This window comes from Natrinema thermotolerans (assembly GCF_031165565.1).
GTDB lineage: Archaea > Halobacteriota > Halobacteria > Halobacteriales > Natrialbaceae > Natrinema > Natrinema thermotolerans.
This window is the reverse complement of the sequence record NZ_CP101873.1, coordinates 4015705-4123792: the sequence shown is the minus strand read 5'-3', so window position 1 is coordinate 4123792 and position 108088 is coordinate 4015705. Positions and strand designations below refer to the sequence as shown.

133 protein-coding genes and 6 pseudogenes (2 of these 139 running past the window's edge) are annotated in these 108088 nt (G+C 62.0%); 40 read left to right on the top strand and 99 right to left on the bottom strand.

Features of this window, described 5'->3' with window-relative positions; genetic code table 11:
• The 10 genes from NP511_RS21310 to NP511_RS23060 form a co-directional block, all read right to left on the bottom strand.
• Positions 1–194, bottom strand: the start of a protein-coding gene (locus tag NP511_RS21310) for a PIN domain-containing protein (RefSeq protein WP_049967135.1). 319 nt of this gene lie to the left of the window's left edge; the window shows 194 of its 513 coding nt (coding positions 1–194); it begins with the start codon at positions 192–194; its stop codon lies off the left edge, out of view.
• Positions 195–497, bottom strand: coding sequence for a hypothetical protein (locus NP511_RS21305; RefSeq protein ID WP_049967136.1), 303 nt, complete (start codon positions 495–497; stop codon positions 195–197).
• 90 nt (positions 498–587) lie between these two features.
• Complete coding sequence (locus tag NP511_RS21300; protein ID WP_049967137.1) at positions 588–929, bottom strand: PemK-like protein; 342 nt, start codon at positions 927–929, stop codon at positions 588–590.
• Complete coding sequence (locus tag NP511_RS21295; RefSeq protein WP_006648268.1) at positions 926–1285, bottom strand: MarR family transcriptional regulator; 360 nt, start codon at positions 1283–1285, stop codon at positions 926–928. Before NP511_RS21295 ends, NP511_RS21300 begins: the two co-directional genes overlap by 4 nt.
• 93 nt (positions 1286–1378) lie before the next feature.
• Complete coding sequence (locus NP511_RS21290) at positions 1379–1714, bottom strand: DUF7558 family protein (protein ID WP_049967138.1); 336 nt, start codon at positions 1712–1714, stop codon at positions 1379–1381.
• Positions 1714–2004 carry a DUF8069 family protein gene (locus NP511_RS21285; RefSeq protein ID WP_049967139.1) on the bottom strand — a complete coding sequence of 97 codons (291 nt, stop codon included), beginning with the start codon at positions 2002–2004 and terminating at the stop codon, positions 1714–1716. Before NP511_RS21285 ends, NP511_RS21290 begins: the two co-directional genes overlap by 1 nt.
• Before the next feature lie 143 nt (positions 2005–2147).
• Entirely contained in the window at positions 2148–2351 is a 204-nt protein-coding gene (locus NP511_RS21280; RefSeq protein WP_233274395.1) for a hypothetical protein, read from the bottom strand.
• A gap of 74 nt (positions 2352–2425) precedes the next feature.
• The gene (locus NP511_RS21275; protein WP_162472658.1) at positions 2426–2572 is read right to left on the bottom strand and encodes a hypothetical protein; all 147 of its coding nucleotides are present in this window, start codon (positions 2570–2572) and stop codon (positions 2426–2428) included.
• A 25-nt stretch (positions 2573–2597) separates the two neighbouring features.
• Entirely contained in the window at positions 2598–3152 is a 555-nt protein-coding gene (locus NP511_RS21270) for a DUF7342 family protein (protein WP_084158370.1), read from the bottom strand.
• A gap of 159 nt (positions 3153–3311) precedes the next feature.
• Positions 3312–3548 (bottom strand): DUF8030 family protein, encoded by a 237-nt coding sequence (locus NP511_RS23060; protein WP_486642038.1) that lies wholly within the window; start codon positions 3546–3548, stop codon positions 3312–3314.
• Positions 3549–3798: 250 nt separating this feature from the next.
• Between NP511_RS23060 and NP511_RS21265 the strand changes: the two are divergent.
• Positions 3799–3960, top strand: a pseudogene (locus NP511_RS21265) (DUF7342 family protein); the annotation flags it as partial.
• 45 nt (positions 3961–4005) lie between these two features.
• Here NP511_RS21265 and NP511_RS21260 read toward each other — a convergent pair.
• Together NP511_RS21260 and NP511_RS21255 are read right to left on the bottom strand one after the other, a co-directional pair.
• The gene (locus NP511_RS21260; RefSeq protein WP_049967142.1) at positions 4006–4827 is read right to left on the bottom strand and encodes an SWIM zinc finger family protein; all 822 of its coding nucleotides are present in this window, start codon (positions 4825–4827) and stop codon (positions 4006–4008) included.
• Positions 4828–4959: 132 nt separating this feature from the next.
• Complete coding sequence (locus NP511_RS21255) at positions 4960–5097, bottom strand: hypothetical protein (RefSeq protein ID WP_162834910.1); 138 nt, start codon at positions 5095–5097, stop codon at positions 4960–4962.
• 369 nt (positions 5098–5466) lie between these two features.
• Between NP511_RS21255 and NP511_RS21250 the strand changes: the two genes are divergently transcribed.
• From NP511_RS21250 to NP511_RS21225, 6 genes and pseudogenes are all read left to right on the top strand, one after another.
• Positions 5467–7113, top strand: coding sequence for an MBL fold metallo-hydrolase (locus tag NP511_RS21250; RefSeq protein ID WP_049967143.1), 1647 nt, complete (start codon positions 5467–5469; stop codon positions 7111–7113).
• 11 nt (positions 7114–7124) lie between these two features.
• Positions 7125–8027: pseudogene (locus NP511_RS21245) on the top strand (ATP-binding protein); the annotation flags it as partial.
• 500 nt (positions 8028–8527) lie between these two features.
• Positions 8528–8833: a hypothetical protein gene (locus tag NP511_RS21240; protein WP_049967144.1), complete on the top strand. Its 306-nt coding sequence runs from the start codon at positions 8528–8530 to the stop codon at positions 8831–8833.
• A gap of 2 nt (positions 8834–8835) precedes the next feature.
• Positions 8836–9705 carry an FAD:protein FMN transferase gene (locus NP511_RS21235; protein WP_049967145.1) on the top strand — a complete coding sequence of 290 codons (870 nt, stop codon included), beginning with the start codon at positions 8836–8838 and terminating at the stop codon, positions 9703–9705.
• Entirely contained in the window at positions 9689–9976 is a 288-nt protein-coding gene (locus NP511_RS21230; RefSeq protein WP_049967146.1) for a thrombospondin type 3 repeat-containing protein, read from the top strand. Before NP511_RS21235 ends, NP511_RS21230 begins: the two co-directional genes overlap by 17 nt.
• On the top strand, positions 9976–10521 hold the full coding sequence (locus NP511_RS21225) for a hypothetical protein (RefSeq protein ID WP_049967147.1): 546 nt from the start codon (positions 9976–9978) through the stop codon (positions 10519–10521). Before NP511_RS21230 ends, NP511_RS21225 begins: the two co-directional genes overlap by 1 nt.
• Here NP511_RS21225 and NP511_RS21220 read toward each other — a convergent pair whose 3' ends face one another.
• The 8 genes and pseudogenes from NP511_RS21220 to NP511_RS21185 form a co-directional block, all read right to left on the bottom strand.
• A complete protein-coding gene (locus NP511_RS21220; protein WP_049967148.1) occupies positions 10522–11061 on the bottom strand; it encodes a winged helix-turn-helix transcriptional regulator in 540 nt (179 codons plus the stop codon). It abuts the gene before it with no gap.
• Positions 11062–11063: 2 nt separating this feature from the next.
• Positions 11064–11393, bottom strand: coding sequence for a hypothetical protein (locus NP511_RS21215; RefSeq protein WP_049967149.1), 330 nt, complete (start codon positions 11391–11393; stop codon positions 11064–11066).
• Between the two features lie 307 nt (positions 11394–11700).
• Positions 11701–11919, bottom strand: coding sequence for a HalOD1 output domain-containing protein (locus NP511_RS21210; RefSeq protein ID WP_049967150.1), 219 nt, complete (start codon positions 11917–11919; stop codon positions 11701–11703).
• Positions 11916–12845, bottom strand: a complete 930-nt coding sequence (locus tag NP511_RS21205; RefSeq protein WP_049967151.1) for an ArdC-like ssDNA-binding domain-containing protein — start codon at positions 12843–12845, stop codon at positions 11916–11918. Before NP511_RS21205 ends, NP511_RS21210 begins: the two co-directional genes overlap by 4 nt.
• A gap of 104 nt (positions 12846–12949) precedes the next feature.
• Positions 12950–13217 (bottom strand): annotated as a pseudogene (locus tag NP511_RS21200) (hypothetical protein); the annotation flags it as partial.
• A gap of 96 nt (positions 13218–13313) precedes the next feature.
• Entirely contained in the window at positions 13314–14171 is an 858-nt protein-coding gene (locus NP511_RS21195; RefSeq protein ID WP_049967152.1) for a DNA-binding protein, read from the bottom strand.
• A gap of 811 nt (positions 14172–14982) precedes the next feature.
• Positions 14983–16224, bottom strand: a complete 1242-nt coding sequence (locus NP511_RS21190) for an orc1/cdc6 family replication initiation protein (RefSeq protein ID WP_084158371.1) — start codon at positions 16222–16224, stop codon at positions 14983–14985.
• 800 nt (positions 16225–17024) lie between these two features.
• Positions 17025–17366, bottom strand: a pseudogene (locus NP511_RS21185) (zinc ribbon domain-containing protein); the annotation flags it as partial.
• Positions 17367–17368: 2 nt separating this feature from the next.
• Here NP511_RS21185 and NP511_RS21180 point away from each other — a divergent pair.
• A pseudogene (locus tag NP511_RS21180) lies at positions 17369–17515 on the top strand (integrase core domain-containing protein); the annotation flags it as partial.
• 237 nt (positions 17516–17752) lie between these two features.
• Here NP511_RS21180 and NP511_RS21175 read toward each other — a convergent pair.
• Positions 17753–18820, bottom strand: coding sequence for a phage NrS-1 polymerase family protein (locus tag NP511_RS21175; protein ID WP_049967027.1), 1068 nt, complete (start codon positions 18818–18820; stop codon positions 17753–17755).
• 156 nt (positions 18821–18976) lie between these two features.
• Between NP511_RS21175 and NP511_RS21170 the strand changes: the two genes are divergently transcribed.
• From NP511_RS21170 to NP511_RS21155, 4 genes are all read left to right on the top strand, one after another.
• Entirely contained in the window at positions 18977–19825 is an 849-nt protein-coding gene (locus NP511_RS21170; protein ID WP_233274385.1) for an ABC transporter permease, read from the top strand.
• A gap of 80 nt (positions 19826–19905) precedes the next feature.
• Positions 19906–21057: an ABC transporter permease gene (locus NP511_RS21165; protein ID WP_233274386.1), complete on the top strand. Its 1152-nt coding sequence runs from the start codon at positions 19906–19908 to the stop codon at positions 21055–21057.
• A 285-nt stretch (positions 21058–21342) separates the two neighbouring features.
• Positions 21343–22230, top strand: coding sequence for a ParA family protein (locus NP511_RS21160; RefSeq protein WP_211249134.1), 888 nt, complete (start codon positions 21343–21345; stop codon positions 22228–22230).
• Positions 22227–22712 (top strand): DUF7970 domain-containing protein, encoded by a 486-nt coding sequence (locus NP511_RS21155; protein WP_006648138.1) that lies wholly within the window; start codon positions 22227–22229, stop codon positions 22710–22712. Before NP511_RS21160 ends, NP511_RS21155 begins: the two co-directional genes overlap by 4 nt.
• A 113-nt stretch (positions 22713–22825) precedes the next feature.
• Here NP511_RS21155 and NP511_RS21150 read toward each other — a convergent pair whose 3' ends face one another.
• Positions 22826–24220 carry an ATP-binding protein gene (locus tag NP511_RS21150; protein WP_049967029.1) on the bottom strand — a complete coding sequence of 465 codons (1395 nt, stop codon included), beginning with the start codon at positions 24218–24220 and terminating at the stop codon, positions 22826–22828.
• Between the two features lie 500 nt (positions 24221–24720).
• Here NP511_RS21150 and NP511_RS21145 point away from each other — a divergent pair, with 500 nt between their 5' ends.
• Positions 24721–25488 (top strand): hypothetical protein, encoded by a 768-nt coding sequence (locus NP511_RS21145; protein ID WP_049905409.1) that lies wholly within the window; start codon positions 24721–24723, stop codon positions 25486–25488.
• Positions 25489–25892: 404 nt separating this feature from the next.
• Here the strand turns inward: NP511_RS21145 and NP511_RS21140 are convergent, their stop codons facing one another.
• Positions 25893–27320: an orc1/cdc6 family replication initiation protein gene (locus tag NP511_RS21140; protein WP_049967155.1), complete on the bottom strand. Its 1428-nt coding sequence runs from the start codon at positions 27318–27320 to the stop codon at positions 25893–25895.
• A 1190-nt stretch (positions 27321–28510) separates the two neighbouring features.
• On the opposite strand from NP511_RS21140, the pseudogene NP511_RS22915 reads away from it, so the two are divergent.
• Positions 28511–28717: pseudogene (locus NP511_RS22915) on the top strand (cell division control protein Cdc6); the annotation flags it as partial.
• A gap of 41 nt (positions 28718–28758) precedes the next feature.
• On the opposite strand, the gene NP511_RS23000 reads toward NP511_RS22915, so the two are convergent.
• The 6 genes from NP511_RS23000 to NP511_RS21115 form a co-directional block, all read right to left on the bottom strand.
• The gene (locus tag NP511_RS23000) at positions 28759–29136 is read right to left on the bottom strand and encodes a DUF7344 domain-containing protein (protein ID WP_084158373.1); all 378 of its coding nucleotides are present in this window, start codon (positions 29134–29136) and stop codon (positions 28759–28761) included.
• 214 nt (positions 29137–29350) lie between these two features.
• Positions 29351–30367: a DUF7972 family membrane protein gene (locus tag NP511_RS21135; RefSeq protein ID WP_049967030.1), complete on the bottom strand. Its 1017-nt coding sequence runs from the start codon at positions 30365–30367 to the stop codon at positions 29351–29353.
• A gap of 655 nt (positions 30368–31022) precedes the next feature.
• Positions 31023–31739 (bottom strand): DUF2270 domain-containing protein, encoded by a 717-nt coding sequence (locus NP511_RS21130; protein ID WP_006648142.1) that lies wholly within the window; start codon positions 31737–31739, stop codon positions 31023–31025.
• Between the two features lie 112 nt (positions 31740–31851).
• Positions 31852–32034: a hypothetical protein gene (locus NP511_RS21125; RefSeq protein ID WP_084158344.1), complete on the bottom strand. Its 183-nt coding sequence runs from the start codon at positions 32032–32034 to the stop codon at positions 31852–31854.
• A gap of 56 nt (positions 32035–32090) precedes the next feature.
• A complete protein-coding gene (locus NP511_RS21120) occupies positions 32091–33344 on the bottom strand; it encodes an MBL fold metallo-hydrolase (RefSeq protein WP_233274387.1) in 1254 nt (417 codons plus the stop codon).
• Positions 33345–33474: 130 nt separating this feature from the next.
• Positions 33475–34278, bottom strand: a complete 804-nt coding sequence (locus tag NP511_RS21115; RefSeq protein WP_049967031.1) for an N-acyl homoserine lactonase family protein — start codon at positions 34276–34278, stop codon at positions 33475–33477.
• A gap of 146 nt (positions 34279–34424) precedes the next feature.
• On the opposite strand from NP511_RS21115, the gene NP511_RS21110 reads away from it, so the two are divergent.
• Entirely contained in the window at positions 34425–36107 is a 1683-nt protein-coding gene (locus NP511_RS21110; RefSeq protein ID WP_049967032.1) for an acetate--CoA ligase, read from the top strand.
• Positions 36108–36122: 15 nt separating this feature from the next.
• Here the strand turns inward: NP511_RS21110 and NP511_RS21105 are convergent, their stop codons facing one another.
• Entirely contained in the window at positions 36123–37256 is a 1134-nt protein-coding gene (locus tag NP511_RS21105) for a tyrosine-type recombinase/integrase (protein ID WP_308986952.1), read from the bottom strand.
• Here NP511_RS21105 and NP511_RS21100 point away from each other — a divergent pair.
• Positions 37255–37611, top strand: coding sequence for a hypothetical protein (locus tag NP511_RS21100; RefSeq protein WP_308986951.1), 357 nt, complete (start codon positions 37255–37257; stop codon positions 37609–37611). The genes NP511_RS21105 and NP511_RS21100 overlap by 2 nt on opposite strands.
• 15 nt (positions 37612–37626) lie before the next feature.
• Here NP511_RS21100 and NP511_RS21095 read toward each other — a convergent pair whose 3' ends face one another.
• A complete protein-coding gene (locus NP511_RS21095; protein WP_049964555.1) occupies positions 37627–38223 on the bottom strand; it encodes a sulfite oxidase-like oxidoreductase in 597 nt (198 codons plus the stop codon).
• Positions 38224–38522: 299 nt separating this feature from the next.
• On the opposite strand from NP511_RS21095, the gene NP511_RS21090 reads away from it, so the two are divergent.
• Both NP511_RS21090 and NP511_RS21085 read left to right on the top strand, forming a co-directional pair.
• Positions 38523–38822, top strand: coding sequence for a hypothetical protein (locus NP511_RS21090; RefSeq protein ID WP_049905537.1), 300 nt, complete (start codon positions 38523–38525; stop codon positions 38820–38822).
• 263 nt (positions 38823–39085) lie between these two features.
• Positions 39086–39316: a ribbon-helix-helix domain-containing protein gene (locus NP511_RS21085; RefSeq protein ID WP_006180851.1), complete on the top strand. Its 231-nt coding sequence runs from the start codon at positions 39086–39088 to the stop codon at positions 39314–39316.
• A 1-nt stretch (position 39317) separates the two neighbouring features.
• On the opposite strand, the gene NP511_RS21080 is transcribed toward NP511_RS21085, so the two are convergent.
• On the bottom strand, positions 39318–39506 hold the full coding sequence (locus tag NP511_RS21080) for a DUF7550 family protein (protein ID WP_006648732.1): 189 nt from the start codon (positions 39504–39506) through the stop codon (positions 39318–39320).
• A 143-nt stretch (positions 39507–39649) separates the two neighbouring features.
• Between NP511_RS21080 and hisF the strand changes: the two genes are divergently transcribed.
• From hisF to NP511_RS21065, 3 genes are all read left to right on the top strand, one after another.
• Positions 39650–40465 carry an imidazole glycerol phosphate synthase subunit HisF gene (hisF, locus tag NP511_RS21075; protein ID WP_049964257.1) on the top strand — a complete coding sequence of 272 codons (816 nt, stop codon included), beginning with the start codon at positions 39650–39652 and terminating at the stop codon, positions 40463–40465.
• An 84-nt stretch (positions 40466–40549) separates the two neighbouring features.
• On the top strand, positions 40550–41374 hold the full coding sequence (locus NP511_RS21070) for a hypothetical protein (protein WP_049964256.1): 825 nt from the start codon (positions 40550–40552) through the stop codon (positions 41372–41374).
• 156 nt (positions 41375–41530) lie between these two features.
• Positions 41531–42403 (top strand): hypothetical protein, encoded by an 873-nt coding sequence (locus tag NP511_RS21065; RefSeq protein ID WP_049964255.1) that lies wholly within the window; start codon positions 41531–41533, stop codon positions 42401–42403.
• A gap of 81 nt (positions 42404–42484) precedes the next feature.
• Here NP511_RS21065 and NP511_RS21060 read toward each other — a convergent pair whose 3' ends face one another.
• Positions 42485–42769: a DNA-directed RNA polymerase subunit L gene (locus NP511_RS21060; RefSeq protein ID WP_006648728.1), complete on the bottom strand. Its 285-nt coding sequence runs from the start codon at positions 42767–42769 to the stop codon at positions 42485–42487.
• Between the two features lie 161 nt (positions 42770–42930).
• Between NP511_RS21060 and NP511_RS21055 the strand changes: the two genes are divergently transcribed.
• The gene (locus NP511_RS21055; RefSeq protein ID WP_049964554.1) at positions 42931–44784 is read left to right on the top strand and encodes a rhomboid family intramembrane serine protease; all 1854 of its coding nucleotides are present in this window, start codon (positions 42931–42933) and stop codon (positions 44782–44784) included.
• A 235-nt stretch (positions 44785–45019) separates the two neighbouring features.
• On the opposite strand, the gene NP511_RS21050 is transcribed toward NP511_RS21055, so the two are convergent.
• Positions 45020–45676: an METTL5 family protein gene (locus NP511_RS21050; RefSeq protein WP_049964254.1), complete on the bottom strand. Its 657-nt coding sequence runs from the start codon at positions 45674–45676 to the stop codon at positions 45020–45022.
• Positions 45677–46069: a DUF7961 family protein gene (locus NP511_RS21045; protein ID WP_049964253.1), complete on the bottom strand. Its 393-nt coding sequence runs from the start codon at positions 46067–46069 to the stop codon at positions 45677–45679.
• 189 nt (positions 46070–46258) lie between these two features.
• On the opposite strand from NP511_RS21045, the gene NP511_RS21040 reads away from it, so the two are divergent.
• Positions 46259–46429, top strand: coding sequence for a zinc finger domain-containing protein (locus NP511_RS21040; RefSeq protein ID WP_006180859.1), 171 nt, complete (start codon positions 46259–46261; stop codon positions 46427–46429).
• A gap of 57 nt (positions 46430–46486) precedes the next feature.
• Here the strand turns inward: NP511_RS21040 and NP511_RS21035 are convergent, their stop codons facing one another.
• Positions 46487–47521, bottom strand: a complete 1035-nt coding sequence (locus NP511_RS21035; protein WP_049964252.1) for a disk-shape morphogenesis protein volactin — start codon at positions 47519–47521, stop codon at positions 46487–46489.
• 97 nt (positions 47522–47618) lie between these two features.
• Positions 47619–48542, bottom strand: coding sequence for a cell division protein CdpA domain-containing protein (locus NP511_RS21030; protein WP_049964251.1), 924 nt, complete (start codon positions 48540–48542; stop codon positions 47619–47621).
• 562 nt (positions 48543–49104) lie between these two features.
• On the opposite strand from NP511_RS21030, the gene NP511_RS21025 reads away from it, so the two are divergent.
• The 6 genes from NP511_RS21025 to NP511_RS21000 all read left to right on the top strand — a co-directional run bounded on the left by NP511_RS21025 (position 49105) and on the right by NP511_RS21000 (position 55598).
• Positions 49105–49311, top strand: a complete 207-nt coding sequence (locus NP511_RS21025; RefSeq protein WP_233274291.1) for a hypothetical protein — start codon at positions 49105–49107, stop codon at positions 49309–49311.
• 53 nt (positions 49312–49364) lie between these two features.
• A complete protein-coding gene (dph2, locus tag NP511_RS21020; RefSeq protein ID WP_006648721.1) occupies positions 49365–50414 on the top strand; it encodes a diphthamide biosynthesis enzyme Dph2 in 1050 nt (349 codons plus the stop codon).
• A 219-nt stretch (positions 50415–50633) separates the two neighbouring features.
• The gene (locus tag NP511_RS21015; protein WP_084158213.1) at positions 50634–51383 is read left to right on the top strand and encodes a DUF7344 domain-containing protein; all 750 of its coding nucleotides are present in this window, start codon (positions 50634–50636) and stop codon (positions 51381–51383) included.
• A gap of 140 nt (positions 51384–51523) precedes the next feature.
• The gene (locus NP511_RS21010; RefSeq protein WP_049964250.1) at positions 51524–52357 is read left to right on the top strand and encodes an MBL fold metallo-hydrolase; all 834 of its coding nucleotides are present in this window, start codon (positions 51524–51526) and stop codon (positions 52355–52357) included.
• Between the two features lie 67 nt (positions 52358–52424).
• On the top strand, positions 52425–54614 hold the full coding sequence (locus NP511_RS21005; RefSeq protein WP_049964249.1) for a midas domain-containing protein: 2190 nt from the start codon (positions 52425–52427) through the stop codon (positions 54612–54614).
• A gap of 57 nt (positions 54615–54671) precedes the next feature.
• The gene (locus tag NP511_RS21000; protein ID WP_006648718.1) at positions 54672–55598 is read left to right on the top strand and encodes a phosphoribosyltransferase HisG-related protein; all 927 of its coding nucleotides are present in this window, start codon (positions 54672–54674) and stop codon (positions 55596–55598) included.
• Between the two features lie 293 nt (positions 55599–55891).
• On the opposite strand, the gene NP511_RS20995 is transcribed toward NP511_RS21000, so the two are convergent.
• The 4 genes from NP511_RS20995 to NP511_RS20980 all read right to left on the bottom strand — a co-directional run bounded on the left by NP511_RS20995 (position 55892) and on the right by NP511_RS20980 (position 58331).
• Positions 55892–56938 carry a tyrosine-type recombinase/integrase gene (locus NP511_RS20995; protein ID WP_049964553.1) on the bottom strand — a complete coding sequence of 349 codons (1047 nt, stop codon included), beginning with the start codon at positions 56936–56938 and terminating at the stop codon, positions 55892–55894.
• A complete protein-coding gene (locus tag NP511_RS20990; RefSeq protein WP_049964248.1) occupies positions 56928–57332 on the bottom strand; it encodes a DUF5805 domain-containing protein in 405 nt (134 codons plus the stop codon). Before NP511_RS20990 ends, NP511_RS20995 begins: the two co-directional genes overlap by 11 nt.
• A 223-nt stretch (positions 57333–57555) precedes the next feature.
• Positions 57556–57723 (bottom strand): hypothetical protein, encoded by a 168-nt coding sequence (locus NP511_RS20985; protein WP_158413744.1) that lies wholly within the window; start codon positions 57721–57723, stop codon positions 57556–57558.
• Positions 57720–58331 carry a zinc ribbon domain-containing protein gene (locus NP511_RS20980; protein WP_049964247.1) on the bottom strand — a complete coding sequence of 204 codons (612 nt, stop codon included), beginning with the start codon at positions 58329–58331 and terminating at the stop codon, positions 57720–57722. The genes NP511_RS20985 and NP511_RS20980 overlap by 4 nt, the downstream gene beginning before the upstream one ends.
• A 45-nt stretch (positions 58332–58376) precedes the next feature.
• Between NP511_RS20980 and NP511_RS20975 the strand changes: the two genes are divergently transcribed.
• A complete protein-coding gene (locus NP511_RS20975; RefSeq protein WP_049964246.1) occupies positions 58377–58595 on the top strand; it encodes a hypothetical protein in 219 nt (72 codons plus the stop codon).
• Between the two features lie 34 nt (positions 58596–58629).
• Here NP511_RS20975 and NP511_RS20970 read toward each other — a convergent pair whose 3' ends face one another.
• From NP511_RS20970 to NP511_RS20935, 8 genes are read right to left on the bottom strand one after another with little or no spacing between them, the layout of a single operon-like run.
• Complete coding sequence (locus tag NP511_RS20970) at positions 58630–58947, bottom strand: hypothetical protein (protein WP_049964245.1); 318 nt, start codon at positions 58945–58947, stop codon at positions 58630–58632.
• The gene (locus NP511_RS20965) at positions 58944–59777 is read right to left on the bottom strand and encodes a C2H2-type zinc finger protein (protein WP_049964244.1); all 834 of its coding nucleotides are present in this window, start codon (positions 59775–59777) and stop codon (positions 58944–58946) included. Before NP511_RS20965 ends, NP511_RS20970 begins: the two co-directional genes overlap by 4 nt.
• Complete coding sequence (locus NP511_RS20960) at positions 59770–60222, bottom strand: zinc ribbon domain-containing protein (RefSeq protein WP_049964243.1); 453 nt, start codon at positions 60220–60222, stop codon at positions 59770–59772. Before NP511_RS20960 ends, NP511_RS20965 begins: the two co-directional genes overlap by 8 nt.
• A complete protein-coding gene (locus tag NP511_RS20955; protein WP_136396926.1) occupies positions 60219–60941 on the bottom strand; it encodes a hypothetical protein in 723 nt (240 codons plus the stop codon). The genes NP511_RS20960 and NP511_RS20955 overlap by 4 nt, the downstream gene beginning before the upstream one ends.
• The gene (locus NP511_RS20950; RefSeq protein WP_158413743.1) at positions 60934–61074 is read right to left on the bottom strand and encodes a hypothetical protein; all 141 of its coding nucleotides are present in this window, start codon (positions 61072–61074) and stop codon (positions 60934–60936) included. Before NP511_RS20950 ends, NP511_RS20955 begins: the two co-directional genes overlap by 8 nt.
• Positions 61071–61814: a hypothetical protein gene (locus NP511_RS20945; protein WP_049964241.1), complete on the bottom strand. Its 744-nt coding sequence runs from the start codon at positions 61812–61814 to the stop codon at positions 61071–61073. Before NP511_RS20945 ends, NP511_RS20950 begins: the two co-directional genes overlap by 4 nt.
• On the bottom strand, positions 61811–62323 hold the full coding sequence (locus NP511_RS20940; RefSeq protein WP_049964240.1) for a hypothetical protein: 513 nt from the start codon (positions 62321–62323) through the stop codon (positions 61811–61813). The genes NP511_RS20945 and NP511_RS20940 overlap by 4 nt, the downstream gene beginning before the upstream one ends.
• Positions 62320–62631: a hypothetical protein gene (locus NP511_RS20935; RefSeq protein WP_049964239.1), complete on the bottom strand. Its 312-nt coding sequence runs from the start codon at positions 62629–62631 to the stop codon at positions 62320–62322. Before NP511_RS20935 ends, NP511_RS20940 begins: the two co-directional genes overlap by 4 nt.
• 604 nt (positions 62632–63235) lie before the next feature.
• Between NP511_RS20935 and NP511_RS20930 the strand changes: the two genes are divergently transcribed.
• A complete protein-coding gene (locus tag NP511_RS20930; RefSeq protein WP_049964238.1) occupies positions 63236–63430 on the top strand; it encodes a hypothetical protein in 195 nt (64 codons plus the stop codon).
• Here the strand turns inward: NP511_RS20930 and NP511_RS20925 are convergent.
• Positions 63427–64503: a Cdc6/Cdc18 family protein gene (locus NP511_RS20925; RefSeq protein WP_049964237.1), complete on the bottom strand. Its 1077-nt coding sequence runs from the start codon at positions 64501–64503 to the stop codon at positions 63427–63429. The genes NP511_RS20930 and NP511_RS20925 overlap by 4 nt on opposite strands.
• A 99-nt stretch (positions 64504–64602) precedes the next feature.
• Between NP511_RS20925 and NP511_RS20920 the strand changes: the two genes are divergently transcribed.
• Positions 64603–65286 (top strand): hypothetical protein, encoded by a 684-nt coding sequence (locus tag NP511_RS20920; protein ID WP_049964236.1) that lies wholly within the window; start codon positions 64603–64605, stop codon positions 65284–65286.
• 20 nt (positions 65287–65306) lie between these two features.
• Here the strand turns inward: NP511_RS20920 and NP511_RS20915 are convergent, their stop codons facing one another.
• From NP511_RS20915 to NP511_RS20900, 4 genes are read right to left on the bottom strand one after another with little or no spacing between them, the layout of a single operon-like run.
• Positions 65307–65546, bottom strand: a complete 240-nt coding sequence (locus NP511_RS20915) for a hypothetical protein (RefSeq protein WP_049964235.1) — start codon at positions 65544–65546, stop codon at positions 65307–65309.
• On the bottom strand, positions 65543–66154 hold the full coding sequence (locus tag NP511_RS20910) for a hypothetical protein (protein ID WP_049964234.1): 612 nt from the start codon (positions 66152–66154) through the stop codon (positions 65543–65545). The genes NP511_RS20915 and NP511_RS20910 overlap by 4 nt, the downstream gene beginning before the upstream one ends.
• The gene (locus tag NP511_RS20905; protein ID WP_308986950.1) at positions 66154–66936 is read right to left on the bottom strand and encodes a hypothetical protein; all 783 of its coding nucleotides are present in this window, start codon (positions 66934–66936) and stop codon (positions 66154–66156) included. The genes NP511_RS20910 and NP511_RS20905 overlap by 1 nt, the downstream gene beginning before the upstream one ends.
• 1 nt (position 66937) lies before the next feature.
• A complete protein-coding gene (locus NP511_RS20900) occupies positions 66938–67336 on the bottom strand; it encodes a hypothetical protein (protein ID WP_049964233.1) in 399 nt (132 codons plus the stop codon).
• A gap of 199 nt (positions 67337–67535) precedes the next feature.
• Between NP511_RS20900 and NP511_RS20895 the strand changes: the two genes are divergently transcribed.
• Positions 67536–67817 carry a MarR family transcriptional regulator gene (locus tag NP511_RS20895; protein ID WP_049964232.1) on the top strand — a complete coding sequence of 94 codons (282 nt, stop codon included), beginning with the start codon at positions 67536–67538 and terminating at the stop codon, positions 67815–67817.
• A gap of 238 nt (positions 67818–68055) precedes the next feature.
• Here the strand turns inward: NP511_RS20895 and NP511_RS20890 are convergent, their stop codons facing one another.
• Together NP511_RS20890 and NP511_RS20885 are read right to left on the bottom strand one after the other, a co-directional pair.
• On the bottom strand, positions 68056–68634 hold the full coding sequence (locus NP511_RS20890; protein ID WP_049964231.1) for a type II toxin-antitoxin system RelE family toxin: 579 nt from the start codon (positions 68632–68634) through the stop codon (positions 68056–68058).
• Complete coding sequence (locus tag NP511_RS20885) at positions 68634–69203, bottom strand: Panacea domain-containing protein (protein WP_084158212.1); 570 nt, start codon at positions 69201–69203, stop codon at positions 68634–68636. The genes NP511_RS20890 and NP511_RS20885 overlap by 1 nt, the downstream gene beginning before the upstream one ends.
• A gap of 767 nt (positions 69204–69970) precedes the next feature.
• Here NP511_RS20885 and NP511_RS20880 point away from each other — a divergent pair.
• The gene (locus NP511_RS20880) at positions 69971–70153 is read left to right on the top strand and encodes a hypothetical protein (RefSeq protein WP_049964229.1); all 183 of its coding nucleotides are present in this window, start codon (positions 69971–69973) and stop codon (positions 70151–70153) included.
• A 40-nt stretch (positions 70154–70193) separates the two neighbouring features.
• Positions 70194–70856 (top strand): hypothetical protein, encoded by a 663-nt coding sequence (locus NP511_RS20875; RefSeq protein ID WP_136396925.1) that lies wholly within the window; start codon positions 70194–70196, stop codon positions 70854–70856.
• Positions 70857–70905: 49 nt separating this feature from the next.
• On the opposite strand, the gene NP511_RS20870 is transcribed toward NP511_RS20875, so the two are convergent.
• The 7 genes from NP511_RS20870 to NP511_RS20840 form a co-directional block, all read right to left on the bottom strand.
• Positions 70906–74475 (bottom strand): fibronectin type III domain-containing protein, encoded by a 3570-nt coding sequence (locus NP511_RS20870; RefSeq protein ID WP_049964227.1) that lies wholly within the window; start codon positions 74473–74475, stop codon positions 70906–70908.
• Positions 74472–75332, bottom strand: coding sequence for a carboxypeptidase-like regulatory domain-containing protein (locus NP511_RS20865; RefSeq protein ID WP_049964226.1), 861 nt, complete (start codon positions 75330–75332; stop codon positions 74472–74474). The genes NP511_RS20870 and NP511_RS20865 overlap by 4 nt, the downstream gene beginning before the upstream one ends.
• Entirely contained in the window at positions 75333–76457 is a 1125-nt protein-coding gene (locus NP511_RS20860; RefSeq protein ID WP_049964225.1) for a hypothetical protein, read from the bottom strand.
• Positions 76458–76459: 2 nt separating this feature from the next.
• Positions 76460–78811, bottom strand: coding sequence for a phage tail tape measure protein (locus tag NP511_RS20855; RefSeq protein ID WP_084158211.1), 2352 nt, complete (start codon positions 78809–78811; stop codon positions 76460–76462).
• 38 nt (positions 78812–78849) lie between these two features.
• Positions 78850–79119, bottom strand: coding sequence for a hypothetical protein (locus NP511_RS20850; protein ID WP_136396924.1), 270 nt, complete (start codon positions 79117–79119; stop codon positions 78850–78852).
• Positions 79120–79193: 74 nt separating this feature from the next.
• Positions 79194–79658, bottom strand: a complete 465-nt coding sequence (locus NP511_RS20845; RefSeq protein ID WP_158413742.1) for an HNH endonuclease — start codon at positions 79656–79658, stop codon at positions 79194–79196.
• Between the two features lie 895 nt (positions 79659–80553).
• Positions 80554–80781, bottom strand: coding sequence for a hypothetical protein (locus NP511_RS20840; protein ID WP_371827944.1), 228 nt, complete (start codon positions 80779–80781; stop codon positions 80554–80556).
• Between the two features lie 182 nt (positions 80782–80963).
• On the opposite strand from NP511_RS20840, the gene NP511_RS20835 reads away from it, so the two are divergent.
• Genes NP511_RS20835 through NP511_RS20825 form a run of 3 tightly spaced genes read left to right on the top strand, consistent with a single transcriptional unit; the run spans position 80964 to position 81709 of the window.
• Positions 80964–81152, top strand: a complete 189-nt coding sequence (locus tag NP511_RS20835) for a DUF8118 domain-containing protein (RefSeq protein WP_049964220.1) — start codon at positions 80964–80966, stop codon at positions 81150–81152.
• Complete coding sequence (locus NP511_RS20830) at positions 81149–81343, top strand: hypothetical protein (protein ID WP_049964219.1); 195 nt, start codon at positions 81149–81151, stop codon at positions 81341–81343. The genes NP511_RS20835 and NP511_RS20830 overlap by 4 nt, the downstream gene beginning before the upstream one ends.
• Positions 81344–81709, top strand: a complete 366-nt coding sequence (locus tag NP511_RS20825) for a hypothetical protein (protein ID WP_049964218.1) — start codon at positions 81344–81346, stop codon at positions 81707–81709. It begins immediately after the preceding gene.
• A 153-nt stretch (positions 81710–81862) separates the two neighbouring features.
• On the opposite strand, the gene NP511_RS20820 is transcribed toward NP511_RS20825, so the two are convergent.
• The 34 genes from NP511_RS20820 to NP511_RS20655 all read right to left on the bottom strand — a co-directional run bounded on the left by NP511_RS20820 (position 81863) and on the right by NP511_RS20655 (position 103448).
• Positions 81863–82360, bottom strand: coding sequence for a hypothetical protein (locus NP511_RS20820; RefSeq protein WP_049964217.1), 498 nt, complete (start codon positions 82358–82360; stop codon positions 81863–81865).
• 14 nt (positions 82361–82374) lie between these two features.
• Complete coding sequence (locus tag NP511_RS20815; protein ID WP_049964216.1) at positions 82375–82902, bottom strand: hypothetical protein; 528 nt, start codon at positions 82900–82902, stop codon at positions 82375–82377.
• 3 nt (positions 82903–82905) lie between these two features.
• On the bottom strand, positions 82906–83217 hold the full coding sequence (locus NP511_RS20810; RefSeq protein WP_049964215.1) for a flagellar hook assembly protein FlgD: 312 nt from the start codon (positions 83215–83217) through the stop codon (positions 82906–82908).
• 148 nt (positions 83218–83365) lie between these two features.
• A complete protein-coding gene (locus NP511_RS20805) occupies positions 83366–83797 on the bottom strand; it encodes a hypothetical protein (protein ID WP_049964214.1) in 432 nt (143 codons plus the stop codon).
• Complete coding sequence (locus tag NP511_RS20800) at positions 83794–83922, bottom strand: hypothetical protein (protein WP_257720300.1); 129 nt, start codon at positions 83920–83922, stop codon at positions 83794–83796. The genes NP511_RS20805 and NP511_RS20800 overlap by 4 nt, the downstream gene beginning before the upstream one ends.
• Positions 83919–84305 (bottom strand): HK97-gp10 family putative phage morphogenesis protein, encoded by a 387-nt coding sequence (locus NP511_RS20795; RefSeq protein ID WP_049964213.1) that lies wholly within the window; start codon positions 84303–84305, stop codon positions 83919–83921. The genes NP511_RS20800 and NP511_RS20795 overlap by 4 nt, the downstream gene beginning before the upstream one ends.
• A gap of 2 nt (positions 84306–84307) precedes the next feature.
• The gene (locus NP511_RS20790) at positions 84308–84754 is read right to left on the bottom strand and encodes a hypothetical protein (RefSeq protein ID WP_049964212.1); all 447 of its coding nucleotides are present in this window, start codon (positions 84752–84754) and stop codon (positions 84308–84310) included.
• A gap of 8 nt (positions 84755–84762) precedes the next feature.
• Entirely contained in the window at positions 84763–85122 is a 360-nt protein-coding gene (locus NP511_RS20785) for a hypothetical protein (RefSeq protein ID WP_049964211.1), read from the bottom strand.
• A 3-nt stretch (positions 85123–85125) separates the two neighbouring features.
• Positions 85126–85497 (bottom strand): hypothetical protein, encoded by a 372-nt coding sequence (locus NP511_RS20780; protein ID WP_049964210.1) that lies wholly within the window; start codon positions 85495–85497, stop codon positions 85126–85128.
• The gene (locus NP511_RS20775) at positions 85497–85685 is read right to left on the bottom strand and encodes a hypothetical protein (RefSeq protein ID WP_049964209.1); all 189 of its coding nucleotides are present in this window, start codon (positions 85683–85685) and stop codon (positions 85497–85499) included. The genes NP511_RS20780 and NP511_RS20775 overlap by 1 nt, the downstream gene beginning before the upstream one ends.
• A 34-nt stretch (positions 85686–85719) precedes the next feature.
• A complete protein-coding gene (locus NP511_RS20770; protein WP_049964208.1) occupies positions 85720–86670 on the bottom strand; it encodes a helix-turn-helix domain-containing protein in 951 nt (316 codons plus the stop codon).
• Between the two features lie 56 nt (positions 86671–86726).
• Entirely contained in the window at positions 86727–87878 is a 1152-nt protein-coding gene (locus NP511_RS20765; protein WP_233274290.1) for a DUF2184 domain-containing protein, read from the bottom strand.
• Positions 87879–87889: 11 nt separating this feature from the next.
• A complete protein-coding gene (locus tag NP511_RS20760) occupies positions 87890–88381 on the bottom strand; it encodes a hypothetical protein (protein ID WP_049964206.1) in 492 nt (163 codons plus the stop codon).
• 10 nt (positions 88382–88391) lie between these two features.
• Positions 88392–90050, bottom strand: a complete 1659-nt coding sequence (locus tag NP511_RS20755) for a hypothetical protein (RefSeq protein WP_049964205.1) — start codon at positions 90048–90050, stop codon at positions 88392–88394.
• A 74-nt stretch (positions 90051–90124) separates the two neighbouring features.
• Positions 90125–91285 carry a phage head morphogenesis protein gene (locus tag NP511_RS20750; protein WP_049964204.1) on the bottom strand — a complete coding sequence of 387 codons (1161 nt, stop codon included), beginning with the start codon at positions 91283–91285 and terminating at the stop codon, positions 90125–90127.
• Positions 91286–91288: 3 nt separating this feature from the next.
• A complete protein-coding gene (locus NP511_RS20745; protein WP_049964203.1) occupies positions 91289–92752 on the bottom strand; it encodes an anti-CBASS protein Acb1 family protein in 1464 nt (487 codons plus the stop codon).
• 3 nt (positions 92753–92755) lie between these two features.
• The gene (locus NP511_RS20740) at positions 92756–94120 is read right to left on the bottom strand and encodes a PBSX family phage terminase large subunit (RefSeq protein WP_049964202.1); all 1365 of its coding nucleotides are present in this window, start codon (positions 94118–94120) and stop codon (positions 92756–92758) included.
• On the bottom strand, positions 94117–94683 hold the full coding sequence (locus tag NP511_RS20735) for a hypothetical protein (RefSeq protein ID WP_049964201.1): 567 nt from the start codon (positions 94681–94683) through the stop codon (positions 94117–94119). Before NP511_RS20735 ends, NP511_RS20740 begins: the two co-directional genes overlap by 4 nt.
• Positions 94684–94686: 3 nt before the next feature.
• Positions 94687–95235, bottom strand: coding sequence for a helix-hairpin-helix domain-containing protein (locus NP511_RS20730; RefSeq protein WP_049964200.1), 549 nt, complete (start codon positions 95233–95235; stop codon positions 94687–94689).
• A 3-nt stretch (positions 95236–95238) separates the two neighbouring features.
• Positions 95239–95511, bottom strand: coding sequence for a hypothetical protein (locus NP511_RS20725; RefSeq protein ID WP_006649642.1), 273 nt, complete (start codon positions 95509–95511; stop codon positions 95239–95241).
• An 8-nt stretch (positions 95512–95519) separates the two neighbouring features.
• Positions 95520–95789: a hypothetical protein gene (locus NP511_RS20720; protein ID WP_049964199.1), complete on the bottom strand. Its 270-nt coding sequence runs from the start codon at positions 95787–95789 to the stop codon at positions 95520–95522.
• 5 nt (positions 95790–95794) lie between these two features.
• Positions 95795–96184, bottom strand: a complete 390-nt coding sequence (locus tag NP511_RS20715) for a hypothetical protein (RefSeq protein WP_049964198.1) — start codon at positions 96182–96184, stop codon at positions 95795–95797.
• 199 nt (positions 96185–96383) lie between these two features.
• Positions 96384–96764 (bottom strand): hypothetical protein, encoded by a 381-nt coding sequence (locus NP511_RS20710; protein ID WP_049964197.1) that lies wholly within the window; start codon positions 96762–96764, stop codon positions 96384–96386.
• Positions 96765–96771: 7 nt separating this feature from the next.
• Positions 96772–96960, bottom strand: coding sequence for a hypothetical protein (locus NP511_RS20705; protein WP_006649639.1), 189 nt, complete (start codon positions 96958–96960; stop codon positions 96772–96774).
• Positions 96957–97505, bottom strand: a complete 549-nt coding sequence (locus tag NP511_RS20700) for a hypothetical protein (protein ID WP_049964196.1) — start codon at positions 97503–97505, stop codon at positions 96957–96959. The genes NP511_RS20705 and NP511_RS20700 overlap by 4 nt, the downstream gene beginning before the upstream one ends.
• A gap of 129 nt (positions 97506–97634) precedes the next feature.
• Positions 97635–97919 carry a MarR family winged helix-turn-helix transcriptional regulator gene (locus NP511_RS20695; RefSeq protein ID WP_049964195.1) on the bottom strand — a complete coding sequence of 95 codons (285 nt, stop codon included), beginning with the start codon at positions 97917–97919 and terminating at the stop codon, positions 97635–97637.
• The gene (locus NP511_RS20690) at positions 97912–98307 is read right to left on the bottom strand and encodes a hypothetical protein (RefSeq protein WP_049964194.1); all 396 of its coding nucleotides are present in this window, start codon (positions 98305–98307) and stop codon (positions 97912–97914) included. The genes NP511_RS20695 and NP511_RS20690 overlap by 8 nt, the downstream gene beginning before the upstream one ends.
• Positions 98304–99131: a hypothetical protein gene (locus NP511_RS20685; RefSeq protein ID WP_049964193.1), complete on the bottom strand. Its 828-nt coding sequence runs from the start codon at positions 99129–99131 to the stop codon at positions 98304–98306. Before NP511_RS20685 ends, NP511_RS20690 begins: the two co-directional genes overlap by 4 nt.
• Positions 99128–99355, bottom strand: a complete 228-nt coding sequence (locus tag NP511_RS20680) for a hypothetical protein (RefSeq protein ID WP_049964192.1) — start codon at positions 99353–99355, stop codon at positions 99128–99130. Before NP511_RS20680 ends, NP511_RS20685 begins: the two co-directional genes overlap by 4 nt.
• A 246-nt stretch (positions 99356–99601) precedes the next feature.
• Complete coding sequence (locus NP511_RS20675; RefSeq protein ID WP_049964191.1) at positions 99602–100000, bottom strand: hypothetical protein; 399 nt, start codon at positions 99998–100000, stop codon at positions 99602–99604.
• A complete protein-coding gene (locus tag NP511_RS20670) occupies positions 100001–102103 on the bottom strand; it encodes a minichromosome maintenance protein MCM (protein WP_049964190.1) in 2103 nt (700 codons plus the stop codon).
• A 256-nt stretch (positions 102104–102359) separates the two neighbouring features.
• On the bottom strand, positions 102360–102956 hold the full coding sequence (locus NP511_RS20665) for a hypothetical protein (protein WP_049964189.1): 597 nt from the start codon (positions 102954–102956) through the stop codon (positions 102360–102362).
• Positions 102953–103303, bottom strand: a complete 351-nt coding sequence (locus tag NP511_RS20660) for a hypothetical protein (protein WP_006649631.1) — start codon at positions 103301–103303, stop codon at positions 102953–102955. Before NP511_RS20660 ends, NP511_RS20665 begins: the two co-directional genes overlap by 4 nt.
• On the bottom strand, positions 103296–103448 hold the full coding sequence (locus NP511_RS20655) for a hypothetical protein (RefSeq protein WP_162834883.1): 153 nt from the start codon (positions 103446–103448) through the stop codon (positions 103296–103298). The genes NP511_RS20660 and NP511_RS20655 overlap by 8 nt, the downstream gene beginning before the upstream one ends.
• Before the next feature lie 1088 nt (positions 103449–104536).
• On the opposite strand from NP511_RS20655, the gene NP511_RS20650 reads away from it, so the two are divergent.
• The gene (locus NP511_RS20650) at positions 104537–105553 is read left to right on the top strand and encodes a S66 family peptidase (RefSeq protein WP_049964188.1); all 1017 of its coding nucleotides are present in this window, start codon (positions 104537–104539) and stop codon (positions 105551–105553) included.
• Positions 105554–105564: 11 nt separating this feature from the next.
• On the opposite strand, the gene NP511_RS20645 is transcribed toward NP511_RS20650, so the two are convergent.
• Entirely contained in the window at positions 105565–107154 is a 1590-nt protein-coding gene (locus NP511_RS20645; RefSeq protein ID WP_049964187.1) for a PH domain-containing protein, read from the bottom strand.
• Positions 107151–107639, bottom strand: coding sequence for a PH domain-containing protein (locus tag NP511_RS20640; RefSeq protein ID WP_049964186.1), 489 nt, complete (start codon positions 107637–107639; stop codon positions 107151–107153). The genes NP511_RS20645 and NP511_RS20640 overlap by 4 nt, the downstream gene beginning before the upstream one ends.
• A gap of 266 nt (positions 107640–107905) precedes the next feature.
• Between NP511_RS20640 and NP511_RS20635 the strand changes: the two genes are divergently transcribed.
• On the top strand, positions 107906–108088 hold the 5' portion of the coding sequence (locus tag NP511_RS20635) for a DUF7344 domain-containing protein (protein WP_006180876.1). Its footprint extends 180 nt past the window's final position; 183 of the gene's 363 nt are visible here — the first part of the coding sequence; the start codon lies at positions 107906–107908; its stop codon lies beyond the right edge, outside the window.

Here is a 108088-nt window from a genome sequence, read left to right as displayed (position 1 = left end):
GTTCGGTCGAGGACGGTCGTTGCCCCGCGACCATGCACGTCATCGTATGAGGCGATCTCCCGGAGTTCCTCGATGACTGCCATTGGGACGACAACCTCGTAGCAGGACAAGCAGAGCGCGAGTGGATCGGGGTTATCGTCAGCAACGACTCCAAGACTCACGAGGGCGGAGGCGTCAGCGACGAGCGTCGACATTTATGCGTCGGCGACCTCGTCGATGAAGTCTTCGTCCAGTTGCTGTTTCAACACTCGGAGGTTCGCCGCCTCTTCGGCACCGACGAGCGCTTTGAGTTGCTCGAAGGCGATCTCGTCGTCGTAGTAGGCGGCCGCGATTTCCTGCGTGAGCGCGTCGTCATGGGTCGCCTCTTGAAGGTACTCTCGCAGCGCAGTCACGAGGATATCCGTCCGGTCTTCCCCGAGGACGTCTGCAAGGGCGTCGGTCCGGTCGATAAGTCGGTGGGGCGCCCGGAACTGAACGCGCTTTTTGTCGCTACTCATTATGTGTACATTGTGAGCCAGTCCACTTAGCATTTATCGTGTGTACAGTGTGAGCCACGCTCCCCTCACGTCGACGACAGCACGGTTCGCTCAAGAAGAAATGTAGCTGATTAACTGTGTGGCCACGTCCTCGGTCCGTTCGTCAACGAGAGCGGTCATATGGAATTCCACCTCTGTCGCACTGTTGAGGGTTGCGAGCGACCACGGAAGGACGTGACTTCGTTCCCCGAGTGGCTCGCCTTCGTAGTCGTCGTCGTGGAGCGTGAGTGACTCCTCATGGTAGGTCTTCGTGGAGATCAGGACGGTGATCAGCTGTACGCCGTGGTTCGGGAACCGAGGTGTTCCTAGAACAAGCATCGGACGGCCTTTGTCCGAGAGCGGATCGGTCCCCCAGATGATGTCGCCGCGTTCCAGTTCATCGAACGCGGTCACTGCACTTCCTCCATCTCGTCAGTTTTCAACTCCTCGAGATTTTCTTCGCCGTACTGCTCGTCTGCAGTCTGGTGGTGCTGATGAAGCCGGTAGGCGGCTCGAAGCCGGTCTTCGTTGTCTGTGATCGCCCAGTACGGGCGCTTGTGCCGCACAAGACCTCGTTCCTTCAGTCGCGAGAGGATGGCACTGACGGCGTCCGTATCCAGTTCGAGTTGGTCAGCGATCGTCGCCGCCTTCCACGCCCGGTCGTCGTTCTCATCGAGGAATAGCACGATCCGCTCGGTGTCGTTTCGTTCCTCGAATTCGTCGTCGTCGGCGTTCTCGAACTCGTCGATATCGATGGTGCCGCTCGACATAGATTACTGTTGGTAGCGTGGGTGTATAGCTATTTTGGGTGTTTGTTACTAGAGAAGCACACTCACGTCTGAAGGCAGGTCAAACTCTGTTATTCACTTTGTCGGCGTCGTGATGAGGTGCTCCTCGAGATCACGCGTCCAGTAGGTGGCTGGCCCACTCGGACTACATCGCGCACACAGCTGTAGCGAGCCCTCGAGATGGCCGAGTTCGACTCGGAATCGCGTGAGGGCTGCAAGCGCGTCGACGACGAGCCCACAGCCGTCACAGGTGCAGTGATCGCGGTCGCTAGGGTCCGGCTCCGCCTGGATAGCGCAGTCGACACAGATGGGGTGAGAGACTCGCTCATCTTTTCCCCACGTATGTGCCTCACCGGCCTCGGTGCCAGGCAGGGCGTCGCAGAAGGCACAGCCAGCGAGCGTCTGCTGCATCACTCACGCACCTCGTCGGCGTTGCGAGCAGCCGTCCAGCCTTGATGGAAGACAGCAAGCTGAGTGCTCGAGTCAAAGGCAGTCTCACTTGGCTCGTGGATGAATACCCGCTTGCCAGGGACCGGCATTACCACACCGTTATCGATGAGTTCAGTCACGAGCTGACGGGCGGTTGTCTCGCCGAGATCTGCTGTCACGACGCGAGTTGCATCCTGATCACGGGCAACGAGTCTGGCTTCGAACCGGCTGTAATCGTCTGCAGTGTCGTCAATCGGATTCGGATCAGTCATTGTCAATCACATGGCGGCTCACTGTTGAGCGCGCCTCATGCCTCATGGCGCCGATAAACTCACTGCTGGAAGTGCGGTCAGAGGGACCGTATCAGAAGGTGCATACAGATATTAAGCACCCATTCGATTGGGAGTAACCGAGTTCACTCTGGAATCGTCTCCTCGAGTTTTAGAGGAAGTCGCTGAAGACAGGTTTCCAGAAAGCTTAGCGGCGCTTCTGCTTCGAGATACCCTGGTTCGTGGGTTAATTCCTCATCGGTCTCGATCTGGAAATGGGTTGTCCCAAGTTCTTCATGATCATCGTCTTTGTGCCACCCCAGGCTGACTACGTCATCAGCCCACTGCACACGCTGAACGTCAATGTCGGCACGTGGCCGCCATGTGACCTCGAAGGTGGCCTGCTGCCGTGGGAATTCTTCGCCTAAGAATATCTCAGTCTCAACGTCAGCAACGACAGATCGAGGCCGGAGTCGAGATGGACGATACCGAACATCAGAAAGCCCCGGTTCTTTTTCCAGTCGTTCTTTGAGGCGACGAAGTCCTTCGCGCCGAGTGAATCCTCGGCCACCAGCAAGAAAGAGTACCATCTTTCCCTAGCCCTCTTGGGGAAGCGTGTCTGAACCACGATTTGCGAGACGCGGGTCTGCATCGAGTCGCGTTAGCGAACTCTGAAGGCTGATCGCAAGCTGAAGTGCTTCACGCACCTGAATGTTGTATTCCCATTCTTCGATCACTTCGAGGCGCTCGCGTCGATCGTCAGCCGACAGATCCTCACGTCCAATGCTCTGTCGAAGTTTTTCGAGAGATTCAACATTGTACGTTGACTTCCACGAGTCGATTTCCTCACCAATCGTACGCAGTTCATTGGTGAGTTCGTCGACTGACTGCTCTTCAGCAAGGGACCGAACTTCACGGAGGAATTGCGTAATCTCATCGGGCTTGTAGCATGTGCCGTCAGCTGTTTCAATGGCCTCGAGATCTCCTTGATCAGCCATTCGATCAAGGTATTTAACGGCCGTATCTCTCGAGACATCCGCCTCTTCGGCGATCCAGCCAGCATTCCGTGGTGTCGTTCGCGTCAAGGCGACATGCCTGACACGATCTGCACTATCCATCTCTTCTGGCCACACCTGTGATCGGTCGCTCATTACTCGCTTTATGACTCCTATGAACTAATAGTTTAGTGTCTGTCTGAATTATTTTGTACCCTGATGCTGGGGGCGCGGTCGAGTGGAAAGTACTAGGTAATGCGTACTGGAGCCAGTGATCGATATTCAACAGCAGGCTCGAGTACTAAGGGCTGGAGATTACCTCTTGCTGGTCCATCGATCTGTTCTCAGTTGCCACGTTTGCTCCACCTGGAACGTATCTGGTCCCTCAACAGGATGGGGATGACTCTGATTCGTCGCCAGTGACGCGGGTCGTGCGAGGCGATTGATTAGTTCATCACGTACGTCCTGCCGAGACATCGTCTGTTCGTGCCAGCAGAGCCGTTCGTCGTAATGACACTTCCTGAAGAGCTGGCCGGTCGTCTCGGCGGCAATGTACTGAGTTCGTTTGACTCCCCAGACGTTCGACGATCGATACCACGGTTTCGTGGGTGCTGTCGCTCAGAAGTCATTCGCTATCTCGGGGCAGTTTGATCGCCCCGCATCCCTCTCGGGGGTTTGACAAACAACTCCGGAAATGCCGTCTCGCCTCTACTGGCTGGCTGAAGAGGATCGTCCCATCAGCCCGGTCGACCCGGACCAGCCAGTCCGAGGTTCGCTGCACGTGACACAGGACGGACTTCGAGAACTCGTACGCGAAGACGACGTGATCGTCATCTATGACGTCGAGACGTGGGAGGAGACTCTGGAAGATCGCCGGCTCATCAAGCACATGTTGGCGCTCTACTCCGACGTCGAAGCCGCTCGCGAACAGCGGATCAATGTGACTGACTGCGACACAAACTAATTCTCGTGGCTTTCGAACTTGCGGGCGTCATCGAGGGCGACACAGCTACTTGCTGGGTTGCTCGTTCATCTTCTCCCGGAGTTCGACCGCAGCCTTCTCGAAGTGTTCCGCGAGGAACGGCGTTCCCGATGTCGCCCGCTCATTGAGGAACCCGATGGCGTCAGTGACAGCATCAGCGTCGCGCTCCGCGGCCGCGACACAGTCGACGTACCCGTCGAGTGCCCGACTGAACGCACTCGAGAAGTGGTCGTACGCGCCGTCGACACGCTCCATGTTGTCGTCGAGCGACTCGACGAGTGCCCGGTAGACGGTCGCCGCCGACGCGTACCGCTCCTGCTCGCGGTACTCGTTCGCGAGATCGAACCACTGCGTGAAGTCGATGGGCTCGAAGACAACGTGGTACTCAGGGTTTGTCTCTTCGAACCGCCGGGCGATCGAGGCACGAAGCTCGTCAGCCGACTGTCTCGTCGGCTCGCCGACTCGGGCGAGAAACCGGGCGCGGAGATCCGCATCGGTCGCGAGTTCGTCACGCAGGAACGCGCGGAGTTCGTCGGCGTCGACGCCATCGAGTGCGGCGTCGAGCTGATCGCCTTCGTCTGGCGGTGGGTCGTCAACACACCGAAGCAACACGGCGACGACGTGCTTGCACGCTCCCGGCCCGTCGTACGGACAATCACACCACGGGGCAAACCCGTCGGTGGCGAGGTCAACACGGACATCGTACTGACGGCTGCCGCTCACGGCGGCGGTTACGGTGGTGTCGACGCGGTGCATTTCGTGGATACGGCCCTCAGTAAGATATCGTTCGCCACGTTCGAAGACCGCGTCCGTGCAGACATCTCGAACCGTGTCCTCGGTTACGTCCATGTGCGTGTTCCAGTGCGAACGGGAAAACCGATACGTCGATCTCGCTTTCGCTCCGGATTGGAACGGTCTCGCTCTACGAGAAGCCACGGTACTGTTGCAGTACTACGGAGAACCCGCAGCTTGGAGAGAGTCCTACTCGGTCGCGAGTTCGTTGTAGATTTCCTCATGCTCGTCGAGGTCCTGCCGGCCGAGGAACCGAATGAGATACTGCCGCGCCTCCTCGGGGGACATCTCATCGGGGATTTCGGGCTGGTCACTTTCGGCGGCCATACTTACTTCTCACTATGGGATTCGTGGACATAATCGTTCGGTTCGTGTTGTTCATCGTCGCCTGTGTCGTGCTTGGGATCTCTGGGTAGCTGATCTGTGCCTTCGATGCGTGACAGCCACAGGTTGATGGTTGCCTCGTACTCCGGGGCGAGCGGCTCTGTATGCGCTCGTAGATACTTCGAGATGGCCGAGTTCGACGCGGAAGCGCGTGAGCCGGGCGGGACCGTCGGTCCCGCTGGAAGCCGGCGTGAAACGCCGGCGACGCCGCGAGGGCGTCGACGACGAGCCCACCGCTGTCGCAGGGTAGTGACACTTTTGGAAGAAGATCCCCACCCTTTATACAGGGCTTCGATAAAGTAGATAAAACGCATGCGTGTCTCATACCAACATGCGAACATTAACAGCGGCAACGAATCGACGCTGCTGCGATTTACAGCCGCGGATGGCACGCGTGCCTGTATTCTCGTCGACGCGGGAGATGGCGTCAATCTCGACACACTACTCGCAGACGATGAATATCTGAATGCGATCTTACTCACACACCCACATATCGATCACTATCGCACGCTCGCGACGAACGTCCGACACAGTGCCCCGATCTATACCGCAGACACGACTGCCGCGATCCTCGAGCAGGCCCTGCCGGAGGCCACACAGGACAACGACCTCGGGGATGTCTCCACTGCTCTCGACGCGCTCGAACCGATCAACGAATGGACGTCGATCCTTAACGGACTCGAGGTCCGACCGATTGCCGCTGGCCACACGCCCGGTGGGGCAGGGTTCCTGATCCGGTTTCACGACGAGACTGCGACTGACGACCCCTTACATGGCGAGCAGCACATTCTCATCTCGGGCGACTTCACGACGCGACCGTGTGCGGGATTCCCGGGGCTGGCAACATCGTACCCGTTCGATATCGACTGCCTCCTGCTCAACGTCGCGAGCAACGATTCCTACACGACGTCGCTGAACGAGTCCCTTCAGTTGACCCTCGAACACGCGTATGCTGGTTCACGAGTGGTCGTCGCGGCAAGTTCATTGACTGGCGTTCACTACGCGACACTGCTTGGTCACTGTACGGAAGTACTCGAGCGCGAGGTTCCGATCACGCTCGTCGGTCAGGCTGCGAAACTCTACGACAGCCTCGAATACGATGTGTCTGGGGTCGAACCGACAGCAGTCTTCGACCGGCCGAACGAGGTCCTGGCAGATGGCGGGATCACGATTGCAGGACCGGAGACGCCGACGACCGGCAGTACACAGCGACTCCTGCAAGCGATCGGCGACGATCCTGCTGCTGCGTTCGTTCAATTGACGATGGAAGACGAGGTCGACCCGTCAGACACCCGCTGTACCACACAGGCGTTTCCACTGCCGAACCATCCCAGTAGCGAGACGATCTCCAACATCGTTCACGACATCGCGCCGAAAGAGGTCGTCATCAAGCACGCAAACGGTAGCACGCTCAAGGAATTCCAGCGGCGCTTCGACCACTGCTTTACCTGGGGAACGAACGATACAGGGGTCCACTGCCTCTACGAGAACGGCGAGTGGCAGGTTCCCGACTGGATTACCGACTCGACTGCAAGCCGAATTCAAAGTCGACAGTGGGACGTTCTCCAAGAGCAGCCACTCGAGACCGATGTCTCACTGCCCCGCTGTCGACAGAGATCGGTCGATCTCGAAGCGGAAGGTGTCGATCTCGATGCCCTCGAAGAGACGTTTTCACGGCCCATCGAGGATCCGTATGCCGGTTCCGATCCTGGGAACGACGGTTCGAAAGCAGTTGCACGCGATACGGATGACCAACAGACCGATCGATCGTTCGAAGCAGACGTTCTCGCTCGTCTCGAGGCGATTGAAACGACACTCGAACAGTCCGAGGAAACGGTTTCAGCCCGCGTGTTGAGCGATGGTGCGGACACACAGGTCTTGGAACTCCTAGAGCAAGCTAATGTCGAAGCTGGTGACGTGGTTGACGTAACGATCAAAACAGAGCCGAGCGACGACTAGGACGGAACCACATAGATCTCAAACCACTCTCTGTCGCTAACGCACGCCAGTTCTTCCCGGAATACGACCCTGAAACCGCTATCGCTGCGTGGTCGATCTATGGCGGGACACCGTACTATCTCCAGACAATCGACCCTGACCAGGAGGTAGGGAAGAACGTTCAGCAGTCGATCCTCTCGGAACGTGGACTTTTGTACTCCGAGCCAGAGTTCCTGCTGCGAACCGAACTCCGCCAGCCGAACACGTACTTCAGTATCCTCCGCGCACTCGCTCACGGCCGCCGGACGCCAAACGAAATTGCAGGTATGGCCGGCGTCGAGTCGGCCTCACTCAGTACGTACTTACAAAAGCTTCGCCGTCTTCGTCTTATCGAGCGCCACATTCCCGTGACTGAATCGCCGACCTCGTCGAAACGCGGCCGGTATCGGATCGCTGCTCCGCTGTTCCGGTTCTGGTTCCGATTCGTCTACGGCAATCAGGATCAGCTTCGGATGCTCGGCGAGAATGCGTACGAAGAACTTGTCGCGCCCGAACTCGCGGATTACGTGAATCCGCTGTTCGAACGGCTCTGCCAGCGAGTACTCCCAACTCTCGTTGATCGACAGTTCCGGGACATCGGACAGTGGTGGTTCAAGGAACACGAACTGGATGTCCTCGGTCTGACAGAGGACGGGCTTGTCGCTGGGGAGTGTAAGTTCACCTCCAACCCCGTCAGTGAGGGCATCTTGTCCGATCTCGAACGGACAGCGGATGAAGTACGATGGTCAAAGCGACCCACCGGTGGAGAGCCACTGTACGTGCTGTTCAGCCGGTCAGGATATACTGATGATCTCGAACACGCCACCGAAACTCGAGATGATGTCCGTCTTTTCGACCTGTCTGACTTAGTCACCACTGAGTACAACCAAAGCTGACGTTGTGTAGGGTGTCATAGAACTCTTGCCACAGTGTTTATTCCACGGATCCATAACGGAATCATCCGCGAGAGGCTGCTTGCTTATTGATCGCTGGGATTCCTGCCAATCAGAGTATCTGTTCGAAGAGTCGTGATGAATACAGAGCGCGAAAGCAGCACCAGCTAATGAACGTATAGCAGGTATGAAGGCCACCCGGAGAGCCCGCTCGGCTGGAGGAGCACGAGGTCGGTTTCGCCGGCCGCGGCGACGAGTTCGTCGTCCCCGCGCTCACTGACGGGAAGTTCCAACATTTCCTCGTAGAACGCCCACGCTGGCTCGAGAGAGTTGACCTTATGCGCCAACCAGAAGAGCCCTGTGAGCAGAAGTCAGGTGTCTCGAGGCAGGAGCAAAGAACCGCGGGCGATCGGCGATCGGTCCGGACGATTCGACGGTTGGACGAACATTCGATTGATGGACGCGAAACGATAGATAAGGACGTAGCCTACCTGCACTTGCTCATGAGATCCCCACTTCCGACGAACAGACTCGTTTCGCTGACGCTCGCCGGCGCGGTGTTAACTGCTTTCGTCGCGCTCGCGCTGGCAGCCCCCGGACTCGGACTCGGCGTCGATTCGCTGACCGACGACGAGAATCCGACGGTCGCGAGCGATGCACCGACGCCGAACGAGGACTTCACACCGGCAGTCGGGACGCAAGGCGGCGGTGAACACGAGGACGACGAGTACGAAGACGAATACGAGGAACACGAAGAGGAGGAGGACGAAGACGAATACGAGGAATACGAAGAGGAGGAGGACGACTAGCGATGAGTTTGGCGGACTCCCTTACTGCCGCCCGCACGCGACTCGGTGACGCCAGACTGGAGTTTCGGTGCTGTGACACCGACTTCGTGGTTCGGACGACGGGCTACCATGCTAACGCCGCAGCCGAGCGCGCCCGCGAGACCGCGCTGTCACTCGAGGCCGAACTCAACGCGTTCGATCCGGAAAGCACAGTCGCGCGTCTCAACCGGACGGGGCGCGTCGAGAACGAACACGTCGCTCGCTTGGTCCGGCGCGGCCTCGAGTACGGCGAGCGCACCGACGGCGTCTTCGACATCCGGCAGGGGGCGGTCGAACACGACCTAAAGGCGTACCTCCGTGGCGACCGAGAATCGATTTCGCCGGCGTTTGAAACCGGCTCGGTGCGCATCGACGGCGACCGCGTTGTCACCGAGACGGAACTCGACTTGAACGGTCTTGCGAAGGGGTACATCGTCGACCGTGCGACCGCCACAGCGGCGGGGCCGGGCCGACGCGGCTTCGTCAGCGGCGGTGGCGATATGTCGCCGCCGACCGGCACGATCGCCGTCGAGAGCCCCTACGGGGATTCGCGTCCGCTCAAAATCCTCGACACCGACTGGAACGTCGCCACCTCCGGGGGCTATCGCCGGGAGCGCGATGGTGTCGACCACGTCTACGATCCGACGACGGAGCGACTCGGTGCGCGACATGAGTCGGTCACCGTGATCGCGAACCGCGACTGCATGGAAGCTGACGCACTCGCGACGACGCTCGCCGCACTACCGCTCTCGGACGCGCTCGAGCGCGCAGCCGCGTGGCCGGACCTCGAGGCGTTCGTGGTTCACGACGGCGTCTTTCGGATGACAGAGGGATTCGATGCACACGTCGCATAGCGGGACAATCACGGTCATCGCGGTCGTGCTACTCGTCGCCACGATTCCGGTGTTGTGGGGGATCGCTGACGTTCGCGAGACGCAGGCAGTCGACCGCGAGCGGGCGGACCTCGTCGACTCGACGGTGCCGACGAGACAGGCACCGAACGATTACGACGGTGACGGGATTCGTGACAACGCGGATCAGTGCCCGACGCGACCGGAGACGACGAACGGCTTTCAGGATAGCGACGGCTGTCCGGACATCGTTGAGACGACGGGGGCCTCGTGATGGAAATTATTTGGTATCTCGACCGTGGCGCAGCACTCGTCGCCTATCCCGCGCTGTATCTAGCGGTCCTGACGGGGATTCTCTACACCGCGCGGTCGTTCGGTTCGCTCTACCGGCTCTCTCGCCGGGTCCACATCGAAGTGTCGGTGTTTGCGATGCTCATGACGCTCCTCCACGGCGTCCTCGGTATCCTCGACACCTGGTTCATCGTCTCCGGGTCAGCCCCCCAGCCCGCCTACTCGACGACGTACCTGCTCGCTGGTGTCGTGGTCGGCGTCGGGGCGCTGCAGGTGCTCGTCGTCGCGGTCCTCGGCTTTCTCGACGCACAGCGGTTCGACCGACCCTGGGGTCCGCGGGTCGTCCATGCGTTCGCCTACGGCGGGTTCGCGTTCGCGACGATCCACGCAGTCGCCATCGGGACCGATGTTGCGGGGCTGATCCGTCCAGTCTTCGCCCCGGCGATCGCGTTCCTCGGCTACGTCCTGCTGTTGCGCCTGCTGGTGGCCAGCGGGCAGCTGTCGACGCCCGCGACGACGAAGCAGTAGCTAGTAGCTGTCCCACAGGTCGAATAGCCGGTCGACGACTCGATCGGTGAATGTTCGTCGGTGGACCGTGTAGAGATACTGCACGCGCTCTGGATCGCACAGCGCGTATTCGACGCTGCGCCCCTTACGCTCCTTGGTCACGAGATCCGCGTCCTCGAGTTTCGAGAGGTGCCACGACACCGTCGACGGTGACCGCTCGAGGCGATCGCTCAGGTCGGCGGTCGACAGCGCTCCTTCGACGGCGAGGTGGGCGATGATCCGGCGGGCGTACTCGCGTCGCAGCGCGTTCATTACGGCCTGATCTTCCTCGTCGAACTCCTCCGCTGGGTAGTACCGCGTGTACTTCCCGTCGTCCGATTTCTCGAGCAACCCCTGGGTTTCCAGCCGGCGGAGGTGGTACTGCAGTGTTCCCTGCGCATACTCGAGAGCCACGAGGAGAGCCCGAAAGTGGATCCCGGGATTGTCGCGGACGTGCTGATAGATTGTCCGCCGCGATCGCAGCTCCAGCGCCGGGTCCGCGTCGGGGTCGGAGCCCGGCATGGTCAGTCCCGAGTCAACGCGATGAAGAACGCGAGCAGTCCCACGAGGATGAGTGCTGCCGCGCTATGCTCGAGCAACTCGACGGTCTGCACGGAGAGGTACGAGAAGAGGTAGTACTCGAGGAAGACGACGAACCCGTAGATCGCGAACATGAGATAACCGACGGCGACGACGGCCATGCGACGGTCGCGTTCCCGTCGCCACGCCAGCGCGCTGAGCAGTGCGAGCACCGCGCCGAGGAGAAAAATTCCGAGACTGATGATCTGCTCAAGTTGCTGGGCGAGCGTCAGTGCAACGGTCATCGTGACGAATCCCGGAACGAGCCCTGCCATTCGGTTCGACTCGACAGTGGTGTTGGGAAAGAAAAAGGATTGTCGTCCAAGTATCGAATCGGGCAGTCGGACTGGTCCTGATGGCGGGTTGGCAGGCCGGTTGTCGCTGCGGCTGCCGCTCTGTGACAGATTTTCATGGAATCCGACTCTGCTGTATCGATGCTCTATATTCAGCAGGCGATTTTTGAAACATTTCAGACATATAGATGGCCGCTTCGGTAACTGCTTTCCCTGTACTTATCATTTATTGTGATTACCAGCTCAACAGATGAGATAATCTATGACGGCCTTGTTTTGGCATCCCGTTCTACGAAACCTTGACCGTGACCTCATCAGATGGTGTCACTACCACACAGAACTCACCAACCGAGTATCGAATCTCGAGATCAGTCTGTGGGCCCGTCGAGTCTACAAGCCGCTCGAGGGCTTCGGCGTCGATCATCCGCTGTAGTTGGTACTCGTCTTGATCGAAGCCCTGTTCCTCGAGTGCAGTGATGATCTCGAGCAGAAGCGGTCGATCACTCATCGTCGACCTCCACTGACGATGTCGATGACCTCCTGGGCGGTCGAACTGATCCGCTCAAGCCGATCGAGGATCGTTTCCGGTTCGTCACCGTGCCACGCGGCGAGGTAGAACGCTGACCCACTGGTATCCAACTCGAAGTACCGTCCAACGATGTAGCCGACTGCTTCGGCCTCGAGTTCGCGTTTCGATCGCTCAGCCACGTCGTCGACGCCACTGTGTAACAGCGCATGTGCGTACTCGTGAACGAGCGTGACGGCGAGATCAGCGTCGTTCTCACAAACTTGGACGGCGACGCCTGGTTGCCCTTGAGGGCGATACTCACAGACGCCCTTGGCGTTCTCATATGACCAGTCCCGGGGTGGCACGACTTCTACGTCAACCTCGAGTGAGTTTGCTGCCTCGAGGAGTGCGGGGAATAACTCGTCAGCCTGTCCCTTGGCTTCGGTTTCGAAGTCGGGCAGTGGCTCGCCGTCAGTCTGTGAGATATCGAAGACGGGCGCTGGTCGAAAGCCCACGAGTCCTTTCTCCCAGCTATCCGGCGGTGTGTCGTCGTATTCACAGTCACTGCGCTCGTGATACGACGGCGAGTTTCCGCAGTCGGGACACTGCTTTGCGATGATGGGCGCCCAGATCCAGACCGCTGTCTCCCCTTCTTTCACATGCCGGTCGAACTCGTTTTGCCATGTTCGATAGCCGGCAACGCGCGTTGCCTGCGGACACTGGAGTTTGATCAACAGCGTGTTTCGGTGCGAGTAGTCGTGGAACTGACTCTGGACATCCAACCACGCTTTGAACTGCTCGCTCGAGACGGCGTCATTGACCTCGTCGACGAGGTCCTGGATCCACGTCTCGATCGTGCTGTGCATCTCGTCGTGCCGGGTGTCCGAATCGTCGAACGTTTCCCGGGAGCGGCTGCTCGTAGCCATGTTCTATCACTGCTTCTCGAGTCGGATCGAATCGAACTGAACTCGAGGAGACCTCCGCCCCTCAGGGGTCTCACAAAAAACGCCGGACTCGAGCAGGGCTTGTGACTGCGGTTCCTCACAGAGAGTTGTGAACTCGTCGCGATGGTTGCGCTCGTGGCCGCATTTTCGACAGCGCCAGTACCGGGTCCGATACTCGTCGCTGTCTGTGAGATCGATGTCGTAGGGTGATGGTGCTTTGCCGGGGAGCCACTCGTCGATCGCAACGAGTTCGTGTCCGTTTTGACGGATGGTATCGCCAGGATAGCTCTGGGATCGGTCGTTCGCTCTTCTGTCGGTACTGCTGGCTACACACTGTCGGCGAAAGCCCGGCAGCGAAACGGCCTTTGGCCGTAAGCAGCCCGGACCGTGGAGGTGGTGGGCGGTGGCGGTGACCGACACACACCAGCAAAAAAAGGGGACGACGACCGGCTACTCCCACCACGGGTCTCGATCTGGGAACCGGACCTCCGACCACCGGGTGAGAGCGATTGAACACCGACCGTTATACCAGTTTTTTGCCGCGGCCCTGAACCGGACTTGGTCACCTTCTCTGACCTTCGTCTGCTCGCTGGCCGTCCAAACAGTAAACTTCGTTCGCCCAGTTTCATCTTCGATCAGCCCGACCTGCTGCTGACTGGGACAGGCGGGCTCCCACAGTTCGATAATGCGACCTTCGACGCTGACCTCGCCACGATCGATTTCCTCGAGTCGTCCGATCGGGACGATGGTTCCAGCCTCGTTCAACAGCTCCTCTTTTGTCTCCATGACTGCCTCGAACAACTCCGCACCCCCGAGGACCCGACTGGCGATGCGCTTCGCGATAACGGCCCGTGTGTAACTACTGTCGACGTCGTCAGCCAACCGCTGCGCGAATTGATTGACCTCCGCCAGCGTCTCCCGCTCGAGTTTTGCTCGGGGATCGACCCGTGTGCCCGTCCGCTCGTCGCAACGCATTTCGTCGACCTTCTGCCGGGTGCGCCACGCTCGGCCGTCCTGCTGTCCGAACTCGGCTTGGTCACTGATTCGCTCGAGTTCGTCCTCTCGAGCCTGAATGCGCTCTTCCTGGGCCAGTGTTGCGCCATGAATCCGATCTCCGCTGGTGTCTGCGATCCCCTCTGGGTGATTCGCATCTACCTTTGCCTGTGTCTCCTGTTCGACCGTCGCCTCGAACGCCGGCGTCTCGTCGACGACCGGGAAGCGGCCCTCATTGACCGTCTGCTCGCTCGCTTGTTCGAATGCCTGTTCATCGACCGTAACGACCTTGCTACTCGAGTTGTTACTAGACATTGGAGTTCAACTCCTGAAGGCGCTCACGCGCCGCCACCGCGATGTCTCAGCATCGTGGTTTTCTGACGACTACGACCGACTAGATCCATCTGCGCGCTCTCGCTCGCGCCTTCGCGAGCGCCCTCCTGGGCGCGAGCGAGAGCGCGCCTCGTTGAGGTGGCCCCAACCAGCACCGCGCGCCGACCCGCCCGGAGCGAGCAGCCAGCGGAGTAAGCCCGCTCGTGTCCGGCCCGGACGGCGGGTCCGTGTCCAGCGCGACTGTCGCCGAGCACCCGCGCCGTAATGTGGCGCGGGAAGCGCAGGGGCACCAAGCGCTGGAACGCGAAAGCCCGTGAGGGGCGCAACCGACGGGCTTACCCGCTGGCGTCGAGGGCACATCCATTTTAGCCCGGAACGGCGAGCTTGCTCGCCGCATGCCCGGAATGGTCGGTCGCGAGCGACGCGGAGGGCGGCAGCGGCGAGCGGGGCGTGCCGTTGACTACGACTGACCATCGGCCAAACTGGAGCCGGCTGATCTTTCCATGCGGGCGGGACTGAAAGAGGCTGGCGGGCTCGAGGAACCCCGCCGACGCAAGCACCGCAACTTGAGAGGAGCGCAGCGAGGTACGGGACTCGAGCGCGTCAGAGGCTTTCAAGGTTCAAGCCTGCTACTGGTGTTGGTACGTATACCGCCAGAAATCCCGCGAAACTCGAGACTTCGAACCATTGATTCAAGTCGTGATACCGCAAATGCGGTCAACTAAGGTTACGGGAACCCCACCATGTCCGCTGTTCTTCCGAAGTGTCGAAGATTGCTGCGGACATAGTGGGGTCAGGTATACTTTCCAAGCGTTGTGTCCTGATCGAACTTATCAGCAACAGACTCATGGACTCCGACTTCTGTAATAGTTTCCTCAAGTGCGGTAAGGACCATATTGACATCCATATCGACAGAATATTGTCGATAGGTTCCACCACGTCTCCCCTCATTTCGTTCCACAGCTGAGATAATTCCGAGCATAGAGAGTTCACCAAGATGATCCCGCATCCGCCGCGGGACGAGCGGGTCAACGCTAATCTGTTCCGCGAAACTCGTGTATCGCGGTCGTATATCGCGAGACCGGACGGGTGTCTCACCCTGCTGTTCGAGAGTGATCAGGGCATACAGGACAAGATGTCCATGTTGAGTTAGTCCAGAAATACCTTCTCGAATCCGACCTCGCTCGAGTTCTTCTCTGGCATCCCGGACAAGATTTTCAGTAATCGTCTCTGTATCACGATCACGGGCAAGATCACCAGCCTTCATTAAGAGATCTAAGGATTGACGGGCATCACCCGCATCCTTAGCGCCGTAAGCAGCACAAAGTTCGATAACGCCACTATCGAGGACATCATCGTGGAAGGCAACATCAGCACGTTGTTGAAGGATCTCGATTAGTTCCTGAGCATCATAGGCTGGGAACTGCAACTCCTCCTCACAAAGAGAACTCTTTACTTTTGGTGAGAGATCGTCTCGAAACGAGAAGTCATTAGAAATTCCAATAATACCGATCTTTGCCTCAGAGAGATTTCCGTTAGCACGTGCTCGAGGAAGTTGATACAGAATACTGTCGTCATTGATGTGATCAACTTCGTCGAGAACGATCAAAATCGTCCCGCCATACTTATCGAGTTCATCCCAGAGCATACTATAGACAGTAGAACGAGGATAGCCTGTCGTCGAGATCTGGTTAGATTCGTTCCGGAATTTATTGACGAGTCGTGTTGCGATCTGGTAGCTACTGGAAAGCCCATCACAATTCAGCATCTTGACCGTAAGTTCGATATCATCATACTGGGCAGCATCGTCGACGAGATGATCGAGGAGAAATCGTGTTCCAGCAGTCTTCCCAACTCCAGTCTTTCCATAGAGAAAGATGTTGTTCGGTTGCTCTCCGTTGATAACTGGTTGGAGTGCGGTTTTGTACCGGTTGAGTTCGTCATCTCGGCCAACTAGTTCGTCGGGCTGATAATCCTCTCGAAGAGCATCTCGGTTGCAGTAGATGTCCGTATCCCGCTCGAACATTCCTCCCATTAGTCTTACTGAGGATTACGAGGGATGGATAATAAAACCACCCCCCACCGTCGTTTCCTCAGTTTCCGCTGTTTTGTGATTATATAAGTAGAGTGGGTACCCTCCCACCCCACTATGTCCGCAGTAATTGGAAAGACAGCGAGATTCCCACTCTGAGCGGACTATTTATATGAGATAGCTTTATGACTTAGGACAGTGTAGTTTCCGAATGATACCTAAACAAGATTTTGTATAGAGTAGATAACAGAATGTCCTAGTCTGGTCTCTCCCTTCAGTCACAAGAACAGCGGACATGATGGGGTGGGAGTGCTTTCCGAGGTCGGTCCGACTTAGCAGCTGTTATCTTTCTCGCCCCCACAGTAACACCACCATGTCCGTTGTTTTAGTTATATTTCTTCACGAACAGCGGACATAGTGGGGGCTTTCCCAACACCACTTTGTCCGCTGTTCTCTCAGTAACGGAGACTACTGCGGACAAAGTGGTGTTTGCTTCTATACTTACAACACCATCAGTTCCGCTGTTTCCGGTGTTGGAGTTTGTTTATTACTACTGACCCCACCAGTTCCGCTGTTATCTGGTGAGTACACTACGAGAAGAAGATTTCAGCAGAGCCTCTCAATTAGAACTGTGACAAGGGTAACTGATCCGTAGCCAAGTCATGTGCCCCAATGAGGTCCGTCTCAACTACCGTCCGCTTGTGCTCTGCCTCGAGTCCATCTACCGTCGCAACTGAAAGTGACATCCTCCTCGCCGTAAACGGCGAGGCTTCCCGTACCGCAGGTGGGATCTTTTTGCTGGTCTACGACACAACCTGTTCTCTCGTGCGGAACGTCCCGCTCTCGCGGTCGAACAAGTGTACCGATGGCTGTGCCACACAGCCGTTACTCCTATCCTCACCGTGAGGACTCGGAGTTATCTTCTGGCGCATATTCGCCGCCCCGTTACAATCGGCGTTCCCGACCAACCCACACGATGAACAGACGTACAAGCCCCGTTCCACGCGGTTTGACCGCGTGCCATCACCACACCGTGAACACGTCTTCGAGGAGTCCCACTCGTTCTCTTTCAGCACCTCAACGCCACGAATCTCCCCCTTGTACGCGAGGTACTGGTAGATACGGTCAAACGCCCACGAGTGCAACTATGCGTATCGACCGCTTCCATAACTCGTGGGTGGGCAGTCGGTCGAGCGTCCGCGAGTGGCTTGAACAATTCATGCATTACTACAATCATCAGAGACTGCATCAAGTTCTCGATGGAAAGACGCCGATTGAGAAGGTTCAGAACTAGACAGTGCCGATTCACTCGAGTTGCTGGTTTGGTGCCCTTCGCGAGCGCCCTATTTAGACAATCTTGGGGTTGACCTTTGTTAGGAGGCTATGCAGTCCTCGAGGATCTCTACGAGCTGGTAGTCGTGGTACTTCTCGAACTCGATATCTTGTGCAGTCCCGATGCGGGAGTAAACACGATGCTCGAGGTTGCAGAAGCAGTTGCCTGTCGAGGACACCGGCGAACAGAAAACGAATCCTACTCCGAATCAGACTGAAACAGTTGTTTCGTCCGATCCCAGACGGACGGTTCCTGATCTCCGTGGTCGCCAGTCGGCCCCACGGATTCGTCCCGGGACGGGCTCGGTGTCTCTCGAGTCGCGAGTTCCGCTTCCAAGCGCTCGAGTTCGCCCTCAAGGTCCGCGATACGGTCATCCTTTCGTTCGATCGTCGCCTCGAGTTCGGCCACCCGCGCACGGAGTAGCTGGTTTTTCTCGGCGAGATACGCTGCTCGCGTGCCATCGTCCCCGCCACTGACATCGCTCGTCCCTGCCGAACGCTCGCAAGCAAAATCCCGGGAATCCGTTTGCAGTCGCTGTTGATCCGCCGTCGACTGTGTCTCGTCATTGCTTGAGGGATCATAGACGTCGTCGGTCCTCGCGATCGCTCGCTCGACCGTCTTCTCGCCGTAGGTCGATCCGTCTGCGTAATGGACGTCGTCCCACTTGTCTCGAAGTAATCCCGACTGTCGAAAGAGCCGATCGACTCGAGCGGGATCGCCGCCGGTCCAAAACGCCAGTAGGCAACACAGCGCCATGTCCGCCTCCGACTGACTCTCGTAGCCGGCCGTCGAGCCGCGCCACAGTCTGTCGAACTTCTCGCCGTTGCTCGCCGCCCGTGCCCGCTCGAGCAACTCCTCATCCTCGAGTTGATGTCCCTCCGTGGGGACGTCAGTCCGATCCGAGTCGCCCGCTGTATCATCCACGGCCGCTTGCGCCACTCGATCGGAACTGTCATCGACGATGTATTCGTCATAGACGCTCTCGAGCGCCGCAGGTCGGTCCGTGATCCGTTCCGGCGTCGCTTCGACGTGATCACCAGTCACGGTAAAGAACCGTGCTGTCTCGTACATCTCGACCGGCCCACGCCTGCTCCGATCGCCGGGGATCGATCCCCGTACGATGACGTGATATCCCGTTCCCGACGGTGACACCTCTGTGAACGACTCGAGGTCGACGATGATCTCTCGAGCGGTGTCGCTCGGTGATCCCGTTTCCGGATCGCGACAGTCATCGACGTCGAGACCGCGCGACTCGGTAACGTTCACGAGACGTCCGCGACGCTCGATGAACGCGAGGACGTTGCATACGCGACGCCCGTACTCGTCGAAGCGGTTCGTATCCGGATCGACGGGAGCGACGAGCCGGAGACCGTACTCGCGATAGGCGTCGTCCCGCCGGCCGAGCCGACCACGATCGAAGGGGTGTCGACTGCTTCACTCGAGCCGGGGGATCCCCATTTCGCGAACGGAACGTACGACGGCGCTCGGACCGGTGAAGTCGTTCTGACGGGCGAAGCGGCCGCCGCTATCAACGCCTCTGAGGGCGATTCCCTCGAGGTCGGAAGTTCGATGGCGGCCGCGACACTCAATCGAGAGGCCACCAGTGGCTCACCCGAGTACACCGCGACCGCTATCGAAGACACGGAAGCCAACGGTGTAAGCGGTGAGCTTCCGATCGTCATGCTTCATTTGAGCGAACTCCAGTCGATATCGGGGGCCGACGACGATGATCTGGCCGATCAGGTACTCGTGAAAACCGGACCGGACGCGTCGACGACTGCGGTCGAGTCGGCGGCGGCGGACGCGTATCCGAACGCGACGGTCCAGGCGGGTGACGACGGCCAGTTGGCGTCGATCCGGAGCAACGATTTCGCGCTCGCGACGAGTTTGGTCGCGTTGATCGTCGCAGTCGTGATCTGTTCGCTGTTCGTCGCGACCTCGGCGGCGCTGACAATCGACAAGGACCGGCAGACGATTGCCGTGTTCGCAGCGATCGGCTTCTCGACCCGGTCTAGGCTCGCGATTGTCGCGGTCACGACGTTAAGTCTGACGCTGGCCGGCGCTCTGGTTGGCATCGTCCTTGGAACCATCGGCGTCTCGGTCACGAACTACGTCGCGACGGCGACCGTTGCGCCGGGGCCGATCGCGACGCTCCGTCCCGCGTTCGGACTCTATGCCGTCGCCGTCGCGGTGATCGCCGGCGTCCTCGCGCTTCCGTATCCGCTCTACCTCGTCGCACGAACGAACGTCGTCACTGAATTGGGGCGATAAGCATGCGCCGACTACTCACGAAAATGCGCGCGATCGCTCGTCTTACACTTCGGCAAGTGCGTCACGAACGCGGCCGAACAGTGTTCGTCGTTCTCTCGATCGCACTGGCCGTACTGGCCGTCACGCTTCTGGCAAGCGTTGGCCTCGGCGTCCTCCAGACCGGCGAGGAGCGGTTCGATCGGGCCGGTCAGGACATCTGGATCACGGCCGACGGCGTCGAGTTGACTGCGACTGGCGGCATCGAAAACCCGATTACCGATTCCCACCGACTCGCCGCGGACCTCGAGCGACGCGACGACGTCAGGACGGCGTCGCCACTTGCGTTCCACGGCGTCTACGTCGGGACGGAACCGGACGATCTCGAACTGGTAACCGGGCTCGGCGTTCCGAACACCCACGGCGATCTCTCGCTCGAGCGCGGCACCGGGTTCTCGGAGGGGGACAGCCACTATGCGAACGGCACGTACGACGGGCCGATGAGCCAAGAGATACTCATCGATCCACAAACGGCCGACCGATTCGACGTCGACGTCGGCGATACGCTCTACGTCGGCTCGAGTCGCTCGAGTGCCACCGAGCGCGAGTTCGAGGTCGTTGGGATATCCTCGGCGTATTCGCAGTTCCTTGGATCCTCGACGGTGACGATGCCCCTCAGCGAACTACAGACGATCACGGGAACCACCGGCACCGATCGGGCGACGTACGTGACGGTCACGACGGCGGAGGGTGCCAACCGGGCGGCCGTTAGCGAATCGATCCAGCAGTCGTATCCCGAGTACGACGTTCGGACGAGCGAGGAACAGTTCGAGTCGCTGCTGAGTGAGTATCTCCTAATCCTCGCCAGCGGTGCGACGCTCGTCGTGTTAGCACTGATAGCCGGTGTCGCCATGACGGTGAACACGCTCGTCCTCGTGGCCGTCCAGCAGCGGGAGGAACTCGCCGCGTTGCGAGCGATCGGCCTGTCACGCGGGTTCCTCGCCGGGATCGTCGGTGGACAGGGATTGGCGCTTGGACTGACCGGCGGACTTCTCGGTCTCCTCGCGACTCCGGTGTTCGCGTTCGGGCTCGATCGCATCGCCACACGGGTCGTCGGTTTCGAGGACCTGTTACGGACACCACCGGAAGTCTACGTCGGGGGACTCGTGATCGCAGTCGGTATCGGGACGCTTGGTGCGATCGTCGCCGGATGGCGTGTAGCACAGGACGCTCGTGTCGATACCCTTAGTTCCTGAACCGAAAGCAGACTCCCGTAAACCAGTCACGGTAGATAGAAGTCCTGCAGTAGCTGAAAAGCCTAAAATAGGCACCTATTCTACCTCAACTGCCCATTCATAGCCAGCCACTAAACCTATTGTATCTACTGCACCTATTTTCCCTAATTCACCTACCCCACCTATTTCAGTAGCAGTAGGTAGAATTATAGTGTAGGCGTGAAATGCGTCCTCAACGGACTGAAATAGAATCTCACAGAACAATAGGTCCCTATTCCACCACAACAGACACTGGTCGATCCAAGAATGAGTGCAACAACTGAACCACGCGCCGTCAGCGTGGTCATACTGAAAGGCGGTGTCGGCAAATCAACGACCTCGATGAATCTCGCGCGCCAGCTCTCCGAGCGCGGGACGACCCTGTTCGCCGACCTCGATCCGAACGGTCACGCGACGAACGGGCTCGGTTTCGAAGACGCATACCAGAGCGAGACCAATCTCGGGGACGTCATCCTTGAGGGATCGGCAACGCCCCACGATCTGATCCGCTCGACCGACCATGGATTCGATCTGCTACCGTCCTCGAACACGCTCGAGGACGTCGAGAAGGATCTCGCCGGCGCGATGCAGGGCTCGGCACGAATCAAGTCGAAGATCGTCGATCCGCTGCTCGGTGACGAATACGAGTATGTGGTCTTCGACTGTCCGGCATACCCGGGAATGCTCAACAACAACGCCCTCGTCGCGACGGGGAACGTCATGATCCCGATCGAACCGGGCTCGAGCGCGATCGGCGGCTACAAGCGAACGATGGAACGGCTCATCGAACCGGCCCGGGAGTACATCGACGTCGACGTGCTGGCGGTCATCCCGAACAAGCTCTCGGACCGGATCGACCAACAGACCGAGGACCGAGAACTCCTCGAGAACCTCAACACGGCGACCTACGAGGTCAACCCCGGACAGCCGCTCCAAGAGGCGGTGCCCGACTTCGCCCGGATCACCGCCGAGGAGTTCGACGCGATCGACGCCGGCGAGACGAGCCCGCCGAAGCCGGGGATTCGCCATCGGTCGGCCCTGTCGCGGTCGCTCCAGCATAACCAACCGCTTCAGGATTACGATCCGGAGAACGACCAGATTCCGTATTACGAAGAACTGGCTGAGATCGTCGCTACTGGAGGGGTGCAACGATGAGCAATCCGTTCGACGATCTCAAGGCAGACGACGAAGAGACCGAGACGGCCGACTCGACCACCGAGACCGAAACGGAGTCCAACGCAGAATCGCCACCAGGAGAAACCGATGAGGCCGCTTCGAAGCCGACGGCGTCCGACTCGAGTCCGAACAACGAGCCGTCTTCGGAACCATCACCCGACATCGAGTCCGCTGCAGAGAGTACGACGGACACGACCGACGAACCGGCGTCACCCGCGGAAACGGGACCGGCGTTCGAATACAGCGAGGTCAAACAGAAGCCGTTCTACGCTCGCACCGAGACGGTCAACGAGTTCGAGAACGCGATCCGAACGACGATCGTCCCGACACTCGCTGAGGCGGACGTTATCGACGAGGAAACCCGAGAGATTCACGACGCCGTCCTCCGACTCGCAAACGAGGAACCCGAACGGATCGCCGAACTCGTCCTCGAGGAACGGCGACAAGCAGGAGAGCAGTGACAGTCCCCAGCCGCTGAACGGCATGGCTTTCTACGGGGGCGGCCGACTAATGGAACCTCCAGACGACGGTTCTTGGAACGATCGACAACGACAGTCCGTGACCCGCTCCGGACCTACTGGTCCGGTGTGAGAAGAGCGTCCATCTCGGAGAGATCGAAAAGCGACCAGTTATCGTCGAGTTCGTCGGAGAGTCCGTCGACGAACCCGCTCCTCGAGAAGAGCGCGAACTCCTCGGTACGCGTGTCCGGTCCCCATCGAACGCGGGTCGCTTTGTCGCGCAACGAGTCGACGAGCGCCGGGCCGACCGGATCCGACGTCCATTTGCATTCCGCGAGCAGTACGCGGTCGTCCTCCGGCGCGAGACCGACGATGTCGATTTCGTCTTCCCCGTACCACCACCGACCAACCTCCGAGTAGGGCCCGAGTTCGTCGCGTCGGATCGCCTCCCACACGGCTTCCAGACAGACGTCCTCGAACGTCGACGCGACGTGATCGGGAAGATTCGGCTCGATAGTCCCGTCGTAGACGACACCGGGAGCCTCTTCGATACCGGATCGGTTCGGTTCGACGAATCGGAACCAGAACCGCAGGAACTCGTCCGCGACCCGATACCGCGAGCGCTTCGATTGCTTGGCGGAGGCGGTCACCGGGACGTCACGATCAATGAGCCGCAGTCGACGTAACGTCTGCAGGTACTTCGATAGCGGTCCCGATCCGATACCCGTCGCACCGGCGATCTCATTTGGCGTCGTATGGCCCGTTGCGACGGCCTCGAGAATGCTCATGTACCGGGCGGGGTTTCGCAACTCCGTCCGGAGCAGGAATTCGGGTTCGTTGTACAGGACAGCCGTCGGCGTCAAAATATGCGACCGGACGTTTTCGGCGAGCGACCGTGTATAATCGAACAGCGTGAGGTACATCGGCGTCCCGCCCGTGATCGCATACGAGCGAATCGCGTCGTCGATGTCGTATGCGATGACATCTCGAGCCTGCTGGAAGGAAAACGGCTGGAGGTCGATCTGTCCCGTACGGCGACCGTAGAGCGGACTCTCGTGACCGAGAACCTCCGACTCCATGGTGCTGACGCTCGAGCCGCACAGAACGAGCATCGACTGCGTCGTCTGCAGGTGTTCGTCGACGAACGACTGGATGTACGACGGGAGCGAGTCGTTCTCCGCGACCAGATAGGGGAACTCGTCGATAACGACGACGAGTCGTTCCGTCGCGAGTTTCTCGGCGAGATAGTCGAAGGCCTCGTCCCACCCCTCAATGCGCGGAACACGGTCGTCGAAGTGACCGGCGATTTGCTCGACAAATTTCTCCCGCTGGCGGTGTTCGGCCTCCTGCGACGCGAGGAAATAGATGTGCGGCCGGTCGGAACAGAACTCCTTGAGGAGTTCGGTCTTCCCGACGCGGCGGCGCCCGTAGACGACGTAGAACTCGTGGCCCGGCGACTCGAGTGCCGTTTCAAGGGCGTCGAGTTCATCGACCCGGTCGTAGAAGGTCATACTCTGGATAATGATTATCGCGATAATGACTTATGCGTTTCGTCACTCGCGCCCCGCAATGGTGGGCTGACACCGATCGAATCGTCTGGCGACATCGACCTGACTTCCGTAGCGAGGAACAGTTCGTCAAAGCGTGTAACCAGTCCAAGGAGATCGAACGGCAACCAGACCGAGGGCCGTTTCCGGTAGCTCGATCCTATATTCCGGGAGATTTCCGCCCACCACAAAAGAATAGGTGCAATAGGTGCAATAAGTGAAATAGATTGAACAGGTATAAAAGTCAGAACAGTTGTAATAGGTGAACGGATGGCTCCGACTCGTTTCTCCCCCTTCGGAGTACTCGAGCAGTAGGACACCGAGACGGCACCAATATGGCACGGCCCAACAGTACCGAAATTCGAAGCGCAGGTCTTGTTGAATCTCTCGCTGAGAGACGTAACAAATATGTCCGCAGTTCGATTTGGAGAAAGTATTTGAATGGCAGTTCTACAACATATAGTATGAATCGTCGTCGGGTCCTCGCTACGCTCAGTGCCGCCGTATTCGGGACTGTAGCGGGCTGTACTGAATCACTGTCGTTTGGAAATGATCCCCCTGATGCCGAATCAGTTATCACGAGTTACCACTACGAGGAAACCGAGTTGGTCGTCCAACTCAGCGAGGAGTTCGACATTGAGCAGGCCAGCATCTACGATTCCTCGAGCGATACACAGTATGCGACTGTAGAACAGCCACCGTCGAACTGCCGGTTTCAGGTGGTGTTCCCCGACCGCCTAGAGACGTACGCCACGAAATCACTCCATCTCGAGGTGAAAACGGCTAGGGGGACGGTCACCGAGTGGATCTGGAAGGGACCCGCACACGGTTACACGTCCGCTGTCGACGTCGGACCAGAAGGGCAAGCCCAGTTCGATATCACGAATCAGGGCGAAACGCCGCTACTCGTTCGGTTCGTCGCTATTTCCGGGGACGTTCCCAATCCGACAGTTGATCCACAGCACGAATCGTTCGACCTCTCGGCGCTTGGGTTTGGGCCGGGAGTACTGGGAACCGGGCCGAGTCGCCCACAGTCCCCGAACCGTTCGGATTTAGTCGTTTCACCGGGGGAGACAGCACCGTTCGAGACAACGTATGCACCCTTTGCGGTTCCTGAGGACAGCAACGCCGAGTGGGGCGGAACGGATCGGACCGGAGAAATCACAATTGTACAGGGGTCTGGTGGGAGTACGAAGTACGACTTTACCTACCGCCTTGACGAGCAAGAATAAGCAATATTTACTGACACCTACCGCTGATAAAATAGACCTGCGCGATCTATTCAGCTGCTTTTCTGAAACCGATCACCGTCTGAGGGGTTCAACAAAGGAGAAACACACCAATACCGACTGCGACTCCGTATCGAACCGCGTTGAACACATCGATAACGGGGTGTCCTGCAAGGAGTGCAGACGGAACCCGGTGCCGAACACTTCGATAGAGGTGTGTGGTCAGGTGGAAACGAAAGTCGCAGTTTCTGAGGGAGAGACTAGCATTCATACGAGATGAAAAGTAAACAGGGTAGTCAATAATCATAGTATATGTGAGAGTCAGTCAGTCGATCCTCAGGCAGTGAGAACGCGAATTACACATCGATAGGGGTGTGTGTCGACGGACCGGCTGGCGAACCAGCAGGTCAGTTCTCGTTTCGGACCTGTGCTTTGACGACGCTCGAGACTTCGTCCGGCGAAACCGTGTCGATACGCGAATCTTCCCGCAGTGTTTCGAGGATCGTTTCGGGGCGCTCGCCGAACTGGAACTCGAGGAACATGCCAGAACTCGGACCGTGGCTCCGGCGTTCGAAGTCGACGAGCGAGTACGTCGTCATCTCTTTCATCTTGTTGACGTAGGTCTCCTGGTGGTACTGCTCGGCGTCGATCGCGTCGGTGAGGAACTGGTATACGCGGTAGCCGGTCGTACTCCGGGCGGACTCGTCGTCAGTTTCGGCGGCGACGGCGGCCGTCGCGTAAAGACAGAGCTTCTTCTGGGTACTGATACCACGGACGACCTCGAGGACGCGGTTCTTCTCGACCTTGTCCTGGGCTTCGCGAACGTGGCCCTCGCGAACGCGCTCGTCGCCCTCCCGTTCCGCGAGTTCGCCGGCGACGCGTATCAGATCGATGGCCTTGCGAGCGTCGCCATGGGTCTGGGCGGCGAAGGCCGCCGCCAGCGGGATGACGTCTTCGTCGAGAACGTCGTCGTAGAAGGCGTCCCGACGACGTCGGAGGATCAACTGGAGCTGGTTCGCATCGTAGTCGTCGAAGTGGACGTCTTCGGGAGTGAAGGAACTCAGCGCTCGGCTCCCCACGGACTCCATCATCTTCGTGTCGTTCGAGATCGCGACGACGGAGACGTGAGCGGTGAGATCGTTGTTCGCGCCGGCTCGAGAGAGTTGATAGAGTAGACGGGAAAAGGCCGGCTCTTGCTTGTCGCGTCGGCCGACGAGCATGTCGAGTTCGTCGAGGACGAACACCGCCGAGTCGAAGTTCTCGTTGACGATGCGATACAGTTCGTCCCACTTTTCCTTCGTCGCGACGCCGTGTTTCGGGACGTCGACCTCGACGCCGGCTTCCTCAGCGGCGCGACTCGCCAGTTCGTAGACCGCAACGCCGAGCGTATCGAGATCCTGGCAGTTGACTTCGATCGTTCCGAACCGAATGTCCCGCGTCTCACAGATGGTGCTGATGTTTTTGCAGACGGCTTTCGTGATGAGTGACTTGCCGGTGCCGGAGGGCCCGTAAAGAAAGAGGTTCGGCGGCCGGTTGTCGCCAAGCGCGACGCGAAGCATCTTCGTGACCTCCTTGAGTTGCCGGTCGCGGCCGACGATACGCTCTTCCGACACGATGTGGTTCGGATCGAGGAGCGATCGGTCGCGGATGAGTCCGTCCTGGTGATCGAACTCGAGTAACATCTCCTCGATCGTCTGTGCGTCGCCGTTCACCGGCGGTTCGTCCGCTCCAGAAGCGATCTCCGAGCGGGTAGAAGACGGCGAAGAAGGGGGCTCGTCCGTTGATTCGTCCGTTGATGTCCTCGTCTCGTCCCGAGGAGCATCAAAGTCGTCCATACGATGGTCCATACAGAGGAGGGACAAAAGTGTTGCCACCGCTATCGATGTGTATTTCATCGGCTGAGTCGACGAGGTCGGAATATTTCACGTCGTGTCGAGCAAGGATCGATAGAAGAAGAACGCGAGCGACGAAGTGTTCCGGCGGAATACATCGAGACAGACACCCCTCTATCGATGTGTTCGAAGTGTCGAAGGGGTGGGGGTGGTCAGCGACTGCGATTAGTACTGGAGACCCTAGAGAGCATTGAAAGCGCATGAAATCACTGGAAAAGGTGGAAGGACGCTTTAGCAGTTGTCTCTTCTTCTTTACTACTACTACAATACTAGCCTAGAACTAGACTAGGGACCCCTACACTCCTTTATCGATGTGTTGGGATCTCATCGATGTGTTCTGCTGCCGTTCGACTCCACTTCCGATACCACAAAACGTTCTTCAAACACAGAACCGTCTTCAGTCAGCTCTTAGACCGCTTCTTAGCCCAAATCCTCGAGGAAGTGTGTCTTTTCTTCTCGTCCGCTCGTTCGTTTTCACCGTTCCACGAACACTTCGAACACATCGATAAAGGGGTGTCTCTGTCTCCCCATCCGGCCGTTCTCTCTCGGGCAGCACCCTCTCGAGCGAAACGGGTTGATCGGAAACAGATCGATAGAGGGGTATCCCGCTTCGCTCGAGTTCGTGTCGATCGTTCCTCGTGGACCAGTCGTTCGGCCTCGAGATATCCGTGACCGACTCCCAGAGACACTTCGATAGAGGCGTGTCTGATAGCTCTCTCACGTAGCGCTGAAGGCAGTTTGGTTCCAGCGCCTTAACCAACAGTAGTCTTCTCTCCTTCTTTGTTGGTTAAGACCATACGTTCGGTAGCATCGATCGCGAATACTGCCAACAAACCGGGCATAGGACCGGCTAACGAGGTCGGTCGGCTCCAGACCACCTACCGATTCAATCGTAACCGCCCGTGGGATCAAACACACCACCCATTCAGACGTTCCGCCGTTTGGAGGGAGACAGACACCACTGATTCAATCGTTCTGGACCGAGAGCAGCAGACAGACAAAAACAATTGTGAAACGAGAAATCGACTGTAGAACGCCGACCAGTGATAGAAAGTCGGAGTGTACTGGGCTACACAAGTTACCGGTTGATCGGACACCCCACCGCTTCAATCGTTCTCGAGTGAGTTGCAGTTCTCGAGGAAGATGCCAAGGAGTACGACGACGTCCAGATCACGACCGTCTATCTCAACTGCGAGGACCTGACCAGCAGCTACCGTGTCGCCGTCACGCTGGTCAACGCCCTTCGCGAGCCGGGCAACCAGATCAGCCGTACTGGGTATCCGCTGAACGCAGTCTACGAAATGCTGTGGGAGAAACTCGACGAGATCGGCGGGACAGTACAGGCCAAATATTGAACAGAGTTTCCCGTCTCAACCAAACTTCACCTGCGCTGGGTTATGACAGGAGTTTTTGTACGGCGTCCATCCTGCTGTTCAGCCAATAGTCTGAGATGAGGGCTTATCTCGTCAAAACAGGAGCCCTGGACGACGAGATCGTCATCTTGATACCACTCGATGAATCCGTACTCTGCTAATTTAGGAAGGTGAGTATGATGCATACTGACTGCGTACTCATCTACTTCTGCAATCGTTCGAGAACTGGATAGATGTCTCTGAAGCAGATTCTCGTCCGCTTCTGCCATCTCCCGAGAAATGCCAGACGGTTTTGAGACGTATTGGGGGCTGGAAAGTAATTTTACGAGTAGCTGTCGTCGATTGCTAGCCGCCAATGCGTCAAACACATTATCGTGATTGGTCATCATCTACCCTCGCTTTCGGTTATCGTCCCGCATAACGTTAAATACGCATCATTTTCACGGTCCAAAGCTGTTTTGATTAACTGAGTGAGTAAGTGTGCCCCGTTCAGTTCGCATACGTAGTTATCGCGAGAGTTGTGCCCGAGAACTCAGATAGAGTCGGACAGGAGATCGTGAACCAGCGTAAGTACAGAGGAACAAGATACTGCGTCGAATCTTAGCGTTGTGATTCGCGGAGGATCAGCGGCTCGATGGCAAGTGTCCGTTTTGCTATGGTGACGATGCGAAGGACGTACGAGACGAACAGCATGAACGGAACGAGCGTCACCGCAAACGCACCGCCCACGACGAGGATGATGTGATCGAGACCGAGTGTGTTTCCCGGGAACGTCCCCGCATCGACGATTCCGACCATGATACCCGCGACGGCCAAGGCCGGGACTGCAGCATAGAGAATCATCTGAGACAAGTCGATGAGTGCCCACTGGAAGTACAGCGTCTTGATGTGTTCGCGCGCCGGCCCAAACAGAGACAGCGCTGTTTTAAGGTTGTCAAGTAAACCGCGTTCTTCCTCATCGAGACGCTCTTCGTATTCGTTCAAGAGACGTTCAACCTGGAAGACTTTCCAGCTATAATTGAAATTTAGTGCAGCGAATACCACGTCGAACGAGCCGAACTGCGCATCCTCAAGTTGGTCACGGACTAGGTCGGCGTTCCCAATAACGCTTTCAGTGAATTCATCGACCTCTTCTCGGAGGCTCTCGTTATCATTCTTGTCAACAGACTCTCGAAGAGCCGTCGCCCGTTGTGCCGTGATTCCGATGATCTGCCGGAGGAATTCGGATGGATCGGCAGGACTCGGAGATCCGATTAATTCTTCAGTAAAGTCCCGAACATCCATCGAACTGGCCATCCGCTCGCGCTGATCGCCGAGCGGGCTGTTCCCCTGGGAGAGGACGAGCTGCCCGATCGTGACGACGAGTGTCGTCCCCGTCACGATGACCGTGATCATCGTCGAGAATATTGTTTCGGTCATGTCGCCGGACTCGATTTGCCGTGAAAACGGTGGATCGAGAACAGCGACGGCGATGATGAATGCGACGAACACAGCACTGGTCAGGATGCTGGAGACGAGAAGTCGGTTCGCGCGCAGCAGCAACCAGAGTTTAATCCAGCTCTCGCCTGAGCGCTCACGCATCGTGTTGGCCGTACTGATGTCGGTCTCGTCAGTCATACTGGCTCATCCGATTGGGCAAGTCGCTTGAAAACGAGGTACTTGGTGCCGCCTCCCTCGTAGTCGATCGTCTCCACAAACTCCCAGCCATCTGCACCGAATTGGTTCAACTCTGCTTCTTTTTAGATGAGTAACGGCTGCGTGGCACAGCCTGGAGTCTTCCTGTTCGACCGTGAGAGCGGGTCGTTTCAGACGAGAGAACAGGGAGTCTGCAAACCTTGACATCCTCCCCGCGCTGAAGCGCGAGGATTCCTTCGTGGGACAGCACGCCGTTCGTGCGTCCCCGAAGGCACCCTGACCGAGACCGCTGGGGTCTCGGCTGTGGTTTGTGAGTAGTGCGTCGGGCCTCCGTGGGGAGGCGTGGTTTGCTTGGGTATCCGCTTACACCTCACAGGCCGTGCCATCGACCCGACTCAACCACCGTGGTTGAGTAGAACACTCGACGCAGGGTTGCTTTTTGGTAACGGAGACCCCAATCCAACTCCAATTTTCGCCTGATGTGCTTACCTCACGATATGCTGTCAGGCATAATAAAACTCGTAGTTGGCGTCTCTGTTGTCGGATTCATCCCCGCACTAAAGCACGGGGCTTTCTCCTCGCACTTCCGTAATATCCCAACTCTCGGGAATCCTCGCCCTTCAGAGTGGGGAGGATGTCAACGGTTCTCTTTCCAGTCGTCCGAATCCCCTTCACGGAATTCACCCTTGGCATGGCGCTCGTGGGGCCAGAAGGTGACGCCCAGCAGTACGACGTAGAACATACCCACAACGGCAATCACAGCAATCCCGGGGATACGGGCGATTTCAGCGGTTGTCAGCCAGTCTTGGTGCGGCGCGAACGCTGTAATCCTGAAGACCCATGCGACCAAGAGGACACTGAGCAGCGCAAGGTACACACGCCGGAGCCGGTTTGCGAGTGCCTCGTGGAACGAGACTTTCAGCGTCGGCCTGCGATAGTCCCTGCTCAGTTCTGCTCGCCAGTCGTGATTTTCAATGCCTTGGGACGGATCGAGAGCGTTTGCGAGTAGGTTCTCTTGGATGACTCGAGTACGGGAACGAAAGACATCGTAGTCCCGGTACCGCCGTGCTTCAATACCCAGAAAGATCGTGACGACGACGATCCCGATCAGCAAGATATAGTGTGGGTTGTCGGTACTCGAAAATGCCCACGTCAGGATCGCTGCCATCAGCGTCACCGCCCACTTCGTCGTCTCGTCGAGGCGCTGCCGCCACGTGCCCACTCGATCGATCTCTCCGCGATAGGCGTGAGCCATCACCGAACCGAGTCCCGTACTGTCATCAACCATTTCGCGGCCGATCTCCCGTTGGTCCGGTGCCGTCGAGTCGAACTCGTCACTACTCGAATCGGTCATAGCGGAGAGACACCACCTCGCTCCATAAGCAGTTGTGGTGGCGTCATCTGAGCGTCATGTCCTGAAGAACATCGAACAGTACGCATCAGTAGTTACCGATTCGGGTGTCGTGCTACCGATCGTCCGATTCTGACTCGAGAACACCTGCCTTCTCGAGTTCGTCACGAACGATCGCCCGGATTTCGGCCTCGCTTCGTGTGGTCCGTGCGTCGGCTACTTCCTCGTTCAGTGCGGCCAGGACCTCGAAGACGTTCTCGAGTTGGTCGTGTGCCGACTCATGCTCGCCCTCGAACATCTCGGGGGAGAGGGCAGCCGTCTCGGGTTCGACTTCTCGCTCGATCGGGATCGGTGTCAGTCGCCGACTCCGAGTGACGTTGGCGACGCTCTCGACGTTTTTGCGAGGTGATTCCCGAGGTGTTCCTGCGCGTAGTCGGGGCCGTGTATCAGGGCGATCGTCTCCGGATCGACAGTCCGTGCAAAGTCCAGCAAACCGGGCTGGGCGGCGTGGCCGCTGAGGCCACCGACCATCGACACCCAGTCGCTCGGCATCGTCACGCGAGTCGTCGGTTCGGCCGCGCCGTCAGGGGAGATCCAGGTCACGTTATCGGCGGCCGGCCAGTCGGTCCCGAAGGGTTCGGCGTCGGTCGTGAACTGGATTTCCTCGGCCTCGGCATCGACTTGGTTCTGGATCGTCCGGCCGGTGGTCTGCAGGGCCTGATACCCGGTAAGCATGACTGTCGCGGAGTGGAATCGGGCCGCGAGTTCGACGAGGTAACGCGGGGAGTTCCCACCGGTGAGCATCCCCGACGGTGCGACGATCACCGGGATCTTGCCGCCCGCAGCGGGGTCGGCGTCCTCGAGGATCGCCCGTCGGTCGGCGTCGCTGAACGACGTGTGGCTGTGGGTTCCGCCGTAGGTACTCTCGAGAAAGAGGATGTCTGCCTGCGGCGGGGGCGTTATATCCGGTAGGTGACTCGCCCGGCCGCCGAGGTTGCCCGAGAACACGACCCGATAGCCCTCCGTCTGGAGCATGAGCCACGCCGAGCCCAGCAAGTGAGCCGCGTTTCCGAGCTGGTAGACCAGCGGATCCCGGTCGATCTTCTCTGCGACGGCTCCGACGCGGCCGCCGCCGTAGTTGACCGGCTCGAACCGATCGAACACCGCCATCACGTCCTGCTGGGTGAACTGCTGTTGGTCGCCGTGGCGGTTCGTCTCCCGGCGATGGATCTTCAGCGAGTCCTCGAGTAGCGTCTTTGTGAGGTCGATCGTCGGACGCGTCGCGATGATCGGCGCGTCGTCATCAAGGTAGCCCCGCGCCTCGAGGACCGGGAGACCGCCGTAGTGGTCGATATGTGCGTGGGTCAGAAAGACGGCGTCGACCGATCCCGGACCGAGGCCGCGAAAGTCGGGGTAGTTGTCGCCCCCGCCCTGGTTGAGGCCGCAGTCGACGAGATAGCAACCCCGACCGACTTCGCGATCGCCTCCACGTGGTGTGACGATCATCGATATGTCGGGTGATGGGTCCACTCCTGCATGCTCAAGTGGGTTGAAGTTCTGGTCGGCGTCGGCCGGCAGCCACGGCGTTTCGGGATCGATTCCAGTCATTACTGGGGTATCTCGTGGTCATTACGGGGAATCGAGGAGAAAGCCCCGCCCTTCAGGGCAGGGAGGATGTCAACTTGAGGCCGACCGCACCGCCCAGTCTCCCAGCGGCAGGGAACTGAATCCAACTCCGTCAGGGCAGGCCGTCGCGAAGTTCCTCGACGTCGTCGGGGTCGTGGCCACAGTACACGTCGGCGTCGGTCCGGCGCTCGAGTTCTTGCACGCGCTGGAGACTTTCCTCCCAGTGGCGCTTGCTCCAGAGCAGTTCCCCGCCCATCGGGTGTTCCTCGTCGTAGTTGGCCCGCGTGTACGCCTGATCGCCGGTGAACACGACGGTCCCGTATCCGTCGATGTCGATACGCGTGCCCATCACGCCCGGGGTATGGCCCGGTAGGTGGAGGAACTCGACGTCCTCGAAGTGGGTCTCGGTATCGCCGTGGACGATCCGCCAGTTGAGGTCGTGATCGAAGTCGCTGGGCACGTACGCGCTCGAGCCCTGTTCGGTCTTGGCGGAGTAGTAGGCGTATTTTATCTCTTGCTCGTGGACGAACACCGGGACGTCGGTGCCGGCAAAGCGATGGAGGCTCCCCGCGTGATCGAGGTGGAGGTGTGTCTGGACCACGGCGTCGATGTCGCCGACGCTGTATCCGACGTCCTCGAGCGCGTCGGGGAGCGGATGCTCGTCGGCGTCATGGTGTTCGAAGGCGGCGTACAGTTCCGCTGGCCAGTAGCCGTCTCCACACTCTGGGTGGGACCCGGTGTCCCAGAGGATGGTCGCCTCGGGGTGGTCGATAACGAGGTTGTATACCGGCCCCTCGATCATCTCCACGTCCGGGTTCGGATCGACAGCCGATCCCATCGTCTCGTTTTCGATGAGGAAGTTCCGATCGGTTCGAATCGATCCCCTATCGACGAGACTGATGGTAGCATTTACCATGATGTTCTCTAACTATAGTTTCGCTGTTAAACCTTTCTCCGATTTTTCACCTTACCTTTTTGTTACCGTCCGTCAATGTGTCATTTGTTACCTCGCCAAGCGAGTGAATCACCGGAGAAACCAATGCTACTACATCACAGACACCCATGACACGAGGACAACGCTTGGACGCGTACCATTTCTACGAGGACGACTGGGACAGTTACGAGCAGTTGCGGGAGGCGTTCGAGTGGGAGGTACCCGACCGGTTCAACATGGCGACGTACCTGTGTGACCGGTGGGCCGACGACAAGAGCCGCGTCGCACTGTTTGCCGAGGATGCAGCAGGCACCGAAGAGACGTACACCTTCTGGCAGATGCGAAACGTGACGAATCGGCTCGCGAACTACCTGCGGTCACAAGGTGTCGAGGCCGGCGACCGCGTGGGCGTGAACGCGCCACAGCGGCCGGAGACGGTGTTCGCCCACCTTGCCGCCTGGAAGCTCGGCGCCATGTCGGTCCCTCTCTCGACACTCTTTGGTCCCGACGCCGTCGAGTACCGCCTCGAGGACTGTGACGCCGTCGCGGCCGTCGTCGACGAATCTAATATCGAGAACTTCCGGGAGGCCCGCGCGTCGCTGTCGGATCTCGAGACTACGCTGACCGTCGGCGACGTAACGCCGGACGAGGCGGCCGGTGAAGCGGCCTTCTGGAACGCCATCGCCGACCACTCTCGGGAGTTCGACACCGTCGAGACGGACGCCGAGGACGACGCCATCCTCATCTATACCTCCGGGACGACCGGCGATCCGAAGGGCGTACGCCACGCACACCGGCTGGTACTCGGTCATCTGCCGCTTTTCGTCACCACCTTCGGGAACATGGATCTTCAGGACGGCGACGTGTTCTGGACGCCCGCCGAGTGGGCCTGGATCGCCTCTCTGTTCGACGTGGTGATGCCCGCGCTCTACTACGGGAAGCCGGTCGTCGCCTACAACGGCGGTCAGTTCGACCCCGCGTCGGCGTTCCGACTCATCGAACGGTACGGCGTCTCGAACTTCTTCGCGCCGCCGACGGCCCTGCGCATGATGATGCAAGTCGATGACACCGATCGGTTCGACGTGGGGACGCTCAGAACCATTGCCAGCGGCGGCGAGTCGCTGGGCCAGTCCATCGTCGACTGGGCACAGGACACCTTCGGCGACACCGCCGTCCACGAAGGCTACGGACAGACCGAAGCGAACATGCTCGTCGGCGACTGCACCGCCTTAACGGAGTTCCGCGAGGGCTATATCGGCCGCGCTGGTCCCGGTCACGAGGTGACAATCGTCGATCCAGAGACGGCCGAACCGACCGTCGAGACGGGCGAGACCGGCGAAATCGCCGTTCGCTACGAGGACAACCCCGTCTGTTTCGTGGAGTACTGGAACAAACCGGAGAAGACGTCGGGCAAGGTGCGAAACGGCTGGCTGCTCACCGAGGACCTCGGGCGGATGGACGAGGACGGCTACGTGGCGTTCGTGGGGCGGAAAGACGACGTGATCATCTCCGCGGGCTACCGCATCGGGCCGGAAGAAGTCGAGGACAGCGTCGCCGGCCACGAGGCCGTCGCCGACGCCGCGGTGATCGGCGTCCCCGACGACGAGCGCGGGGAGGTGCCGAAGGCGTTCGTGGTGTTGACCGCCGACGCCGAACCGAGCGACGACCTGCGAGAGTCGATCCGCCAGCACGTCCGCGACCGGCTTGCGAAGTATGAGTACCCGCGCGAAATCGAGACCGTCGACGAACTTCCCAAGACCGCCACCGGCAAAGTCCGGCGGGCCTCGCTGCGAGACCACGAGGAGAGCTGACGGACGCGGCGGCCGTCACGAGTCGTGTTCCGAAAACGCACGGCCGGCGTCCTCGGCCATCTCCTTTGCCTCGATATGCGAGTACGACTGCCGAACCACCTCCTCGCTGTTATCCAGGAGTCGAGCAGCGGCGGTAAAGCCCCGCTGGCGAACCATGACTTCGCCGGCTCCCCGTCGGCCACCGTGCGGTGCGAGATACCCGTGTTTATCCTCGAGTCGAATCCCGGCCTCTTCACACAGTCGCCGCATGATCCGTCGAGCGCCGTCCGTGTTGATCGAGGGCGGTGTCAGTTCGTACTCCCGGAGCGCATCGAAAACGGCGATCTGACCGGTCAACCCGTCGACGAACTCCTCGATCTCGGCTGCCGACCAGCCGTGTTCGTCCCGTAATCCCGTCCGAAGCGTCTCGTAGAGCGTCGGGAGATGAAACGTGGGAAAGACCGGCCAGTCTCCCCCGGCGGGATCGAGCAACCTTTTGTATCGCGACATGGGATTTATCGTCTGCTCCGTCAGTGATCGATCCGACCAGTCCTGCTTTTTCGCGAGAACGGTCATCGTCCGATCCTCGAGCGAGACGTCGTCCCACCTGAGGCCGTTCCGACGGTCGTCTTTCGGATCCGCGAAAATCTCGCCGCCGCGGACCCCGGAGTAACAGAGAACGTAGACGAGCGCCCGATCGCGGAACTCTCTGACGGCGTCGAGGCCCTTCTCGTCGGCCGCGTTGTGTGCGCGTTCGTCGACGTAGCGCGTAATCCGTAATCTGTGGTCGTCGGTCCAGGCCTGTTGATCGCCCGACCGTCGACCGTCGGTCTCCGGGAGCGGTTCCGTGGCGACGTTGCGCTGTGCGTAGTTTGCCTCGAGGAGCCCCTCGCGGACGCACCAGCCGACGTACGCGCTGACCTGCGCATAGTACGTCCGAACGGTCCCCGATGCGAGGTCTCGGCTCGTCAGTTCTCGTGCGTACCGTCGGAACGTCCGTTCGTCCAGGTCGTCGAAGGTTCCGTTCGAGTCGGTCGTCGGCCTCGCCGGCCCGATCGCCGACGGCCGTGAGCCAGGTGCCGTCGTCGGTCCGCACGACCTGCACTCGCGGCACGATAAACGACGCTGCCGGGAACCCGGTCCAGGGCGGCGTCGGCTCGTGGCCGTCATGGAAGGCGACACCGCCGACGGCCCGCGGACGGGCCGGCTCCGGTCCGTCGTGAACGAGCCCGGAAAACACCCGGTTCGCCCGGTCGCGGAGTCGGTCGAAGCGGCCGGTTCCGCCGGCGGTGAACTCGGCTGCGATCCCTCGCCCGACCAGTTCCAGCCCGTCGGGCGTGGCCCACTGGACGCGGGCGGCGGCGCTGCCGTCGAGGATCGTGTCCGCAGCGACCCCCTCGAGTTCGCGGCTCCGACTGACGAGATCGGCAGCGCCGTCGGCCCCGTTCGTCCCGCCCGCCAGTCGACTGTCGCCCGACGATCGATCCATCGATCGCACGTCAGGACCGGCCGGACTTCAGCCTGACTATTGGCGAATCGATCAGCTGTATCGCTGCTCCTCCCACGGGTTCGCAGTCTGGGAGTAGCCACGCCGCTCCCAGTAACCCCGCTGGGGCTCGGTGAGGAACTCGACGCCATCGACCCACTTGGCACCCTTGTAGGCGTACTTGTGGGGCGTGACCACCCGGAGTGGACCGCCGTGGTCATCGGGCAGGGGCTCGCCGTCGAACGCCCACGCGAACAGGACCTCCTCGCGCAGACAGTCCTCGAGGGGCAGATCCGTAGTGTAGCCGTCCAGCCCGGAGAACATCACGTGGACGGCTTCCGGGTCGACGCCGGCCCGCTCGGCGAGTTCGGGGAAGGAAACGCCGGTGAACGAACAGTCGAACTTGCTCCAGCCGGTCACGCAGTGGAAGTCCTGACGCTGTGTGACCGACGGCAGTTCGCGAAACTCCTCCCACGAGAAGGTCAGTTCCTCCTCGACTGCGCCGGTGACGGTGAACTCCCAGGTCTCCGGGTCCCAGTCGGGCGTCCCGCTCTTCGAGAGGACCGGGAAGGCGGTCGTTTCGCGCTGTCCCGGCGGCAGCCGTTCGTCGCCGAATTCCTGATAGAGATCCGTGACGTCGGTCGCGTCCATATCCGTCCGTACGGTCGAACGGACGTAGATGTGACGCCATCGATCGCCGTCCCCGTGGATGGCCGTCGCGGCTGCGGCCGGACAGCGTCGGCCGGTCACCGATCCGTCGTCGACCGGTGACTCGAGCCGAGACTCGAGAGCGGGTCGGTCCCGACAGGCTGTCGCTCGAAAAAGGCAATATTCACGAGACGGGAGCGGGGTCGAAACTGATCGAAACGGTCGCGGCGTGACTGCAACTCGATAGTTTCCGTCGAAACCCTCGCCATCCCTTAGTACGGTCTCGCCGAGGGTACGATCGCATGGCGAGTAGACAACAGTTAACGGAACGAGAAATGACAGACACAGAACCGGAAGAGATGGGCGAGCAGGCGATGGGGCCGGCGTTCGTCGCGTCAGCCGCCTCGGTCGGACTCTCGCTGTATTACTTCTTCATCCGCGGCGAGCGCGACCTCGGGACGTTCGTCGGCCTCTGGCCCCCGACGATCCTCGCGTTCGCGAGTTACTTCAACCAGCGCAAGATGCGCCAACAGTTGGAGACGCTGACCCAACCCGGTACGACCCTGAAGAACGCGTTCGACTCGATGATGGGCAACCGCTGAGTCGGTCGTCTCGATCCCCGAACTGAGACGGTCTACTGTCCGCCATTGCCGGAGGGGCCGCGACCGCCCGGTCCCACCGGGAACTCGGTACAGCAAACCGTATGAGACAGTGCCATCCGACTGCCGTCGCTTACCGATCCCACACGCGTCCTCGGTTTTGTGGGACTGAAACGCGGTCTCGTTTCGGCTGCCTGACCGATCGGTTTCGACTGGTGTAGAGTCCCCGTCAAACCTAAATACCCCCTCGCCGAAAGCCGAATCAGATGCCGAAAGTAGAGATCACCATACCGGAACACCTCGAGATGCAGATCGCCCAGATGGTCGAGCGCGGCGAGTTCGTCAACCGCGAGGAGGCGATCGAGGACCTCCTATCGACGGGCATCAAGGCGTACAAGACCAGCGGCCCATCGGACGAAGAGGAGGGGGCTGGAACCGGCGGTACCGGCTTCGAAGACGACGGGATGATGGGCCACGACGACGAGTACGTCTTCTAACCTAGACGCCGACCGTAAGGAGCGGGATTCCGAACGCGATCGCAATGCCGACCAGTGCGACGAGCGCACCGGTCAGCGCTTCCCCCGCCGAGAAGTCGCTCATCGGTGCGGTCGTCCGGTCGGCCGCGGGGTCGTGGCCGACGTCGGCTCCCGTGTCGTCCTCCGTTGCGGTGTCGCTGTCGTCCGTCATACTCGCGTGTTCTCGGCTCGACCGCTTAAGATCACCGACACGGGTCTCGAGCGGCCGCGCTGCCGACGGCGACCCATCGAGTGGAATTCGCCCGATCCAGACCCCTTTACTATCCCGGGCGCGAACGGTCGGGTAACGACCACATGGTACTGACAAAACGCGTCATCCCGTGTATCGACGTGGATCTCGACGAGGACGGGAACCCGGCGGTCTACACCGGCGTCAACTTCGAGGACCTGCAATACACCGGCGACCCGGTCGAGATGGCCCGCGCCTACAACCGTGCGGGGGCAGACGAGTTCGTCTTCCTCGACATCACCGCCTCCGCGGACGGCCGGGAGACGATGCTGAACGTCGTCGAACGCGTCGCCGACGAGGTCTTTATCCCGCTCACCGTCGGCGGGGGGATCCGAACGACCGACGACATCAAGGAGACCCTGCGGGCCGGCGCGGACAAGGTCTCGATCACCACTGGCGCGCTCGAACGCCCCGAACTGATCAACGAGGGGGCACGCGCCTTCGGCAGCCAGTGTATCGTCATCAGCGTCGACGCCAGACGGCGCTTCGACGAGCAGGGGGAACACTACGTCGAGGTCGACGGCGAGTCCTGCTGGTTCGAGTGTACCAAGAAGGGGGGCCGCGAGGGGACCGGAATCGACGTCCTCGAGTGGGCCGCCGAAGCCGAATCCCGTGGTGCGGGCGAACTCTTCGTCAACTCCATCGACAAGGACGGCACCAAGGACGGCTACGACCTCCCGCTGACGGAGGCGGTCTGTGACGCCGTCGATACGCCCGTGATCGCGTCCTCGGGCTGTGGCGGCCCCGAGGACATGTACGACGTCTTCACCGAGGCCGGTGCCGACGCCGGGCTCGCGGCGTCGATCTTCCACTTCGACGAGTATTCCATCGAGGAGACGAAGGCCTATCTCGATGAGCGCGGCGTTCCCGTCCGGCGCTGATCGGGACCGAGCGACTCCCGTTCGATCTGTCCGCTCCGTCCCCTATCGGCATATTTATATTATTTTATTATACATATAGGGTTGATGAAATGGCGGTGTGCGTGGTGTGGCAAACCGCACGCGGAAAACGATCCGCCCTGTGACGAGTGCGGTCACAACGCCTTCGAGAAGGCGGTCGTCCGAGAGGGGAGCGACGAGGCGAGGGAGTCGCCGACCGAGGGGATCGACACGGGGCCGACATACGTCTGGACCTGTACGGACTGCGGTCGTGAACACGTCAAACACAATCCGCCCTGCTCGCGCTGTGGCAATCCGACCCTCGAGAAGACCGAGCAGACGTACGATGCCGTGGAAAACGATCTCGATGTCCCGGGCTGGCTGGGAGTCGCGAAACCGTACCTACCCGTGGTCGCCGTCGTCGTCCTGATCGCGGCGCTGTTTGCGACGGGAATCGTCTCGCCATCGATGCTTCCCGGAATCGGTCAGCCGTCGCCACCCGATGCCCCTGGAAGCGGCGGCGAAGCGGCCGGTATCGACCTCGAAGCGACCGAAGAACTGGTCCACGAACGCCTCGAGGCGGACCGAGAATACGCGCGGGCGTACGACGACGGCCTCGCGGCGTACGCGGAGTACCACAACCGAGCGTTCGTGGCCCACGAGTACGAGGGCAGGGACGCGGACCCAGTCGACTCGAGTGACTTCGGTGTCGACTGCCGTGGCGAACCGACCGCCGGCAGGGTACCGGTCCGCTTCTCGGTGACCGACTACGACGACGCGGAATCGCTCGCGGCGGACCTCGCGGTGGTTATGGCCCCGAGCGATCAGGTTACCGGCACCGGATACGACGGCGAGGGGCTCGACATCCACGTCGTCGACGGATCGATCTACGTCTTCTACGCGGCGTGCTAACGTCCGGTTCGCTCGCCGATTCCGACCGGAGAATGTCAACGGATCCGGTATCGGTGCGTCGGGTGAGGGTCGAATCGGCGAACTCGAACGGGGATCAGCAGTCGCTCGCTCGACTCCCCAGTACGCTTATGCCTTCGCAGTCCTGCCGTTCGAACAGTGAAATGGCGGTGTACGCGGTGTGGCAAACCGCACGCGGAAAACGACCCGCCCTGTGACAACTGTGGCCACAACGCCTTCGAGAAGGCGATCGTCCGGGTCGACGACACCGACGACCACAGCGGCGGCGACCGCGGCGGCAGCGAACCGATCCCGTCGGGGACCGTCGAGACCGGCCCGGACTACGTCTGGGCCTGCACGAACTGCGGTCGGGAACACGTCCGGAACACCCCGCCGTGTTCGCGCTGTGGCAACCCCGACCTCGAGCGGGTCGAGCAGACCTACGCGGGGGTCGAGCGGGACCTCGAGACGCCGAGCTGGCTCGAGGTCGCCACGCCCTATCTGCCGATCTTCGCCGTCATCGGCGTCGTCGTCGCGCTGTTCGCGACGGGGATCGTTTCGCCGTCGATCCTGCCCGGGATCGGCCCGCCCTCGCCGCCCGACGCGCCGGGCCAGGCCGACGAAGCGGCCGGGCTGGATTTCGAGACGACCGAGACCGAGGTTCACGACCGACTCGAGGACGAGCGCGGCGGATCGGACGGGCGGCGATACGACGACGGGCTGGCGGCCTTCGCGGAACACCGGAACCGCAGACTCGTCGCCGCCGAGTTCGGAGACAGAGAGCCCGGCGCGGCAGATCCCGACGAGTTCGGGCACGACTGTGGCAACGCTCGGGTCGTCGGCGCACCGCTTGTCGTGTCGGACCTCTCGCTCGCGGAGTACGGAAACGAGTCGGCCCTGGCCGCCGACATCGCCGACGGACTGCTCACCTCGCAGTTCGGCGACAACGTCCGTACCGGGTACGACGCCGAAGGAATGGACATCCACGTCGCACCAAACGACGACGTGTACGTCTTCTACGTGGCGTGTTGAGTTCGGACTCGGCTCTCGGTCCGTCGCAAACGATACGAAAACGCAGCCGTGACGACTGTTCGATCGAGTCCTCGACCCGCTTCAGGCCGCCGCTTCGAACGCGTCGCGAAACGCCGTCGACTTCTCGCGGACGGTGACCGCCGCCTCCTCGAGGCACTCGAGCGGGTCGGCCCCGCCCTCGGTCTTGATCGTCAGGATCGGCTCGGTCTGGCCGCCCGACTGTTCGGGGTTGACGTCGTAGGTCGCCGCGCTCACGTCGTCGTGTTCGAGCAAGGCGCCCTTGAGTACGTTCATGAAGGTGTGATCCTCGCCGGCGATCTCGATCGAGAGTTCGTCGTCGGTACTCTCGGTGACCCGCAGTTCCATGCTGTATGGGTCCGACCGTCGGCCGCTTGTACCTTTCGAAGCGGCCGTTGTACGGTCGGCCGCGGCCGTCCCACCGCCGCCTCGAGATCGGGGGCGGACGACGCAACGCCGACGGTTCGCCGAAGGCAAATCACTATACGCCCCCGTTCGAACCACGCGATATGGTTTCGGTTGCGGCCCTGTTGACGGTCCTCGTCGCCGCGACGCTGCTCGGGTCGGTCGCGGTCGTCAGGCGACTCCACCGGCCGGCGCGACGCTGGCGCGACCGCCTCCGGTCGCGGTTCGTCCTCGGCGTGCCGTGGGGCTCGCTGCTCGTGATCGCCGTCGTTCTCGCGGTCTATCTGTTCGTCCAGGGCGGGATCACGGACTTCGACGACCCGGTGACGATCCCCTTCCGGACGTGGTCGTATTTCTACCCGCTGGGGATGATCACGGCGTCGTTCTCCCACGCGGGGCCGAGTCACCTGCTCGGAAATCTGGCCGGGACGATCGTCGTCGCACCGCTCGCCGAGTACGCCTGGGGTCACTATCCGACCGACGGCAACGCGGCAGCCGATGCCGCCGCGGGACGGGCCGGCTCGCTGTACCGGAACCCGCGAGTCCGGGCCTTCGTCTGCTTTCCCCTGGCCGTCATCGCGGTCGGATTGGCGACGAGCCTGTTCGCGCTCGGCCCCGTGATCGGCTTCTCGGGCGTGGTCTTTGCCTTCGCCGGCTTCGCTATCGTTCACTACCCGATCGTGACGATCGTCGCCACGCTCGGCATTCAGGGTGCAATTTTGCGCCTGTACTCCGCGCTGCAGAACCCGATCTACGTCTACACCGCACAACCCAGTCCGCCGTCGGCACCGTCGTGGGCCGGCATCGCGATTCAGGGCCACGCACTGGGGCTTTTCGTCGGGTTCGTCCTCGGGATCGTTCTGCTCGAGCGACGGGGACGACGCCCGGACCCGCTGCGGCTCTGGCTGGCCGTCCTCCTGTTCGGCTTCGCGAAGGGACTGTGGGCGATCTACTGGTTCGGGGGTGAGAACACGTATCTCCTCTATCAGGGACCGGGCGTGGTCGTCGTGGCCGTCCTCGCACTGGTCGTCACCCTCGCGGTCACTGCCTCCGAGCGGCCGGCGGTCCCGCGACGGCTCGCGAAGGCGGTCCCCGGATCAGCGCCGGACGCTTTCGAGACGGACGGCGACCGTGCGATCGACCGGCCCCTCGAGTTGGCCCGCGCCGACGACGGCGACGACCGGCCCGGTAACGACCGCCTCGAGCGGGTTCGCGAACTCGCCGGCGGTACCCGGGACCGAGCGGCTGACGGCGGCTCGCTGGCGGCGCTGTCCCGAAAGCAGGTGGCCGTCCTCGCGGTGATCGGCGTCCTCGCGCTGTTGGCCGGCGTCGCCGTCCCCGCCAACTTCCTCGTCGTCGAGGACGCGAGCGCGACCACGGAGACCGCGGTACAGATCGAGGACTACACGGTCGAGTACGTCGAGGGTGTTCCCAACGGGCTCGTCTCGGGGGTCGGTATTGAGGCCATCGAGAGCGACGAGGGCCTCGAGTCGAGCGGGGTGATCGTCGCCAGCGAGCGCCGCCAGGTGTGGCTCGAGGCGGTCAGCGCCCAGCGGCTCTCGGCTACCGGCGAGGAGACCGTCTACGTCGGCGGAGCCGGCTGGCGGGAAGCCGTCCACGTCGAGCGGGCCGGCTGGGAACCGGTCGGTAACGACACCGTCTATCAGGTCTGGCTTCGACCCGATGGCGGGGAGCGGCGACTCGCCCACGAGTCCAACGAGTCGCGGGCCGAGGCCCGGATCGCCGGCCGAAACGTGACCGTCGGCTCGGACGGCGGCGAGTTCGTCCTCTCAGTGACCGCGGACGGAACGGAGCCCGCCACGACGGCGATTCCGGCCGCGAACGAAACGGCGACGGCGGGCGGGCTGACGTTCGAACGCGAGAACGAGACGATCTACGCGGCCGCCGACGGAACGCGGGTCGCCATCGCCAGCGAGGAGACGTACAACGGCTACTGATCTCTCCCTCTGCGGTGGCGCGCGCTGGGCCGCGGTGAACCACCGGTGAACCGCGGGTCGACACTGCGCGAGGGATGAACGAGCGACGAACGGAGCGAGTGAATCGGCTGGGGAGGGCGTGGAAATTCCGTGTTGCCAGTATGAGAGCGGTGCCCGTTCCGGGGTCGGTATCCGACGACCAAACGACAGTTCGTTTCCCGTTCGCGGCAGCGATGACTGCAGCCGCGGCGACCGATTACGCTCGAGACGACCACTCGATCCGGAAGACCTCGGCCTCGAGCGTCGCCTCGGCCTCGGTGTGGAACTCGAACTGATTCGAAATCGGAAACTCGGCCCGGAACGCGTGGGTCACCTCGCCGCCGGCGTCCGCGGCGTAGGACTCGACGAACTCCTGACTCCCCTCGTTGTGGATCGTATACGAGACCGCGGCGATCTCGCTGGCCGTCTCGAGGAACTCCCGGTCGGCGTGACGGTTCCCCCGCTGGGCACCGAAGGGCGGATTCGAGAGGACGGTCTCCCCGGTCGTCGCGAACGGATGCCGGCTCACGTCCCCCCGGAGCCACTCGATGGCTCGATCGCTGCCGTCGGCGGCTCCCTCGCCCTCGAGCGCGGTCCGTTCGTTCTCCCGGGCCAGCGCGAGCGCGTCCGGATCGACGTCGATCCCCGCGACCCGGTCGGCACCGGCCAGCGACGCCGCGATCGCGAGCATCCCAGTGCCGGTCCCCAGATCGATCACCGGCCGCTCGAGGTCGTTCTGGAGCCCGGCGAGATGGCAGAGGTGGGCAGCCAACTCCGCCGGGGTGAGATACTGCTCGAGGGCGGGCGAAGGGTCGGCGAAGTCCGCGAGCGACTCGAGCCGACGGGCGAGGGTCCGCCGTGACGGGCCGGCCATTTATTCCGCGAGCGAGAGCGAGCCCTCGAGATCGAAGGCGAGCCCCTCTCGATCGGCGCGTTCGGCACAGGCCGCGAGCGCGGGCCGGACCTTCTCCGGGTCGGCGACATCGCCGACGCTGACGGTCACCGTGCCGACGCCGAGGAAGGACCCGGCCCGGACGTAGCCCCGGATCCGATCCACCTCCTCCTGGGTCGCCAGCGAGCAGTCCGCGTCGAAACACGCCTCAACGATCAGTTCGGCCGGCACCATCCCCTCGGCGGTCAGGGTGGCCTTGAGATCGCGGAGGTACTCGGGGGCGGTCGACTCGAGGGTCGCGGCCTTGAGGGAGACGGGAGTCGCATCGGCGGGTTGACAGCGTTCGACTGCGGGGTTGGGGGACGTCGTACTCATTACACACTAATACATAGACTGCATACAAAAAGCTTTCTGGATGCGTAGTAGTAATACATGGTCGCAGACTGGCCCGGTATCGTCACAGTGTGACGGCGGCCGCGGCCGCTTTGTCCAGCGGGCACCTCGACGTCTCCGTTTCGCGAGAGGTTCGAATAGAGTTAAGACAGGCCCGTGAAAGTATCAGGTATGGACGACTGTCCACGGTGTGGGGGAGCGATCGAGGAACTCTCACTCGGCGACGCGTCTACGGTCACGTGTCCCCACTGTGGGTTCGCCGACGTTCCCGTCGAACACCAACCGGTCGGCGAGGACCCCGAATCCTGGCGGGACGCGTTCAACCGCTTCTACGAGGAGTAGCGACTCGAGTCGGGACTGCTCGACCGCGTCGCCGAAAAAATCGACTGTGGGGTGTCGCTATTCGTTCGCAGCCGCCGCTTCCGCTTCCTCGTCGCCACCGTCGTCGTGATCGACGTCCTCGTCGGAACGGGCCGCGACCAGACCACCGCGAGCGACGCTGTACAGCGGTTCGTTCGCGTGCGTGACGCCGCTGATCGAGAACGGAATGTTCGCCTCCTGGAGGTGGTCCTTGAACAGGGCCTCGAAGCCGCTCGGGCTGGAGGTCCCGCCGGTGACGACGACGGGAACGTCGAGGCCTTCCTCGACGTCTTCCTCGTCGACTTCCTTGACGATGTTCTCGATGACGTAGTCGAGCAGGTTCTCGTAGTAAATCGAGAGCGCCCCCTCGACGCCACCGACGTCGGTCGTGAAGTCGAGTTCGAAGTCGTCTTCCTTGATCGAGGTGACCTTGTCCACGGGCGTGCCCGTTGCGCGAGCGGCCTGCTCGTCGACCCAGTCGCCACCGCGGGCCACCGAGAACTTCATGACCGGCACCGCGTAGTAGGCCAGACAGACGTTCGTCATCCCGGCACCGAACGAGATCCCGAGACCGGTGAAGTTGTTGTCCGCGAGTTCGGAGTAGATGACGGACATCCCCTCGTTGATGGGCTCGGCGTCGTAGCCCATGTCGTCGAGGAAGGATTCGATCGTCTTCTGGTGGTACAGCGTCGAGAGGTCCGAGTCGATCGGGTCCGCGGGCGTCGAGAAGTAGAGCTTCTCGTCCGGATACGCGGGCTCGCCGACGACCTGCTCGATGATGAGTTTCATCATCGGGATCGCGCTCTGCTCGTCGTTCGAGAGGATCCCGTGTTTCATCGGCCGACGGGTCTCCTTGTTGAAGATGTTCGCGAAGTTCAGGGCGTCGTCGCCGACGACGTAGACCTTGTCGTCCTTGCGAATGTGGAGGACTTCGCTTCGCGAGAGCATCTGCTCGGCCATGTCCGAGTACTCGATCTCGACGAAGGAGTTACGCTGTTGCACGAAAACCGTGTCGTTCCCATCCTGTTGTGCTGACAGGATGTTCATCGTACCGACGTCCAGGCCTTTGGCCATGTGTGGGGAAGGCCACCGACGGATTATAAATCTATGTGCATTAATTCCTCTCTTTACCGGCACCGAAGTAAGAATTAATTACTGCCGCACGGTCGCGTTAATCCCGTTTTACCAGCGAACGAACCCGATTCAGCAACCCTTCGAAGGGCTTTGTGACGCGTTCGGTGGCGCTTTCCTCGTCGGCCGTCGCGAGTTCCTCCGCGCGTTGCTGTTCGCGCAGTTCCTTGAGTTTCGCCGTCTGGTCGTCGACCGTCGAACTCGAGGTGGTCTGTTTCGTTTCGCCGCCTTTCAGCCCTTTGAGACCGGCGACCTGCTGGTCGACGCCCGAGGAACGGGTCGTCGTGGTCCCGGCGTCGGTGTCGATCTCGACATCGCCGAGATCGTCGCTCGAGAAGTTCAGTCGCTTGTGTTCGGTCTTCTCGACACCGCCCCACGAGAGTTCGACGCCCTCCATCGCGTCGTCGATGTCCTGCTGGATCTCGTCGTCGGTCAGTTCCGGTTCATCGTCGTCGTCGTCGGCCTCGACCGCGACGGCGTCGGCCTGCTGTGCCATATCGAGGTAGTGGGCGATCAGGGCCGCCCCGGTCGAGGCGGTGATCGCAGCCAGCCCGACGGCGTAGGTGGCGATGATCGGGACGGTGTAGTCGTTGCCGTACCCGTTCCAGTCGCCGGGGTAGGCCACGAAGAAGCCGATTATCGCTGCGATGGTCACGGCGACGCCGGCGATAGAGGCGTACTGCATCCGCCGCTCCGAGGGTAACAGGACGACGATACCGAGCATCGTCACGGGAAGGGCCGTCATCGCGAGCGCGTACGCGGGGCCGACCCACGCGACGTAACCCGCGGTGCGGGCGTCGTAGGTGTTCCCCCACAGGAAAAGCAGCAGTCCGACGAGTGCGAGTCCGATCCCACCGAGGAACAATCCGAACCCAACGTAAACGTCGGTCCGGTCCTCCGGTTCACCGATGTATCGACGATAGAGGTCGAAGAGATAGCCGTCTGTGGCCTGTTCCGCTGCCATTAACCCCCTGTTTACGCTCCAGTACTATGACTGTTGGGACGGAAAACGAAGTCGGCAGGACCGTCATCCCGGCCGATCGGCCGACGCGATCGCTTTCGAGGGCGTTCCGGTTGGATACACGCCGACACATGTAAATAGTATTGGTTGTATCCATAGTTTGATATCCAAGCCGGCAGCAGAGAACGAGAATAATGATTGACGCACAGCGAACCGTTCTCATCGCGGCCACCGACCCCGACGCGGTCGCCGAGTACCGCTCGTGGCTCACGGGGGCGTACCGAGTCGAGACGACGACCGATGGGTCCGACGCGCTCGCGCGACTCGAGGCCGTCGACGTAGCCCTGATCGGACGGGATCTGCGAACGGCCGACGGAACTGTCGTCGCGCGAGCCGTCGAACGCAGGGGCGCGGGATACGCGATGGCGATACTTCGCGGGGACGACGAGCCCGACCGTGACCGCACGGCGGCCGTCGAACTCACCGAACCGGTTTCGAACGCCACACTGTGTGAGACCGTCGATCGACTGCTGTGTCGGGTCCGCTATGACGAGCTGATCGACGAATGCGCGGCTCTCGCGGCCGGCGACGCTCCCGAGAATGCGGGACCGACACCGACCGCGACACATCGGACGGGAACCGTCTCGAGGAACTGCTCGGGACGGTGGACGCGTTGCTCGATGGCTTCGACGGCGAGGACTTCCGGGCCGCGTTCGGGACCTGCACGTACGGCGAGCCCGCTCGAGCCGAGGGGGTCCGCAAGCGGTCGTAAGCCGGTCCACCAGAAGCGTCGGCGTTATACGTTCGTGGGCGCAAGCAGTGCTAATGAGTCAGGAGTCGGAGTACACTGAAGGGGACCTCCGGAACACCGGAATGCAGCTCAAGCACGACCGGGAGTGGGACTACGAACTCGAGACGATCGTCGACGCGATCGAGGAGCGAGACGCCACGAAGGTCGGCCTGCAGTTCCCCGAGGGACTGAAACGACGAGGGCCGTCCGTCGCCGACGACCTCCGGGAGCTGGCCGACGACGACGTGACGTTCATGCTCTCGGGCCAGCCCTGTTACGGTGCCTGCGACCTCGACACCTATCTGATGAAACGCACCGACGTGTTCGTTCACTTCGGCCACTCGCCGATGAAGGACACGGACAAGGTGATCTACGTGCCGCTGTTCTCGAACGTCGAGGTCACGCCGATCATGGAGGACGCGCTCGACACCCTCGAGCCGCCGGAAGAGACCGAAGACGTCGGTCTCGTGACGACCGCCCAGCACATGAATCGCTACGAGGAGATGGCTGCCTTCCTCGAGGAGCGGGGTTACGAGGTCCACAGCCGCCGCGGCGACGACCGGCTAACCCACGAGGGACAGGTCCTGGGCTGTAACTACGCGAGCGCGGACGTCCCTGCGGATCAGGTCCTCTACGTCGGCGGCGGCAAGTTCCACCCGCTCGGATTGGCGATGGAGTATCCCGACAAGCACGTTGTCATCGCCGACCCCGTCAACAACGTCGTCACCGTCGCCGACACGGAGAAGTTCATGAAACAGCGCTACGGTGCCGTCCACCGCGCGATGGACGCCGAGAAGTGGGGCGTCATCTTCTGTACCAAGATCGGGCAGGGCCGCTGGGAGCAGGCCCAGGAGATCCTCGAGGATAACGACGACGCCTACCTCATCACGATGGACGAGGTGACGCCGGACCGCCTGCGGAACTTCGACATGGACGCGTTCGTCAACACCGGCTGTCCGCGGATCACGACCGACGACGGCCCGCAGTTCCACAAGCCGATGCTCACGCCCGGCGAGTACGAGATCGCGGTCGGCAACAAGCCCCTGGACGAACTCTCCTTCGACACGTTCCACGGCACCTGGTAACGCTTTTTCCTCTGTCTCCGTACAGCGTCGGCGTGTTTCAGGCTCGTCTGACAATACTGTGTGATAGACATTCGTTTTGCTACCTTCGAAAAAGCTCGCTACGTACAGCACTAAATAGCAATATATGGTGTAATGTAAAGCAAAGTGGCCATAATGAGGGACTGATTCCAAATCTGTTTGGAAGCACCCTTTTGCCCGTTAGTCCCCGACCAGTAGTCGATGAGTAACTCAGCCTCGAGCGGATCCGCGGCCGCCGGTCACACCGATCGCTTCGCCGCCCTCGCCGACGCTCGTCGACGAACGCTCCTCCGGCTCGTTCACGAGCGATCGCCGGACGGGATCGGGAAAGACGATCTTGCGGCCGAGTTCGCGGCAGTAACAGCGGATACACGCCGCCACAACGTCTCGGCGGACGACCAGCAGCGGGCGCTCGTCGAACTCCACCACAAGCTGCTCCCGCGGCTGACGGACGCGGGACTGCTCGAGACGGACGACGACGACGTCGTTCGGGTCCCCGACGAGCAACTGCTGGACGACACCGTGTTCGCGGAAGCGCTCTCGGGCTCGAACCGCGACCTCGAGGCGACCACCCTCGATGCCCTCTTCGAGGCCCTCGCCGACGAACGCAGGCGACGGACCCTCGCGATACTCGGCGATCGGTACCAGCCCGTCACGACGGCGGCGCTCGCTCGGGCCGTGGCGGCCGCGGAGGCCGACGCAGTCGGGCACGAGGTACCACAGGACCGCGTCGACGAGGTCCGTACCGCCCTCGTTCACGTCCACCTGCCGCTGTTGCACGAGGCCACGCTGATCGGCTACGACGACGAATCGGGTCGGGTCTCCTATGAGGGCCATCCGCGCGTTCGCACCGAGTGGGTTCGATCCACCGACGGGACGCCGGCGATCGAGACCGCCAGTACCGACGCCGATGCGGCGCCGGACGCCCGCCGCTCGCCGTTCCCGCTCTAACCGTGTCCGATCACGTCCGCCGATACCCCGCCCGTCCGTCTCTCTGACTGTCTCTCGCGGTCGTCGAACCCGATCCGATAGCGGACGCTCCATCGGCCGAGACGACAACACTTACCGGGTCGCTGTCCGCATCCTCGAGTATGATCGAAAGCGACTGGGACGACTGGCTCGTTCGCGACGTCGCGGACGCGACCCCCGACGGCGTGGCGATCTGGTATCTCGGCTGTAACGGCTTCGTTCTGAAAGGCAGCGAGGGAACGACGGTCTTCATCGACCCCTATCTCGGCCTGGGGGATCCGCCACGGACGATCCGGATGATTCCGGTCCCGTTCGATCCCGCGGACGTCGCGGCCGCCGACGCCGTCCTCGCGACCCACGAACACACCGACCACGTTCACGGGGCGAGTCAGGCCCCGATCCTCGAGGCGACGGGTGCGACCTTCTACGGCCCGGATGACAGCGTCGCCGTCGCCCGCGAGGAGGAGGCCTGGACGGACGACTGGGACGTTTCGGACGAGCAACTGACCGAAGTCGCCGAGGGCGACACGCTCGAGATCGGCGAGTTCACTGTCCACGTCGAGGTGGCAAACGACCCCGACGCGACCCACCCCGTGAGCTACGTGATCGACCACGACGCGGGCACCTTCTTCCACGGCGGCGATACGAAACCGACCGACGAGTTCGAACGCCTCGGCGACGAGTACGATATCGACCTCGCGGCGCTCGCTTTCGGCACCATCGGCCGAATTCCGGACAAGCAGACCCGCGAGCCGAAACGGACCCGCTGGTACAACGACGAGAACCAGCTCATCGAGTGCGCCGCCGCCATCGACGCCGACCGGCTGCTCCCGAGCCACTGGGACATGTGGAAGGGGCTGACCGCCGACCCGACGACGCTGCACCACCACGCCCGAAGCTTCGACTCCCCGCGGGACCTCGAGATCGTCGAGATCGGCGATCGCGTCGACCTCTGAGCTGGGGAAACCAGGCGTCGGACCGTCCGCACGTTTTATAATAATGGTATGGTAACGTTGGTCTCATATGAGTAGCACCGCCGATACGGACGACGTGATCGAGGTCAGTGCCGATGGGGTAACCGTCCGGAAGACGTTCGCAGCGGACGAGTTCCCCGTCCCCGCGATCCGGTTCGAGATCGAATCGGACCGCGACGAGCCGGTCACGTTCCAACTCTCCGAGGACATCCCCGAATCGTTCCCGATGGACAAGGTCGGGTTCCATCCCGACTATCACAGCGACGAGTGGACTGCCTATCAGGACCACCACGTCGAGTTCACGGCCACCCTCGAGCCCGACGAGACGCTCCTGACTGTCTACGGTATCCAACTCGAGGACGAGAGCCTCGCGACGGCGTTTCTCGGGGAGCCCGCGATCGCCGATCTCAGCGCCCGCGACGACGCCGCCGACACGGCCGACGAGGTCGACGACGAAGTCATCGGCAACATCGTCTCGGAGGACCGCAATCAGGCCGTCAAGGACATGATCTCCGGCGATTCCGACTCGGTACCGGGACTCGAGGACGAAGCGGAGAACGTGGCCGACGAGACGACCACAACGGCCGCCGAAACCGACGCCGAATCCACCGACGCCGAGGCGGAGGACGACGAGTCGGCGGGGCTAGACCTCGACCTCGAGAACGTCGATCCCGAGCCGGAGACGGCCGATACGGACGATGACGAGGAGACGGAGGAAACGCCGGATATCGATCTCGGCTTCGACGACGAGGAGATCCCCGAGCCCGACGAGGACACGGCTGCTGACGACGATGCCGGCCTTTCGATCGGGGCCGACGAGGGCGGGATCGAGATAGGGACCGACGAGGACCTCGAGATCGATAGCGAGGCGGACGAAGACGATACGGCGGACGGATCGGACGAGCCCAGCGTCGATCTCGATCTCGGCGACGAGGCCGACGACTCGAGCCCTGCGGCCGACACCGCGACCGAAGCGGCTGCCGAAGCCGACGACGAGACGGCAGCCGACGACGACGCCGCGATCGAACTCGACATCGACGACGATGCCGACGAAGGCGACGCTGACGATGTGGCCGAGGAAGACGATGCCGGCGACGCGCCCGAAATCGATCTGGCGGCGGACGATGCTGACCCGTCCGAGCCCGACGTTGCGACCGAAGCCGACGAGACGGCGAGTGACGACGGCGACGAAGCCACGGCCGCCGAGGAATCCGACGACGCGCTCGAGGCGTCTGCGGAAGCCGACGCGGAACCGGACTCCGAAGCGGCCGACGACGAATCCCTTGCTGAGTCCGACACTGAAACCACTGCCGACAGTGACCTCGAGGCGGACACGGATGAGGAACCCGACGGCGAAGCGACCGACGACACCGATCTCGAGGCGGAGTCCCAGCCGGAGCCCGATACGCAGCCGGCCACCGAATCCGAGCCCGAGGTCGACGCCGACTCGACAGCCGATGAGGCCGGTGTGACGGCCGGGATCGAAGACGAGCCACCGGTCGAGGACGCCGCCGCGACGGCCGACGCCGCCCCGAATCCGGCACCGGAGTTCACCGGCTCCGTCGCCACACGGCTCGCGACCGAGATCCGCGAAGGCAACGTCGACGACGACGATCTCGAGGCGATCCGTGCCGAACTCGACGTCGAGCCCACGGGTGCCGAGATCGCGAAAGTCGATCACCTCCAGTCCCGTGTCGAGGAAGTGGCCGCCTACACCGACGCCCTCGAGACGTTCCTCGAGGAGAACGGGACGGGGGCACAGCTCATCGAGGATCTCCAGTCCGATCTCGAAGCACTGGAAGCCGAGATCGAGTCCGTCGACGACCGACTCGAGGGGACCACCTCGCGAGTCGACGAGGTCGCCGCGGACGTCGACGATCTCAGCGACTGGAACGGCGATCTCCAGTCGGAGGTAAACGCCGTCGACGACGACGTCGAGGGCCTCGAGGCCGACCTCGCGGACGTGGAAGCCGACGTCGAGTCCGTCGACGACGAGGTCGAGACGGTTGCGGACGATCTCGAAACCGTGGAGGACGACGTGGAATCAATCGAGGACGATGTCGAGGAGCTTGAAGACGATGTCGACGGGGTCGAGGATGACGTGGAGTCAGTCGAAGACGACGTCGAGGATCTCGAGGACGATATCGAGGACCTCGCGGACGACGTCGAGACGGTGCGTGCGGACGTGACCGACATTCAGGAGTGGCGCGACCAGCTCGGGTCGATGTTCTCGGACTGACGGCGTCTCGCCTCGGAAACACAACTCGTTTATCCGTCGCCGGTCGACAGTCGCTCGATGGGCGAGACGATACCGATCGCTGTGCCGCGAAAGGGACGACCGCTCGAGTCGGTACTGGACCGGCTGGCCGACCGGCTCGACGTTCCCGACCTCGCGGACGATATCACGTCGACGCTTCGCCACGAAAAGGCGCTCACGAAGGGGACGATCGACCCCGACGAGGAGGACGTTTACCATCGTCTCGCCGCCTACAGCACCGTCGACGATCCGACCGCGCCCGAATACACGCTCTTGCGTGACGACCGCGCCGGCAAGCCCCGTCGGATCGTCTTCGATAGCGTCACGATCCCGCTTTCCCACGTCGAGAGCGCACCCGACGGCGCGGCGATCCAACTCGTGGGTCGCGAGGAACCGTTCCGGTCGCTCCGGACTCACGAGTTCGCCCTCGGGTTCGACAGCGCCGATCTGGTCCTCGAGGAGGTCGTCGAACTCCGAGCGGAGCCGCTGAACCGGATCGCCGACATCAACGCCCGGATCAACCCCTCGGATACCGACGTGCAGGTCGTCACCGGAATGGGCGATACCGTCTATCATACGCTGCTGGCGACGCCCGAAGTCGCACCGTCCGAGGGCTCGCTCGATCGGGACTTCCTCGAGGCGTACCAAGGACCGCTCTGTATCGAACCGCGATACGAACGGCTCGTCCAGGCAGTGCTTGGAACCCGAGCGCTCGAGGGCATCGAGTTTCGCTACCCGGAAGAGGGTCGCGAAGAGGAGGCGGCGATCGCGGAGACGGGCCTCGGCGTCTACCTGACCGTGACCGGCTCGACCGCACGCGATCACGGCCTCCTGCTCGGCGAGCAGCTATTCCCCAGTGAAACCGTGTTGCTGGAAAACACCGCGGAGACGACCGAAACGGTCGCGTTCGTCCGCTCGTTGTTGAACGGCGGCGACCTCGAGACCGAACTCGCCGTCGGTCACTAAATCGGAGCCGGCCACGTTACTCGGCGCCGATCTGAGAGCGCTCGAGCCGTCGCTACACGGAAGCCGACGGCTCGATGGCGGCGACTAGCTGTTCGATTGGTGAGTGGGTCGTCGTTTCGAACGGACGGGGACAATTAGTATAGCGATATAGGATTCATGAGTCGGCTATGCAACACAGATCTTGAGTCAGCCCGGAGTAAACGGAGCCGGAACGAGTGGAGACGCGAGTGAAACGGTGTATCGCCATCCGCCGCGAGCGTCGATGTGACCCGTCAAACGCGTCGCACTGACAGTCACTGCGTCACCGTGTAGATACTGTCGAGGTACGTCTCGCGGACCCGATCGCCCCAGTTGTGGGTGTAGGTGTCGATCACGTCGCCGGCGACGTCGCCCCGGAGATACTGGACGATCCCCCGGTCGCCGGTCCGGTCCCGCAGGTGGGTCGTGAAGAAATGCCGGAAGTAGTGTGGCGTCACGTTCTCCTCGGTACCGCCGCCGGTTCGGTACCAGCCTCGTTCTCGAGCGTGTTTCTCGACGAGATAGCGGACGTCCGACGGCGTGAGCCGCTGGCCCCAGGAATCGCGAGTGTCGAGAAAGAGCGGTCGCGCCGGCGAGACCGCGTCCGGTCGGATCGCCAGCCACTCACACAGGACCCGGCGAAGTTCCTCGTCGACGGGGACGACCGTCTCGCGCTTTCGCTTGTTCGAGGCCGTCCGCTCCTCGCCGTTGACCGTGGTGGCGCGGGCCGGCTCCGACGACACGAACAGCGACGCCGGCCGCTGCTCGAGGCCGACCCGCGGGGTCCACTCGAGGTCGACTGGGGGCGTCTCGAGGTGGAGATCCCGCAGATCGAGGTTGCACAGCTCGCCGACCCGCATCCCGGTCTTCAAGAGGGTGACGACGACGGCCCGCTCGAGCGGGTGGGCGATCCCGTCGACGAACGACCGCATTTCGGCGATCGAGATGTCCCGCCGCGTGGGGTTCGTCTCGATCGATTCGGACAGCTCCTCCATGACCAGTGCCATCGGGTTGTCGTCGAAGACACCGACGCGGGTCATGTACTCGTAAAACCGGTTGAGATAGGAGGCGTAGGTCGCGATCGTACTGGATTCGAACTCGCCGCGCAGCGAGTGAATCCAGGCCATACACTCCCGACGCCCCGCCGCGCCGGTCGCCTCGGTATCGAACCGCTCGACGAGAAAGGACTCGAACCGGCGCAACACCCGGTCGTAGGCCTCGAGAGTACGCTCGCTCTTGCCGTGATACCGTTGGTCGTCGAGGAAGTACGCGATGGGGTCGGTCACGTCCTCGGGGGCCTCGGCGGTCGGCTCAGTCGCCATCGCCATCACCGTCGACGACCGTGTATCCGCCGTGGCGACCGCTGTATCGAATCCGGTTGTCCGCCTGTAACTCCTCGAGGGTCTCGTCCAGTCGCGACTCGATGTCGTCGGCGACTGCCTCGAGCAGTTCGTCCCAAGAGTACGTGTCGGATTCCAGTAACTCGAGGACCTGTGTTTCGAGGGCGTTACCCCCAGGGTCAGAGCCGGATGAATCGGGTTCCGCTGTGGCGTTCGGCTCGGGGTCGAACCCCTTTCGTCCGGCCTGGACCATGGTCCGGACGAACTCACTCTGGCTCATATCGAGGTCGTCGGCGTGGGATTGCCACTCCGATTTCTGGTAGGCCGGGACGTAGGTCTTGACAGCAGCCCGAGACGTATCCGTCGAATCACCCATACCCCACCCGTCAGACGCCGCGACCTTCAATCTACCCATTATTAGAGCTAAGTGAATTTATCTCTGATTGTAGGCCTACTTTCGGAACCGGCGAAATCGGATCCCGTCTTGCGATTCGGGTGTGTACCATGCACTATATGGAGTCGAATCGGCGCCTGATTGGTACACTGTGCATGGAGGTATTTCGAGGTGTCTCGTCTCCGATTTGTGATAGTGGTCGCGATCATGCTGCGACCTCCTCGCGATCGTTCTCGAGGTCGATCATCTCCTCAGCGTTCTCGAGTTCGGCGAAGAGTTCGAGCGCCTGGTCGATCGTCTCCTCGAGGGAGTCGTTGTTGGACTGTTCGTGAGCTTCCAGCAGAGTGTCGTCGTTGACGTGAATGAGTGTCATCGGGTATCGCCTCCGTTGCGGTCGGGGTTCGTGGGAACGGTTCCGGGCTCGTTACCCGCCTCTCGGGCGGACACAACCCACCCGTTCGATGCGAAGTCGCGCATGTCCGCAGTGTTGTTGGCAAGGTTGTACGGCGCCGAGACGACTTCCCACGGATCGAGATCGGGATCGCCGAGGGCGGTGATGTAGAGCCGCGTCCAGCTGTCCTCTCGTGGCTTCTCGACGAGGTTGATCCGGTGTGCGAACCCAGCCACATCGCGTTCATGCCGGAGGACGTACAGCGGCGCCTCAGCGTGGGCCTCAGCCGCTCCGATATCGATCGCGACGACATCCCCTGGTCCGACCGTAGACAGCGTCTCCGTGATCGCCTCGACGTCTCGATCCGGCTCCGAGATCTCGTCGCGGCCGAAGTCGACACCGTCGATCGGCTCGTAGTCGTTGCCGTGGACTTTGTCCCAGTTCCCTTCGACCAGTTCGGTCGGGACCGTCACCGGCGCGTCGGGGTTGATCGCCGTTCCACACTTGGGGCAAGCGTCGCCGTTCGAGACGATGTCCTCGAGCGGCGTCGCCGCACCACAGTGCTGACAGTCGACGATACCGACCGTCACGCGAGACCACCTCGGTTTATAGTGTACCGTGCATACCCCTCACTCATGACGACGAAATTCGGGGTCTCGATGGACGATGACCTCGCTGAACGCGTCGAGGAACCGCTCGAATACGGCGACAATCGGTCGGAACGGGTCCAAGACCTCGTCCAGTTGGGGTTGGCCATCGAAGACGCTGCTGACGCCGTACATGTCGATCTGCCGGAATCACAGCGTGAACGTGAGGCGTTCCTTCGGCAGGTCTTCATCGACGCGGATATCTGAGTGTCCATAAACTTCTTCTCGCTATATGCAACCGTCATAGGTCAGTCACCTGCGAACGGATGTACTGCTGTTCGTCGTGCGGGCGATCCTCCAGCGGGATGCAGGTCACGAGCCGGCCGTTGGGCTCGGCCAGCAGGAGCATCTCCGTAACCTCGTGATAACGGGTACACTCCGCCGGCGGTGACGCCGACGGGTAGTCGACCGGGATCGCCTCGAGCCACGCGACCTTCGGGTTCAGCTGTTGCCGCGGCGATCGCTCGGTCCAGCGCTCCGGGAAGTGCGGATCGACCTCGAGGTCCTCGTAGCGCGGCGTCGGCGTCACGTCGATCTCGTCAGTCTCGACGATGCTCATTGCAGCGTCACCCCGACTGCGAGCAGGCCGATCGTGACGAGCCCGAGGGCGACGACGAGGAGCCCACCGAGGCGAGGGTCGAGTTGGGCACGCTCGCGATCACGCCACACCTCGCGGACGCGCTTGTAGAAACCGAGCTGGTGGGCGATCAACCGAGCCTCGTTACGGTGGACGTCGAGTTCCTCGGCGAGGTCGCCGATCTCGATCCCGCCGCTGGTCAGTTCGTCGACGTCGTCTTCGGTGACACCATCCGGTAGCGCAACACTCTCGTCGTCGCCACCCTCGCAGCTGTTCGGGCCGTGGCCTTGCAGCGCCTGCTGGCTCTCGAACGTCTGGCCGCAGTCACACTCGAACGTCTCTTCATCGCCGACGGCGTCGACGGTGACCTCTTCGGCGTCGATCTCGTCCTGGACGTCGTCGCCGGCGTCGGCCGGCGCGTCGTCCGCGGCGTCCTCCTCGAGGACATCGGTCTCTGCCTCTGACTCAGAGTCGATATCACTGGTGGGTGTGTCCTCGGTGGAGGTGCCGGTATCTTCGTCGACGAGGTTGGCGTTGACGAGACGACCGTAGCCGGGCCCGACATTCGGGGCCGGTGCAGCGGGGTAGACGTCGAACTCCCGGTCGGAGCCTCGTTTGGCCGTCGACGCGAGCGTGACGCGGCGGGCTTTCCAGACACCGCCGTTCGGCGCTTCGAACAGTACCTCGTCGACCTCGGTGACCTCGAACGGCGATGCCCACTCGTACCCTTCGGCCTCGAGTACAAGCTGGTTGCCTTTGTGGACCGACAGCAGCGTGTCGACGACGTCGTTGGCGGTGGCCGCCTCAGACATCCTCCCCACCTCCGTCGCGTGTGAAACCGGTTGGCACAGACCCGCGGACGGGCGTCGCCTCGGGTCCTGTATCAGCGGCCATCCGGATATCGTCGTTCTCCGCGACTCGCTGGAGGACCGACGCCCGCCAGACGGCGCCGACTGCGGTCTGCAGCTCCTCCTTGACTCGGGGATCGTCGGCCCCCTCGCGGAGCGCCTCGAGTTCGGAGCAGACGTCGTCGACGCGATCGACGAACTCGCGCTCACCGACCAGGAGGCCGCCGTCGCCGGCCTCGGTGATCGTCTCGCGGCGGAAGACTTCCTCGAGGTTGCCCTCGGTGTCATCCTCGTTCTCGTCGTCGGAGAACCACGACTGGCGCTCGCCGCAGTTGGGACAGTACTCCGCCGACGCGCGGATCTCGGCCCCGCAGTCGTCGCAGCCGATCCGGTACGAGCCGCCCGTCACGCCGCTTCACCACCGTTGGTCGCGGCCGCGGACTCGGTGCCGTCGGCCTTCTTTTTCTTCGCGATCAGCTTGTTGCACTTCCCGACGAGGATCCCCCGCGTGATGTCGTGGTCCTCATGTTCGGCACGAGTAATCTCTCGAAGTCGGTCGACCTCGGCGCGGGCCAGCAGCCCGTGCCACGAGATGAGGTCCTCGTTGTCGACCGCGCGGGCGATCGCCTTCTGGACGTCCTCTTTGCTGACGCCGTCGAGCTTCCGTCCCTCGTAGACGAGGTTGCCTCGAGAGCCCCAGCGGGGATCGGTCCCGGCGGGATACTCGTGGACGTTCTCGAGGACCCACTGGTAGACGTCGACCTCGCCGCCGTCGGCCAGCAGCTTGCTTGCACGCTCGAACTCGCCGCCGTCGGGGACGGTCTCCTCGTCGTCGGCCTCGAGGGCGGCCTCGCAGTCGTCGCAGGTGTGGACCTCGGCGAGTCGGCGCGGATCCTCGCGAACGTCCGCGACCGGCGTCTCGAGGATCTCACCACAGGCCGCGACGTGACGCGTGTCCTCGAAGTACATCGAGGCGTGCCAGGTTTCGTCGACGTCCTGAACCCAGCAGACGATCCCGGCGTCAGCGTCGAAGTGATCCGACGGGAGGCCGAGACGGTTCTCAAGTTCGTCCATCTTGCACTGCTGGCAGAGGTAGTCCCGGCCGCCGCAGGTCGAGCAGCTACTCATCGTCATCACTCGCCGGTTCGGCGATCAGGAGTTCCTCGTCGCCGTCGTCGACGAGGATCAGGTCGGGATCGGCCGTGAACGATCCTGCGACTGAGCGGTCGACCTTCCCGATGACCTCGTAGCGCGCGGTCATGCTTCCGCCCCGCTGTCCTCGAGCGTCTGCTGTTCGGCCTCTTCGTCCTCTTCGACTTCGACGTCGTCGGCAAACGTCGCGATCGGGACGATCTCCTCGTGGATGAACCGGCCGAGCAGCTCGGGCTTCATCTCGGCGGGCTCCCAGATGGCGAGGTACCCGCTCGAGTAGATGACCAGCCGGACGTGGACGTCGTTCCAGAACGTCGTCAGTGCGACGCCGACGTCGGAGTTGACCGCTTTCGACTTGAGCGCGCCGTTGCCCCACTCGATCGTGGTATCGTCGAGGTTGGATTCGTGGGTGGTCATCTCGACCGTCCACGTCCGTCCCTCGTCGCGCTGCCGGCGGACGAACTCCCACGGCTTGAGCCGGACCGGCGCGATCTCCGGGCCGGCCAGCTTCGAGAACTCGTTGAACGGCCAGTCGGGTTCGTGTTCGAGGTCACTCGTGTGCGTGCGTTCGGCGAGGATCCAGCCCTCGCCGTCGACGTCGGCGACCCACTCGCTGGCGACGCGGCGGGTGACCGTCCACGTCTCGGTCTCGATCTCGTGGCCGTCCAGGAGGACGCGTTCGTCCTCTTTCGGAACCTCGCCGGCGACCAGCCCCGACTGGATCGTGAGGTCCTCGTCGAGGTAGGTCTGGGTCTCCTCGACCTGCAGAGCGCGCCCAGTCTGGTCGTGGTGGTTCTCGAGGGGCTCGGCGGCGGGCTCCTGGAGGAGCGCCAGCTGGCCGGCGATCATGCCGAATCGCCTCCGTTGTCCTCGAACCGGCGCTCGAACTCCCTCACCGGGTTCGTGTACCCCGCTCCAGGGGGACTCCACTGACCACCAGAGGCGATGATCGCCCCGTGTTTGAACTCGTATGGGTAGTGTTCACCGAGACACCGCGCCGTCATGTGCGCGACATACCGACGCAGCACGTTATCCTCGGAATCAGGGCCGTAGAGTCGCGTATGAAGTTGCGGGTTCGGATCGGTGAGATCGTCGACTGCGACTAGGGCGGCCCCGTCCGGAGCGGCTTCGAGGATCTCGATCATGTCCTCGTGATCCGTCAACTCACCGTCCGCCGTGTCGTCTTCGAGTTCGTCGGCGAGCATCCGGAGCGCTTCGGCCGGCGAATCGGCGGCGACCTTCGCTTCCTCGTCGTCGGTGTCGGCCGTCGCAGTCCATCGGACGACTTCCTCATCGCCGCTCCGCATCAACGACTGCTCGAGCGTGACGTCGATCTCCTCGAGGTCGCGGAGCGTCATCGGCCGTCACCTCCGTCGAACCCGATGGGGACAGTATAGTTGCTCGCGAGCCACGCCTCCTCGCTGTCGCCCTCGATGCAGTAGCGGTGTGCGCCCTGCATCGGACCACCCTCGAGCAGCTCGGGCGTGTCGGCCTTGGCCTCGGCGTCGTCGAAGCGCTGGGCGACCTCGAGGCGACGAACGAGTGCGGCCGTCTCGTCGATCTCGCCGCCCTCGATGCGCTCGAGGGAACCGCGGACGACTCCGGGAAGGGTGTTGGTACTGTTCGATCCGTTAGCGTTTTCGTCGTGGTCTTCGTTCGTGTTCATGGTCACGTCTGATGCCGGGAGCGATCGACCTCCCGGCGTGGTCTTCGTTCGTGACCCGCGGACAGCCGGGGCGCGAAAGTTGGTACCTTGGCGCGCTCCGGCGGTGGCCGCGAGTGGTTGATTCTGCTGTTGGTCTCGATACGCACTAAAAGTATCCTGCCTCATTTCCGAAAGGCCACGACGCGGTAATCGCGTGCTACCAGCAGCGCTGGCCGCTGTAGCCGCCGCATTACGATATCCGAACGTCGTGTTGTGGATCATGCGTACCTCTGACCTTTCGTCGAGTCGGGCGCTGGTGACACCCGGCTCACTGCAATTTAGTTGACGAGCTATGCGTCCGCCTACTGGTTCTCATCGGAATCGAACTGCTCAGCCATCCGCTCGAGCAGTTCTGTATACGACTCTTGACCTCGCTTCATGGACCGGAGCCGATTTCGGAACTCCTTCGTGACCGTAATTGTGGTCCACTTAGAGCCGTCCGGCGCTTCAGTCTCTGTCGTCACGAGTGATTCTATAACGCTACACCTACATAACTCTAATGCAAAGGTGCTAGGCACCTCTATATCAATAACACTAATGTATCATGCATTCGTACACCTCCGGTATGAGCAGCGATAAGAAGCAAGCCGCGGCACGGGTTGAAGAGGAGAAGTACAACAAACTCCGTGCCCACGCGGCTGGCCAGGGGATGTCGTTGGCTGACTGGATCCGGGAAGCGATGGAAGAAAAGGCGGAGCGAGAAGGGGTTGACCTCGAGGGAAATCCGAAGGCGGTAGCGAAAGCGGCGACAGCTGATTAAGCCGCCAGAAACACGAAGTCGAGATCGACCGTGGCCTCGAGGTCGGGATCGGTGACCACACATCGGCGGTTCTGCGTTCTCCCCTTGCGCACGAGCAGATCGTATTTCTCGAGCTTCTCCAGATAGTTACGCGCGTGCCGCCACGTCACGGGCTCCCGGTGGCGATCGGCGTAGATCTCCTCGCGGTGGGCCCGCCAGATACTCTTCAACTTCGAGTTGTAGACGGTCGGCCCGAGCCGGCGGACCAGCTCGTAGAGCGCCCGGTGAGTATAGGAGAGACTCGCCAGATTCGACTCGCGCATCTTCGCCATCGCGCGGTCGAAACAGTCGTCGACGTCGGCGTCGGTGACCGTGTCGTGGCCGCGCTCCTTGGCGATCTCCGCGGCGGCCCACACCGCCTTGATCCCGTAGCGGGCGACCCCCTCGGTTTCCTTCGCGATCCGCTTGAGTTGGTCGCGGCTGAACGCATCGTAGTCCAGCCCCAATCGGATCCGCGGCTCGAGGATCTCCACGAGTTCGTCTGTGCTGTAGGGGTTGAACCGTATCGTTGAGTCGATTCCGAAGGATCCGATGACGGCGTTGTTGAGATGGCCGAGCCACTCGGTCCGGTCGTGGGCGATGACGATCACGGAGACCCCCTCGACATCCGCCAGGTCGGCAAGGATCTCGTGGTCGGCGATCGAGTCGGCCTCGTCGAGGACCAGGATGTACGGCTCGCCGTCGACGACGCGCTCGAGGGCCGCCTTCAGTCGGGACGGCCGCCAGTTCAGTTGGACGGTGACGTCGTCGGGGTGTTCTGCCGCCGCTTCTTTGAGGAGGATATTTCGCGTCTTGTCGCCGCAGCTGATCTGGGCCCAGGCGACGTCGGCGTAGTCCGGCAGCTTCCGGCTGAGGAAGTGCCGCGTCGTGGCGGTTTTCCCGACACCGCTCCCGCCGTAGATCAGGACGTCGTCGCCTTCTAACCCACGCGTCGTGGGGCCGAGCCGACGGGAGAGATGCTCGAGTTCGTCGTTTCGGTTCGGGAGTTCGGTGGGGGGCCACGAATCCTCGAACACGTCCGTTCTCGAAATCATAACAGTGTGGTTCACCGACGGGTGTAAAAGGACTACTGGGCATCATTTCCGAAAGCGCTCGCCGAAACACATATCACCAAACCATCCAATTAGGGTGATATGAACCGACGGAAGCTCCTTCTCGGAAGCGGTGTGGCGCTCACAACGACGATCGCTGGTTGCTCGAGCGATACGAGCGACGACGGGGAAAATGGCAACGGGAACGGTACCAGTACAGGGCCGAGCGCGGACGAACCCGATGTCGAGGAACCGGATCCGATATCGGTGTCGGGATCGGGGAATCAGGTCTACTCCAACGTCGGTATCATCGGCGGGCTGACGGTCATCGAAGCACAACACACCGGTAGCCGGAACTTCATCGTCAAACTCGTCCCCGAGACGGGGATGGAGAACATCATGGTCAACCAGATCGGTGCGTTCGACGGCTCACGGGCCGCACTCGTCGGGCGAGGCACCTACCAGATGTCGATCGAGGCTGACGGCGACTGGGAACTCGAGCTGACACAGCCACGACCGAGCAGCGGTGACTCGCTTCCCTTCGAGCAGCAGGGTACTTCGGCAACGGTCCTCGGCCCTCTCGAGTTTGACGGAACGCACACGATCGGAGCAGCACACAACGGCCGCCGGAACTTCATCGTCCAAGTCCTCCCGCCGCAGGGGCAGTTCCCGACGATCGCAGTCAACGAGATCGGGAGCTACGAGGGGACGACGTCGTTCCGGCATTCGGGGCTCGGGTACGTGGCGATCCAAGCCGACGGCGGCTGGGGGATCCGAATCGAATAGCGGCGAAAAGAGGGCTGCTTCTACTCGGCGATCGCGACGAGGAACGTGCCCTGGGACTGGACGGTGTCGAGCCCGCAGTCGGCCTCGGCCAGCGCCCGCAGCACGCCCGGCGGAACGCGATCGACCTGCGGCCCGAGCACGACCTCGAGGACGCGCCGGCCGTCCTGGTCGCGCCGATCAACGAGGCGGGCGTCGTAGACCGTCGGGTGTTCGGGGACGGCCTCGGCAGCCGCCTCGAGATTCGCGGTCTGGATGCTCATCGGTTGATCTCCTCGAGCAGCGCCTCGGTGTGCCCCTCGAGGTCCTCGCGATTAGCGTGTCGAACGACCAGCTCGGCGAGCCGTGCGCCCGGGCCCCAGAGCGGCGATGTCTTGAGGTCCCCCGCGAAATCGAGCGTCATCTCGTCGACGTCCCGATCAGCAGGGTTGTCGACGTAGGCGAGGAAGTGCTGGCTCGGTGCCTCGAAGTCGTCAGATACCTCGTCGTCGACGATCGTCTCGGCGACGCCGGTGAACGCTTGCGCCCGCCCGTCGGCCTGGACGTCCCACTGTTCGAGTTGCTCGTCGCTGATCACGTAGCGGGTGATGTCGTCCTCGTGATCCTCGAGGACCTCGCGGATCGCGTTGCGCTTCCAGTTCTTGAGATCGCGGAAGTTCCAGAACGTCGCGAAGCCCTCGAGCGTCTCGAGCCGACGCGAGATCGTCACCTCGCCCTCGGTACGCTCGACGACATCGCCTTGGTCGCGAACGACGGTGACCGGACCGCTCCCCTCGACGAGGAACGATCGCGGCAGCACAGTCCCGTCGACGGTCTCGCCCTCGAGGGCGCCGGCGGCGTCGGCGTCGTCGGCACCGGCGGCTTCGGACATCACGCCTCACCTCCGAGCTGGGCAGCCTCGGCAAGTTCACGCGCTTCGTCGACGACGTCGGCGTCGATCCCGGCATCGGTCGCGTACTGCTCGAGGACGGCGACCGCCTGTTCGTCGTCGCGACCTGCGCGTTGGAACAGCTGGTCGAGGACGTCGACGACGATCCGGTCGTAGACCTGGCGACCGTTGTCGGCCTTCTCGGTCTCGACGCGATCGAGACGCGACTCCGGCATCGCGTAGGTCTTCGACGGCTCGGACTGGATGCTGCTGCAGTAGACGACTTCGAAGACACGGTCCTCGGCAGTCGCCCCGCAACGACTGTTCCCGTAGTTGTCGAGCAGGTCGTAGCCGTTCTCGTTGGACCACTGAAGGACCGTCTGGCCGGTATCCTCGAGGACGTGAACGGGTCGGCCTTGCGTTCGATCGAGCGCTACGTCGCCGGGTTTGATGTCGGTGTCGTCGGTCATGTCGGAGTCGGCTGCCTGTGTCTGATCGCCCGATTCGCCACTCCCGTCGGCCCGGAGTTCGGGGCCAGCGACCGCCGCGGCCTCGTGCTGGCGCTGCAGTTCGATCTCGCCCTTGCGGTCCAGCTGCTCCGAGCGAGCGCTCTGGGCCTTGTCACGTTCGACCGTCATCTCAGATCGCCCGTTGAACTCGAGAACGGTCCACCCGCATCGCCCGAAGCCGTCCGAGTCGACCTCTTCGATCAGGACCATCTCTCCGTCGTCGGTCGTTGCGTCGACGAACTGCTCGCCGGCGCTGGTCGCGACCGTCACCGCCATCTTACAGCACCTCCTCGAGGACGTCCTGTGCTTCGTCGGCCGCCGAGACCGGACGCTCGGCCCAGCCACTCTCGTCGTCCTCGTCGCCGATCTCCTGATCGACGAAGGCGATCCAGCGCCGAAGGTCGTCGCCGCCGGCACCGTTCGACGCCAGGACGATCCCCTCGGAGTGGAGGATCGGGCCCTCGAGGGAGAACACCGGCACCGCACCGGAGTCGTCGCGGTCCGCGCGGGTCTTCGTGACGACGATGCGGTCACGCTTGCGATCCACGTGGTGATGCCGTCCGTCAGCGTCCTCGCCGATGTAGCCGTAGTTCCACGAGCGGCGCTCGAGGACGACGTCGTCGATCTGTGCTTCGTCAGTCGTAACGGTTTCATCCGTTGGGTCTTGTACGCTCATATGCTTCTGTAAGCCCAGAAGCGCAGGTCGGGTGCTCTAACACCCGGCCGAGATCAGGTTTCTGACCCCGACATCCCCGCGCTTCCTACTCTATAGTCTATTCGCCAACCTATTAAGCGTTACTTTGTAACGGACTATAGATTGGACACCCGAAGATACAATAGCGTGGTCACTGATAGGTACATTTGTAGGGATCGCTATGCAAGGATACAGACGATTCAACGTGGCGAACAAGAAGTTCGACCCGTCGAAGCAGCAACGACAGGTCCTCGACGTTTTTCGCGACGAGTTTCAGGTCAATCCACGCCGGATCCGGGACATCACCGGTCTCGAGCGCCAGCGCGTGAATGACGCCCTGAACGCGCTCGAGAACGCTGGATGGATCGAGAAGCAGGCGCGTGGCCTCTACCGGCTCGTGTACGACGGCGAGTGCTACGTCGAACAGACCATCCAGTGTAAGGGCGGTGGTGGGAGTGAGTAGCGCCCAGGGGACCGACGACGGCCGCGAGCAGCGAGGACGAACTCGACCAGGAGCCTTACGAGATCCTCGAGGTCGCACCGCACGCTCCCGACGAGATCGTCACGGCAGCGTTCAAGGCGCAACTCAAAAACCTCGAGGGCCACCCCGATACGGGCGGGTCCTCTGGCCGATTCCAGAAACTCAAGGCAGCCCGCGACGAACTACTCGAAGATGACTGATGCCTGGAGAACGGGCGATATTATATAAAGTCCGAGAATCCTTCTCGGTCGTACTCGATAATCGCGTCCTCTGGCAGTATGACCTCCAAAATTTCTCGGTTCCGCCCGCGAGAATCGTCTACTAATTCACCCGTGACAGAGATCCCATCGGAATCGTATGTAGAGTCCTTAAATCTGAATTCGTCGGTTTCGTGAAGTTGTGAAACCCGTCTCTGAACATTTGGAATGGGGTCGTACTCGAGCCGAATAGACACGTAAGTTGTTCTATCTGCTCGGTTGACGTTCTTTACTGCAGTTTGCTGATCATCATGGTGTACAACCCGGTGAAAATAGACTTCATCGACATTTGATGGATCGGAATTGGGAGCTAGGTGAGGATCAAGTTCGTATAGAAGTACAAAAGGGTCAACGTGGAGTCCATAGAGGCCATCCATAGCATACTGCTTCATCTCGCCTTTAAACGGTTTCTTCCGGATTTCCTCACAGTAATCTGCAATCCGCTCGGCAAGGGTCGGATCATCTTCCTGGATTTTCTTTAAGTCTGACTCAAAATCCTGATCATACCCCATCGGCAACGGATCCTCAAGCAGCCCTGCCATCAATTAAGGAGATCGGCTACAGAATCCTCCGGGTCGTCGGCCGGATTCCTTTCCTTCATACTCTCTACGACTTCTCTCCACTGTGTCGCTGTACCTACCTTCTCTCGGTAGGCTTCCCAGTCCATACTCTCATCATAGGGGGTGTTTTCATAGAGCCATGTCCCCTTTGAAAACTGCCCCAGATCGTCGTCGCTTAGGGATTTGAGCTCTTGCCAGACTTCGTCGACAATCTCTTGCTTCTCCCTACTGAGCTTTGGCGAGCGCGTGTTGTGATACTGTTTACCCCGTCCACTGGGGGATTCCGTCGTCTGGACTTCACCGGACCTCTCCAACTCATCCAACAGCTCTTGGATGTCTTCGGAGAAGGCTCCGTAATCGTAGGCTTTGAAGTCTGCGTCAGTGAGTCTTCCTCCGTACCAGTGGAGGCTGTAGAGGTCGCCGAAAAAGACGAATTTGTGTAGTCGCAGTTTTCCAGGGGCTGCATGTTGCCCGCGATATTTGTCCATGAACGCGAGCAAGACCTCTCGAAGTTCCCCTCGATCGGTCCGTGTATCTGCATCCCTGGGCATGTTTAGTTACAAGTGCTACAACGTCAAGTGTTTGCTGGTTCGCTATCTGGGCCTGCGTTCTCTGCCGATTAACATAAACCCATTGGCAGATGGTCATGGTGAGCAACTGTTCGTGATGGTGGACGGCACTGCTACATACACACGACCGACAGGAGCCCTACTCGTGTGGCCAGTAGCTTGATGCGATACTGCTCCGAAGATCCGGCCGGCGAGAGACCCACCGGATTCCGCCGTACCGACCGAATCCGATTCCGAGACATCCAGGCCCTCTCGCCACAGCTGGGATCGGTCTACGTCAATCGCCATATTGTCACCCCGATCGCAGACCCACCCCTTGACACACCACTAAGGGGGGAGGGGGACTCCGACGCTGGCCTCTGGCCGGCGTTTTCTCGAGACTGAGGACTGACAGCCCCATCTTCGCCTTGCCTCGGTGGTTCAGATATTGTTAACTGCCATTTCTACTGATATAAAAATACCAACAGGTTCATATCATATCAGTTGGAACCCATGATTGGCGAGGAATGAGAGTCAACCGTTGCAGGACTGACTCTATCCGACTCTGAAACACGGTCCTCGCCTCTCGAGATCGGTGACTGCCCCAACGTCAATAGCCGCACCCCGACTGACATCCCGATCTCGAGCCCTCTCGATTGACACACCAAGTGGGTACGACGCTCCACCGCCAACTCCCCCGTTGGCGGATTCCTGCGTTGGCTCACGGTGGGTGCTGACCTTTATCCGGGAAGCCGCGGCCAGCGGCAGTGATGCCTCTGGACGATCGTCGCGATGACCTCCTCGTCGCAGTCGCACTGACCGAGTTCTCAGTCAACTACGAGAGCGCCGATCCCGAACTCTCGCGAAGAGCGTGGCAGCTCGCAGCGGACCGCCTCGTCGATCACGACGTCGGGCCCGCCGAAGCCGTCGACGCGCTCGAAATTGGCGAATAGTGGCAACAATATTATCACCGAACCATCCAATTGAGGAGATATGAACCGTCGGAGACTTCTTCTTGGAAGCGGCGCTGCATTTTCAACCGTACTTGCAGGCTGTTCAGGCACCCAAACGGACGACGGGAACGGAAATGGGGGAAGCCAACCTGACAGGACCTCCGCAAAGAAGCCGCTTGAGTCGTGGAAATGGCTGGGGTCCGGCTCTATTATGGAGGACCCTATCTCAATCGGGAGTGGTCTGGCAGTGTTTGACGTGGGGTACGAGGGCGATGATTTCAGTCTTCGAGTGTCCCCGCTTGAGGAAGGAGACCCCTACGAACTCAAGATAGACCGCGAGTATGACGGCGCGTCTGCCACGCTATTTGAGGGTGGGGATTATGTCCTTCATGCCGACGGCAACGGCGCGCAGTGGAGTGTCGAAATCCGACACCCTCGAGCGGATAGTGGCAGCATACCGGAGACCATCTCCGATGATGGGCCCGTCGTTGCTGGCCCGTTTGAGTTCGATTCGATAGATGTTGCGCATCTCTTACCCCGCCCTGGAACGGAGTTTGAAGTGACTATCTATCCCGCAGAGGGGGACTCCGGCGAACGCTTAACCACTGGAGAGGGAGGGAAGGGTGAAGTCCCAGTCGACTTTGACGGTGTCGGATGGGTTGATGTCCAGACGTGGTTGCCTTGGCAGATCACATTCGACTGATTTTCCCTTCTGCGCAGTCCCCCAGCTCGCCCCGGCGGTTCCACAGCTGTCACACCCGCTCGCTGTTGCGCTGCAGCCGATCGCTGAGCCCCTGGAGAAAATCGTCCGCCGACGGCCCGTTGCCCAACTCGATCGAAACCTCGCCGTCGCCGTAGCTGATATCGTCGACCTCCCACGGGACGTCACCGGGCAGCCGGTCGATATCGATCGCGTCGACGAGCAACGCACCGACCTCTTCGCTGGAGATCGTTACGCTCGCGTCGACGATCGCGTCGCCGGTCCGCTCGACTGCGTAGAGGGCGTACTGGTCGCACATCTGCTTCGAGGCGAGTCCGGGGATATCCTCGATGACCGTCTTCGGGTTCTCGCCGGCGTCGCCCTCGGTATAGGAGCCCCGAGGCTTGACCTCGGCATCGACCGACACCGTCTGCCCATCGGACAGCGCGCCACCCGACAGCGCCTTGATCCGCGGCTGGCCGTCTTCAGTCGCGTAGCGGATCTGGTAGTCCTCGCCTCGAGTGAACTCGGTATCGCCGTCGTAGATCGTCTCCTTTCGCTCGACGATCTTCGCGTCGGGGAAGGGGAGATCAACCCACGTCCCGATCGCGACGTCGACGGTCTGGCGGGTGATCTGGGCAGCACTGCCGTAGACCACGGCCTTCTCGACGACGTCCTCGGTCTGGCGATCGACGCTGTAGTCTGCGATCTCGGGGTCGATACTGACCTCGCGCTGGCCGAGCTGGGTCCACTCGATTACGGTCTCGTCGCCGTCGGCCCGAACCTCGAACACGAAGTTGCCGATGTCAGCGACCTCGCGGAGGACATCGATCAGCGGCCGATCGAAGCTTCGGTCCGTGAGGACCGGCGTATCGTCGAGGAGAGCGCTGATCTCAAGGATGTCGAGTCTCTGGGACTCGTACCCCAGCCGTGGCGTCTCATCGCGAGGGTCGAGATCCTGCCGGCGGCCGAGACCGATCCGAGCCTGGGCCGTCGCAGCGAGGTCATTGTACTGGATGGTGTGGCTCGTCGTCTGGCTGGCAGTGACGTAGTCACCGGTGCCGTCCTGGCGGATCCCGAGTTCGGCGACGCTGCCGGCGGTCGGCTGCGCGTCGACCGAGACCTCGGTCATCGCCAGCGGCGTCGTGTACTCGACCGTCTCGATGCGCGTCAGATCCGGATACGGTGACGGCCCGTCCGTGTGCCCGCCCGGCTCGTTGAGCGTGCCACTGTCGTCGTACGAGAACTGTGCATCGCGAACACCGAAGCGATCGAGCCGGAAATCCCCAGAGTCAGAGGTCCCATCCGGCTGAACATCGAACTCGATCGTGTGGGACCCGGGCTCGAGTGGCCCGGCAAACGAGATCGGCGCGTACCCGGGTTCTGCCGTCTGGAGGTTCGACGTGGCGAGGACGCCGTCGACGTAAATGTCCATCCGCATATATGCCTCCCGGATGCCCCGGTGGAAGAACTCCGGCTCCTCGATGCGGTAGTCGGTCTCGAACGTGACGCTGAACGAATCTTGGAAGTCAGTGATCTGCGCCGCCTCACCCCCAGTGAAACTGTCGCTCTGGACCGTAGCAGTCGTATTTCCGACGGCGTCGAACGACCAACACGTCTGTTTACACTCAAAGAACCCATCGTCTGTGATCTTCAGCGGGGTTGTATCCGAGATGGCCTGTAGTGTCTGCCCGTACTCGAACGCAGACTCGGCGCGGTCAAGCGCCCGCTCCTCTTGGTTGGTCTGGGGGTCGTCGACGGTCGCAGTGTAGTCCGTGTATTCCTCGATGAGACGCTTGGCAAACTCGTGGGTCGGCTCGATGTCGACGTCCTCGATCACCCGCCGGTCGAGCTGCGTCCCGCCCCGCCCCTCGAGGACGGTCCGCTTCGAGCCTGCACCCTCCTCGAGGCGGCGATGCTCGAGGGTCTCGATCGGCTCTCTCGAGCCGCTGTGCCAGACTCGCAGCGGGGCGTCATCCCGATCGGCCGAGTGCCAGCGATCGCGGTAGGGCACCGGGATCTCGACGCGGGGGAAGCCGTTGATCGTCGGTCGACGCGTGGCGCCGTCGAGCGGATCCGGGGTCAGGGTCGTCCCAGACGGATGGTCGACCTCGAGGTGCCAGCCCCGCGGGGAGACGGCCCGATCGGAGAGGCTGATCGAGTCGGTCGAGACCGTCCCAATACTGGTGTCGGCGTGGACCCACGACGTTCGAGCGCGAACGACGTATTCGTACTCTCGGCCCGGTTGAACCTCCGAATCGGCATGGGACTCGGCAGACTGAGCTTCGGTTGCCCGGAGGTTTCGGTCGTCGGTCACGTTGCCGTCGTAGTCGACGCGCTTGCGGAAGACCTGATAGCTGCCCTCGAACGTCGCGTTGTCGGTCCACTGGACCTCCAGCGAAGTCGTCCCGACGTTCACGAACCCGATCCCGCTCGGCGCGGGGAGGTTCGTGATCTCCTCGCCCTCGAGCCACGACCCGTCGACGTACTGGGTCTGCGTTCGAATCCGTACATCGAACTTCTCGCCGTCGAGGATGCCGGTGAACGTATGCTCGAGCGTGCTGTCGTAGGCGACGGTTGCTGCCCCCGAGTCACCCCAGTTTTCGTTGGCGTCGCTCTCGCGGACCTCGATGCGGTACTCGCCGTTGTTCAGTACTTGCGTCCACTGGGCGGTGATCTGATCGGGCTCACTGCCGTCGAGATCGAGCGTGTCAGCACCCGGTAGGTCAGTGGTGAACGTGGTCGTCCCTGTCCTCGCGGTGGCGTGATCGGTGTAGATTTCCACGATCGCATCGTACTGTTGGCCGTCGAGGAGTTCGGTCGTCGTGGCGGTCTTTGTCTCGCCCTCAGCGACCGGGGCGTAGTCGCCCCCATCTTGACTGTATGACCCGTCAGACGGCTTCTGCAGGAGGAGACGATACCCGCTCGAGTTGTTACTTGACTCGGTCCACGATAGCGTGACGTAGCGTCCGTCGATCGTGTCGACGGTTAAGTTCTCGACCGCCGGGAGGATCGTGACCGCACTTTTCGGGCCCGCCGACGCCGTCGCATCGCCGGTATCGCGCTCGATCGAGTAGCTGTACTGCTCGCCGTCGAGAAGCGAGCCGTGAGTGTAAGCCCCGTCGCGGCTCGTGGTCGTCGTGATCGTCCCGCTGCTCGACTCAGTGACGGTGAGGTCGCCGTCCGGGTTGTCGTCGTTGAAAGTCCAGTCGATCGTGATCTGCCGCTGTACGCTGGCGTCGATGCTGAACGACGGCGCTGGGAGATCGGTCGTCCCGGTCGCCTCGCCAGAGAGGTCGGAGACTCCTGCCTGATTGACCGCCCGAACGCGGTAGTGATACTGGCGGCCGTTGGTGAGGCTGCCGTCCGTGTGGGGCGTACTCGAGACGGTCGCAGCCAGTGTGTAATCACCGGTGCTGCTTCCGCTCGAGGTCGCTCGATAGATCTCGTACTCGTCAGCCAGTCCGTCGCCGTCCCAGTCGAGACTGACGCTGTTGGCATCCGTCGCGGTGACCGAGAGGTTCGTCGGAGCAGGCGGCTCTTCGTTGATGAATAGCTCGAGGCCGACCGACGACTGGGCCTGATCCTCTGTTTGCTCGAGGCCGAAGTCTGCAGTACTCATCGCCCGAGTTCCTCCACTGTACCAAGTTTCCGGAAGGTGTCGATCGTTCCATCTTTCTGATATCCGCCGATGTCAAGCCCAACCCCATCACCCCCGATGAAAACAGATGAGGTTCCTGTGATGGAGGTTACCTGTCCGTTCCGCTCGAGATTACTATCGAGCGAGTAGATGTTCAGTACAGTCGTATCATCCGATTGTGACCCGTTACCATCATGCCACTCTACCTCGTACTCGAGCGTGGCCAAATCGGACAAAGTGACATCTTTTGTTTTATAGGTGTTATAATTACCACCGCTGTAGTACCCCAATATAAGGTCATCCTGATATGGGGATGGGCGGGCGAAATAGCAATTGTCGCTGTCCTCTACATTATATAGTATGAATAAGTTCCCAGTTATTTCTCCGATTAGTGAAAAGACATCCCCTTTCGACGGATAGAACCCCAATCCATCTCCGGGGTAGCTGAAAATCTGTCCATCACCATCGGTCCCGTAGAGCGAGTAGTTGCCCGTGATCGCATCTGATCCAGAGACAAGCTGCCACGAACCCGGCGACCCCGAATACGGATTGAGATTCCCTCGTTCGAAGTTATCGATCATCCCGTAGGGGTTCGCCGCTGCGTCGGTCACGTTCGCGACCAGCGCCTCGACGTACCACCGGCCCGTCCCGGGTTCGTAGAGCCATGCAAACGGCGCGTAGTTGTGGCTGTCCGGGGACACGTCGATCGAGTAGTTGCCGCTCGAGTCGGTCCGTGCCGTCCCGGCGATCGTCCCGTCGGTGAGGTCGTAGATCGCGACGACTGCGTGTTCGGCTGCCGATCCATCCTGCGTGACCGTGCCGCTGATCGTTTGGACCATCTATTTGCGCACCTCGTTTCGGGCGACCAGTGCTTTCGACGCGTTCGGATCGACCACGCTCGAGCTCGCGATCGGCGCGAGCCAGTCCTCGAGGTCGGTCGGGATCGGCCCCGACTCGTTGGTCGGGATCGAAAACAGGACGTCCTCGGCACCGCGGTTGACGATCGCGTTCAGCGAAAAGAGCGAGCCATCGACATCGAAGGTCAGCTGGGCCTGATCACGAGCCATCGCGACGTCGACGAGATCGACATCGAACAGCGTGACCGTCGACGGTTGCGAGCCCTCGAGGCCGACCGTCGTCCAGGTCTCGTTGGTCGCATCCCACTGCTGGGCCTCGAGGGTTCCGGCGGGCTCGTCGAGGCGCAGGCGGGCGAGGCCGTTATCCAGGACGACCGGGTCGTCGACGCTGGCCTTGGGCGAGACGATCCGGGCCCAGTCGGCCCTGTCCTCCGACCCCTGCGTATCGAAAACGCCGACGTCAACGTCACCGTCGGCCTCGAGGTCGAGGTCGTAGACGATCGCCGGCGACCCAGTCCCGACCGCGGCCTCGCCGTCAGCGAGATCGTAGATCTCGATGTCGCCGCCCTCGGCGCTGCGGGTCTCGATCGGCGACGCGAGTTGGCGCGTTTTGTCCTCGAGGTCGAACCACTGGACCCGATCCGCGGCCGCCGGGAGGCCGACCAGGAGCGTCGTGTCGTTGCCGTACTCATGGTCGATGTCCTCGGTCGGGTCCGTCTCGAGGACGCGGTCATGCGACTGCTGGGTCCCGGAACGGGACAGCGTCAGCGGCACTACGTGATGATCGTCGCCCCCGTCCTGCGAGAGGACGACGTCGCGATCGACGCTCGAGCCCACGTAGTAGCCCTCGAGGTCGGGCTGATTCGGGATCGAGACCGCGACTGGCGCGACCGTCGGCTGCGAGAGCAGATGCTCGAGTTCCGATGCACGGCGCCGGCCGTCCGGGCCGTCGACGACGACGTCGAACGAGATCTCCGGGGTCGGCCCCGCGAGCATCTCCGCTGAGCCGCGATCGTCGAGCGGCGTCTGTTCGGTAGTGTCGGGGCTGGCCCCGACGCTGATCTGTCCGACTTCGTCCTCGTTGAACTCGAGTGTGTACAGTTGCATCGCTATGGACCAGTGTTGTTGATGACTTCCTTCGCCTTCGCCTCCGCTCGGTTGTCGATGATCTTGTTGAATTCGCGACTGTTGAGGTCCATCTCGACGATAAGCTGGAGGGTTTTGACCGTCTCTCGGAGTTGGTCGTGTTTCTCGATAATCTTATCGAGTTTCGTCGCGAGGTCGGTATTCTGGCTGCTGCCCTCGGACTCGGCGAGCATCGCTTCGACCGACTGCTCGTCGACGTCTTCGGACGACATCGAGGGCCCGGACGCCGCCTCAGGGGCCTCTTTCCCGTCGATTTGGCTGTAAACCTCATCGAGGTAAGCGGCCCGCTCCTCTTCGGCCTGGAGGTCAGATCGCACGGCCTCGGCGGCGATGTCGGAGTCGACGTCGGTGATATCGTCGGCTTCTCTGACCTCTTCGCGTTGCTCTTTGAGCTCACGAAGGCGGCGCTGCAACTCCGCTGCCTCTTCTTGATCCTCGAGGGCAACTCCGCCTTCATGGAGATCCGAGAGCTCCTCCTCGACGCTGGCAATTTCGTCGTCCAGATGGCTGGTGACATCGCTTAGCTCGAGGCCGTTCTGGAAGCCCGTCCCGAAGTCCTGGCCTGCCTGTTGGCCCTGTTCTCCGTAATCGATGTCCTCGTAGGGGTTTTCCTCAGCGCCCATGACATCGCTGGCACTCTTATCGCCAGGCTTCGCAGACGACGTGTCGAAATCGCCGAGGTCGCCGCTATCGAGGTTGATTTTGGGTATGCTATTTATCTTTTCAACCACCCAATCTATGAAATCACCGAACGCGCCTGCGACCTTTTCCGAGGCGGAACTGATCCCGAATAGCTTCTCGACAAACCAGTCGATACCGTCGGTGATCGGGTCGATCGCCCACTCGGTGTAGTCGCGGATTCCCTTCCAATTTTTGGAGTACGCTGCCGCAAAAATCGCAGTAGCGCTGAGGAGTAGGCCGATCGCGCTGATAACTGCCCAGACAGGGGCTGTCAAACCCATGATGCTTACTTGTGCGGCGAGGGCACTGGCAGCCATTCCTGAGAGTCCGCCAGACGCGGCTACCGAGGAAGGGAGCAACGCACCGGATAGAGCCCCGGACGCCATAGCCGCGCCTGTTGCCATCGTGGGGAGCATAGTCAACAGCGTCCCCACCCCAATCAACAACGGGCCGAGTGCCGCCGCCAATCCACCGACGACGACGATCGCCTTTTGTTGCCCTTCATTCAAATTCTGGAACCATTCGGCCGCCCCCGAGACGTAGCTCGTGGCTGTACTGAGCATGGGGAGTAACACAGACCCAATCGTCAGCCCCACATCTTCGAGGTTCGACCGCATTTGCTGTATCTCCCCTTGCGTCGTGCTGCGCATCTCTTCGGCCATATCGCTAGTCGCATCCTCAGATTCGCGAACGCGATCTGCATTTTCTTCGAGTGCGTCACTCCCCTGTTGGATCAACGCGGCTGCCGCTGGCCCCGCTTCCCGACCAAAGATTTGCGAGGCGTCACTGGCCTCGAGACTCGATTCTTCGATTTGTTCAAGGACCTCAGCCAACGGCAGCATATTCCCTTCCGCGTCTTGGGTTTGTACACCGGCCTCCTGCAACTGCTTGGCTGCTGTGCTTGAACTGTCTGAGAGTTGCGACAGGATATTCCGGAGAGCCGTCCCTGACTTTTCCGCACTGATGCCTTGGTCTCCTAACATTCCGATAGCAGTGCTGGCTTCCTCTAAGGGGACGCCGAGGGACGACGCAACCGGGGCGACTTGGGACATGGCCGACGCCATATCGTTGACAGTTTGGTTATGGTTTTGCGTGACGGCAGTGAGGGTATCAGTCACCTCACCCATTTCGTTCGCCTCGTACCCGTAGGCCGACATCACGTTCGTCGCGATATCAGTCGCCTCGGCCATGTTGAGTGCACCCCCTGCCGCTTCTGAGAATTGGGTGACTGTCGGCATCGCCTCCATCGCCTGAGCGGCAGATAAGCCCGCACTACTCAAATAATAATACGCATCCGCCGCCTCAGACGCTGAGACGGTGGTTTCTCGAGCTACGCGCCGTGCCGCCCCCTCGAGGTCTTCCTCCATCGACTCAGACACATCTCCCATGACGGCTAGCGAATTTGCCATGCTCTGCTCGAAGGTTTTCGACGTGTCCACTGCCAGCGCCCCCATCGCTGTGAGGGGGGCAGTGATCCCGGCAGTCATCACTCCCCCGGCCCGCTGGAGTGATTTGCCAGTGCTTGCTGCCCGTTCGGTGAATGAATCGAGATCCCTCTTGGCAGAGTCAATTTCCGATTCGAAGCGCCCTTTGTCAAGTTCAAGTACCGCTGTTAGTGTTGATATTGTTGGCATTGGATGGACCGCGAAAACGAACTGCGTTATTCGAATGTCTATTCGGATTCCTCAACGGGCGAAGGGGTGGGCGAATACCACACCCACACCAGCCAACCGACACCGAGCAAAGTCATCGGAATTCCGGCGATCGCGGTGACGACGAAAATCGTCAGCACACCACCGAGCATGATTAGCAGGAGAGGGCCAGCGTATGCTTGTTGGGATGGGTTGTAATCGCAGTGAGGGCACTTGCTCGCTTCAACGCTAATCGGCTCGGCGCATTCTTCGCACGGCCCCCGTTCAACTGACACAGTTTCGCTACCCATACCCAAGAGCGCTCAACGGATTTAGTTAAGTGTTCGTGACTGTTTGCCTCGCCTCTCGGGTCATCGGCAGCAAGTCAGTCGGCAGCGGCGTTGCCCGTATCGGGTCGGAGAGGGGACATCTGTTCCCATTGCTGGTGACAAGAAGAACAAAGAGACACCAGATTCTTGAGGCGGTTCGCTTCCTCGTAGTCTGCCTCATCGCCAACAACGAACGTGCGGAATGGCGCGATGTGGTGAACATCTAACTCACGATCCATTTCGTCCTCAGAGACTCCGCAAGATTCACATTGGAAGTTGTCTCTCCTCCGTGCCTTTTTTCGTTGGGCTTCCCAGTTTGGGCCATAATATGATTCGTAGCCCCCCTTCCAATGTGGGTTTTTCTCCCCACCGAGCAACATGTAGAACGACTCGTGGCGACAACTCGGACTGCAAAACATACGGCGGTCGGCGCGGTATGGGTACGCCCCATAGACTTCGCCACAATTCTCGCAAACCTTCTCGATCTTTCCCTTGTAGTTGTAGTGGTCTTCGCCACTCATCGTCTCACTCACCCATTCTCCCATACATTCGGTGCTGCAGAATCTACGCCGATCTGCATGAGATTTAGGCACAGTGAAAGAGTTGCCACATCGCCCACACTCCAACTCAACACCATCACCGTGGTGGTATTTGATATGGTTTTCCAAGCTTTCTCCATCTTCGAAACCACGATTACACGACTCTCTTGGGCACTTATGCCGCCCCTGCTCTGCCTCGCGCTCTCGGATAGATTGGCCATGCTGCGCGGCGTGGTGTTGCCCGAGTCCTTGACGACTCCCAAACTCCTCGCCGCATGTCGGGCACTGATGGATGTCCCCTGAGTTGCCAAACTCTCCACCACGACACTCTTTGCACCTCGGTTTGAAAGCACCTCGGTGTTTGTGGAAATGTTCCATGTCTCCGGGGAGGGAACGCCCACAGCCAGTGCAAGTGATCAGCCCTTCGGCATCTGGTTGGGCCATCGTCATTCCTCCTCGCAGACGACGTCTTGCAGTTCCTCGAGCGGCGTCACCACTCGAGTTTTTGAGGCAGGAGTGAGAAGGTCACCTCGCCCGACGTTAGGGCGTCGGGCGATCTGCATGATTGCAAGCTTGTTAGCTCTCGTCTGCGGCCTCTTCGCAGGAGCGATAGTCCTCCTGCGAGCTACACCGAGGCGTTGGTCACGACTCGACTTAAGCATTAGGGTGCTTGGGTTGTTCTCGTTCGACGCCACGGCCGAAGCCGAACCCGACGACTCGACAAAGGGCGAGTAGCCCGATAAAGAGTCGGCGGCGGACGCTTCGTACAACTTCGACATTTTCTTCGCCCCGAACGCAGACCCACTGACGGCCGTAGCTGAGTTGATCGACAACGCAGTTGATGGGGCTGCGTTTAGTTGCTCCTTGCCCCCCATACCTATTCCTCGCAGACGACTTCCTGCAGTTCCTCGAGCAGATCGGGCCGGTGTTCCCGGAGGATTTCGATGTCCCTCGGCAGTTCGTCGTTGATCCGACTGCGGACTCGAGTCACCGACTGTTGGACTTGGTGGTCGGTCGCATCGCCTTCGCCGGAGATGTACTCCCGATCCGTTTCCGTCATGACCGCGCGGTAGCGTCCCATAGCGGCCGTTGCGTTCGGACTCATTACGTATATTCCTACGCACTCCTGCATAGTAAAGGTACGCACTAATGCGTAGTTGTCCGGGACCCATACCTTTACTATGCATTGGTGCGTAGTGGTTAGTGTGAACACCGGCCTCTCGGGGCGTTGCGATTCGCCCGCGTGCGCCAACACGCGGGCCGGGTTCACAGAAGGTCTCGAAACCCATGTCGACAAACGCTTCCGCCGGTCTTGAATCCACCGGCACGACGGATGAATCGTTCACGCACCACGTCGAACCGCTCGAGCAGGGCGGCGAACCGTACGTGCGCTGTGAAGGCTGTGGCCGCGAACTGCTCGAGAAACTCGGCGGTGCCGACCAGTTGACGCACGCCAACGGGTGTTCGAACGCATGACTCGACAGGCGTTCGATGTCCGCTGGCGCGGTGTCGATGGCACTGCCCGGAAGATCACGTTCGAGCCCACCTGCGGCGGCTACCTGCGAATCGAGCGCGAATGGACGGGGGCGAAGTGGCGCGAAGTCGGCCGCGAGCCGGTTGAAGATGTCGCGCTTGAGGTGGGCAGCGATGCCGTGGAGGTGGCGTAGATGTCCGACGATGCACCCGACGTTGTGGTCGACGTGCCGCTCGAGCGCCCGTTCTACGACCTGCTGCGGCTCGAGGTCGAACGCGATGACACTGGCTACGAGACGGTCGAAGACCTCCTGAAGAACGGCGCGTGGCGGTTGTTGAGCGATCTCCATAGTGAGTTCGAAACGCAGGCCGAGGCCCCGGTCGGCGTCTCCGACGAAGCCGCGCGCCGGATGTTGTTGCGCGCCGAGTTCAAGCGGCAGACGAGAGAGGGCGACGGCGACCTCGCGTGGTGGGATGTCGTCAACAACTTCGTCCAAGTCGACCCCGTGATTCTTGACGAAAGTGACGAAGAGGTTCGGCCCGACTGGATGGAAGAGTAGGCCGCAGTCCAGGTGAAGCCTTATTTTATGGGAGAAATTGGTCTCCGAGCTTCCGGCGCTCCTCCTGGTACTCTTTATACCGCGTCATCCAGAACGTCTTCTCCGACTCGTCCATCGCGAAGAACTCCTCAGGGCGGTAGCGCTGCTCGTGGTTCAGCCACTCGAGGAACCGTCCGATAGAAGACTCTGCAACATCTCGAGCCTCCTGCTTTCTTCCTCGCCTTCGCCAAGCGCCAAAAAATCTTGGTAGAGGGTTGAGATCTCATCCTCTGTGAACCCGATCGTTTCACGCCAGACCGACGGGTCGTTGAACGACGGGTCGACGGCGTGTTCGGAGAGGGTCTCTTCCATCTGCTCGATGCCGACCTCTGCCTCCTCGAGGAGGTCGAAGAGATCAGCATCGTCCTGTGCCTTCTCGAGGACAGCCTGCTGACGGTCCTCGAACTCCTGCTGTGTTTCGGGATCGGGGTAGAGAAACTCGATCTCCACGCCATGGCGTTCGACGGTGAACGTGTCTCGCGAACGGGCGTCGAAGAGGTCCTGAGCCTTGCCGTACAGTTCGGCCGTCTCGCGCTGCTGTTCGCGTTCTTTCTCGCGCTGTGCCTCGAGTGCTTGATTCGCTGCGTCTGCGTTCGAGATAGTGCTACTCATCGTGTCACCTCAGATCAGGCGCTCGAGAAGTCCAGGTAAAATCCTCCTTCCACCCACCATGTCCACGACGCAGTCGGGGGCGTCGCGCTTGGATCGACTTCAGGGCTCGTCAACTCGCAGTCCTCGAAGCGGTGGAGGAGTTCGGAGTCGGCTTCGATGTCGACCGACGAATAGTCGGGTTCGTGATCGAAGTACGCGATTTCGATGTACTCGTCGTCCGACGCCAGTGTCTTCCGGTCGGCGCTGTCGAACGTGATCTTGCCGTCGCTGTCGACGATGCCGACCTTCTCGAGGGCGGCCAGATCCGGCGCGATCGCCGAGGCGACCTCGACGTCGATCGTGTTGTTCGTCCGGTAGCGCTTCGTCCGGCGTTGCGAGCCGGGGTTGAAGTCTTCGCTGGATTCGTCAGTACTGATGGACAAATCGTCCTTCGTACAGTTCCCGAGAACAGTTCGAACGGGATCGGTGCCACTTTCGTCGACGTGGAGGACGGCGACAACGCTGCCCTCAACCTCTAATTGACTTGTAATTTCTTGTGCCATAGGTTACTCCTTGAGTTGGATCTGCGATCGGTTGATCTTCGTTTCTCCGCCGAACTCGGCGGTGATCTCGACGCGGTACGTTCCGGGACCGTTCGCAGCGCTGGTGTCCCAGACGAACTCGAACTCGCCGGTCGCCGTGTTCGTCATCGACTGCGCCGAGACCACTTCGGTCCCGTCGCTGTTGTCGGTGATCGTGATCTCGGCGTCGGGAGTGCCGTCACTACCCTGGTCGTCCGGGTCGATCGCCCCGTTCGAGTCTGTGTACGAGACCTCGAGCGGGACGTCTTCGCCGGCGTAAGCTGATTTGATGGTCATGTTATGGTTCTCCGGGGCCGTAGATGGCCAGTCGGCCGGTCACTCGGCCAGTGTCGTCTCGACCGAACGCCGCGTCGGGCTGGGCGTTGGTGAGCTGTGCGTCGACGTGCGCGGTTGGACCGCGGGAGATCTCTCCTGATGGCATGGTCTATCGCGTGTAGGTCGTCGTCAGCCAGTCCTGGATGAGCGCGAGGCGGTCGCCGGTGACCTCGGTCCAGCTGCTCGAGTCGGTACCACTGGGCAGCAGTTCCGGCGCGTCGACGGCGACGTCGAGTCGGTCGGCGACCGCCGCCATGATCTCGGCCATCCGGAAGGTCGGGGCGTCCTGCTCGGAGCGCCAGGAGTCCTTCGCGACGACCGAGACCTGCAGCCGGAACTGCCGCTCGATCGTCGAGAACTCACGCTGGGAGTTCGAGGTCTCCGTGACCGGCTGGACGCGGACGACGACCGGGTACTCCTGGGGATCCTTCGGCCAGCCCTCGTCGATCGCGCTGGTGTCCTCGAGGAGCGCGACGAGATCGTCGTAGTTCCGCAGGTCGACGACCGTATCTCTAAGGGCGTCATGAAGTCCATATGTCATAGATCGAACTCCATGATCCGCTCTTCGCCGTTGATCGCGCCGACGACGAGCGCGCGGCCGAGTGACGGCCACGTCCAGACCCGTTTGATCTCGAGCGTGACGGTGAGGTCGGAGACGTCGGTCATGCGTTGCCCTCCTTCGCAGCGACGCGGAAGACGAGCTGCTCGATGTCGCGGATCAGCGCCATCTGCTCGCGGTCCAGCGCCGGCCGGAGCATCGGTTGCGCGGCCATCTTGCTGGTCCCTCGCTCGACGTATTCGGCGTAGTCGGTGGTGTTGCCGACCTCGGTCATGATCGTCCCGCGTCGGGCCTCGGTCAGCCCCGTCCACGAGGCCCGGAGGTTCCCGGTGTCGACGGGGGAGCGCTGCTGGGCCTCTTTCTGGATGTTCTGCTCGGCCTCTTCCATCCGCTCCATGAGCTGGTCGTCAGCGCTCTCGACCATGCTCTCGAAGGCCTCCTGGGCGCCCTCAGGGGCGAAGCCGCTCTCGAAGTCGAGGTTGACGTCCATCGTCAGACCTCCACTCTCGTTACTTCGAGTTCGACGTGCTCTGGAACGGCCGAGTCGAGCCGCTGGACGTTCGGCGGCTGGGCCGCGAACCGACCGTCGGCGCTCGCGAGGTCGACGCGGTCGTCAGCCTCGATCTCGAGTTCGTAGTTACCCCCCGTGATCGAGCCGACGTCCACTGGATCGACGTACAGCCGGTAGACCTCCTGCGGCCATTCCGAGTAGACCTCGCGGATGTACTCGGCGCTGCGCTGCTCGGACCGTATCTCGGCGGCCTCGACATCGGCCTCGTCGTAGACGACCTCGCCGTCGACGTAGTCCCACTGGTCGTCCTCAAGCGACAGCGGTACCCACTCGTAGACCGGCTCGGTCTCGCCGTACGGACCCTCTTCGGATCCGACCTGGCGCTCGACGAAGAACACCGCCTCGTCGTTTTCGAAGCCAGAAAGCATGGGTCAAGTCAGCCCCTCGTGTCGGGGACGCCGATCGACGCGGTCTTGTTCATCGCACCGATTCCCAGCAGTTCGTCCGTCGCCCCGAGCCGGCGAGCGTCAGCTCGGAGTTCGTCGACGGACGATTCTTCGTAGGACTTCTGTGCGTTCCCGACCTGTTGGCTGCTGGCCGCCCGGTCGAGTTTCGTCGCGATGTGCAGCGCTGCCAGCACGGCCTCGAGGTCGCACCGGTCTGGCTCATCGAGGCCGCCGACGTTGTCATCGCGATCTATATCGCGAGCCTTGCGCTCGATGACCTTCTGGATCTTCTCGTCGCCCAGGTTCGTGTCGATCTCGAGGCGGACGTCCGTCGGCGTTGCGGTGGCCATCCGTTACCCCTCGAGTTCGTTCAGTCGCGAGTCGATCGCGTTCTTCGCGGTCGTACGATCGTCGTTCTGCTTCTCGGCCTCCTTGATCGTCTCGAGGAGGCTGACATCGTCGACATCCGCAATGCGATCTTCCAGCCCTGGGACGTCGAGATCCTTCGGGTGAGGATCGAGATCGTCGACGGTCAGCTCGTCGGTGCCGTCCCCGGCATCGGCGGCCTCCTCGTCGCCGTTGACGTCATCAACGATCTCGAGCGTGCGCGGGTGGCGACCGACGATCCGTTCGGGGACCTCAAGCTCGTCGCCACGAGTGTACTGCTCACGGTCGAACCGGAACTGTGCGCCGGCGACCCGGACAGTGACTGTAGTTTCTGGCATTAGTCCTCGACCTCCTCACCGTCGATGTAGATGTCGACAGCTTCGTCCTCGGGGATGTGGAACTCTTCACCGTCTGTCGTTTCGACGGTTACAGCCCGCGTACCGTCGCCGTGGTTGTGGAAGAGGTCGGCGAGGACTTCATGCTCGTCATCCCACGGCTGGCCTTTGTAGATGGTTGTTCTTGTCATGGTCTATTCCTCCGTGTGTTGTGTGTGTGTGTAGTCATGATTCTGGTTTCAGCGGTATCCCCTCCCACTTCGCGTGGCAGGAGCGGCAGAGCGTGATGAGATTGTCGAGCCTGTTCGCCGCTTCATGATCGAGACCATCATCGTCGACGAACTCTCGACGAGGTCGGATGTGGTGGACGTCGAGATCGCGCCCCGTCCGGTCACGGTACTCCGATTCCGAGACGCCACAGACCACACACTGGTGATCGTCACGCTCGAGGCGCTTTTCCCGTTGCTCGGGCCAGTTCGGCCCGTAGTAATGGACCTGGCCACCCTCCCACATCGGATGGTCCTCGCCGCTTAGTTGGCCGTTAGTGATCCCGTAGCGACGAGTGTAGTCCGACACCGTCGACGAACCGACGTTGAGTAGATCGGCGATTTGGTAGGTGTCGAGCCCCTCCTTTTCGTAGAGGTGTCGGAGTTCGTCCTCATCGGTTAGGACCTCGTACGCCGGTCCAGGTAGCAGCGATAGTTGGACAGATTCGCCGTTCTCCCGCCCTGTAATGCCGTGGCGGTTCATCCACGTCTCGATGGTGGAGACACCACAGTCCAGGCGGTCAGCGATTTCAGCCTGCGACAGTTGCTCCTCAGCATACAACTCCCTCATCCGGTCTTCGTCTTGCCACGGACGCTTGATACCATGACGGCGAATCCAGTTCGACACAGTACTATCACTGCATCCGAGCCGTTCGGCGATCTCCGGCTGACTCAACCGCTCCTCCACGTAGAGTTTGCGGAGGGTATCTTCGTCTGTCCACGGGGCATCTGATTCGACCGCGTTCTGGGTTGCTTCAGTGCGGTCACGGGATTTGATCCCGTGCCGTTGCATCCAGTCGTTGATAACCGACGGGTCAGTGTCCAACCGGTTAGCGATCTCACGTTGGGAGAGTCCTTCATCGTGGTAGAGTTTGCAGAGCGTATCGGCGTCTCGCCACGGGTACTTCATACACGTCATTCGTGCTACTGTCATATAATTACCACCGATCTCCCAACAGGTGTTGTTTACGCGTTGATTCCCGTGATTCGGGCAATACCCCGGACTCCGTCAGGAGAACGGCGAACGAAGGGGGTCCTACTTGACAGAGTTTTGTTACGCAACCCAAATCCACCGTCGACCTCCCAGTTCGTGTTCGTGACGCCCTGGGCGACGACCATCTGGAAGTACCGCGGATCGTTCAGCAGCAGGATCGCGCTGTCGGCGTCCAGGCGCGGCGCCGGGACGATGTTGAGGTACGGGTACTTCCGCTCGAGGCGCTCCATGATCGGCTCGTCGGTCGCGGAGGTCTCGTAGTCCTCGCGGTCGACCTCGCCCCACAGGGCGCGGGGGACGAAGATCCAGCCGCCGACCTCGGAGACCAGCGGGACGTCGTCCTGATCCTGAACATCGGTCTGATCCTCGACGGTGTCGTGGAGTTCCTTGAAGTCGGCGAGGATCTCTTCCGGGCTGTTGACCCAGCCGTTCGAGCCGCTGGCCTGCAGGATGAGATCGGCGTCGGAGTCGAGGCCCGTTGCCGCGAGGGTGCCGCGGTCGGTCGGAATCTCGCGACCTTCGCCGTTCCAGAGGAGGCCGTGCTCCGAGCGGTTGAGCGCTCGGCGAGCCTCCTGGCCGACGCTGGTGTCGAGATCGTCGCCGAACTGCATCGCGTTCTGGACCTCGCGGCTGTCGAACTCGTAGTCGACGTGGTGGATCCAGAGCGGGACGCCGTGGAGTGCGTTCGCGGGCATCTCCTGGACGCTTCGGGCCCGCGCGTTCATGCTCCGGTTGGCCTCGAGGCGGGTGGCGCGGAGGCGGTCGAAGTACGCGTAGCGGAAGAGGCTCGCGCTGACGCCGAAGCCGGCACCGATCAGCTGGTCGATGACCGTCGACTGGACGAACTGGTCGTCGAGGATGGTCTCCGCGTACTCCTGCCAGGAGTCGACTTGCATCGCGGAGTCGGCAGTCAGTTCCGCCGACGGCTGCTTGATCCCGATCGCCTGATCGAGCTCATCCCACATGTCGGGACCGAGCGGGGACTGGGCGCGAATCTGCTTCCACGCCTGTTCACGCTGTTTTCTGACCGGGTTGAACAGCGCTGTTTCGTGGAGGCGCGACGCCCCCTCGAACTCTTCGGCCATCTGCGGGTCGTGCTGCGTAACGCTATCAGTAGTTGCCATGAGTTCTCACCTCAGTAGAACTCCACGAGAACGTGGGTCGGGTCGTCGCCGCTGCTCATCGTCACGCCGTCCTCGTCCGCGATCGTCGCGACCGCCTCGGTCGGCGAGCCGCCACTGATGACCTCGAGGTAGCCGTTGGCGTTCCAGCCGAGTTCGGCGCCCTCGGTGTAGGTGTCGTCGGTGCCGTCGCCGTCGACGTCGGCGTAGGCGACGAGGGCCCGGGCCTCGTCGTGGCTCTGGAAGCCGATCGTCTCGACGTTCGATCCCGCCGGGTAGGTGATCTCCAGCGGGCTCTGGTTCGTTCCGACCCCGCGGCTGCCAGGGTTGCGCTGTTCGCGAACGACGCGCTTGGTCTTCGAGTCGGCGCCGGCAGCCGTGTAGCCGCCAGCTCCACGAACGACGCCCTGGCCGGGCTCGAGTTCCTCAAGGGCCTCGTCGTCGTCGTAGTCTTCGGCGTCGTTCGTCTGTGCGAGAACCGACGTCTGCGTGTTGAGTTTCGTCATCTATCTCACCTCAGTTCTCCGCGACCCCGGTACCGTACTCGTCGGGATCTTCCTCGCTGTTGTCCTCGGCGTCGCCCGTCGCCGGCGAAGCGGATGCCGTGATGCCAGCCGCTCCGGGCAGTCCCATGCCGCCGTTGCCGGCGACGCGATCGTGCTCTCGATCGACGAGCGCGTCCGCCGAGGCCATGAGGTCCTCGCGGTCGTCCTCGTCGTACTGGTTGGAGTGGGCGATGATCTCGTCGACCTTCTGCCCCTTCGTGGCTTCTTCCTGGGCCTGGGCGACGAGATCGCCGGCGTTGTCCTCGGTGACGAAGCCCTGCTCCTCAAGGGCGACCTTCGCCTCGGCAGGCGTCATCTCTCCGAGCGTCTTGCCGTCGCCGCCGTTGTCCGGGTCGTCGTTGCTACCGCCGTCGCTGCCACCGTCACCGGCGGCGTTCTCGGCGGCGAGTTCGTACGTCTGTTCGAGTACGTTGTCGTCCATCGCCTCGAGGGACTCCTTGTCGAAGTCCGCGTTGGCGGTCAGGAACGTGATGTACTGCTCTCGGGTGTTGTCGTCCATGTCTGTCGTAGGAGAGTCGTCCACAGGGGATTCCGCCCCCATCGTTTGCGTACCAGTCTGCTGTCCACCGTCGGTGCCGGCCGTGACGTCCGCTTCTGCTGGGGCCACACCGACGAACGCCGAGTCGTAGAAGTAGCCACCGTCAGCGCTCGTGATGAGGTCCAGCATCTCGCCGTCCTCGCTCGCGTAGTGAAGCGCGACGTAGACGTCGGCATCCTCCTCGAGCGGCTCGTCCAGATCGATCGCCTGATCGGTGAGGAGTTCGCCGGCCGAGACTGCGTCGGCCTCGCCAATCGAAGAGCTAAGTCCTGGACCGATGTCCGGGTACTCGGTACCCTCGAGGTGAGCGCACGCCATCCAGTGAGCGTCTTCGAAGCCGGCTTCGGCGACGCGGATCGCTTCGCCGTCGCTGGTCTGCGGCTCGACGTGGATGAAGCCACGCCGGTCACCGCGATCGCCGATAATCCCGAACTTCCGAGCCAGTCGTTCGACCAGGCTCTCGGTGTCGTCCGCGGCACCGTCATCGTAGGCAGCGGTCAGCTGGTCGCCGAAGTCTGTGGAATGCGTGAACGACGCCAGCGCCTCGTTCGGGCCCCACTCCGCGGTGTTCGATGGACTGTCGCCCTTCGAGACCACGGAGAGGTCGAGGAACTTGATGTTCGACGCCTTGACGTCGGCCTCGGGATCATCATACGGTTCGACCTGGAATCGAGGGTGGACAGAGACTTCGTACGTCCCGCCACGAACGCCGTCGGCGATATCCCGATCATGGGTCGTCGCTTCGTAGCCGACTGCATCCGCTTCCTCGATCCAACCCGCCTTCGGGACCTTTCCGACTGTTTCCTCGGTCGGCGGCGGGTATACCGGACGGCCGTCGTCGTCTTCGGGATGGTCGGTCGTGAGCGGTTCACCGGCCTGAGACTCGGCTGCTTTCTGGAGCTCCTCCGCAGTCATCAGGACCCGCGTCCCGTCGTCCATGTGGAGGATGTCCCCAGCAGCGACCGCGATGCCGCTGAAGCGCCATGGCGGCTCGTCATCGTCGTCTTGACCTGCGGTTAGCCGAGCCGTTCGGGCCGACACCCGCAGGTCATGCGTATCGTTGTTTTTCATGGTTGCATCGGCCCAGGACCTCGCCCCTCACCGCTCGCGCGGTGGGTGTCGTACGGGGGTCATCGGGCCTGGGATCAAGCTGCTGCCTGGGTTGGTGAGAAGTGAGCGACCAGTTCCTGGGCGCCGTCGACGTCCGTCGCTGCGAGCGCCTCGTAGCGCTCACGCGACTCGTCGACGAACGCACCAGTACGGTACATCGCGACGAACTCGTGGGGGTGCGCCTCGAGCGCCGCTGCGGCGGCCTCGTTCACGATCGGGATCACCGCGCAGCGACACTGCGGATGGATCGGCGGCTGGTTCTCCGAGCCCTCGAACTCGTCGAGCGTCCAGGGGCTGCGCTGGGCGACCGAGGCACACTGATCGCAGACGCGCTGGTCGCCGGCGGTCTGGACCTGAACCTCGGGCTCGAGGCCGACCGAGTTGATGCCCTGCTGCCGGTAGCGCTCGATCGTCGACTGCGTGTGGGCGTTGATGGTCTCCGTTCGAGCGAGGACCGTCGAGCGCGTCTTTCCGATCTTGTTGACGCGGTCGGTGATCCGGCGCGCCATCTTCGTCGGGTTCTCGCCGGCCGCGATCCCGTCGGCGAGCTCGCGAGTGATCTGTCGGGAAACCTCGTTCGTGATCCCCTCGAGTTCAGCATAGTTCCGGCTGAACAGGACCTGCAGTTTCCGCTCGTGAACCGGCATCTCGACCAACTCCCGGGCCGCCTTGGAATCGGTTGGCTCGATGTCGAGGCCAGCCTGGCGAAGATTCGTGTCGGCATCCTCGAGGCCACGCTCGTACGCCCGGCGGACCCAGACGTTCTCGTCGCGATCGATGACCTCGAGGGCCTCGTTCTCCTGCGCGGTCTGGAGCCACTCCCGGAAGCGCTCGATACGCTGGTCCGGCGGGACCGTGCTGAGATCCGGCGGCTCGTCAACAGCCGTGATCTCGGCCTCGAACGCGGCAGTGAGTGACGCTTGGAGTTGGTCGGTCCGACTGTGGTCGTGGTAGTCTCGATAGTCCGCGAACGTGTCCAGAAGCTCTTGGGCTTCGTCATCCGCAAGACTATCGTCGCCGCGCAGACCGAGGATGTCGTCGGAGATGACCGACTCAGTGATTGCGGCGTTGATCCGACCGAACGCCCCGCGAAGGCGCTGGGCGTACGTCTGTCGGATCGTCTTCGTCTTGGTTGGATCCTGCTGCTGGGCATGGAGGTGGTGCCGGTCGCCGGATGGGGAAGCAGCGCTGCTCATGTCTCAGTCATCAGCCTCCGCAGGACCGAACGCGGACTCGAACTGTGCCGCGACCTCCGGATCGGCTTCGTCCAGTTCCGGGAGGTCGGCGTCCTCGAGCTCGGACGGGAGATCGCCGTCCTCGATGAACTCCAGTTGCTGCTTGGGGGTGAGGACACCAGGCGCGACCTGCAGCCACGTCTCGAGGACCTCGGCCCGCGTCTTGCGGATCTCTGCCTGGTCCGACTCGGACATCTCGGCCAGGGGCTGCCAGTCGACCTCGTAGCCTTCGCCTCGAGGCTCGGCGATCGTGCCGATGTCCTGCAGCCGGTCGATGGTTGCACGGACGATCTGCGGCTCGACGAACTCGTTGCGCCGTTCGGCGATCTTCCCGTACCACTCCTTGAGGTCCTGCGTGGTGGCCCGCTCGCCGCTCTCGTTGCCCTTCAGGACGGACTGCGGGAGCCCTGTCTGGGCGCTGACCGCCTCGATGTTCGGGTCGATGACCGGCTGCGGGTCGATGTCCTCGCCGCCGAGGCTCTTGACGTCGTCGGCGCCATGGGTCCGAAGGACGTTCTCGAGGCCGTGCTGCCAGCGCTGGAGGTGTTCGCGGAGTTGGTCACCGTCGTCCTCGAGGTTGAAGTCCTCGGAGATGTTGATGTGGATACCCCACGCAGCGGCTCGGTAGACGAGTTGGCCGGCGGCGCCGAGCGTCTTCTCGATGTCGATCAAGTTGTTGTAGACCGGCTTCTGTCGCGGGATGCCTCGAAGCTCATCGTCCAGAAGCTCGTCCGACGGGATGTGGATGACCCGCTGCCAGTGGACGTCGACCGTCTCGTCGCCGTGGTGCTGGATCACGGTCTCGTACTCGTTCTCGTCCGAGAGGTCGAGCGTGTACTCGACCGGATCTCCCCAGCGCCCAGAGCCAGGCCCGCCGACTGCGACATCTGTGACCGACGCCCTTGAGAACGGCCGGAGTCCCGTGAGTTCGGCGCCGGCCTCGACCGGACTCGAGAAGCCGTCGGGATCGTCGACGTCGTCGAACTCGAGGACGAGTACGCCGAACTTCCCGACGCCGGCGAGCTTGTCGGCCCGCTTCGCGTAGTGCCACAGTTGGTGATCGTCGACGAGCTCCTGGACGTCGCTCTCGAACTGCGTCTGGTCGACGCCCTCTGGGGGCTCGGCCCTATCGTCGATCTGCGGCGGGTTGCGCCAGGTCGTCGACGGCGGGAGGAACGTGACGGCATAGGCGTAGGGGTTCCGCAGCGCGAGGGCGAAGAAGTCCTCGACGGTCGGGTTCTTGTCCCAGCTGAAGACCTCGTAGTAGTCCTCGTCGCCGGGGATGTTCTCACCCAACGCCTGGGCGAGTGCGAACCGCATCTGAAACTCCTGCCGGGCGGAGAGCCCATCGTCTTGTGCGACCAGTTCGGCCTCCCGACCACCGCCGGCGGCGTCGTCCGTCTCGTCTGCTGTAGAAGTATCAGTCATGGATTACCACGTCCCCGACCCGCTTGGGTCGTTATCGTCGCTATGTTCGTGAGTGAAGACCGCGTAGCGGAGGGCGTCCATGATGTGGTCGTTCTCCTTCTTCGGCTTCTCCGACTCCCGGCCGTCCTTGTACTGGTAGGCGTGGAACTCGTTGATCGTCTCCTGGCAGAGATCGTGGACGCGGAGTTCGTCACGCTTCGCAGCGACGGCCTTGATCCCCTCCTCGACCGACTTGTCGGACTTCCGGGCGTCGAAGCCGTGCTCGTTCAGCGCTTCGATCGACTTCGGCTCGGCGCTGTCACAGTAGACCGGGCCCGAACCGTGATCGTCCTCCATCTGCTCGAGTTCGGCGGCGATGTCGTCGTTGCCCATCCGGCGGGACTTGCGCTCCTCGGCGACGTACCAGCGGTCGCCGTGGATCCGGATGGCGATGATCGCCGCGTGGTTCGAGAAGCCCCAGTCGACGCCGTAGATCGTCTCGTCCCAGCTGTCCGGGAGGTCCTCCGACTCGACGATGTGCTCGTCGCGGTCGAACCACGGGTAGACGAGGCCGTCGAACTGGGTGAACGCGCCCTCGACCTCCTGCTGGTAGTACGACCCGGAGTACTCGTCCTCGAGGCGCTCGATGTAGTCGTCCGGATTGTGGGGGTTGAGCCACGATGGGACACCGAAGACGCCCCGGACCCGGTCGGACTCGCGGACCTCGTAGACGTCGTCGTGGACGATCTCGGCGTCGTCCTCGTAGAAGCGATCGTAGACCCAGTTGAAGCCTCGAGGCGTCCCGGTCAGGAACGCGTTCCGGTAGTTGCCGACCCGGAGACGGCCGGAGAGGACTTCCCAGGCACGCTCGGCGACTGACGCCGGCTCGTCAATCCCGACCCACGCGAGGTTCGGGCCACGGAGACGGCGGATTTTGCGCTCGTTAGACGCCGTCTGCAGGATGATGCGCGAGCCACTGGGTGTGTGGACACCGGGCTCTTCGCCACCGGGCCCGACGTAGTCGCAGACCTCGAGGAGGCCGAACTCTCGCATCGTCGGGAGGATGGCGTTCTTGATGGTCGGCCAGTCCGGGGCGATGAGCGCGCCCAGTTCGCCGCGGTTCCAGCGCTCGGCGTTCGCCCAGGCGCGCATGATGAGTGTCGCCGTCTTGCCGGCGCCGAGTCCCGAGATGATGACGTGGTTCGAGGCGTCCGACGAGATCGCGGCGTCGCCCTCGGGCCCAGCGAGGAAGTCCTCCTGGGGAGCGAGGCCGGTGTCCGGATGGACGTACGGCCGGACCTCTCGAGAGTCCCGTTGCCGATCGAAGATCGTGTAGCTCGGCTCGGGGAACTCCTCGGCGTACGACGTCGTGGATCGAGTTGTGCTCATGCGTCCACCTCGAGCCACTCCTTGCAGCGCTGGATGTAGTGGCTGTTCCGCCCGTTCTCCTCGCGGTACTCGAGTGCCCGCTGGCAGATCTCGGGCCACTCTGCCTTCGGGACGGTCGGCGTCCCGAGGTAGGAGATGTCCTCCCGGTTGTCGTGCTCCAGGTAGCGCACGGGCATCCGGGAGACGGCGACGATCGAACAGTACTCCTCACTCGAGAGCGGGACGTCCTCACCCTGTTCGTGCTGGACGAAGATGGCGAGGTGTGCGAGCTCGTGGTAGACGGTCTGAAGTGATGCGAAGCGGTCAGTGTGGTAGGCCGTCAGCAGGTTGTAGAAAAAGGCCTGAGCGTTCGCATCTTCGTCCGGATCGATCCGGCCGATCGTGACCGTCTTGCCCGCGAGTTCGGGGTAGTCCTTGAGCGCCACCTCAGTCTTCTCTCGGATGTCCTCCCGGACGTCCTCGTCGGCACGGCCATCGAACGTCTCGAGGACTCGGTAGCTTCCGATGCCGACGACATCGTCGCCGTCGCGCTGGTACGGGATCTGGGTTGTTTCGAGGCTCATGGATCAGTCTTTCTCCGATGTGAGGTAGACTTCGACGCTGCCCGAGCCGGCGTCGTCGTCATCGTGTTCTCCCCACGACTCGGGGTAGCGGTTTTTCAGCACCGAGAGGATCGTCCGGGCGTCTCCGTTCTCGCGGGCCATCTCGAGGAGATCGTCGACGAGCTTCGCCTCGCCAGCCCCTCGCGCGCTCGCGACCCTGTCCGCGAAATCCGCGTAGATGCCTTCCTCCTGGTCGTCGGCTTTCTCGAGCCACTCGTAGAACGTCGTCTGGCCGATGCCGTTGCACCGGCAGGCTGCAGCGACCGAGTGGCCGTCCTCGAGCATCGACGCGATCGCCTCCTGGCGCTGCTTCGTGAGCTTCGGATCGCGACCGCGGTGGGTGCCCTCGCCCTCGTGGATCCCCTTCGCCGACTTCTCGCCGATCATATGGACGTCGGCGAGTTCGTCGACGCTCGCTGCGAGGACGTCGTCGACGGTCTTGAAGCCAGCCTCCTCGAGCGCCTCGGCTATCGCTGGCCCGACGCCGTCGATCTCGGTGAGGTCCTCAGTCATGAGTCAGTCCTTGCGGTCGTGGTCTCGAGGCGGCTCGTTCGCGATCGTGTACTCGAGGATCTCCGGCCCGACGAGGATCGCGCCGATGATCGTCAGCGATGTCATCGGGTCGGCGCCCTGTTGCATCGCGAGGATGCCACCGACGACGCCGATCAGCTGCGTTGTCGCCTTGATTGTCTTGTAAACGGCGAGCGTCACGTGGAATCGCCTCGAAACGGCTTCGTTGCACTCCCGGATCGATTCGCGGGTCGTTGATTTGTGTTGTCTCGTCGCCATGGCATCTATCAGTCCTCTGGACTTCCGCTCTCGTCACCGTCGGATTGCAGATCGTCGACGGCCTGGACGCCCTCGCCCATCGCGTCGTCCCAAAGGTAGTAGCCCGCGCCGACGGCGATCGCGACCGCGCCGAGTAGGATCAGCGAGTCGGGCTGTCGGCCAGTCCACTCCATCGCCAGCCACGTCCCGAAGAACGCGAGTAGGATGGCGCCGGCAATAGCGGTCTTGGCCGTCGTCTTGTAGCCTGTACTGCTACCTGAGTCGGTGTCGGGTGTCATGTGTATCAGGAAATGATGCCGTGAACGTAGGCCTCGAACAGCCAGTCCAGCGGCGTCCAGATGCTGAGGGCGTGCGAGGCCCAGTCGTCCCACATCGCGTAGACGCCGAACGCGGCCACCCAGAAGGACGGCCTCGAGGCGTACCGGCGAAAGCGGACGAGGCCGGCGGTCGTGATCACCGTCCCGACGAGCGTACCGATGGCGCCGGCGACGGCGTAGTACCGCCAGAGCATCACGAACGAAAAGAGGCCGGCAACGACGCCCAGCGAGAGCATGAGCGGCTCTCGGTCGGTGAAACGGTCCCAGGCGTACGTCGCGGCCCAGGCCGTGAGGAGCGCACCCCACGTGAAGTGGTGTGGTGCGAGCGTCGCTCCGTCTGGTTGTGTCTCGAGCATGGTCAGTCAGCGTATGGAAAAGCGCCGGGTCTCGGGTGTGTCAGCGAGAGGCCTTCCCGGCCTGATCCCGGCGCGGGTCGGGACGGCCCGTGGACGTCTGGTAGTCGCGGGTGCTTCCGTCCCGAAGCGGGCGGGAGCGAGTGGGGAGCCCTCGGTCCGACGGGGTGGGGGCGACGTCGGACGTCATCGGGGAACTTCGTTAGACGCCGGCCTCGGGGATATCCTCCGGAACGACGAGCCAGTGGTCATCGTCGGCCTTCGACTCGTCCGATGTCACCCACGGCCCGGCCCACTCGATGAGATCCTCGTCGGTACCGTTGATCGATAGCTCGCGCCACTCGAGGACCAGGCCGTTCAGCTCGTCGACCAGCTCGAGGACGTCGTCGTAGTCCTCGGGATCAATCGTATCGACCGAGCCGGCGTGGCCGTCCGGTTGGACGGTGACACTGGGCCCGCTCGAGATGAGGTGGGGGCCCTCGTACTCGGTCGACTTGCCGGCGGGGAGGTCGCCGTTGATGACGTCGTAGAGGTCGTACTCGCTATACGGGTCGATCGGTGCGTCGGGATCTTTCGGTTCCATGGGTGGATCAGTTGGTGAGTGGTTGGATCGATGCCCGCCCCGTCGTGATCGTCGTGCCGTCGGCGTCGACGACGATCTCCGAGCGCGGGTTGTTCCAGGTCGGCGTCCAGCGGACTTCGTCGACGACGCCCTCGAGGCGGCGACCGGCGAAGCGGACCTCGACGGGCAGCCCCGGTTCGATCGGGTGGACGGTCATCGTCGACCGCGGGCCTCGCGAACAGCGATCGTGGTCGCGGCCTCGAAACACTCCGTGTCGTAGCTCGAGAGATCCTCTTGAGACTTGAGGTAGCCAACGAGGTGCTTCAGGAGGTTCAGTTGGACCGGCTCGCCGACCTCCGCGAGTCGATCAGCGAGTGTTTCAGCACGAGCGAGCGCTTTTCGTCGGCTCAGCGGATCCGAGTCAGCTCGGCCGGCGATCGATCCGCAGTCCTCGCAGACCGTGCGGACGGGGTACTTCGCGATCGCCGTGTTGTCGACCTGCCGAGTGCCCTCGAGTGGGCCTTCGGGGCCGATCTCGCCCGGACCGGTCTTGTGGGCCCGGACCGACACGGCCCGAGTGGCCTTCGGCTCGAGGTCGTGTCCAGTAATCCCTGAGTACGCCCGAACGTGGCTCTCGTTGGCTTTCAGCCGTCGAAAGCAACACGAACAGATCGAGGGGTTGTTGAAGACGTAGCGCCGGAAGACACGGTCGGGTTCGTCGCGGCCCTGGACCTCGTCGATGGTGTGGGCTGTGGTGGACATGGGTGCAGGAGAAGCCGATGGCTGTCGGCCACCCCCCGATGTCGTCGTTGCCTCGATCGGGGAGCGATAGGAGACAGCCGTTGCTATCAGTTATGGTGACTGTCGGGCTTAAAAGCGAATCAAATAGTGCTACCTTTCCGATATCGTGAACGCCCGATGGGCCCCCACGACGTTGTCGTACTCCTCGCGAAGGTAGTAGATCCGTCGGCGTTGATCCGATGGGTGGTTGTAGCTACTGACGAGGCCCGCGTCCTCGAGTGTGGGGACGGCCTCGCGGATCGTCCGCCGTGTGAGTGCCGTTGCGTCGACGATATCGCGCTGGGAGAGTGGCGCGTCTTCGGCCTCGAGCGTCTTGTAGACGAGTCGGACCGCGGCCGATTCGTCGGCGATCTCCTTGGGGAGTTGCTTAGGCATCGGTTGTGTCACCTCGGTCGAAGTCGATCGCGACGACCCCGTCGGCCTCGAGGACGGTCATGTCCAGGCGGACCGCGTCCGAGCGGCAGATGAACGCGACCTCGCCGCCGACGCGATCGGTGACCGTGACCATCCGTTCGAACGGGCGGAACTCCTCGTGACCGTCGGGGACCGCGGGCCCATCAATCTCGACCCAACCCCGCGGGATCTCCCGGGCCATGTCGATCGAGATGACGAGGCAGCCGTCGCGAGGCTCGTTGCCCAGCTGCTCGAAGCGGTCGCGGGCCTCCAGGAGGGTCTCGATCGAGGCGGGACCCTCGACCGTCGCGACGTCGTCGTCCTCGAGAGCGTTCTGCCAGAGTTCGACGGTGTCCTCGAAGACACTCACGCCGTCTCACCTCGAGCTCGGCGGGAAGGCATCTCGGCATCGTCATCGACCTGGTTGGCCACCGACTTCGACAGTGCGTCCGGTGCGTGACGCTCGAGCCACTCCTCGATCGCGTCGTCCTCGAGGCCAGCGGAGAACGGCGTCTCGTCGACGTCAAGCAGCCGGCAGTCTGCGGGCGGCGCGTTCGTGATCCCGATCCCGCCGGCGCGCCGCGTCGCCGATGTCCAGGTCGACGTAACGATCTTCCGGCGGCCGGAGTCCGGCCGGTATCGGACCATGTGGAGCTCGCCGTCGACGGCGACATACCACCAGTAGGCCATCTCGGTGATGTCCCTCGCGTAGATGCGATAGACGAGATCGCCGTCAGCTTCGCGGACCGGCTCGAGCCACTCGTGGTAGGCGTCGCGAGTCTGGTACCAGGGCTTGTCGGCGTACTTCGACGTCGGCTCGGCGCCGAACGTCGCGAGCGTCGCATCGCCCCAGACCTCTCGAGGCCCGATCTCGTCTTCGTAGTCCGGGTGAACGATGTACCGTGTGTTCGCCGGCTTCGGCGGCTCGGGGTAGTGGTTGATGCTGCCCCGACGCTTGTCGTCGGTCGCCTTCTGCTCGAGGCCCTCGAAGCGATCGTGGATGTACTCGATGGCCTCGTCGCGCGACTCCACCGATCGGCCGCCTTCGCCCCACGTACCACCGTCGAACTGGATGAGACAGTAGACGTCGTTGCCGTTCATCGGCGGCCGGACACCGATCGCGTAGTGGTCGTTCTCGCCAGGGTGGATCCCGCCCGTGCTGACCTCCTTGCGGTACTTCGTTCGGCGGCTCACGCTGTTTCACCTCGAACTGCACCGCGGATCTTCCGCGAGTCCGCCTTCGAGCAGTCGTAGCAGAGGTAATTGTGCGGGTGGTCCTCGCCGCGATCGATCGCGTAGAGCTCGCGATCGACGGCCGCCGGGTCAAACGTTTCACCGCAGTAGGTGACGCCGACGAGGCTCTCGACGCAGTAGCCGTTGTGTCCGTTGTCGAGATCGACCACGTAGCCGGTCGTCACGAGTCGTCACCCCCTCCGGTTCGCGTAGAGTTCTCAGACTGTGAGATAGGCTGATCAGTGCCCGTCTGTAGTGTTCGGCCAGAATTTGACGAATCGAACGCTGACCCTCGAGGGGGAGAGTCAGAATCATCCAGTTTTGGCCGTCCATCGCAGTCGTGGTTAAGGATCTCGTGAGCCGTTTCGAACCCGGTCTCGCAGAGTTCGCAGTAATGGCTTTGCTCAGTACCGCTGCTGCAGTTACCGGAGTCAGTCATCGTTCTCACCTCGAAGTCGGAGTTTTTCGACCTGTGCGTTCGCCAGCCCGATCACATCGTCTCGCGGTTCCTCGACGCACGAGAGGTTCGATTCGATCTTCTCGCGGAGCTTCCACCGGTCGTTGATCCCAAGCCGGACGTCGCCGTTGCCGTCCTCGGCTCGGAAGAGATCGCCGTTGCGACAGGCGGCCGTGATCGCCTTGTCGAGTTCCTCGAGGCCGAAGCGGCCGTAGCCGGCGCCGTGGAGCGTGCCGATGACCGACGTCTTCTTCGCGAGCGGCGGCTGTTTGCGACCCGAGTTGTAGTCGACGGCACGGACGAGCGCTTCGTAGACCTCCTTCGAACGCTTGCGCCGCTCTGCTTCCGTCTGGGTGGTAGAGGAGCGGGCCATCTACGTCACCCGCACCTCCTTGTTCGTCTTCGGCTCGTAGGCGTCGCCTTTCCGTTTGAGCTTCTCGATCTCGTGTTTCGCCTTCTCCTGGGAGATGCCCATCTCCTCGAGTTTCTCGAAGACGTCTTCGTAGGGGACGCCACCGGCTTTGCCGGCTTGCAGCTCTCGGATGACGGCCTTGACGTTCTTGACTCGGTCGCGCTGGGGCTTCGAGGAGTTCGCCTCGACGATATCGGCGTCGAACTCGCCGTCCTCGTTCATCCCGTAGTCCTGGAGGGACTCGCCGACCAGCCGCTTCGCACGCATGATGTCCTCCTCTTCGATCCACTGCGAGAGCCGGGCCCGGGCGCTCGCCTCGGCGATCCGGTGCATGTCCTGAAGCTTTCGCAGCGTGATCGGCACCGGCGCGTCCTCGTCGTAGCCGTTGACGCCCCGCATCCGGACGTAGGCGTCCCGGAGTTTGTTCCGCATCTCCTCGGTCCGGAAGCGCGGGTCGGGGAGCTGTCGCACATAGGCGACGTACTTTCGCAGGAGGTCGTGGTCGATCACGCGATCGTCGTCATCGGTGCCGTCCGCCTCGCCGGCGCGTTTGGCTTTCGCCGCCTCTTTCGTCTCGAGGACGTGTTCGGCCTTCTCTCGGTCCGTCTCTTCATCGGGCTTGTCCTGCAGCTTGAAGATGAGCGCGAACCGGGAGAGGAGCGTCTCGCTCAGGTCGATCTGCTCGCTGTCGGCGACGTAGTCGTCCCATCGGTCGTGTTTCGGGTTCCCGCCGGCGAACACCGACGTCTCCGACGGGAGCGTCGTGTTGATCCCCGCCTTGTTGACGTCGACCTTCATGTCGGCCATCGCGCCGTGCATCGAGTCCTGGACATCTTCGCGGACCTTGTCGATCTCGTCGATGCACGCGAGGCCGTTGTTCGCCTGGACGAGTGCGCCGGCGTCGAGCGTCCACTCGCCGTCCGCCCAGTCGTCCTGCTTCGCGGTGGCGGTCATCCCGGCCTCGGTCGCGCCCTTGCCGTTCGCGAAGACCGACCGCGGCGCGATCTGTTTCGCCTCGCGGAGCAGCGTCGACTTCCCGGTTGAGGCGTCGCCGATCAGGAGCATGTGGAAGACGCCCCGGACCTCGCGGCCGTTATCGAGTTCGACGGTGGCGCCGCCGATCAGCATCAGGAAGATGCCCTCCTTGATGAGTTCGTATTTCTCCCCGGTGAGGTCGGGTGCGATACTGGCGAGGACGACCTCGAACAGAGGGCCGTACTCGCCGTTCGCGATCGCCTCTATCTCTTGCTTGTCCTCCTCGGTGATCTCGAGGTCCTCGAAGTCGGTGTCGGAGATCTCGATGTGGTGACCCTCGAGGTAGGGCTTGAACCGGGCGCTCTTCTTGCTGTTTGACCCCTCCTGCTGCAGCCGGAGGCGGCCGGTGACGCTGACGCGGTCGCCAGGTTCGGCCTGATCGCAGAGATCGTCTTCGACGGCGATGTCGATCTTAGTCCCGTCGCCACCGCCGATCACTTCCGGAGGCTCGGCGAGTCGGAGCAGTTGCGCGTCGACGAACTCCGACTGGTCGAAGTTGATGCGGAACGGCCCCTGTCGCTCGCAGCCTTGGCACTCGTGGGGTTCCTGGAAGTCGTCGCTCGTCCCGGACTGCGGGACTCGGGTGAGCGATCCACAGAGCTGGCACTCGAAGGCGGCTTCCTCGATCTTCGGGTCGACGTCGGTGGCCTTCTCGACCTGCCCTTCGACCGTGAGGAAGGGAGTCTTCTTGTGGCGCTTCGTCGGGGAGAACCACCCCGGGTAGAACGAGTCAGTCCCGTTCAGATTGTACACGCGGACGTGTGCGTTCCCGAGCGAGACGTCGATCGGGAGGTCGTACAGCCGAAGCGCCTCTTCGGCGTACCGCTGGAGCTGTTCTGGCTGGCCGAGGTAGTCGTCCGCGAGATCGGGATCGTACCGGAAGAGGTCCTCCCAGTCGACCTCGAGCGAACGTTGCTCGTTCGGGTAGTGCTGGGCAAGCGTCCGGATCTCGTCGTCGTAGTAGTCGCGGAAGAACTCCTGGAACGAATCCACGAGTTCCGCGTTTGCAGCGTCTGACTGGGCCGACATTACTCGGTCCACCTCCGTTCGACCGGTGTTGCGGAGGTGTGTAGTCTACACAACACCGAACGAGCGGTGTTGCGTCGTTCGAATGCGAGCGATGCGAGCGATGTGCGAGCGTACCGTTGACTAATCGACATTTGCTTTCTTGAATTACTTCAGGGGATTTTCTCCCAATTCAACCGTCCTTGTACTCAGAACGGTCCTGGGGGCGGGGGCCCCCTCATGAGGTGTTGTGTAACCGCAACACCTCCGCAACAGGTGTTCACCCCGACAACACCCCCTCGTGGATCCGGACGCCGGCAACCGTCTCCGGGAGTTCGGTCGGCGACTTGACGATCAGACGCGTGTTCTGTGAACTCGAGCGAGACTCTTTCTGGAACCGGCAGATGCTCTTGTCACCGACCAACTCCTCGGCCTTCTCCATGACGTCGTAGGTGTTCGTCCGGTGGATATCGACATCGGCAGCCTCGAGGACATCCTGAATGCGACCGCCGTCGTACTCTTCGCGACCAGTCGCTCCGCCAGTGACTCTCGCCGCGTGCTTCAGCACGATCGCGGCCTGCTGGTCGCGCTTCGCGGCGCTCTTCCGGGCAACCGACTGGTACAGATCGGCCGCCTGGTTCATCTTGTTGACCTGGTCGCGAAGTTCGACCACGCGCTGGCGGAGCTGCTCGTTCTCTTCCTCGAGACCCTCGACGCGATCGACGGCGCGCTGGGCGGCCTCGACAGGTCCGCACTCGGTCGGGTCGATCTCGTCACCGGCGAGGCCGTAGATGAGTTTCCGGAAGGCGACGTCGTTGGCCGCGTCCTCGTCGAGCGACTCGTCGGCGTGCCGGGCGTCGGCGTAGTCGTTGGTCACCGCTGCTCACCTCCATCGGGATCGTAGAGGATCTCGCCGGCACGCGCGATCCGGAAGTCCGGACCCGCGACGAGACCGCGGACCCGTTTCTTGAGCGTATCGTCAGCCCGAATATCGGTGTGACGACGGTACAGCTTGTGGAGTCGGGTGACCTTGACCGGCTCCCCTGGCTCGAGGTGTTCGATCACGGCCGCGTCGCGATCGTCGTAGTCGGCGGCCTCGTCGATGGAGTCCTCGTGCAACGCTTCGAGTTTCGCGACGCACTCCTCGAGGTCCTGAACTTTTGCGAGGGCGCGTTGGGCAACCTCGAGGGCGTCCTCCGGGCTGACAGCGGGCTCGTCAGACAAGGCGGATCACCTCGTAGTCTCCGACGCAGCCGGAACAGACCGTCAGCTCACCGTGCTTCGGGTGATCGATGACGTACTCGGCGTCGTCCGTGCAGCCGAGCGCTCCGCAGAACGGGCCGAACCCGTCGTCGGTATCGACGCTCATGCCCCGACACCTCCAGATCCTGATACACTGTATGCACAGTGTACCAAGAAAGGTGTACTACCGAAACGCCCGAAATCATCGATATAGGGGGCCGTACCCGGTGGAATAGTGAATTTATCTCCATCTCTATCACCCACTCTGGCCGATCTATCCCCCTATGAATTCAGATCAGGCATTCTGATAGGCCTAGAATTCAATATCATCGGTCAGTGAGAATGGTGATAGAAATTGAGATAAATAGTAGGATGGATACTCGAGCGGTCGTGACGCCGACCGTCCTAAAGCAGCAGTTGGGTGATGCGTCGCACCGGCCACGGTTCGGAGACACGACTCGAGCGGGATCGATCGGCTCGGACTTCGTTTCGCTCGCTCGAGTCACGGCCGCGGCTCGAGGACCCGTGTCACTCGGGACGATCCTGTAACGATCATCGCGAAGTCAGCACCGATCGTTCGGTCGTCTCGAGGATGGGCGAGGTGAACCCGATCGAAAGTCGCTCGTCGTCACGCGGTGGTCGTTCACTCCTTCGCCGTTTGCGGTGGTTTCGGCCCACACTGTCTCGGGCGGTTCTCACCGCGGGTCGATATCGCTCATTGCTCGACTGGTACTGACGGGACTCACTGCCGTCCCCGCAGTCGGGGACATGGCTGACGACGAGTACTCTTCCTGAAGACCTCTCATCGGTGTTGAGTTGCGCTACGACAGTCGATTTACGGCCTGAATCGTCGTTTTCCTCACCAGCTATCCCGTCCTCTATCTTCTTTCTCTCGCTCCGCTTAGAACGGTCCTGAGCCGTTTCACGTCGTTCCGGAGTCCGCCGTCGACTCTCGGTTTCTATCGCCCTCGTGGTCGAGTGCCCTTGGAGAAGGGGTCCGTCTCGGGCGGGCGGACGCTCGTGTTGTGTGGTGGGCCGGACGATGCGTGCCGCCAGGTGATAAACAATATATCGCTATATCCATTCTGGTTGCTGAAGCCGGGCATGCCAAGACTGATCCCTTGGATTGAACAGCGGGAGCTGTCTCCTCGTCGCGGCATACGGGGAACGCAGTGGAACACAAACCCTATTTGACAGTAGAAATATATTATTTGTATGCCATCACCGATTCATCCCCCGCCCGCACAACCGGGAGATACGGTTGCGATACTCGCGCCCTCGTCGATGGTCGCCAGCCAAGACTGTATCGATATTGCAGTAGAGCGTCTCCGCTCCCGATTTGACCTCGAGCCGGTTCTCTACGAAACTGCACAGCAGAACGGGGAATACCTCCGCGAGCATCCACGAGAACGAGCCGCCGACGTTATGCGCGCCTTCGAAGATCCGGACATAAGCGCGGCGATTGCCGTCTTCGGTGGAGATGACCAACTTCGGATCCTGAAACACCTCGACCCGGACATTCTCCGAGAAAATCCAACTCGGTTTTTCGGATACAGTGACAACTGCAACCTCTCGTTGTATCTGTGGAATCTAGGAATCGTCTCCTATTCGGGTGGGCAAGTGATGCCCGACCTTGCCTGTGACCCGGAACTGCATTCGTACACTGCGGAGTATCTTCGCCGTGCGTTCTTCGAGGAGCGACTGGGAGAACTCCACCCGGCATCCGAATGGAGTGACCGTTTCTATGACTTTGACACGGGCGAGCCGCGTGAGTGGTTCGACAACCATGGCTGGGAATGGTATGGCCCGAGTACGACAGTCGAAGGGCGACTATGGGGCGGCTGTTTCGAAATCATCAGTTGGCACCTTCAGACGGAACGATACGTACCGGATACGAGTGATCTAGAGGGTGCTGTTCTCGTACTGGAAACTGCCGACGATGCACCGGATGCCGAGCGGATCGGATGGACGCTCATGTGCATGGGTGAGCGCGGATTGCTCCAGCAGTTCGATGCGGTCCTAGTTGGACGGCCTGCAACGTTTGCCGCCGACGTGAATCGGGAAGAATACTGTGCGGCACAGCGAGAGGCGATACTCGAACAAATCGAACGATATAATCCGGGTATTCCGCTTGTCTTCGGTCTCGATTACGGTCACACGGACCCGTGTATTCCGCTTCCGCTTGGAGCAGACGTGACCGTTGATGCAACGAAGGAGCAGATCTCCGTTTGATTATGAGCGTGCTACCGATCGTCGTTGGACTCCGGTGACGGGTCCTCGTCGCTCGAGTCCCCGTCGTCGGCCTCCCGGAACCACTGTCCGACCGTCCGCTGGCGCTTGCGTTCCCGCAGTCGTTCCTGCAGTCGCTCCTCGAGGTCGGCCTGTAGCTCGAGGCCCCGTTGGTCGTCGATGTCGTGGGCGGTCGCGGCCCGGCCGAGCAGCGAGGCCGAACTCGCGGTGTCGGCGGTGACGCTGGCGAGGTTCCGCCGGCGCTGGAAGATCGTCGCCTGGTGGAGGACGGCCTGCACCCGGTAGTAGGGGACGACTTTCGTGGTTCGCCGCCAGAAGCCGGTCCGCGTGAGGAAGTACCGGTCGCCGACCTGGTAGCCCCGGCTAGTCCATTTCAGGTGGGCGGCGAGCGGGACGAGGACGGCGAGGGCGGCCAGCAGGTACCACCGGCCGAGGAATCCCGTGTACCGCGCCACCAGCGCCGCAATCGCGACGACGGCGGCGACGACGAGCAGGTACCGGATCGCGTACCGCTCGCGCGCACGGCGGGGCGGCGACTCGAGGTCGACCGGGCCGAACGGTTCGATCGCGCGTGCGAGTTCGTTCACCCGGTCGGCGTCGGCAAGCGGGATCGCGGACTCGGTGCCCCTGGAGTCGGACTGTCCGGGCGCGTAGCCGGCCGTCTCGACGCTGAGGGCGGCGTACCCGAACCAGCGGAACGGAACCGACTTCGAGATCGTCAGCGCCTGAACCTTCTCGAGCGGGATCGTCCCGCTGTAGCGCTGCAGGAGTCCGCGCTCGTAGTAGAGTTCGTCGTCGGCGCGGGTGAGCCGGAACCCGTAGTATCGGGTGAACGTAAGCACCGCGCTGACGACCCAGGCGGCGAGCAGGAACAGGAGGAGGCCCCACACGAGGACGAGCGGACCCGTTTCGGGGCCCGGAAGCCAGCCGATACGATCCCCGGGCAGCAGCGTCGCGGGATCGAAGCCGCTGGCAAAGGACAGCGCGATACCGCCGAGGAGGCTTGCCCCGGGGTCGATGGTGAAGACGCTCAGGATCACGAGTTCTCGCGGGCGAATCTCGAACAGGAGCGTTTCGTCGGGGCCAGCGTCGGACGCCGTAGTGTGGTCGTCCGCCTCGAGGGCGTCGTCGGCCGGTTTGCCCCCGCTCGCGCCACGCCGGAGCTGTCGCCTGAGCCGATGGGCCTCGTCCTCCGAGACGTACTCGAGGCTGACTTCGGTCTGACCGCCGCCGGCGGTCTCGATATGGACGGCGGCGATGCCGAGGACGCGACCGAGGACGTTCTGTCTGATGTCGACGTTCTGGATCCGACCGAGCGGGAGTTCGCGGTCCCGACGCGCGAGGACGCCGGAGGTGACGTCGAACGTATCGTCGGTCAGGTCGTACCGGAACCGCTGGTAGTAGGCGAACTCGTAGACGATGCCGACGACGATTCCGACCGCGACGAGACCGAACACCGACAGGAGATCGATCCCGTTCCCGCCGGGCGAGACGACGACGCCGACGACGAAAAACAGGAAGCCGGTATTGAGACTCCGTGACAGCGAACGGACGGCGACCGACGCGGGATGCAGCGATCTCATACGGCGTCTTCACCCTCGCTCTCGATCGCGAGCCCCCGAAGCGACTCCTGAAGCGATTCCGCACGGGCCGGCGTCAGCCCGGGGATCGCGACGTCCGAACTCCGGGAGCCGGCCGTGTAGACCACGACCGTCGCGAGCCCGGTCGTCCGCTCGAGCGGCGAGCGCCGGGAGTCGACGTGCTGGACCCGGACGTAGGGGACGACGGTTCTGACTCGTGTAAAGACGCCGCGCTCGATGTAGAGGTCGTCGTCCCGGAGTTCGAACCGCCAGACACCGTAGCGAAGCCAGGCGACGACGACCCGGAGGACGGCGAGGACGACGGCGATCGCGACGGCGGCCGGCACGAGGATGTCCGGCGCGCCCGCCCAGAGATCGGTCCGGGTGACCCCGATCGCGGCACCGACGACGATCCCACCGAAGATCGCGGCCCGAACCAGCGCAAGGGCCAGCCAGACGACCCGCACTCGCGGCGTGAGCCGTTCCATACCTATCCTGAGGGGACGACCCGATTAAAACATGGGAAAGCGGCGGTGAGTTTGCAACGACCGAGAGCGTCGGCGAGGGAACGACGCTGTCGCTGCCCGAAGTGCAGTTCGGCATCGCCGCGACGCGTACGTTCCCTTCCTCGAGGCCGTGGTCGGGACCAGAACTGCAACGGAGATCGTCCTCACGGGCGAGGAGATCGGGCCCGGGGAACGGGGCTCACGAGGGATAAGTATATGACTGACGTTAACATAGATTACATCGAACGATGGGAGGCGACCGTGCCGAACTCGATCCGTTTGCGCTCAGTTCGGCGGTCGACGACCGACCGGTCGATGACGTGTTCCGGCTGCTTGCGTCGCCGACCGCTCGAGCGACGATCGTCTACTGCCACCAGCAGCCATCGCCAGCGGTCGAGGAACTCGCGGACGTGATCGCCGGCGTGGCCGCC

Bases quoted from the DNA above. Each gene is read 5' to 3' on its own strand.
- NP511_RS20995 (WP_049964553.1), bottom strand. From the start codon at position 56,938: ATGGCGACTGAGCCGACCGCCGAGGCCCCCGAGGACGTGACCGACCCC.
- NP511_RS21010 (WP_049964250.1), top strand. From the start codon at position 51,524: ATGATCGAAAGCGACTGGGACGACTGGCTCGTTCGCGACGTCGCGGAC.
- NP511_RS20875 (WP_136396925.1), top strand. From the start codon at position 70,194: ATGAACCGTCGGAGACTTCTTCTTGGAAGCGGCGCTGCATTTTCAACC.
- NP511_RS21295 (WP_006648268.1), bottom strand. From the start codon at position 1,285: ATGTCGAGCGGCACCATCGATATCGACGAGTTCGAGAACGCCGACGAC.
- NP511_RS21190 (WP_084158371.1), bottom strand. From the start codon at position 16,224: ATGGGAGGAATGTTCGAGCGGGATACGGACATCTACTGCAACCGAGAT.
- NP511_RS20745 (WP_049964203.1), bottom strand. From the start codon at position 92,752: ATGACTGATACTTCTACAGCAGACGAGACGGACGACGCCGCCGGCGGT.
- NP511_RS20710 (WP_049964197.1), bottom strand. From the start codon at position 96,764: ATGGAACCGAAAGATCCCGACGCACCGATCGACCCGTATAGCGAGTAC.
- NP511_RS20950 (WP_158413743.1), bottom strand. From the start codon at position 61,074: ATGACCGCGCGCTACGAGGTCATCGGGAAGGTCGACCGCTCAGTCGCA.
- NP511_RS21095 (WP_049964555.1), bottom strand. From the start codon at position 38,223: ATGGACGCGACCGACGTCACGGATCTCTATCAGGAATTCGGCGACGAA.
- NP511_RS20965 (WP_049964244.1), bottom strand. From the start codon at position 59,777: ATGTCTGAGGCGGCCACCGCCAACGACGTCGTCGACACGCTGCTGTCG.
- NP511_RS21215 (WP_049967149.1), bottom strand. From the start codon at position 11,393: ATGGCAGGGCTCGTTCCGGGATTCGTCACGATGACCGTTGCACTGACG.
- NP511_RS21210 (WP_049967150.1), bottom strand. From the start codon at position 11,919: ATGAGTGATCGACCGCTTCTGCTCGAGATCATCACTGCACTCGAGGAA.
- dph2 (WP_006648721.1), top strand. From the start codon at position 49,365: ATGAGTCAGGAGTCGGAGTACACTGAAGGGGACCTCCGGAACACCGGA.
- NP511_RS20845 (WP_158413742.1), bottom strand. From the start codon at position 79,658: ATGAGTGGCGAAGACCACTACAACTACAAGGGAAAGATCGAGAAGGTT.
- NP511_RS20850 (WP_136396924.1), bottom strand. From the start codon at position 79,119: ATGGGTAGCGAAACTGTGTCAGTTGAACGGGGGCCGTGCGAAGAATGC.
- NP511_RS20700 (WP_049964196.1), bottom strand. From the start codon at position 97,505: ATGTCCACCACAGCCCACACCATCGACGAGGTCCAGGGCCGCGACGAA.
- NP511_RS21145 (WP_049905409.1), top strand. From the start codon at position 24,721: ATGAATCGTCGTCGGGTCCTCGCTACGCTCAGTGCCGCCGTATTCGGG.
- NP511_RS21250 (WP_049967143.1), top strand. From the start codon at position 5,467: ATGCGTGTCTCATACCAACATGCGAACATTAACAGCGGCAACGAATCG.
- NP511_RS20990 (WP_049964248.1), bottom strand. From the start codon at position 57,332: ATGGGTGATTCGACGGATACGTCTCGGGCTGCTGTCAAGACCTACGTC.
- NP511_RS20945 (WP_049964241.1), bottom strand. From the start codon at position 61,814: ATGATCGCCGGCCAGCTGGCGCTCCTCCAGGAGCCCGCCGCCGAGCCC.
- NP511_RS21025 (WP_233274291.1), top strand. From the start codon at position 49,105: ATGCGCGGCTCTCGCGGCCGGCGACGCTCCCGAGAATGCGGGACCGAC.
- NP511_RS20885 (WP_084158212.1), bottom strand. From the start codon at position 69,203: ATGCCCAGGGATGCAGATACACGGACCGATCGAGGGGAACTTCGAGAG.
- NP511_RS20825 (WP_049964218.1), top strand. From the start codon at position 81,344: ATGTCCGACGATGCACCCGACGTTGTGGTCGACGTGCCGCTCGAGCGC.
- NP511_RS20795 (WP_049964213.1), bottom strand. From the start codon at position 84,305: ATGGACGTCAACCTCGACTTCGAGAGCGGCTTCGCCCCTGAGGGCGCC.
- NP511_RS20755 (WP_049964205.1), bottom strand. From the start codon at position 90,050: ATGAAAAACAACGATACGCATGACCTGCGGGTGTCGGCCCGAACGGCT.
- NP511_RS21135 (WP_049967030.1), bottom strand. From the start codon at position 30,367: ATGACTGACGAGACCGACATCAGTACGGCCAACACGATGCGTGAGCGC.
- NP511_RS20740 (WP_049964202.1), bottom strand. From the start codon at position 94,120: ATGAGCACAACTCGATCCACGACGTCGTACGCCGAGGAGTTCCCCGAG.
- NP511_RS20865 (WP_049964226.1), bottom strand. From the start codon at position 75,332: ATGGTCCAAACGATCAGCGGCACGGTCACGCAGGATGGATCGGCAGCC.
- NP511_RS21040 (WP_006180859.1), top strand. From the start codon at position 46,259: ATGGACGACTGTCCACGGTGTGGGGGAGCGATCGAGGAACTCTCACTC.
- NP511_RS21070 (WP_049964256.1), top strand. From the start codon at position 40,550: ATGAAATGGCGGTGTGCGTGGTGTGGCAAACCGCACGCGGAAAACGAT.
- NP511_RS20675 (WP_049964191.1), bottom strand. From the start codon at position 100,000: ATGGCCCGCTCCTCTACCACCCAGACGGAAGCAGAGCGGCGCAAGCGT.
- NP511_RS21160 (WP_211249134.1), top strand. From the start codon at position 21,343: ATGAGTGCAACAACTGAACCACGCGCCGTCAGCGTGGTCATACTGAAA.
- NP511_RS20985 (WP_158413744.1), bottom strand. From the start codon at position 57,723: ATGACACTCATTCACGTCAACGACGACACTCTGCTGGAAGCTCACGAA.
- NP511_RS21110 (WP_049967032.1), top strand. From the start codon at position 34,425: ATGACACGAGGACAACGCTTGGACGCGTACCATTTCTACGAGGACGAC.
- NP511_RS20880 (WP_049964229.1), top strand. From the start codon at position 69,971: ATGCCTCTGGACGATCGTCGCGATGACCTCCTCGTCGCAGTCGCACTG.
- NP511_RS21090 (WP_049905537.1), top strand. From the start codon at position 38,523: ATGGCGAGTAGACAACAGTTAACGGAACGAGAAATGACAGACACAGAA.
- NP511_RS21240 (WP_049967144.1), top strand. From the start codon at position 8,528: ATGAGATCCCCACTTCCGACGAACAGACTCGTTTCGCTGACGCTCGCC.
- NP511_RS21225 (WP_049967147.1), top strand. From the start codon at position 9,976: ATGGAAATTATTTGGTATCTCGACCGTGGCGCAGCACTCGTCGCCTAT.
- NP511_RS21140 (WP_049967155.1), bottom strand. From the start codon at position 27,320: ATGGACGACTTTGATGCTCCTCGGGACGAGACGAGGACATCAACGGAC.
- NP511_RS20910 (WP_049964234.1), bottom strand. From the start codon at position 66,154: ATGTCCGAAGCCGCCGGTGCCGACGACGCCGACGCCGCCGGCGCCCTC.
- NP511_RS20920 (WP_049964236.1), top strand. From the start codon at position 64,603: ATGAACCGACGGAAGCTCCTTCTCGGAAGCGGTGTGGCGCTCACAACG.
- NP511_RS21230 (WP_049967146.1), top strand. From the start codon at position 9,689: ATGCACACGTCGCATAGCGGGACAATCACGGTCATCGCGGTCGTGCTA.
- NP511_RS20655 (WP_162834883.1), bottom strand. From the start codon at position 103,448: ATGAGCGTCGATACCGACGACGGGTTCGGCCCGTTCTGCGGAGCGCTC.
- NP511_RS20935 (WP_049964239.1), bottom strand. From the start codon at position 62,631: ATGAACACGAACGAAGACCACGACGAAAACGCTAACGGATCGAACAGT.
- hisF (WP_049964257.1), top strand. From the start codon at position 39,650: ATGGTACTGACAAAACGCGTCATCCCGTGTATCGACGTGGATCTCGAC.
- NP511_RS20840 (WP_371827944.1), bottom strand. From the start codon at position 80,781: ATGAGTCCGAACGCAACGGCCGCTATGGGACGCTACCGCGCGGTCATG.
- NP511_RS20800 (WP_257720300.1), bottom strand. From the start codon at position 83,922: ATGACCGACGTCTCCGACCTCACCGTCACGCTCGAGATCAAACGGGTC.
- NP511_RS20650 (WP_049964188.1), top strand. From the start codon at position 104,537: ATGCCATCACCGATTCATCCCCCGCCCGCACAACCGGGAGATACGGTT.
- NP511_RS20915 (WP_049964235.1), bottom strand. From the start codon at position 65,546: ATGAGCATCCAGACCGCGAATCTCGAGGCGGCTGCCGAGGCCGTCCCC.
- NP511_RS21150 (WP_049967029.1), bottom strand. From the start codon at position 24,220: ATGACCTTCTACGACCGGGTCGATGAACTCGACGCCCTTGAAACGGCA.
- NP511_RS20905 (WP_308986950.1), bottom strand. From the start codon at position 66,936: ATGGCGGTGACGGTCGCGACCAGCGCCGGCGAGCAGTTCGTCGACGCA.
- NP511_RS20860 (WP_049964225.1), bottom strand. From the start codon at position 76,457: ATGCAACTGTACACACTCGAGTTCAACGAGGACGAAGTCGGACAGATC.
- NP511_RS21005 (WP_049964249.1), top strand. From the start codon at position 52,425: ATGAGTAGCACCGCCGATACGGACGACGTGATCGAGGTCAGTGCCGAT.
- NP511_RS20955 (WP_136396926.1), bottom strand. From the start codon at position 60,941: ATGAGTAGCTGCTCGACCTGCGGCGGCCGGGACTACCTCTGCCAGCAG.
- NP511_RS20930 (WP_049964238.1), top strand. From the start codon at position 63,236: ATGAGCAGCGATAAGAAGCAAGCCGCGGCACGGGTTGAAGAGGAGAAG.
- NP511_RS21155 (WP_006648138.1), top strand. From the start codon at position 22,227: ATGAGCAATCCGTTCGACGATCTCAAGGCAGACGACGAAGAGACCGAG.
- NP511_RS20975 (WP_049964246.1), top strand. From the start codon at position 58,377: ATGACGACGAAATTCGGGGTCTCGATGGACGATGACCTCGCTGAACGC.
- NP511_RS23000 (WP_084158373.1), bottom strand. From the start codon at position 29,136: ATGACCAATCACGATAATGTGTTTGACGCATTGGCGGCTAGCAATCGA.
- NP511_RS20750 (WP_049964204.1), bottom strand. From the start codon at position 91,285: ATGAGCAGCGCTGCTTCCCCATCCGGCGACCGGCACCACCTCCATGCC.
- NP511_RS20765 (WP_233274290.1), bottom strand. From the start codon at position 87,878: ATGGCAACTACTGATAGCGTTACGCAGCACGACCCGCAGATGGCCGAA.
- NP511_RS21100 (WP_308986951.1), top strand. From the start codon at position 37,255: ATGGAAGGCGACACCGCCGACGGCCCGCGGACGGGCCGGCTCCGGTCC.
- NP511_RS21045 (WP_049964253.1), bottom strand. From the start codon at position 46,069: ATGAGTACGACGTCCCCCAACCCCGCAGTCGAACGCTGTCAACCCGCC.
- NP511_RS20645 (WP_049964187.1), bottom strand. From the start codon at position 107,154: ATGAGATCGCTGCATCCCGCGTCGGTCGCCGTCCGTTCGCTGTCACGG.
- NP511_RS21270 (WP_084158370.1), bottom strand. From the start codon at position 3,152: ATGAGCGACCGATCACAGGTGTGGCCAGAAGAGATGGATAGTGCAGAT.
- NP511_RS21235 (WP_049967145.1), top strand. From the start codon at position 8,836: ATGAGTTTGGCGGACTCCCTTACTGCCGCCCGCACGCGACTCGGTGAC.
- NP511_RS21105 (WP_308986952.1), bottom strand. From the start codon at position 37,256: ATGACGGCCACGAGCCGACGCCGCCCTGGACCGGGTTCCCGGCAGCGT.
- NP511_RS20695 (WP_049964195.1), bottom strand. From the start codon at position 97,919: ATGCCTAAGCAACTCCCCAAGGAGATCGCCGACGAATCGGCCGCGGTC.
- NP511_RS20780 (WP_049964210.1), bottom strand. From the start codon at position 85,497: ATGCCAGAAACTACAGTCACTGTCCGGGTCGCCGGCGCACAGTTCCGG.
- NP511_RS20775 (WP_049964209.1), bottom strand. From the start codon at position 85,685: ATGACAAGAACAACCATCTACAAAGGCCAGCCGTGGGATGACGAGCAT.
- NP511_RS20895 (WP_049964232.1), top strand. From the start codon at position 67,536: ATGCAAGGATACAGACGATTCAACGTGGCGAACAAGAAGTTCGACCCG.
- NP511_RS20640 (WP_049964186.1), bottom strand. From the start codon at position 107,639: ATGGAACGGCTCACGCCGCGAGTGCGGGTCGTCTGGCTGGCCCTTGCG.
- NP511_RS20790 (WP_049964212.1), bottom strand. From the start codon at position 84,754: ATGCTTTCTGGCTTCGAAAACGACGAGGCGGTGTTCTTCGTCGAGCGC.
- NP511_RS21120 (WP_233274387.1), bottom strand. From the start codon at position 33,344: ATGACTGGAATCGATCCCGAAACGCCGTGGCTGCCGGCCGACGCCGAC.
- NP511_RS20805 (WP_049964214.1), bottom strand. From the start codon at position 83,797: ATGACATATGGACTTCATGACGCCCTTAGAGATACGGTCGTCGACCTG.
- NP511_RS21305 (WP_049967136.1), bottom strand. From the start codon at position 497: ATGAGTAGCGACAAAAAGCGCGTTCAGTTCCGGGCGCCCCACCGACTT.
- NP511_RS20815 (WP_049964216.1), bottom strand. From the start codon at position 82,902: ATGGCACAAGAAATTACAAGTCAATTAGAGGTTGAGGGCAGCGTTGTC.
- NP511_RS20890 (WP_049964231.1), bottom strand. From the start codon at position 68,634: ATGGCAGGGCTGCTTGAGGATCCGTTGCCGATGGGGTATGATCAGGAT.
- NP511_RS21285 (WP_049967139.1), bottom strand. From the start codon at position 2,004: ATGACTGATCCGAATCCGATTGACGACACTGCAGACGATTACAGCCGG.
- NP511_RS21195 (WP_049967152.1), bottom strand. From the start codon at position 14,171: ATGTCTAGTAACAACTCGAGTAGCAAGGTCGTTACGGTCGATGAACAG.
- NP511_RS20870 (WP_049964227.1), bottom strand. From the start codon at position 74,475: ATGAGTACTGCAGACTTCGGCCTCGAGCAAACAGAGGATCAGGCCCAG.
- NP511_RS21085 (WP_006180851.1), top strand. From the start codon at position 39,086: ATGCCGAAAGTAGAGATCACCATACCGGAACACCTCGAGATGCAGATC.
- NP511_RS20970 (WP_049964245.1), bottom strand. From the start codon at position 58,947: ATGAGCATCGTCGAGACTGACGAGATCGACGTGACGCCGACGCCGCGC.
- NP511_RS20670 (WP_049964190.1), bottom strand. From the start codon at position 102,103: ATGTCGGCCCAGTCAGACGCTGCAAACGCGGAACTCGTGGATTCGTTC.
- NP511_RS20760 (WP_049964206.1), bottom strand. From the start codon at position 88,381: ATGACGAAACTCAACACGCAGACGTCGGTTCTCGCACAGACGAACGAC.
- NP511_RS21060 (WP_006648728.1), bottom strand. From the start codon at position 42,769: ATGGAACTGCGGGTCACCGAGAGTACCGACGACGAACTCTCGATCGAG.
- NP511_RS20720 (WP_049964199.1), bottom strand. From the start codon at position 95,789: ATGACACCCGACACCGACTCAGGTAGCAGTACAGGCTACAAGACGACG.
- NP511_RS20735 (WP_049964201.1), bottom strand. From the start codon at position 94,683: ATGAGCCTCGAAACAACCCAGATCCCGTACCAGCGCGACGGCGACGAT.
- NP511_RS21130 (WP_006648142.1), bottom strand. From the start codon at position 31,739: ATGACCGATTCGAGTAGTGACGAGTTCGACTCGACGGCACCGGACCAA.
- NP511_RS21035 (WP_049964252.1), bottom strand. From the start codon at position 47,521: ATGGCCAAAGGCCTGGACGTCGGTACGATGAACATCCTGTCAGCACAA.
- NP511_RS20940 (WP_049964240.1), bottom strand. From the start codon at position 62,323: ATGACGCTCCGCGACCTCGAGGAGATCGACGTCACGCTCGAGCAGTCG.
- NP511_RS20925 (WP_049964237.1), bottom strand. From the start codon at position 64,503: ATGATTTCGAGAACGGACGTGTTCGAGGATTCGTGGCCCCCCACCGAA.
- NP511_RS21220 (WP_049967148.1), bottom strand. From the start codon at position 11,061: ATGCCGGGCTCCGACCCCGACGCGGACCCGGCGCTGGAGCTGCGATCG.
- NP511_RS21260 (WP_049967142.1), bottom strand. From the start codon at position 4,827: ATGGACGTAACCGAGGACACGGTTCGAGATGTCTGCACGGACGCGGTC.
- NP511_RS20835 (WP_049964220.1), top strand. From the start codon at position 80,964: ATGTCGACAAACGCTTCCGCCGGTCTTGAATCCACCGGCACGACGGAT.
- NP511_RS20725 (WP_006649642.1), bottom strand. From the start codon at position 95,511: ATGGCGACGAGACAACACAAATCAACGACCCGCGAATCGATCCGGGAG.
- NP511_RS21125 (WP_084158344.1), bottom strand. From the start codon at position 32,034: ATGTTCGAGGGCGAGCATGAGTCGGCACACGACCAACTCGAGAACGTC.
- NP511_RS20715 (WP_049964198.1), bottom strand. From the start codon at position 96,184: ATGCTCGAGACACAACCAGACGGAGCGACGCTCGCACCACACCACTTC.
- NP511_RS20855 (WP_084158211.1), bottom strand. From the start codon at position 78,811: ATGCCAACAATATCAACACTAACAGCGGTACTTGAACTTGACAAAGGG.
- NP511_RS21055 (WP_049964554.1), top strand. From the start codon at position 42,931: ATGGTTTCGGTTGCGGCCCTGTTGACGGTCCTCGTCGCCGCGACGCTG.
- NP511_RS20785 (WP_049964211.1), bottom strand. From the start codon at position 85,122: ATGGCCACCGCAACGCCGACGGACGTCCGCCTCGAGATCGACACGAAC.
- NP511_RS21255 (WP_162834910.1), bottom strand. From the start codon at position 5,097: ATGGCCGCCGAAAGTGACCAGCCCGAAATCCCCGATGAGATGTCCCCC.
- NP511_RS21050 (WP_049964254.1), bottom strand. From the start codon at position 45,676: ATGGCCGGCCCGTCACGGCGGACCCTCGCCCGTCGGCTCGAGTCGCTC.
- NP511_RS20820 (WP_049964217.1), bottom strand. From the start codon at position 82,360: ATGAGTAGCACTATCTCGAACGCAGACGCAGCGAATCAAGCACTCGAG.
- NP511_RS20730 (WP_049964200.1), bottom strand. From the start codon at position 95,235: ATGACTGAGGACCTCACCGAGATCGACGGCGTCGGGCCAGCGATAGCC.
- NP511_RS21290 (WP_049967138.1), bottom strand. From the start codon at position 1,714: ATGCAGCAGACGCTCGCTGGCTGTGCCTTCTGCGACGCCCTGCCTGGC.
- NP511_RS21080 (WP_006648732.1), bottom strand. From the start codon at position 39,506: ATGACGGACGACAGCGACACCGCAACGGAGGACGACACGGGAGCCGAC.
- NP511_RS20705 (WP_006649639.1), bottom strand. From the start codon at position 96,960: ATGACCGTCCACCCGATCGAACCGGGGCTGCCCGTCGAGGTCCGCTTC.
- NP511_RS21205 (WP_049967151.1), bottom strand. From the start codon at position 12,845: ATGGCTACGAGCAGCCGCTCCCGGGAAACGTTCGACGATTCGGACACC.
- NP511_RS21015 (WP_084158213.1), top strand. From the start codon at position 50,634: ATGAGTAACTCAGCCTCGAGCGGATCCGCGGCCGCCGGTCACACCGAT.
- NP511_RS20830 (WP_049964219.1), top strand. From the start codon at position 81,149: ATGACTCGACAGGCGTTCGATGTCCGCTGGCGCGGTGTCGATGGCACT.
- NP511_RS20810 (WP_049964215.1), bottom strand. From the start codon at position 83,217: ATGACCATCAAATCAGCTTACGCCGGCGAAGACGTCCCGCTCGAGGTC.
- NP511_RS20770 (WP_049964208.1), bottom strand. From the start codon at position 86,670: ATGAAGTACCCGTGGCGAGACGCCGATACGCTCTGCAAACTCTACCAC.
- NP511_RS21000 (WP_006648718.1), top strand. From the start codon at position 54,672: ATGGGCGAGACGATACCGATCGCTGTGCCGCGAAAGGGACGACCGCTC.
- NP511_RS20900 (WP_049964233.1), bottom strand. From the start codon at position 67,336: ATGAGCGTACAAGACCCAACGGATGAAACCGTTACGACTGACGAAGCA.
- NP511_RS21115 (WP_049967031.1), bottom strand. From the start codon at position 34,278: ATGGTAAATGCTACCATCAGTCTCGTCGATAGGGGATCGATTCGAACC.
- NP511_RS21030 (WP_049964251.1), bottom strand. From the start codon at position 48,542: ATGGCAGCGGAACAGGCCACAGACGGCTATCTCTTCGACCTCTATCGT.